The organism is Cryptosporangium sp. NPDC051539, from assembly GCF_044454545.1.
In the GTDB taxonomy this organism is placed as follows: Bacteria; Actinomycetota; Actinomycetes; order Mycobacteriales; family Cryptosporangiaceae; genus Cryptosporangium.
Genome location: NZ_JBITDV010000020.1, coordinates 1 through 114,660 on the forward strand (window position 1 = coordinate 1; position 114,660 = coordinate 114,660).

Below are 114,660 nucleotides of genomic sequence, written 5' to 3' on the forward strand. Positions count from 1 at the left end.
CGAGGAGGGCGGTCAGGCCGCGTCGGACGACCTCGTGGTCGTCGAGGAGGAACACCCTGATCATGCGTCTGTCCTACACCGTCCCGGCGTCCGGGGCGACGACAGTCGCCGAACTCGCGCGCCGGCCGCGGTCGGTGCCGGTCTCCGATTCGACCGGAAATCGTACGGAGGGGGCAGCCGGGTGACCGGGATGCACGGCTCACCTGGTCGGCGCCGCTCGACCGCTGAGCGGACCTCGGGCCATCGCTCCCGGGACTTCCTGCCCTGCCGCGCCGCCCCGCTTCGGCCGACGATCGGAGTGGAGGACTCGAGCCGGAAGCAGGGAGCCAGCGATGACGCACCGCACGGTCAGGGACGTCATGACCACCGACGTCCGCACCGTCTACACCGGATCACCGGCCAAGGTGGTGGCCGAGCAGCTGGACGAGGGCAGGGTCAGCGCCCTGCCCGTGGTCGACGACGAGTTGCGCGTGGTCGGCGTGGTCTCCGAGGCCGATCTGCTGCACAAGATCACCTACCAGGACGACGACCACGACGAGTGGGCTCGGTTCCTGCGTCGGCACCGGGCCGACCGCGCGAAGGCCGAGGGCGCGTCCGCGGGATCCCTGATGTCGGCGCCCGCGGTGACGATCCGCCCGGGTGCGTCCGTGGTCGAGGCGGCCCGGCGGATGGAGCGGCACCACGTGAAGCGGCTTCCGGTCGTCGACGACACCGGCGAGCTGATCGGCATCGTCAGCCGCCGGGACCTCGTGCGGGTGTTCGCCCGCTCGGACGCGGAGATCCGGAGCGAGGTCGAGGCCGAGGTGTTCGACCGGGTGCTCCTGCTGGAACCGGGCACCGCCACGGCCTGGGTCGCCAACGGCGTGGTGACGCTGCGCGGCGAGCTGGCACGCCGTACCGACGTGCGGATCGCGGTCGACCTGACGCGGCGCGTCGACGGCGTCGTCGGTGTCGACGATCGGCTCGGGTACCGGGTCGACGACGCCGCGAATCGCGGCACGGACGTGCCCCGCGGAATCTTCTACTGACCGGCCGCGCCCCCCGGACGGACTCCGGCGGGTGGTCCGCGGCCTGGTCTTCGGACGCAACCCGCTGTGCCGCCCGGTGGACGGCACCGTTCGCACCGGCGACGGCTACCCTCTGGCCCGGGCCGGCTGGACCGACGGCGCGACGCCGGCTGGCTGACCGTCGAGCGTCGCTGACGGCACAGCGTCTGAACGAGCCCGCCGCCGGACGGCTGCGGGCCCGTTCCTCGTCGTGCTCAGCCACGCACCACCAGAACCGGCGCGGACGCGTGCTGGACCATCCGGCGGGCGACCGACCCGAGCAGCATCCCGGCGAAGCCGCCGCGCCCGCGCGAGCCGACGACGACCAGGCCGGCCTCGGGGGCGAGCGCCTGCAGCATCGCGGCCGGACCGTCCCGCTGCACCAGCGTCCGCACCGTCGCAGCCGGGTACTTCTCCCGCCAGCCGGCCAGTTGACGCCGCACGAGCGCGTCGGCCTCCGCGCGGGCTTCGATCCAGCTCGGCACCACCGACGCGCCGAAGACCCCCACCAAGGTCGCGTCGGTCCAGGCGTGGGCGACGGTCAGCGGCGCCCCGGCGAGATCGGCCTCGGCGAAGGCGGCGTCGAGCGTGGCCGCGTCCCGCTCGGTACCGGTGAGGCCGGCCACGACCGGTGCGTCCGGACCGGGTTGCCGGTCGGACCGGACCACGACGACCGGGCATTCGGCGTGCGCGGTGACGACCGTGGACACCGATCCGAGGACCAGCGACGCGGCCGGGTTCAGCCCGCGGCATCCGACGATGACGAGGCCGCTGAACGACGATGCGTGGAGCAGCGCTTTGGCCGGGGGCTCGTTGCTGAGCCGGCCCGACACCGGCAGGCCGGGCATCGCGGCGGTGACCCGCTCGAGCATCCGGTCGAGCGTGTGCTGCCCGTCGACGCGCGCCGCGTCCCGGAGCTCGGCGATGCGGTAGCCGCCGTGGACGGCGGTGTCGCCGGGCCATCCCACCGCGGTGAGAACCTCCAGTGGCGCGCCGTGCGTTCGGGCGTACCGCGCGGCCCAGTCCAGTGCGCGGATCGAATCCGGTGAGCCGTCCACCCCTATGGTGATGTTCCGCTTCTCGGACATGTTTGCCTCCTTTCTCGTGCTTCCAGACTGGGCGCCCCCGGGGGTCCGGCAGCAGAGGCCGAAGTCCTTACCGACCCGCTGCACAAGATCACCTATCAGGACGAGACCGACGACTGGCCGCGGCTGCCGACCGACTCGGCTACCTCGACGACGACACGAGTTACACCTACGCCTGAGCGCGCACGCGACGAGAGGGAGGGCCGATTCGGCCCTCCCTGTGGGTCACGGGTTGCCGGGCAGACCCAGCACATCGTTGCTGGGCCGGCGAGCCGGATTGGGCGGAGCGTCTTCCGGTTCGGTCGCGACACCGATCCGCATCGCGATCGCCGGGTAGCCGTCCGACTCGAGGAGAGCCCGCAGCGCCGTCCGCGCCGCCGGAATCTCGACTACGTCGCTGATCGGGGAGGCCGCGAGGCCCCGTGCGGTCAGCGTCAGCCAGACGTCCGAGAGCGCCTCGCCCGCCGCGAGCCAGCGAGCCGGCTCGTCGTCCATCGTCACGAGGGCGGCGTAGACCGTACCCCGGTCGCGGCCGGTGCCCGGCTGCATGCGGTGCTGCCACGGATGGCCGAACGTCCGGACCGGTACCGGCCGCGGCGTCGTCCACGTCGTCGCCCAGGCCGGGAGCCCGTCCCGTTCGGCCGCCGGCCGATTCGTCCAGGTGCGCAACTCGGCCGCCGAGGAGGGATCCGCGTGTTCGACGATCTCGGCGGCTTCGGCGATCTCCGCGAGCGGCGGCACCTCGTCGGGTTCGAGAACGCGCAGCTGGACGCCGTGGCGTTCGGCGGCGGCGCGCATCGCGTCGAGGTCGGCGGCGGTCGGCGGCCGGTCGGCGAACGGCCGCCGATCCGTGCGGCGCCGATAGATCGCGTGGTAGTTCGAGTTGTCCACGGTCCGGGGCGGCCCCTGGTGGAGCCGGGCGATCAGGTTCGGCCGGGCCGGGTCCGGCAGCCGCTGGACGGTACCTCCGAAGCCCTCCGCGTGCAGGGCGGCCACCGCGTGGTCGAGCGCCGCGCCGCAGCTGAGGAGCGCGAGCCGGCCCTCCGGATCGATCGCGCCGAGGCGACGGTCCGGATCGAGCCACAGTTCGGCGCTCTGACCGACGTATCGCCACCGCCAGGGCTGGGTGTTGAGGACGGAAGGTGCCCGGACCGCGGCGAGGGTGGCCTCCGCGAGTCGGTCGAGTTCGGCGCGGGCGTCGTCGCCGGTGTGCTGCGTGCGGTCGGACATGGTCGGTCCCCTTCGCCGGTGAACGGTTCCCTCCTCAGGGTGCTGCGGGGGTGAGGACCCCGGTAGGGCCGATGCGCCCGCGGAAGGAGACCAAAGGCCCGGGTCCGTCGGGGGCCCCGGCGGGACCATCGCCTCTTCGATCGTGCCGGGGCGGGCCCGACGATCGGGAGGGAACGGAGGGAGACAGCCATGAACACGTTCGCGAGCCGCACCGGTGTGGTCGTGGGCCTCGACGACTCGGCGCCGGTGAGCGCAGCGGTCGGCTGGGCAGTGGAGTACGCGCGGGGCCACCACCTGCCCCTGCGCGTCGTCGCGGCCGGCCGGTCCGGCGGTGCCGCCGAACGGCGACGGGAGCTGCTCGACCTCACGGTCCTGCTCTGCCGTTCGACCGCACTCGGCCTGCCGGTCAGCGGCTGTGTCGCCGAGGGTGAGATGCCCGCCGCGCTGATCGAGGCCGCGCACGGACCGGAGATTCTCGTCGTGGGCGGCCGGGAGAACGTTCCGGTCGAGCGCATCCTCGCAGCGGCCAGCTGTCCGGTCGTCGTCGTACGGTCGGCGCGCTGGCCGAACCCGGCTTCGCCGGTGGTGGTCGGTCTGGACGGCTCGGACGCGGACGACGCGCCGCTCAGCCTGGCGTTCGACGTCGCCGCCCACACGGTGGCGCCCCTGGTCGCCGTGCACGCGCGGTGCGAGCCGGTGCACCGGGGGGTGACACCGGAGGCGACCGTCGAGCGGCTGCGATCATGGGGGGAGAAGTATCCCCGGGTGTCCGTCCGGTGCACCGACGCCCACGATCGCGCGGTGCCGGCGATTCTGGCCGACGCGAAGGTTGCCGGGCTGGTGGTCGTCGGACCCGCCGGTCCCGGCGGGATCGTCCGCCACCTGGTGCACGAAGCGGCCTGCCCGGTGCTGGTGGCCTGCGGAGCGCCCGAGCTCGTCGGAGCACGGTCGTGAGCGGCCCGGCGATCACCGTCGAAGGGCTGGTCAAGCGGTTCGGGAACTTCGCCGCGGTCGACGGCTTGGACCTCGGGGTACGCGTCGGCGAGGTGCACGGCTTCCTCGGGCCGAACGGGGCCGGCAAGTCGACGACCATCCGTGTCCTGCTCGGTCTGTATCGCGCGACGGCGGGCCGGGTCAGCGTGCTCGGCCTCGACCCGTCGGTACACGCGGCCGACGTCACCAGGCGCATCTCGTACGTTCCGGGCGAGGTCACGCTGTGGCCGGGACTGACCGGGCAGGAGGTGCTGGACGCGCTGGCCGGGTTGCGCGGTGCCCGTGACCCGGCCGCGGAGCGGCGTCTCGCCGCCGATTTCGCGCTGGACACCCGCAAACGCGTCCGGACCTATTCGAAGGGCAATCGGCAGAAGGTGCTGCTGGTCGCCGCGTTCGCGGCCGAGACCGAACTGCTGGTGCTGGACGAGCCGACCTCGGGTCTCGACCCGCTGATGGAGGAGGTCTTCCAGCGGTGCGTCCGGGACGCGGTGGCCGACGGCCGCACCGTGCTGCTCTCCAGCCACATCCTGGCCGAGGTCGAGCAGCTGTGTGAAGCCGTGACGATCATCAAGGACGGCCGATTGGTGGAGTCCGGTCGGCTGGCCGACATGCGGCACCTGGCCGCGGCCTCGATCACCGCCCGGCTGACGGAAGCGGAACTCGGCGCGGTCTGCGCCGAGCTGGCGGCGGCCGGGGTGGAGCTGCCCCCGGTTCCGGACCAGGTCCTCCGCCTGAGCGTCCCGCGGAACCGGGTGCCCGCGGTGCTGGGCGTGCTGTCCCGCGCCGATGCCCGGGACATCACCTGCACGCCGGCCCGCCTGGAGGACCTGTTCCTGCGGCACTACGAGGTCGCGGCGCGATGACTACCGCCGGACTGCTGTTCCGTCTGCACCGGACGATGCTCACTGCCTGGACCCTGCTGCTGGTCGTCGTGAGCGGTGCGACCGTCACCGCCTACCAGACGACGTACGCGACGCCCGGGCAGCGGCGCGTGGCGACCGACCTCGCCCAGCACGACGCGGCGACGACCGTGATGTACGGACGCCTGCACGATCCGGGGACTTCGGCCCAGATGTTCGCCTGGGAGGTCGGCGCGATCGTCACGATCCTGGCCGGCGTGGGCGCGGTGCTGGCCGGGGTGGCCCTCACCCGGGCAGCGGAGGACGACGGGACGATGGAGCTGCTGCGGGCTTCGGGTATCGACGCGCGCGTACCGTTCCGAGGTGCGGTCACCGTGCTGGTCGCCGTGTCGGCTGCGCTGGCGGCCGGCTGTGCGGTCGTCGTCGGTCTCGCCGGTATCCTCGGCGACGTCGAGGCCGTGACCTGGCCGGGCGCGCTCGCGTTCGGGTGCCTGGTCGGGGCGACGTTCCTGCTGGTGGCCCTCGGGACCGTGGTGCTCGCCCAGGTCGCGCCGGGTGCCGGGGCCGCGCGACTGTACGGGTTCGCGGCGCTCGGGGCGTCCTTTCTGGTGCGAGCCGTGGCCGACACGCAGGACCTGCACTGGTTGAATCGGGTCACGCCGCTCGGGTTGCGCGCGCTCGTGCGGCCGTTCGGCGGCGACCGGTGGTGGGTGCTGGCCGCGTGTGTCCCGCTGGCGGCGCTGCTGGCCCTGGCGGGGGGTGAGCTCTCCGGTCGGCGGGAATTCGGGGCGGGTCTGCTCCCGCGCCGGGAGCCGCGCGACCGCAGGCTGGCCGTTCGGTCGACCACCGCGCTGCTCGCCCGCCTGCACCGGGAATCCATGCTGGCCTGGACGATCGGGGTCGCCTCGATCGGTACGACGTTCTCGGCGATGGGGTCCGGTGTCCTGGAGACCAGCAAGACCCAGGACGTCGGAGGATTTCTCGGATCGCAGCTGGGCACCGGTGATCCGGTGGCCGGGTACTTCTCGTACTCGGGCACGGTGGCGGGGCTGGTGGTCTGTGCGTACGCGGTGCTGGGGGTGTTGCGGGCGGCGCGGGACGAGGAGGCCGGGCTGACCGACCTCGTGCGGACGGTGGGGAGGCAACGCTGGGCGCCGCTGGCGGCCCAGGTCGGCGTGGTGGCCGGGGGAGCCGCGGTGATCCTGCTCGCGTCCGGCGCGCTGGCGGCGCTGATCACTCCGCTGGTCATCGACGGGTCCGGCGTGGCCGTCCGGGCGTTCGCCTACGACGTCGGCCAGTGGCCGGCGGCGGTCGCGATCGCCGGGCTCACCGCGCTGCTCGTCGGGGTATGGCCGCGGCTGCGCGGGCTGGCCTGGGTTCCGCTACTCGGCAGCGGGGTGCTGAGCCTGCTCGGTGCGTTGCTCGGCGTCCCCCAGAGCATTCAGGAACTCAGCGTGTTCCGGCACGTACCGGACGTCGCCGGGTCCGGACGCGGACCGTGGGCGCTGGTCGTCCTCGCCGCGCTGGGCGCGGTCAGCGCGGCGGCCGGGATCGTCGCCGCGGGGCGCCGCGACACCATCGCGCGCTGATCGGCGGCGGCCGGGCGCCGCGACCCGGGGCGGAGGTCCCGACCCGGGGGTCTTGTGGCCGTGCCGCCGGCCGGTGCCACAGCTATCTACTGGGCTCATGCGAGCAACTCCCGTGCCGGAGCCGCCGGCCGTGGCCGAGACCCACTGCGCCACGGTCTTCTTCGTCGGTGACCGCGCTTACAAGATCAAGAAGGCACTGGATCTGGGCTTCGTCGACTTCCGCTCGCTCGAATCGCGGCGCCACGCGTGTCGCCGTGAAATCGAGCTCAACCGACAATTCGCCCCGGACGTCTATCTCGGTGTCGCGGAGATACGCGACCCGGACGGATACCCGTGCGACTGGGCCGTGACGATGCGCCGGATGCCGGCCGATCGACGGCTCTCCACGCTGATCCGGGCCGGTCAGGACGTGACCGGGCCGGTGTCCGCACTGGCCCGGATGCTCGCGGCGCATCACGCGACCGCACGCCGGTCGGCCGCGATCGACCGGGCGGGTTCCGCGGCTGCGCTGCGCAGACGTTGGACCGGCAACCTGACCGGACTGGACCCGTTCCGGGTCACGGTCGTCGATCCGGCCGTCCTCGACGAGATAGCCGCGCGGGTGTTCCGGTACCTGGACGGCCGCGGTGCCCTGTTGGCCGGCCGGGTGGCGGCCGGACTGATCCGTGACGGTCACGGCGACCTGCTCGCCGACGACGTCTTCTGCCTGGCCGACGGCCCCCGCGCTCTGGACTGCCTCGAGTTCGACGACGCGCTGCGCGCCGTCGACGGCGTCGACGACGCCGCGTGCCTGGCGATGGACTTCGAACGGCTGGGCGCTCCCGAGCTGGGCGCACGGTTCCTGGCGTGGTTCGCCGAGTTCGCCGGTGGCCGCCGGGTGCCCTCGCTGGAGCACCACTACGTCGCCTACCGGGCCGTCATGCGCGCGAAAGTGGCGTGCCTGCGCTGGCAGCAGGGCGTCGCGGAGAGCGCCGAGGAGGCCCGGCAGCTGCTCGCGATCGGGCTGCGCCACCTGCGGGCCGCCGAACCGGTGCTGGTCCTGGTCGGCGGCCCTCCCGGCGTCGGGAAGTCGACGGTCGCCGGGGCGCTGGCCGACGCGTTGGGAGCCGTCCTGCTCCGCTCCGACCGGTTGCGCAAGGAGCTGGCCGGTGTTTCGCCGGAGGCGGACCACCGGGCGCCCTGGCGAACCGGGCTGTACCGGCCGGAGACGACGACCACGGTCTACGACGCGCTGGCCGAACGCGCCGACGAACTGCTCCGGCAGGGCGAGGTGGTCGTCCTCGACGCGAGCTGGGCGGCCGCGGCGACCCGGGAGCGGGCCCGGTCGGTCGCCGCGGCGGCGGGCTCGCTCGTCGTGGAATTGCGCTGCAGTGCGCCGCCCGGCGCCGTCGCCGCGCGGCTGGCGCGCCGGACCGGAGACCCGTCCGACGCCACTCCGGAGATCGCGGCGCGGCTGGCCACCGAGTTCGAGCCCTGGCCGGAGGCGATCGCTCTCGACACGTCCGGGACTGCTGCGAGGGACACCGCGTTGGAGACGGTCGAGCAGGCCCTGGTGGCCGGGACCTTCGACCCTGCCGGGGTCGCACGGGGCGGGCGAGGCTGAAGTCGTAAGGAGGTCGACAAATGATCGGCAAGGGGGTCGCCGTCCCGGCCGGCGACGGGCTCGTGCCCGCGGAGTTCACCCCCTGCTGCCGTCCGTGGCGGTGGACGGCCGATGGGTGGCGATCCGCGCGGACGAGATCAGCGGCCGGGACCTCCCCTCGGGATGAGGGCGGTGCGCGACTGTCCTGCGACTGACGTCGGAAGACCTGATCAGCCTCGCCGCACCCGTGCGCGATCTGATCCCGATCGGAACGCTCTCCGGCAACGGAAGAGGGGTGAGTCGGATGCGAGGGAAGCGGTTGGCCCTGTCGGCGGCCGTGGCCGCCGGGTACGTGGCAGGGCGGCGGCGGATGGTGCGCTGGGGCGCGACCGCCGACGAGGTGTCGGGGCTGTTCCCCGGCGCCGAGGTCATCCTCGGCGCCACCCGGTCGGCGACCATGGCCGTTACGCTGGAGGCGCTTCCCGCGCAGATCTGGCCCTGGCTGGTCCAGATGGGAGCCGATCGGGGCGGCTGGTACAGCTGGGATCGCCTGGACAACTTCGGGCGGCGCAGCACCGATCAGATCCACCCGGAGTGGCAGGAGATCCAGGTCGGCGACCGCCTGTGGGCGAAACCGGACGGCAGTCAGTGGTGGACCGTCGCGGTGGTGGATCCCGAGAGGTTCCTCGGTCTGCGGATGTCGCTCGACCTCGCCGGCCGGCCGTTCGACCCGACCGGCGAGCGGCCGGCCGCGTTCACGGACTCCACCTGGGGGTTCCGATTGACCGAGCTACCCGGCGAGCGCACCCGCCTGGTGGTGAGCGGCTACTGGGAGTTCCGGCCCGCGTGGTTGCGGCCGTTCCTCAGCCTCCTGGTGCTGGAGCCGGCCCACTGGATCATGCAGACGCGTCAGTTCCACAACCTCCGGCGGCGGGTCGAGCAGCCGCCGTCACAGGCGGTGATCGCGTCAGTCGGAGGAGGCGAGCAACCAGCCGCGGGTAGTACGCGTCGTCCATCCAGATCCTGACCCGACGTCCGCCGCGGGCGCACTCGGCGGGGTGGACCATGCCGATCCGGACGGTGCCGTCGGGGAGGGTCCAGGTGCCCGGTACGGCGCTGCCCGGCGCCCCGTCCGCCTGCAGGGTGACCGGGACCTGGAGCAGCGCGGCGCGCTGCTGCCGGACGTGCGCGACGTCCCGGTGGAATCGGGCCGAGCCGGTGGCGAGCACGACGCACACCACCGCCGCGAGCCCGAGCGTGACGCCGACGCGAAGCGCATCCTCGACCCGGTCGAGCGGACGGCACAGCGGATTCCGCACCCAACCCAGATGAGATGCGCATGCAGATCGCCGAGATCGGGGTTCCCGAGGTGCCGGAACTCGTCGACCAGATCGTCGCGTCCGGCGGTCACCTGTGGACGTGCCGCATGTCCGCGGACGTGATGCACCTGGCCGAGGCGGACCTCCGCGACGACGTCGAGGGGATTCTCAGCGCGAGCGACTTCATCGAGCTGACCGAGGGGGCGCAGTTGCTCTTCATCTGACTGGTTCCCCGTGGTGAACGGTGCGGTCCAGCAGCGCGGCGATCTCGGCGCGCTCGGCAGCGAGGTGCCGATCCCGCTCGTCCTCGAACTGCTCGGTGTCCGGGTCGATCCCCGTAGTCCTCGGCGGTGACGCCGTGCACGACGTACAGCTCGGCCCCGAGGTCGCGGGCCAGGCCACCTCAGGTCGTCCTCGACGTTGCTCCGGCCGGGCCGACGCCGGTAGAGGCGCAAGTCCCGCCGGCAGCACGTGTCCGGCCGCGGGTCAGACCACTGGCCCGGTACTGATCGTGGTGAGGACGTGCCCGGCCGCCTGCAGGCGGCCCACGACGGTGCGCAACGCCGCCATCAGCCGGTCGTCCGGCGGAGTGCGGTACCGAGTGCTCTGGCTGTGACCGACACGGGAAACCCCGCCGGTCGGTGACCGGCGGGGCTTCTCAGCGGCGAGGAGCGTCAGGCGATGACCGGCTCGGTCGCAGCGGCCGGGGGAGCGGTCTTGGTGTCCAGCTCGGCGGCCGGGTCGGTGCGCCGGAGGTGGATGGCGCCCAGTGCGCTGAGCACGGCCATCACCGCGGCGCCGACGAAGCCGGCGATCGCCGCCCAGAGCGCGATCTGACCGATCTTCCAGAACGCGTAGGCCTCGAGCAGCATGCTCCGCAGCGCCTCGCCCTTGAACAGGGTATTGGCCTGCTGCTGCAGCTGCGCGTTGTTCGGGTCGGCCTGCGCGGCCGAGCTGACCTGGGCATAGGTCTTGCCGTCGGCGACCTCCCGGAGGTGGACGGCGATGAAGTGGTCGGCGTAGGCCTGCGCTTGGTCGCCCCGGGTCAGCTTCTGGCCTGCGTACTTGTTCAGGTACGGGCCGATGTCGGCGGGCTTCAGCGCGTCGCTGCCCTTGGCCGGGAAGTAGATCTGCTGCGCGCTCAGCTGGTCCCGGACGTTGTCGTTGGCGAAGTTGTAGCCCCACAGTGCCAGTCCGCCGGCGACGAGTAGGACGAGCGTGAGACCGATACCGATACTGGTGGTGATGGCGTCGAAAGTCCGGCGGCGCATGGCCCTGCCTCCTGGTGTCCCCGGTCCATTTGGTGGACCTGTCATGTTCTCGCTGACACGGATTACTCTCGCCGTTCGCGCAGTCGCGGAGCAGGGCGGAAAGGCGTGCCCGAGGTGGACTTAGGTCCCGTCAGGTTGTGGTCAGGTTCTCGTTCCTACGGTGGCGGCGTGTTCGCCCGGGGGCGGCCTGCGCTCAGGACCTTCGCCCCTGACGTCGGCCGGAGGGGTGCGCGACTCTGAGGGGACGACCGCAGCTCGAGCCGCCGAAGGAGGCGCGCGATGACCGACGACGCGCGAAGCGCACCGGCGCAACCCGTGACCGCGAACTCGGATGCGGACCCGCTCACGGTGGCGACGCTGGTGGCCCGGCGGGCCCCGTCGTTCCTCAACACCCAGCCGTGGCGGTGGCGCCGCACGGCGGACGCGGCCGAGCTGTGGCTCGACCGGGACCGGCAACTCACCGGGATGGATCCCGACGGCCGGTTGGCCACGATGAGCTGCGGAGTCGCCCTGCACCACGCGCTCACCGCGCTACGGGCGTCCGGGCGCGGCGGGATCGTCCACCGGCCGGGCACGGACGCGCCGGCCGACCTGGTCGCGGTGCTCCGTACCGGGCCACCGTGTGAGATCGACGACCGGGCGTTCGACGCGCTGGCGAGCCGGCGGACCGACCGGCGGCCGTTCAGCGGCACGCCTCCGACGACGGCCGACCTGGACCCGCTGCGGGAGGCCGCGGAGCGCCACGGCGCGCACCTGTACGTGCTGACGCCGCGCCAGGTCCCGGCGTTCGCGCGGTCGTTGTCCGAGGCCCGTCTGCGGGAGCGGATCGGTGCGGTGACGGCGGCCGAGCTGGCGGACTGGACCGATCGGCCCGGCGGCAGCGGCGACGGCGTGGCCGCGCGCCGGCACGACCCCCGTGGTCTCCGGTCGGACGACGTCGGCTTCTCCCGGACGCCGTGGATGGCGCTCGGCGAGAGCGCTCACGCCGGCACCGTCTACGTCGTCCTCCACACGGACGGCGACCGGCCCGCGGACTGGCTCGCCGCCGGCGAGGCGCTTTCCGACGTGTGGCTGACGCTGACCGAGCGCGGTCTGGCCGCGTCGCCGCTCAGCGAGGTGGTCGAGGTACCGGCGGTCCGGGCCTCGATGCGGCAGCTCATCGGGGGAGCCGGTCACCCGATGATCGCGCTGCGGATCGGCGTCCCGGGCGGCTCGGCCGGGCCGCCGACCGCCCGCCGGGCGGCCCCCGACGTCATCGAGCTGTCCGACGACCGCTGAGACCGAGGGAGCCGAGATGTCACATCCGATCGTGCATTGGGAGATCGGCGCTCCTGACGCCACCGCTCTCTCGGACTTCTACGGCAAGCTCTCCGGCTGGTCGATGACCGACGCCGGACCGTCGTACCTGCTGGTCGACCCCGGCCGCGACGGCATTCCGGGCGGGCTGGTGCGCTCAGGGCCACGCCGATCACCGCGCACTCGGCGACGTCCGGGTGGCCGGCCAGGACCTCCTCCATGCCGCCGGTCGGCAGCCGGTGGCCGGCCACGTTGACCCCCGAGAAGCTTCCTGGTGCTGCGGATGCCGGGTCCGGTCGCACCGGGTGACTTCGCCCGCGCCCGCGACTGGGGGCGGCGGCTCAGCGCGCTCGGCGCCGGTTACGCCAGCGGGGCTCGACCAGCGTCCACTCCCGTTCCCAGCTCGCCAGCCGCCGGTCGTCGAGCCGACGTCTGATCCCGGCGTACAGCAGATGGAGCAGTGCTCCGCCGCCCACGACGACCAGCAGGGCGAGGTCGACCGCGTCCCGGCGCAGGTCCGCGAGCCCGCGCGGCGGACGCTGGGGCATCCAGGTCCGGTCCATCCAGACCCGGACGGTCTGCCCCGCTCGTGCCTCGTGCTTGACCTCGATCGCAGCGGTGCGTCGCGTCCCGTCGGGAAGCGTCCACCGGGCCGGGACCGGCGGCCAGGTGACGACCAAGGTCTCGCCGCCCGGCACCTGCCGGGCGGTCGAGTCGGCGAGCAGCACGACCGGCACCGGTCGCAGCTGGGAACCGCCGCACGCGGCCAGCAACGTCACGGCGGCGCTCACGGCGGCGAGGCGAAGGAGTACGGACATGACGCACCTCCTGAGGTCGTCGTCTCCATCGTCGTCCGGTCGGCCGCGGACCGGGAGCGTCCGCCCAGGAATCGCGACAATGGCGACGAATCCGCGACAAAGGGCGGTGACGAAAGTCGGGGGACGTTCGACTCTGCCGCCTGCTGACGTGCGGGCCTACCGTCGAGACGAGGAGGTGGCCCATGTCCACTCCGCAGACCACTCGCACGCCGTGGCTTCCCCCGCGCATGTTCATCCGGTTTGCCTGGAAGGCCCACCGGGCGCTCTATCGGGTGAGCGGGGGGAGGCTCGGACTGCGCCGACCTGGCCGGAACCGCTACGGGATGCTGCGGCTGACCACGGTCGGCCGGCGCACCGGCCAGGAGCGCAGCGTCGTCCTCGCGTACTACGAGGACGGGGCCGATCTGGTGACGCTGGCGATGAACGGCTGGGGCGCAGGGGAGCCGGCGTGGTGGCTGAATGTGCGGGCCCACCCGGACGCGGTGGTCCGGCTGACCGACGGCGAGCGCCCCGTGCGCGCGCACGCGGCCACCGGCCCCGAGCGCGAGCGGCTCTGGGCCCGCTGGCGGGAGATCGATCGGAACCTCGACGCGTACGCGGCGCTGCGGCCCACCGAGACCGCGGTCGTCGTGTTCGAACCGTCCACGTCGACCGAGGAGAGGTGAGAACGATGGCGACCCCTGCGCAGCAGGTGACGTTCCGGATGACGCGGGCCCGCCGGATCGGCGACTCGCTGATGGCGGTGCTGATCCGGTTCGGGCTGGTGCCGCACTCCTACCTGCTGACCACCCGCGGGCGGAAGACCGGCAAGCTGCGGACGACCCCGGTGACGCTGGTCGAGACGCGGGACCGGCGCTGGTTGGTCGCACCGTACGGTGCGGTGTCCTGGGTGGTGAACACCCGGGCGGCCGGGCGCGTCTCGCTGTCCCGCCGCGGGCGGCAGGTGGACTGCGCGGTGCGGGAGCTGCGGCCCGACGAAGCCGGTCCGGTGCTCAAGCACTACGTGCAGCTGGCCCGGCCGCCCCGGGCGTACTTCGCGGCGGCGCCGGACGCGCCGGTCGCGGACTTCGCCGCCGAGGCCGACCGGCATCCGGTGTTCGAGCTCTCGGTACTGGGTGGTGACCGGTGGCCATGACGGGAGTCGTCGCCGAGCCGCGTCTCGGGCTACCCCGGAGTTCGCGACGCACCTGGCGGGACCTCAGCACCCGCGAGCGCCGGTTCGTCGTCGTCGGCACCGCCGTCGACCTGCTCGGCAAGGTCGCGATGCTGGCCGACCTCCGCCGCCGCCCGGCCGACCGGGTGCGTGGTCCGAAGTGGGCGTGGGCCGCGTCGGCACTGATCAACTCGGCCGGCGCCGTGCCCGCCGGGTATTTCGCGCTGGGGGTGAAACACCGATGAGGCGGTGGCGCGCGGTGTCGGTCCTGGCCGCGGTGGCCGCCGTGGTTCTGACCCCGGCCGCCGCGGCCGCGGCGGCTTCGCCGGCATGCGGCTGGGCTCGGTGACCGAGCGGCAGGTGAGCGCGGCCGCCCCGGCCGCCGCGCTGGTCGAGGCGTCCGCCGGCGCGAGCCTGCTGGTCCTCGGGGACCGCGGCACCGGCGGCTTCCCCGGCCTGCGGATCGGGTCGACCGCCGACGCGGTGCTCCGGCACGCGCAGTGCCCGGTGCTCGCGGTTTCGGTCGGCTGACCCGGACCACCTGTCCGGGAACACTGACGAACGGGCCCGATCGACTCGATCGGGCCCGTTCGTCCGGGCCGCTACCTCGGGTACTTGGCGAGAATTCCGCGGAGGTTCTCGGCGAACCGGAGCGACTCGTCCCACGGGCGCTGCCAGACGTTCCGCCCGAAGATCAGCCCGGTCGACGCCCGCCTCCATGGGCATAGTCGTCGGCCGCGGCCGGGGTCGCCCGGCGTTCAAGCCCAGCTCAACGAGCCGGCGAGCGTAACGATCCCGTCCCGGACGTCGACGGTCACGCCCTCGGGGGAGAGCAGGATCCGCTCGACGACGTCGAGATCACCGTCGACGACGGGCATCTGACGATCAAGTCCGAACGCCAGGAGGAGAAGACCGAAGGAACGCGGACGGAGTTCCGGTACGGCGCGCTCGCGCGCCGGGTGGTGCTCCCCGAGGGCACGAAGGAGGAGACGATCGCGGCGACCTACACCGACGGCATCCAGGAGGTCACGGCCTCTCCCGTGCTCCTCATGCTCCGGTGTAGATCGTGTCGTCGACGAGGTAGGTCAGTTCGTTCACCATGCGGACGACGCCGTCGACGCGCTTGACCAGGCCGGCCAGGACGACGGTCGAGCTGAGCCGGTCGAACTGCCCGCGGAGGGTCACCACACCGTCGTCCACCTCGACAGACAGATCGGGCGGGGCGGACTTGCCGAACACCTTGTGGACAATCTCGCGGTGGATCTCCTGGTCCGGACGGCGCAGCGCGGCGACCACGTCGCCGGGGGTGACGATGCCGACCAGCTCGCCGACACCGTCGACGACCGGCAGCGTCTTGACGTGGCGGCGCTCCATCAGTTTGGCGGCCTCGACGATCGTCGCGTCGGGCAGCACGGTGACGGCGGGTTTGCTCATGAGTTCCCGGGCGACCGAGGCCCGTGCCTTCGCGCCACGGCGCCGGGACACCGGTTCGCCGTCGGCATGGGCCAGCTTGGCCAGCAGGTCGCCCTCCGAGACGACCCCGGCGACCGCGTGCCGTCGGTCGACGACCGGCACCGCGTTGATGCGTCGCTGCTGCAGGACCTGGGCGATCGTTTTCGCCGGGGTGTCGAGATCGACGGTGACGACCGGTGTCGTCATGACGTCCCGGACAGTTCGGTGTGTCACGGTCTTCTCCCGTTCATCGGACGCGGCTGTTGTCGCTTCGAGCGTCGCGCGTGGCCCGTCCCGATAGCAGAGCCCGAAGTCCTTCCCTCGGCCCTTGTGAATCGATCCACAACCGGGTCGAAGGTCCTGTGCCCGGCAGGGACGCGGACTCTCCCCCGCGCTCGCGGCACGCCCTAGGAAGAAAGAGCAAGCCCACGTCAGCAATCCCGGGAGGACCCCATGACCACGACGCTGCAGCGGCTCGACGCGTGGCGCGGCTTCTCCGGCCATCGGTGGCGTCACGGAATCGACGTCCACCAGTTCGTCCTGGACAACGTCGTGCCCTACGAGGGCGACGAGAAGTTCCTGGTCGGCGCGACCGGGCGGACCCTCGACGTCTGGGAGCGCGTCTCGGAGCTGATGGCCGAGGAACGGCGGTTCGGCATCCTCGACGCCGACACCTCGACGCCGTCGACGATCACCAGCCATCGTCCCGGTTACCTCGACCGGGAGAAGGAGCTCATCGTCGGCCTGCAGACCGACGCCCCGCTGCGCCGGGCGATCGTGCCGAACGGCGGCCTGCGGATGGTCGAGAACGGACTCGCCGCATACGGCTACGAGCTCGACGACCGCGTCCGGGAGATCTTCACCCGGTACCGGAAGACCCACAACGACGGCGTCTTCGACGCTTACACCCCGCGGATCCGCGCGGCCCGCAAGGCCGGCATCGTCACCGGTCTGCCGGACGCCTACGGCCGGGGCCGGATCATCGGCGACTACCGCCGGGTATCGCTCTACGGAGTGGACGCGCTGGTCGCGGCCAAGCAGCGGGAGCGGGCTTCGCTGGACGACGAGCCCTCGTCGGCCGACGTCGTCCGGGACCGCGAGGAGCTGTCCGAGCAGATCCGGGCGCTGCGCGAACTGGTCGAGATGGCCGCGAGCTACGGGTACGACGTGACCCGGCCGGCGACGACCGGACGCGAGGCGATCCAATGGCTCTATTTCGCCTACCTGGCCGCGACCAAGGAACAGAACGGCGCCGCGATGTCGCTCGGCCGGACGTCCACGTTCCTCGACGTCTACCTGGACCGCGACCTCCGGGAGGGGGTCCTCACGGAGGAAGGCGCCCAGGAACTCGTCGACGACTTCGTCATCAAACTGCGGATGATCCGCTTCCTGCGGACCCCGGAGTACGACGCGCTGTTCTCCGGCGACCCGACCTGGGTGACGGAGTCGATCGGCGGGATCGCCCGGGACGGACGGCCTCTCGTCACGAAGACGTCGTTCCGGTTCCTGCGGACGCTTTACGACCTCGGCCCGGCGCCGGAGCCGAACCTCACCGTGCTGTGGTCGCCGATGCTCCCGGAGGGGTTCAAGCGGTACTGCGCACAGGTCTCGATCGACACCAGCGCGATCCAGTACGAGAGCGACGATCTGCTGCGCACCCGGTTCGGCGACGACACCGCGATCGCGTGCTGCGTGTCGGCGACCCGGGTCGGCGTGAGCATGCAGTTCTTCGGCGCCCGGGTGAACTTGGCCAAGGCGCTGCTCTACGCGCTCAACGGCGGCCGGGACGAGATGACCGGTGAGCAGATCGGCCCGGTGACCGCACCGGAGCACGCCGACGTCCTCGACTACGACGAGGTCCTGAGCCGGTTCGACCGGATGCTGGACTGGCTGGCCGAGACGTACGTGGACGCGCTCAACGTCATTCACTACATGCACGACAAGTACGCGTACGAGCGGCTGGAGATGGCGCTGCACGACTATCCGGTCAAGCGCACGATGGCCTGCGGCATCGCCGGGCTGTCGGTGGTGGCGGACTCGCTGGCCGCGATCCGGTACGCGACCGTGCGGCCGGTGCGCGACGAGACCGGTCTGATCGTCGACTACCGGGTCACCGGTGAGTTCCCGGCCTACGGCAACGACGACGACCGCGCGGACGCGATCGCGGTGGATCTCGTCCACCGGTTCATGCAGAAGCTGCGCCGGCAGCCGACGTACCGGGACGCGCTGCACTCCCAGTCGGTGCTGACGATCACGTCGAATGTGGTCTACGGCAAGCACACCGGGAACACGCCGGACGGCCGGCGGGCCGGCGAGCCGTTCGCGCCCGGCGCGAACCCGATGAACGGCCGCGACGGGCACGGTCTGACGGCCGCCGCGCTGAGCGTGGCGAAGCTGCCGTACGACGACTCCCAGGACGGGATCTCGCTGACCACCTCGACCGTGCCGGCCGCGCTGGGCCGGACCCGGCGGGAGCGGGTGGACAACCTGGTCGGCGTGCTGGACGCGTACACCGACGCCGGGGGCTTCCACCTGAACGTCAACGTGCTGGACCGGGAGACGCTGGTCGACGCGATGGACCACCCGGCGAAGTATCCGAACCTGACGATCCGCGTCTCCGGCTACGCGGTGAACTTCGTCCGCCTCACCCGGGAGCAGCAGCAGGACGTCATCAACCGGACGTTCCACGGGGCGGTGTGACGTGACGATCGGCTCGGTTCACTCGTGGGACCTCTCCACCGGGGTGGACGGGCCGGGCACCCGGCTGGTGATCTTCACCGCCGGGTGCCCGCTGCGCTGCCAGTACTGGGCGCCCGGGCCACCGACGAGATGCTCGCGAACACCGGGCTGGTGCTGCTCGACATCAAGTCCTGGGAGCGGGCGACCTACCGCCGGGTCACCGGCGAGGACCTGGCTCCCACGTTCGAATTCGCCCGCCGGCTGGCGCGGCTGGAGCGTCCGGCCTGGGTGCGGTTCGTGCTGGTGCCGGGCCTGACCGACGCGTCGGCGAACGTCGAGGGGCTGGCGGACTTCCTCGCGACGCTCCCGAACGTGCAGCGGGTCGACGTGCTGGCCTACCATCGGTTGGGCGTTCCGAAGTACGCCGCGCTGGGCCTGCCGTACCGGCTCGACGGCGTGCCGGAACCCACCGGGCAGCAGTTGGCCGCTGCCCGGCAGGTGTTCGCCGACCGGGGCCTGACCGTCACGTGACCTCGATCGTCAGCCGGGGCAGGAACAACGGAGTGGCCTGCGGGTTCGTGTCGAACGCGAAGCTGTCGTTGCCGAACGTGAACGACGCCTGCGCCGGCCCGGACGCGTTGCGGTTCGTCACCAGCCAGACCTCGTAGCCGCCGCCCCGCTGGGTCACCGGGTTGTTGCGCAGCACGCCGGGGGTGTCCACGCCGTCACCGTTCCAGTCCCCGACGATCTTCGCCTCCGGGAGCGATCGATCGGCCGAGCCGTACCGGAACGAGAGGCCGGCCGGGCCGCCCTGCTCGTGCGCGTCGGTGAGCAGCCACTGGTTGCCGCGGATCACCCCGGCGGTGTCGACGCCGTCGCCGTCCCAGTCGCCGACCACCGGCGAGTCGGTGCCGCGGCCGTAGACGAACGTCACCGTGCCCGACGTGGGCGTCAGGTCCGTGCGGATGGTCCAGGCCAGGCTGTCGCCCTCGCGGATCACGTAGCCGACCTCGTCCGCGTCGTCGGTCGGGTCGAAGTTGCCGGCGATCGGCGTTCCGCGCAGGAAGTCGGTCATCGCCGGGACGCCGAACTCGAACGAGATGTCGGCCGGGCCGCTGGTGTTCGAGTTCCGCAGGTGCCAGCCGAACGTGCCCGGAAAATCGCCGCGCGGGCTGATCCGGGCGATCCCAGGCGTCTCGTGCCCGTCGCCGTCCCAGTCGCCGGCGACCGGGACGTCCCGGTCGCTGCCGGCCCGGCCGTAGTTGAACGTGAGGTTCGCCGGTCCGCTGGTCGGCGTCGTCCGGAGGTACCAGCGGCCGTTCTGGACGATCACCGGGCCGCTGGCTCCCTCGGGCGTGGCGGCGGCCGCCGGTGGGCCGGCCGTCAACGCGGCCGCGGTGAGGCAGGTCGCGGCCAGGGCCGCGGTGGTGCGGGTTCTGCGCATGGTTCCTCCTCGGGACGGGTCCCTTCGCACGGTGACGCGGCGTGACCGCCGCCGGTAGTGCCCAAGGTGTGCGGACGGCCGGGTCGCTGGTCCGGATTACGGCAGCGGGGCCGAAAGTCCCGGTCCGGGCGGGGACGGCGGCCCTGCCGACCGGAGCGCGGCCGACCTAGGAAGGGAGGCATGGATCTGTGGCATCGGCACCCGGCCGTGCGCTCGGGTGATCAGCTGACGCGCGGCGAGCGCGCGGCCGACCGGCTGCGCAACGGCATGGGCTCGTGGACGTTCGTGTTCGTCGCGCTGGCCTTCCTGGCGGTGTGGATGCTCAGCAACCGGGGGTCCGGGTTCGATCCGTACCCGTTCATCCTGCTGAACCTGGTGCTCAGCTGCCTGGCCGCGCTGCAGGGCGCGATCCTGTTGATCGCTGCCAAGCGCAGCGACCAGATCGCCAGTGAGCTCGCGCTGCACGACTACCAGACCGACTGCTCGGCCGCGGAGCGGCTGGAACGGCTGGCCGAGGACGTCGCGGCGCTCCGGCGCGACAACGCGGTGCTGGAGCAGAAACTCGACGGCCTCGGCGGGCCGAAGGTCCCGCCGAGCCCGGGGACGGCGGCCCTGCCGGTCGACGGGCAGCGGATCTACGAAGAAGGGGGGACACCGCGCACGCGGTGACCCCGGGACGCTTCGAGGAGGAACGATGTCCGTCCGCATCGGAATCAACGGCTTCGGCCGGGTCGGTCGGTGCTTCTACCGGATCGCCCGGGCCCGCGGCCTGGAGGTCGTCGCGGTCAACGATCTGACCGCGCCGGGCACCTTGGCCCACCTGCTCAGCTACGACTCCACGTTCGGTCGGCTGGACACCGAGGCGGTGGCGACCGGCGACGGCATCACCGTGGGCGACGAGCACTTCGCGGTCACCGCCGAACGCGACCCGGCCGCGCTGGACTGGAGCACCTACGGAGTCGATCTGGTCATCGAATCCACCGGCCGCTTCCGCGCCCGCGACGATGCGGCGCTCCACCTCAAGTCCGGCGTCCGCAAGGTCCTGATCAGCGCTCCCGGCAAGAACGCCGACGCGACGGTCGTGCTCGGCGTCAACGAGGAGGTCTACGACCCGGACCGGCACGACGTCATCTCCAACGCGTCCTGCACCACGAACTGCGTCGCCCCGATGGCGAAGGTGCTCAACGACGCCTTCGGCGTCGACCGCGGTCTGATGACCACGATCCACGCCTACACCAACGACCAATCCCTACTGGACGCTCCGCACAAGGATCTGCGGCGGGCCCGGTCCGCGGCCAGCAGCATGATCCCGACGAGTACCGGCGCGGCGAAGGCCGTCGGCCTGGTGGTGCCCGGACTCGCCGGCAAGCTCGGCGGGGTCGCGGTACGGGTGCCGATCGAGGACGGATCGCTCACCGACCTGACCGTGCAGCTGCGCCGGAACGTCACCGCGGACGAGGTCAACCAGGCGTTCTGGCCCGACGAGGACCCCTGCCCGGAGCCGCCGGGCGGACCGGCCGAGGCGCCGGTCCGCTGGGTGCTCCGTCCCTGCGCGCGGGTGGCGCGGACGAGCCGATCACGCTGGCCTGGCACCAGCAGTGTCCCCCTCCGGCGCGCTCCGCCCGTCCTAGGGTACGGGCACGGCCCAACGCAGACAGGTCCCGATCGGGTTGGCCGGCGCGAGCTGCATCGTCCCGCCGTGCCGCTCGGCCCGCGAGCGCAGGTTCCCCAGGCCGCTGCGCCGGGTCGTCGGGCCTAGCCCGACCCCGTCGTCCCGCACCTGGAGCACCAGCTCGCCGTCGCCGAGGCTCAGCTCCACCTGCACCCGGGACGCCCGGGCGTGCCGGGCGATGTTGCTCAGCGCTTCCCGCAACACCGCCCGCAGATCCTCGGCGACCGAGGCGTCCAGCGCGCGAGTGTCGATCGGACCGGAGAACCGCAGGTCGGGGCTGAAGCCAAGGCTCTTCGCCGCGTCGGCGACCAGGTCGAGTGCCTGGGCCCGGAGGCTCGCCGGTCCGGTCTCGGGCGCCCGCTGCAGAGCGAAGATGCTCGTCCGGATCTGGCTGATCGTGTCGTCCAGCGACGTGACGACGTCGAGCAGCTGGTTCCCGACCGGGTCCGGGCCCACCCGGGCGGCCAGCCCGTGCAGCGTCAGGCCGGCCGCGAACAGCCGCTGGATGACGTGGTCGTGCAGATCCTCGGCGATCCGCTGCCGCTCCTCGAGCATGCCGGCCCGCTCCTGCTCGGCGCGTGCCCCGGCCAGCTCCAGCGCGACCGACGCCTGGTTGGCGAACCCGGCGATCATCTCCAGGTCGTCGGCGACGAACCGGGGCCGGCCCGCGCGCCGGACGACCGCCAGCACACCGTTCGTCCGCGTGGAACCCGTCAGCGGGACGACGAGCAGCGGACCGGCCTCGATCGCCGTCGCGATGAGCGACGGCGGAAGGTCGGGCCGCTCGCCCGGCGAACCCAGCCGGATCGGCTCGGCGGACACGAACACGTGCGCGCAGAGCGAGGTGTCCACCGGCGTCAGCCGTCCGGTCAGCCGGCCCACCGTGCCGGGCTCCCCGTGCGCTACCTCGACCCGCAACACGTCGCGGCTCCCGTCTCCGGGCAGCAGGACCGCGACCAGGTCCGCGTCGGTGATCCGGCGGGCGTGCGCGGCGATCGGCCCGAGCAGGTCGCCGGACCGCGGACCGAGCATCTGCCGCGTCACGGTGGCGGTCGCCGCCAGCCACTCGCTCTGCCGGCGGGTGGACTCGAAGTGCCTCGCGTTGTCTATCGCGACGGCGGCGGTGGCGGCGAGCGCGCGGGCCAGTTCCTCGTCCTCGGCGCTGAACCTTCCGTGGACGCTGTCGGTCAGGTAGAGGTTGCCGAACACCTCGTCGCGGATCCGGATCGGCACCCCGAGGAAGCTCTCCATCGGCGGGTGCCGGTCCGGGAATCCGGACGAGCGCTTGTCGGCGGCGATCTGGTTCAGCCGGATCGGGTGTGGATCGTTGATGAGCGCGCCGAGCAGACCCTTCCCTTCCGGGAGGTGGTCGATCCGGCTGACCGTCTCGTCGTCCATGCCGACGTGGACGAACTCCTCCAGCCCGCCGGACGGGGCCAGCACACCGAGCGCGGCGTACCGGGCGCCGAGCAACTCCCGGGCGGCGTCCGCGACGTGGCGCAGCACCGTCAGCGCCGCGACCGTGATAACACGGGGTCCGGCCGGGTGCCGAAGCGACCGGACCTCGGGGTGACCGAACGCCGAGGTGATCAGCGGGTGTCGGAGGCCGATCCGGCCACCGCCGCGCGGCCGGCCTCCAGCCGGGCGATCGGCACCCGGTACGGCGAGCAGGACACGTAGTCCAGCCCGGCCTCGTGGAAGAACCGCACGGAGTCCGGGTCGCCGCCGTGCTCACCGCAGACCCCGATGTGGAGGTCGGGCCGGGCGGCGCGGCCCTCGTCGACCGCGATCCGGATCATCCGGCCGATCCCCGCCCGGTCGATCGACTCGAACGGCGACATTCCGAAGATCCCCAGCTCCAGGTACCGGGAGAAGAACGCGCCCTCCACGTCGTCCCGGGAGAAGCCCCAGCCCATCTGGGTCAGGTCGTTGGTCCCGAACGAGAAGAAGTCCGCCGCGTGCGCGATCTCTCCGGCGGTCAGGGCGGCCCGCGGCACCTCGATCATCGTGCCGATCCGCACCGGCAGCCCGTCGCCGAGCTCGGCGACCAGCTTCTCCGCCTCGGCCCGCACCGTCTCCAGTTCCTGGACGGCACCGACCAGCGGCACCATGATCTCCGCTTTCGGGTCGCCACCCGCGTCGCGGTGCGCGACCGCCGCCCGGACGATCGCCCGGACCTGCATCGCGAACAACCCGGGGACGACCAGCCCGAGGCGGACCCCGCGCAGGCCGAGCATCGGGTTGGCCTCGTGCATCCGCCGGACCGCGGCCAGCAGCGCGAGATCCGAGCCCGGGTCCTTCCCCAGCGCCTCGGCCACCCCGACCTTGACCGCCAGCTCCTCCAGCGACGGCAGGAACTCGTGCAGCGGCGGGTCGAGCAGCCGGATCGTTACCGGGACGCCGTCCATCGCCCGGAAGATCTCCTCGAAGTCGGCCTGCTGCAGCGGCAGCAGTCCGGCCAGCGCGAGTTCGCGTTCGCGGTCGTCGGACGCGAGGATCAACCGTTCGACCAGCGGCCGCCGGTCGCCGAGGAACATGTGCTCGGTCCGGCAGAGCCCGACGCCCTCGGCGCCGAACCGGCGGGCGCGGGCGGCGTCGGTCCCGGTGTCGGCGTTGGCCCGGACGCCGAGCCGGCGCCGGGTGTCGGCGTGGGTGAGCATCCGGTGCACGGCCGCCACCAGCCGATCCGTGGCCGGGGCGCGCTCGCCCTCGAAATACCGGACCACCGGCGACGGCGCGACCGGCAGCTCACCGAGGTAGACCTTCCCCGACGTGCCGTCGATCGAGAGGACGTCAGCCTCCCGGACGACCCGGCCGCCGACGGTCAGCTCGCGCCGCGCCGCGTCCACCTCGAGCTCCTCGGCGCCGCAGACGCAGGTCTTACCCATGCCGCGGGCGACGACTGCGGCGTGCGACGTCTTGCCGCCCCGGCTGGTCAGCACGCCCTGGGCCGCGATCATGCCCGGCAGGTCGTCCGGGTTGGTCTCCCGGCGGACGAGGATCACCCGGTCGCCGCCGGCCGCCAGCGCGGTCGCGCGGCCGGAGTCGAACGCCACCCGCCCCACCGCGGCGCCGGGCGAGGCCCCGATACCCGACGCGATCGCCCGCACGCCCGGCCGGATCTCGAACGCCGGGAACATCAGCTGGGCCAGCTGGGCGCCGGTGATCCGGGCCAGCGCCTCGTCGAGGTCGATCAGCCCCTCGTCGACCAGCTGGGACGCGATCACGAACGCAGCGGCCGCGGTGCGCTTGCCGACCCGGGTCTGCAGCATCCAGAGCTTGCCGTGCTCGATCGTGAACTCGATGTCGCACAGGTCGCGGTAGTGGTTCTCCAACACCGTCATGTGGTGCAGCAGCTCGGCGTAGGAGGCTGGGTCCAGGCGCGCCAGGTCCTGCAGCGGCACCGTGTTGCGGATCCCGGCGACGACGTCCTCGCCCTGGGCGTTCTGCAGGTAGTCGCCGTAGACGCCGCGCTCACCGGTGGCCGGGTCCCGGGTGAATGCGACGCCGGTGCCGGAGTCCTCCCCCAGGTTGCCGAAGACCATCGCCATCACGTTCACCGCGGTGCCGAGGTGGGCCGGTATCCGCTCTTGGCGCCGGTAGAGCGTCGCCCGTTCGGAGTTCCAGGACTCGAACACCGCCCGGACGGCCAGGTCGAGCTGCTCCCGGGGGTCCTGCGGGAACTCCCGTCCGGTGTGCTCGCGGAAGACCTTCTGGTAGGACGCCACCAGCTCCCGGGGATCGTCGACCGACGGCCGGGCGCGGTCGAAGTCCACTCCGAACACGGTGCGGCCGAACATCTCGATCAGTCGCCGGTAGGAGTCCCAGGCCGAATGTTCGCTCTCGCCGCGCTGGGCGGCCAGGCCGTACACGCTCCGGTCGTTGAGACCGATGTCGAGGATCGTCTCCATCATGCCGGGCATCGAGAACGCCGCGCCCGAGCGCACCGACACCAGCAGCGGGTCGTCCGGGTCGCCGAGCCGGCGGCCCATCTGCCGTTCCAGCCGCCGGAGATGGGCGGTGACCTCGTCGGCCAGCCCGGCCGGCTCGGTGCCGGTGCGCAGGTACTCGCGGCAAGCGTCGGTCGTGATCGTGAATCCCGGCGGGACCGGGAGCCCGAGGCGGGTCATCTCGGCGAGGTTGGCGCCCTTCCCGCCCAGCAGCGCCTTCTGGTCCTTGTTGCCCTGGGTGAAGTCGTAGACGAGCGTGGCCATGACGAGCTCCTTCGGTCAATCGGGGACGACGGCGCGCCCGCGCACGGTGCCGGCCGCCACCGCGGCGTAGGCCTCGGTCGCGCGGCTCAGCGGCCAGGTGCGGACGTGCGGGCGCAGGTCGCCGCGGGCCGCGAGCCGCAGCACGTCGTGCAGTTCCGGGCGGGTGCCCCAGCAGGTCGGCGTCACCGACACGCCGAACGGCAGCCCCAGCGGCGACACCGGCAGGGTGCCGCCGCCCAGGCCGACAAGCGAGATCCGCCCGTCCGGGGGCGATCGACTTCGCGGCGATCTCCAGGGTCGTGTCCGAGCCGACCAAGTCGATCACGGCGGCCGCGCCGGCGCCCCGGGTGTAGTTGCGGACCGCGTCCTCGGCGCACGCGCTGGCGTGCACGGCGTGGTCGGCGCCGCAGGCCTTCGCGAGTTCCAGGGCTTCCGGTGACGTGTCGATGGCGATGACCGCGGCGTCGGTCGTCGCCCGCAGGATCTGGACGGCGAGGTGGCGGGCAGCGGAACCAGGAAGCGCGGCGAGGGCACCAGCAGGTAGTCGGCTATGCCGCCGTCCGTCCCCAGGCCCGCGACCGGATGGTTGGTGGGGCTGCCGGTGCAGTAGTTCTCGGTACCGGCCGCGCACGCACGGCAGGCGCCGCAGCCCCAGGGGCCGTAGACGGCGACCGGTTCGGCGACTTCGGCGAGCACCGGGTCGGACTGCCAGGCGGGGATGCGCAGCGCGCGCATGGTGACCTCCTCGCGCGAACGGCCCGGCCGGATGAGGTCGGCCGGACCGCCAACGGATCGATGGGACGGTGATCGGAGGGACGGGAGCCGGCCGGCGGTTCACGTGAGCCAGGGGTACTTCTTGACCAGGGTGGTGCTGGTCCACCAGGTGCCGAGGCCGAAGTAGCGGCCGGCGCCGAGCAGGGCGAGGGCGGCGACGATCAGGGCGCCGAGGATGTGTTCGTCGGTGATGGGGTTGTTCTCGGGGGGCAGGACGACGCTCCACATGAGGACGTAGAGCAGCGCACCGCTGGCGCCGGCGATGCGCATGCCGATGCCGAGGGTCATTGCGATGCCGATGCCCAGCAGGCCGAGCATGAACGCCGAGTCGGCGAAGGCGGTGCCGGCGAGGTTGTTGTACAGGCCCTTGAACGGGCCGTCGGCGCCGTGGCCGAGGAAGCCGGCGGTCGGGGAGCCGCCGTCGATCCAGCCCTTGCCGGACGGGGTCGCGTAGCCGAGGCCGAAGACCTTGTCGACGAACGCCCACAGGAATGTCCATCCGACGACGATCCGGGCCGCGGCCAGGACGGCCCGGGTGGCGACGCCGGGGGTGCCGGGCAGTGCCGCGGCGGTGGCCTCGTGGTGGGGGTGGGGGAGGTGGAAGCGCGAGGTTCGCGCCGGGCCGTGGGTGGTGGCCATGGGGAGTCACCTCGGTGAGGAGTAGGAGCCGTGCTCTCTGCCCGCTCAGATTCCGCTGTGAAGCGGCCGGTGAAGCAGGGTCCTAGGTCCCGGATCGGCGCACGTCGGGACCTTCGTCCCGGGGCCGCCCGCCCACCGGCACTGCTCCGGCCGGCCCGGAAGGACCGACCGTGAGAGTGGAGGAAAGGGGGGTGGCGTCGTGACCGAGAAGAGCGCCACCGTGCTGTGGTTCACCGAGCTGTCGGTCGCCGACACCGCGAGCGCGGGCGGCAAAGGAGCCAACCTCGGCGAGCTGACCCGGGCCGGCCTGCCGGTGCCGCCGGGCTTCGTCGTCAGCGCCGGCGCCTATCTGCAGACGATGGAGGCCGCCGGTCTGCGCCGGGCCCTCACCGACCGGGTCGTCGCCCCCACACGCCGGTCGGGTCCACCGTGGTGACGTACTGGTCGCCGCGATGACGTCGCCGGACTGGATGCCGATCCTGCGCGAAGCGGCCGCCCTGGTGACCGACGGAGGGGGGATGACCTGCCATGCCGCGGCCGAGAGTCGCGAGCTGCGGATCCCCGGCGTCGTCGGAACCCGCACCGCCACGACGACGCTCGCCGACGGCGAGTCCGTCACCGTCGACGGCACCCGCGGCACGGTGACGCGGGCCCGCTGAACCGGGCAGAACGGGACCTTCGTCCCTCGCAGCCGGACACCCGGTGGGCCGACGGTGGACGGGAGCAGGGAGGAGAACCGCCGTGAAGCTCACCGAGGACACCCCGCGTGGCGCGACCGCTCCGGTCCGTGACCCCCGCGAGGGCATGCAGGCGCTCCTGCGCGACCTCCGCGCCCGCCCGGGCGGTCTGAGCACGGAGGAAGCCACCCGGCGGCAGGCCCAGTTCGGCCCGAACGCGCTCCCGGAGAAGGCCGGGGCCGGGTGGATCGGCGCGCTGACCCGGCAGCTGATCCACCCGCTGGCGCTGCTGCTCTGGGGTGCGTCGGTACTCGCCTGGTTCTCCGGTACGCCGACGCTCGCGATCGCGATCGTCGCGGTGGTCGTGCTCAACGCGGGCCTGGCGTTCTGGCAGGAGCAGCAGGCCGAGCGGTCGGTCGACGCGCTGGCCGCGTTCCTGCCGCCGCACGCCCGCGTCCTGCGCGACGGCCGCCCGGTCGACCTCGAGGCGGTCGAGCTCGTCCCGGGCGACGTCGTCCTGGTCGACGAGGGCGGCACGGTCCCGGCCGACGCCCGCTTGCTCGACGGTGCGGTCGAGGTCGACATGAGCGCGCTGACCGGAGAGTCGGTGCCGGTGATCCGCACCGCCGCCGAATCCGACCCCAGCGCGCAGTTGCTGCACGCACCGGACGCGGTGTTCCGGGGCACGCTGTGCACCGGCGGAGCGGGCCGGGCGGTGGTGTTCGCGACCGGTGCGGCCACCGAGATCGGCCGGATCGCCACGCTGTCGGGGAGCGTGGAGCGTCAGGACAGCCCGCTGGAGCGGCAGGTGCGCCGGGTCGCCTGGCTGATCGCCGCGGTGGCGGTCGGCGTCGGCGTCGCGTTCCTGCCGCTCGGGTTGGTCGCCGGCCTGTCGCTCTCGGCGGCGCTGGTGTTCGCGGTCGGGCTGCTGGTGGCGAACGTCCCCGAAGGCCTACTGCCGACGATCACGCTGGCCCTCGCGGTCGGAGTCCGGTCGCTGGCCCGGGCCGGCGCCGTCGTCAAGCGGCTGTCGGCGGTGGAGACGCTCGGGTCGACCACGGTCATCTGCACCGACAAGACCGGGACGCTGACCGCGAACCGGATGCAGGTCCACCAGGTCTGGACGCCGCACGCCGGCATCCGGGACGCGGAGGCCATCCCGGCCGGGGACGGTCACCTGGCGGTGCTCGCCGAGGTCCTCGGGCGGTGTACCGAAGCGACCGTCGACTCCGGCGACCCGACCGAGGTGGCGCTGCTCCGCTTCGCGCGTGCCCACGTACCCGAACGCGGTGCGCTGCGGATCGCGGTCCACCGGTTCGATCCGCGCCTGCGCCGGATGTCGACCGTCGGCCGTGGCGACGAGGGGCGCGAGGTCTCCTGCAAGGGCGCGCCCGAGTCGGTGCTCCCGCTCTGCCGGCTGACCGACGCTGAGCGGGCCACCGCGGAGTCGGTCGTCGCGCAGCTTGCCGGCCGGGGGCTCCGAGTCCTGGCGGCGGCTCACCGGCCGCTGGGCGCGACCGTGCCGGCCGACCGGGACGCGGTCGAGCGCGACCTGATCCTGTGCGGGCTGGTCGGCCTGCTCGACCCGGCGCGGCCCGCGGTCGCACCAGCGGTCGCCACCTGCCACCGCGCCGGGATCCGCGTCCATGTCGTGACCGGTGACAACCCGCTCACCGGCGCTGCGGTGGCCCGATCGGTCGGTATCGGCGACGACGACTCGGCCGTGGTCACCGGCGACGAGCTGGCGGCGATGAGCGACGAGGAGCTGGCTGACGTACTGCAGATCGACGGCGAGGTGGTGTTCGCCCGCACCACCCCGGAGGAGAAACTGCGGATCGCCGACGCGTTGTCCCGGCGCGGCGAGGTCGTCGCGATGACCGGCGACGGCGTCAACGACGCGCCCGCGCTGCGCCGAGCCGACATCGGCATCGCGATGGGCAGGTCCGGTACCGACGTCGCCCGGGAGGCCGCGACGATGGTGCTCACGGATGACGACTTCGCGACGATCGTGCGGGCGGTGGAAGCCGGCCGGCGGGTCTACGACAACGTCCGCAAGTTCATCCTCTACATCTTCGCGCACGCGGTGCCCGAGGTGATCCCGTTCCTGCTGTTCGCGCTGTCCGGCGGGGCGATTCCGCTGCCGCTGACCGTGCTGCAGATCCTGGCCATCGACCTGGGCACCGAGACGCTGCCGGCCCTCGCGCTCGGCCGGGAACCGGCCGAACCCGGTCTGATGGACCGGCCGCCGCGACGCCGCAAGGAGGGCGTGGTCACCGGGCGCATGCTGTTCCGCGCCTGGGCCGTCCTCGGTCCGGTCTCGGCCGCGCTGGCCCTGCTGGCGTTCTTCGTGGTGCTCCGGCGCGCGGGCTGGACGCCCGGCGCGGACACCGGCGCCGGAGCACCGCTGCACCACGCGTACCTGCAGGCCACGACCGCGACGTTCGCAGCCATCGTCGCGTGCCAGGTCGGCACCGCGTTCGCGTCCCGGACCGAGCGGGTGTCGCTGTTCACCGTCGGCCTGGCGACGAACCGGCTGCTGCTGGCCGGGATCGCGTTCGAGGTGCTGTTCACTGCCGCGCTGGTCTACCTCCCGCCGCTGCAGGCCGTGTTCGGCACCGCCGCGCTGGACGGCTGGACGGTCGCGCTGCTGTGCACGTTCCCGCCGATCGTCTGGGGCGCGGACGAGCTGTACCGATGGGCGGGACGTTCGTCCCGGCCGGTGCCGTCCAGCGGCCCTGCTACCGGTGCGGCCGTGACCGCACGCTGAGGGCAGGAACACGGGAGAGGAGCCGACGGTGCGCATCGGGGGATCGTTCGTCCTGGTCGGAACCGACGGATCGCCGCAGGCCGGCCGCGCGGTGGAGTGGGCCGCGGCCCGGGCCCGTGCCGCCGCGCCGGCGGTCGGGGTGCAGTCCGCGCTGGTCGTCGACGGTCCGGTGTCCGCGCTGCTCGCGGCGGCCGCCGAGGCCGGCCTGCTGGTCGTCGGCAGCCGCCGGCTCGATCCGGTGACCGGGCTGATCGTCGGCTCGGTCGGCGTCGAATGCGTCACCGAGCCGGCCACGCCCGCCACCGCTCTGCTCACCCATGCGGCCGGCACCGACCTGCTGGTGCTCGGCGCAGACGGCTGGGGCGGCCTGGCCGGCATCCTGCACCACTCGGTCGGCCGCCGCGCGTGCTGGCGAGCGCCGTGCCCGGTCGCGATCGTCCGGGCCGCGGCCGAGCCGGACCGGGCACCCACCTCGAGGAGGCAGTCATGACCGCACCCATCCACCGGCCGATGCAGGCGATTCTCGACGTCGCCGCCGCGGCGGCGCTGCGGGCGCCGTCGGTGCTCAACACCCAGCCGTGGCACTGGACCGCACACGAGCGGTCGCTGGATCTGCGGGCCGACCCGCACCGGCAACTGACCGGCCTCGACCCCGAGGGCCGGATGCTGACGATCAGCTGCGGGGCTGCGCTCGACTACGCGCTGATCGCGCTGCGTACCGAGGGCTATCCGGCCCGGGTCGAGCTGCTGCCGGACCCGAATGATCCGGAGCTGCTCGCGTCCGTCTACCCGCTCGAGCGCACGCCCGCCGGTCCGGAGCACTACCGGCGCTACCAGACGACGCTGCGACGCCGCACCGACCGGCGGCCGTTCGGCCCGGAGCCGGTGGCCGAGGACATGCTCGCCGCGCTGACCGAAGCCGCGTTCGTCCACGGTGTCCACGTGCACGTCGTCCAGGACCACCAGGTTCCCGCGCTGGCCGCCGCGGCCGGGTACGCCGCCGCCGCGGAACTCGCCGACTCCGCGGACCGGGCCGACCTCCGGCAGTGGACCCGGCGGGCGACCGGCGCGGCCGACGGCCTGCCCACGAACGTCACCGTCCCGGGGCGCCCCCGTCCGGTCCCGCTGCGCCCGTTCGCCGAGGACCTCGCCGGGAAGCTCGACGCCGGACCGGGCGACGACAGTGGCACCCGGTACCTGATCCTGTGGGGCAACCAGGACGGCCGGCGGGCCTGGCTGCGGGCCGGGCAGGCGCTCTCGAGCCTGCTCCTGACCGCGGCGGAACTCGGGCTGGCCACCTCGCCGATGACCGACCTGGTCGAGGTGCCCGGCACCCGGGTCGCGCTGCGCCGGTTGCTGTCCTGGCAGGGACACCCGTACGCGGTGGTCCGGGTCGGTGCCGCCGCCGCGGACCTCGGCGTGCCGGCCGCGCACCGGCGGGCCCACGACGACGTCGTCACGCTGGACGGTGACCGGTCATGACCAGCGCTGCCGCCCCCCGGTCCGGCGTGCTCGACGCCGAACGCTTCGCCGGCCTGGTGGAGCTCGGCGTCCGGGCACCGTCGGTGCACAACAGCCAGCCGTGGCGGTTCCGGCGCCGCGGCGACGCGGTGGAGATCCTGGCCGACGCGGCCGCCGCCGACGCCTGCCGGCTGGCCGTGCTCCGACCGCGCGCACGCGCCGAGGTCGCCGACCTGCTGCGGGCCGCCGACCGGGAACTCGAGCAGCGTCCCGGCTACGCGGCGGAGCGACGGGCCTGGGTACGAGGTCTGCGCAGTGGGGCCGACGGCATCGCCTGGGACCTGCTGGCCGGTCGACCGCACCCGGACGAGCCGCTGCTCCGGCGTGACTTCGGCGAGGCGCCGAACGCGGTACCGCGCCGCTACGAGAGCGACCCGTGCGTCGCGGTGCTCGTCAGCAACACCGCGGGGCGCTACGACGACCTGCGCGCCGGTCAGGCGCTGCAGCACGTCCTGCTCCGGGCCACCGCGTCCGGCTGACCTCGTCGATGTTCTCGCAGGTGATCGAGGTCCCGGACACCCGTGCCCGGCTCGACGCGCTGTGCGGGGGCGGCGTCGCGCAGATGGTGCTGCGGTTCGGCTACGGCGTGGCGCACGCACCGACCAGCCGCCGCCCGATCTCCGAGGTGGTGGAGGACTGACGGGTCCTCGGCCGGGTGGATCCCGGACTTCCGGCCCTGCTCGGCCGGGTGTCGCTCACGCAGGCTGGAAGGGCAGGAGAACAACGAGCCGAGGGGACCGGCGCGCGATGCTGAACAACGACTCTGACCACGAGAAACTTCTCCGGGGAGCGGCCGAGGCCGCGATGCGTGCCCCGTCGATCTTCAACACCCAGCCGTGGCGCTGGACTGTCCGCGGCGGTGCGCTGGAACTGCGCGCCGACCGGAGCCGGCAGCTGGCCGTCACCGACCCGGACGGACGGATGCTGACGATCAGCTGCGGGATCGCGCTGCACCACGCGCTGGTCACGCTGACCGCGGACGGGCACCGGCCGGTCGTCGACCGGATGCCCGACCCCGGCGACCCCGACCTGCTGGCGCGGATCGCGCTCGGCGGCGAGATCACGCCGGCCGACGTCCGGCTCCGGGACGCGATCGACAAGCGGCACACCGACCGCCGGCCGTTCTCCGACGTGGCGGTCCCGGACGCGGTCGTCGACCGGCTCCGGGGCAGCGCCGAGGAGCGCGGGGTGTACGTGGCCGAGCTGGGTCCGCGGTCGATGGTGCGCTTCCAGGTGACCGCCGCCCGGGCCGGTGAGCTCGACGAGAGCGACCCGGCGTTCCAGGCCGAGCTGGCCGAGTGGACGCACCGCCCGGCCGACGCCGGTGACGGCATCGCGCCCTCCACCGCGGTTCCGGCCACGCCGCGGACCGTGCCGCTGCGGTCGTTCTACCCGGACGGCGGTGAGCGGCTGCTGCCCGGTCCCGGTCACGACGGCGGCGCGCGGTATCTGGTGTTCTGGACGACCGGCGACGATCCGGCCGACTGGCTGGCCGCCGGCGAGGCGACCAGCGCGGCGATGCTGGAGGCCACCGCGTCGGGCCTCGCGGTTTCCCCGATGACCGACGTGGTCGAGGTACCGGCCTCGCGGGCGCTGCTGTACCGCCTGCTCGACCACCTCGGCGAGGCGCAGATGGCGCTCCGCGTCGGCGTCCCGGCGACCCCGGACGACGCCCCGGTCAGCGCGCGGCGCGCCCTCTCGGACGTCGTCGACTTCTAGGAGCGCAGATGAACGACGGCACGACGGTCATCCGGCCGGCCAGGCCCTGGGCCCGCCCGGCCGGGGACGTGGCCGCCGGCCTCGGCGTCGACCCGGCGATCGGGCTCACCGACGACGCGGTGGCCCGGCGGCTCGCGGAAATCGGCCCGAACGTCATCGCGACCGAGCGCGAGCGGTCGATCTGGGCCTCGGCGCTGGCCCAGCTGCGCGAGACGATGATCCTCGTGCTGCTGGGCGCGGCCGTGCTCACCGCGCTGACCGGCGACCTCGCCGACATGGCGGTGATCCTGCTGGTCGTCGCCGTCAACACCACGGTCGGCGTCGTGCAGGAACGGCGGGCCCTCGGCGCGGTGGCGGCGTTGCGTGCGTTGGCCGCTCCGACGGCCCGCGTCCGCCGGAGCGGGACGGTCCGGCCGCTGGAGGCCACCGGCCTGGTGCCCGGTGACGTCCTGGTGCTGTCCGAGGGCGACGTCGTCGGCGCGGACGCACGTCTGTGTGATGCGCACGACCTGACGGTCGACGAAGCTCTGCTGACCGGCGAGTCCCTGCCGTCCCACCGGTCGGTCGAACCGGTCGGGACCGCGGCCGCGCCGGTGGCCGACCGGGCCTCGATGGTGCACGGCGGGACGCTGGTCGTGCACGGCAGCGGCACCGCCGTCGTCACCGCGACCGGCGCGCGCAGCGCCATCGGGGGGATCGCGGACCTGCTGGCCGGGACCGAGATCCCGGTGACCCCGCTGCAGCGACGGCTGGCCCGGCTCGGCCGGGGCCTGTCCGCGGTGGCGGTCGGCGCCTGCGCCGTCGTCGCGGGCCTCGGCCTGCTGCGCGGCGAGAATTGGGAGCTCGTCGCGGTCACCGGCATCAGCCTCGCGGTGGCGGCCATCCCGGAGTCGCTGCCGGCCGTCGTCGCGCTCTCGCTCGCCGCCGCCGCGCGCCGGATGGCCCGTCAGGGCGCGATCGTCCGGACGCTGCCCGCCGTCGAGACGCTCGGCTCGATCACCGTGCTCGCGTCCGACAAGACCGGGACGCTCACCTCCGGCGACATGGCCGCGGTCGCGGTCTGGACGCCCGGCGACGGCGAACTACCGCTCGGCACCGAGCCGCTGCCCGGCACCGAAGCGCCGGCCCTCATGGCGGCGGCCGTGCTCTGCTCGGACGCCGTGCCGGGCGAACCCGGTGGCGACATGACCGAGACCGCGGTGGTCGACGCGGCCGTCCGCGCCGGACTCGACGTGGCCGCGGTGCGGGCCGCCGCGCCCCGTACCGGCGTCGTCCCGTTCGACGCCGGCCGCCGCGACATGAGCACCACCCACCCCGGACCCGTCACGTTCACGAAGGGCGCACCCGAAGCCGTCCTGGGGCCGGCCGACGAGGCGGCCCGCGAGGCCGCCGACCGGTGGGCGGGCGAGGGCCGGCGGATGCTGGCCGTGGCCGAGACCCGGCCGGGCCGGCCGCGCCGCGTGCTGGGGTTGATCGCGCTGGCCGACCCGGTCCGCCCGGAGGCGCCGGACGCCATCCGCGCCGCCCACCGGGCCGGGATCGCGACCGTGATGATCACCGGCGACCACCCGGGCACGGCCGAGGCGATCGCCCGCCGGACCGGGATCCTGGACGCTCCCGACCGGCTCGGCCACGACCCCGGCGTCGGCCCGCTCGTCCACGCTCGCGCCGACCCGGGCACCAAACTGGACCTGATCGCGGCCTGGCGGAAACAGGGGCACGTCGTCGCGATGACCGGGGACGGCGTCAACGACGCCCCGGCGCTGCGCGCGGCCGACGTCGGCGTCGCGATGGGCCGGCGCGGCACCGACGTGGCCCGTGGTGCGGCCGACCTCGTCCTCACCGACGACAGCCTGGCGACCGTCGTCGCCGCGGTCGCCGAGGGACGACGGGTGTTCGACAACGTCCGGCGCTTCGTCCGCTACGGCCTGTCCGGCGGGCTGGCCGAGATCCTGGTGATGCTGCTCGGGCCGTTCCTCGGGCTGCCGCTGCCACTGCTGCCGGCCCAGATCCTGTGGATCAACCTGGTGACCCACGGACTGCCGGGCGTTGCGATCGGGGCCGAGGGAGCGGAGCCCGACGTCCTCCGCCGGCCACCGCACGACCCGGCCGAAGGCGTCCTCACCCGGCGGACGGCCGCGCAGACGGCACTGTACGGAACCGCCCTCGCGGCAGCGTGCCTGGCCGTGGCCGGCTGGGGACACGCGTCCGGCGCGCCCTGGCAGACGATGCTGTTCCTGACGCTCGCGGGCGGCCAGCTCGGTCTCGCACTCGCCACCCGGTCGGACGCCCGCCCGGTCTGGCGTCTCTCGCCCCGGGCCAACCCTTTCCTGTTCGCCGCAGTCGCGAGCAGCGCCCTGCTGATGCTCGCGGGGGTGTACCTGCCCGGTCTCGGCACGCTGCTGGGCACCGAGCCACTCACGGCCGACTGGCTCGGCGTCGTCGTGCTCGGCGCGGTCGTCCCGGCCGTCGTCGCGCAGGCGGACCTGCTGGCCGACCGATGGCGGGACCAAAGGCCCCGGCGCCGGGTCCGTCCGGCCCGTGCCCCGGCGTCCCCGACACGGTGAGCTGGAAGCAGAACCACCGCGCAGAGAGGACCCCGCCGTGACCGAGGCACTGCTGGCCGACGGCACCGTCGTGCTCGTCCGCCCGGTTCGTCCGGCCGACGCCGACGGGCTGCGTCACCTGCACGTGGACGCCTCCGGCACCAGCCGCCGGATGCGGTTCTTCAGCACCGGCGACGTCACGGCCCGCGCCTACGCCGACCACCTGGCCCACCCGGACGACGGGCACCTCGCGCTCGTCGCGGTGCGCGGCGAGGAAATCCTCGGCGTCGCGTCGGCGGAACCCCCGATCCCGCACGGACGTCCGGCCGACGCGCCGCCCGAAGCCGAGGTCGCGCTGATGGTCGCCGATCGCCACCACCACACCGGCGTCGGCACGCTGCTGCTCGAACACCTCGCCGCGGCCGCCCGGCACGCCGGGCTCACCCGCTTCACCGCGGACGTCCTGGCCGAGAACCGGGCCATGATGACCGTGTTCGTCAATGCGGGTTTCACGATGTCGGCGGCGCGGCCGGAGGCGTCGACGGTGACCGTCAGCGTCGACCTGACCGGGACCGCGGTGCTGGCCTACGCGGTCGCGGAACGCGAGCGGCGCGCCGACGCGGCCTCGATCGCGCCGGTCCTCGCGCCTCGTTCGGTGGTTGTCGTCGGGGCCGGGCGGCACTCCGGCGGGGTCGGCCACTCGGTGCTGTCCAACCTGCTCGCGAGCGGTTTCACCGGGGCCGTGGCCGCGGTGAACCGGCACGCGTCGCCGGGCTCGTCGATCGCCGGCGCACCGGCCTTTGCCGCGGTCACCGACGTGCCCGGTCCGATCGACCTCGCGGTGATCGCGGTACCGGCCGCCGCGGTCGCCGCGTCCATCGCGGACTGCGGCCGCGCCGGGGTGCGAGCCGTCGTCGTGCTCTCGTCCGGGTTCGCTGAGGCCGGTGGGCGGGACACCGAGCAGGAACTCGTCGCGATCGCCCACCGGTACGGGATGCGCCTGGTCGGGCCCAACTGCCTCGGTGTGGTCAACGCCGATCCGGCGGTGCGGCTCAACGCCACGTTCGCGGTCCTGCCCGCCCCGGCCGCCGACGTCCCGGACGGGATCGGCCTCGCGTCGCAGTCCGGCGCGCTGGGTATCGCGGTGCTCGACGCCGCGGCCCGCCGCGGTATCGGCGTCTCCGAATTCGTCTCGCTCGGCAACAAGGCCGACGTCAGCGGCAACGACCTGCTGCTCTACTGGGCCGGCGCGGACCGCACCCCCGTCATCGCGCTCTACCTGGAGTCGATCGGCAACCCGCGCCGCTTCCGCCGGATCGCCGCGAAGGTGGCCGCCCAGAAGCCGATCGTCGCGCTGCGTAGCGGCCGCTCGGCCGCGGGGGCCCGGGCCGGGGCGTCGCACACCGCGGCGGCCGCCACCCCGGACGCGACCACGACCGCGCTGTTCCGCGACGCCGGCGTGATCGCGGTCGACACGACCGAGGAACTGCTCGACGTCACCGCGCTGCTGGCCGTCCAGCCGGTCCCGGCCGGGCGCCGGATCGGGGTGATCGGGAACGCTGGTGGTCCCGGCGCGCTCACCGCGGACGCCGCCGCCGCGGCCGGTGCCGAGGTTCCCGAGCTGAGCGCGGCGACGGTCGCGGAGCTCGCCGCGGCCGTTCCGGGCGCGGCGGCCGTCACGAACCCGATCGATCTCGGCGCGGAGGCCTCGCCGGCCGCCTACCGGTCGGCGCTCGCGGTGCTGCTGGGCTCCGGCGAGGTCGACGCCGTCGTCGTGCTGCACGCGGTGACCCGGGCCCAGCCGGTGGACGCCGTGGTCGACGCGGTGCGCCGGGCGGCGACCGAGCGGCCGGGCACCCCGGTGGCCGGTGTCATGCTCGGAGCGGCCCCGCCGGCCGCCGCCCCCGTGCCCTGGTACCCGTTCGGCGAGTCGGCGGCGCGAGCGCTGGCCCGGGCCGGCGACCTGGGGCGCTGGCGGTCCCAGCCGCATCTGCCGGCCGAGGTGCCCGGCTTCGACGAGGCTGCGGTCGCGGTGTTGCTGGCGACCGCCGAGCGGTCGGCCGACGGCTGGCTCGCGCCGGACGCCGCACTCGCGCTGCTCGACCTGGTCGGCATCCCGACCGTGCGCAGCGCGCTGGTCGACGGCGCGGACCGGGCGGTCAGGACGGCGGCCGCGTTCGGCGGTCCGGTCGCGCTGAAGTCGGCCGCCCCCGGGCTCGTGCACAAGACCGAGCGGCACGCGGTCGCCACCGGGCTCCGCACGCCGTCGGCGGTCGCCGAAGCCGCGGCCACGATCCACCGCGCCACCGGTTCGGACGCGTTCCTCGTCCAGGAGATGGCCACCGGCCGGCTGGAGTTGACCGCCGGTCTGGTCGCCCCGTCCGGTGGTGTCCCGGTCGTGCTCGTCGGAGCGGGCGGTGTTCACGAGGCGGTGCTCGCCGACAAGGCGTTACGCACCTGCCCGCTCGACGCCGGGAGCGCCGCCGCCATGCTCGACGAGCTGCGCTGCGCGCCGCTGCTCCGCGGACACCGGGGCAGCCCGCCGCTGGACCGCGCCGCGGTCGCCGGCGTCCTCGACCGGCTGGCCCGCCTGGCCACGATCGCGCCCGCGATCGCCGAGCTCGACCTCAACCCGTTGCTGGTGGACGAACAGGGGCTGGCCGCGGTCGACATCGCGGTTCGCTGCCACCGGCCCGATCCCGCGGGCCGCCCGCCCCGGCACGACGCCGTCGCGGACGACTTCGCCCGAGCGCTGGGCTGAACTCCCAGCACCACCCCACCCAAGGAGGAAGCCGCCATGCGCGCTGCCGTCGTTCCCGCTCTCGGAGCCCCGCTGGAGATCCGGGACCTGCCCTTACCCGAACCGGGACCCGGCCAGATCCGGGTCCGGATCGAAGCGTCCGGACTCTGCCACACCGACATCCATGCCGCCCGTGGAGACTGGCCGGTCACCCCGACCGCGCCGTTCGTCCCCGGTCACGAGGGCGTCGGCCTGGTCGACGCGGTCGGCCCGGGCGTGAGCTCACCGGCGGTCGGCGCCCGGGTCGCGCTGCCCTGGCTCGGTCACGCCTGCGGGCACTGCCGCTACTGCGTCGATGGGCGCGAGACGCTCTGCGCCGAGCAGCAGAACACCGGCTACTCGATCGACGGCGGCTACGCCGAGTACGCGGTCGCCGACGCGGACTTCGCGGTGCCGGTGCCCGAGGGCGTGGACCCGATCGACGCCGCTCCGCTGACCTGCGCCGGCGTCACCACGTACAAGGCGGTCAAGGTCGCCGGCATCCGGCCGACCGAGCTGGTCAGCGTCGTCGGCGTCGGTGGGCTCGGTCACCTGGCCGTGCAGTACGCGTCCATCGTCGGCGGCACGGTCGTCGCGGTCGACGTGCGGGACGACAAGCTGCAGCTGGCCAAGGACCTCGGGGCCACCTACACGGTCAACGCGGCCACCACCGACCCGGTGGAGGCGGTGCAGCAGCTGGGCGGCGCCGACGTGGCGATCGTGCTGGCGGCCAGTTCCGCGGCCGCGAAGGCCGCTCTGGCCTCGCTGCGGCCCGGCGGGCGGCTCGTCCTAGTCGGCCTGCCCAAGGACGGGACGATCGACCTGCCGATCTTCGACACCGTGCTGCACGGCAAGCACGTCCTCGGCTCGATCGTCGGCACCCGCCAGGACCTGACCGAGGTTTTCGCGCTGCACGCGCTGGGACGCACCCGGGTGATCACCCAGAGCCGGGCGCTGGACGAGGTCAACACCGCGTTCGACGAGGTGCTGGCGGGCGACGTGCCGGCCCGCCTGGTGTTCACCCGGTTCTGAAACGGATCGAGCGCGGGACCTTCGGCCCTGTGACGCCGCGCGGAGATCACGGAAGGTGGAGCAATGGCTGATCTCTGCACCGAGATCCCTCGGCGGGTGCTCGCACCGTTGGGCCGGGACGAGTGTCTCGCCCTGCTGAGCAGCGTCCCGGTGGGGCAGGTGGTGTTCACCTACCGGGCGCTGCCGGACGTCCTGCCGGTGAATTTCCGGGTCGACGGGGAGAGCGTGGTGATCCGGGTCGCCGCCGGGTCGCGGCTCGGGCGCGGATCGTGGCGCTACCGCTGGAGTCCTGGACGGACGACCGGCGCGATCACGTCCTGCGGATCAGCGCCGAGCGGGTCACCGGCCGCCGTCTCAGCTGACCCCGGAGCCGCTGCCCCGGTGGACCGGAAGTCCCCTCCGCGTCCGCCGGGGCGGCTTCGTGCGGCGGTGGCCGGCCGGACGACGAAGGAGCAGCGATGTCGTTCCCACGAACGCTGACCCGGGGTCTGCGCGGGCCGGTGAACCGGCTGATGCTGCACCTGGCCGGCCATGCTGCCTTCGCCGACCTGGAACATCGGGGACGCCGGTCGGGAACGCTGCACCACACCCCGGTCCGCGCCTTCCGGGTCGGCGGCGACGTGGTCATCGGTCTGAACTTCGGTCCGCGGTCGGACTGGTTCCGCAATCTCACCGCGGCCGGAGGCGGCCGGCTGCGGCTGGGGGGAGAACACCTGGTGCTCGGCGCCCCCGGGTGGTGCCGGCCGCGGAAGGGACAGCGGGCCTGCCCCGGCCGTTCCGGTTCGCGCTGCGGCACGTCGTCCGGACCGAGCAGTGCGTCGTCCTCCCGATCCTGGACCGCGCGGACTGACGCCGGACGCGGACGCGGGGACCTTCGCCTTTGCCCGGCCGGCGGTTCACGGAGTGTGCTGGAGGCCGGGAAGACCAGCGACACGATGAGGTGAGGGCAATGCTCCTCGAACGCAGTGACGAGGCCCGGCCCGGCGGCCGCGGGCGGGTGGCGCTCTCCGCCGCGGGGGCCGTCGTGGGTGGCGCGGTGCTGTGGCCGGTCGTCGCGGCGGTGGCCGGTGTGGCCGCGTGGCGGTCCGGCTACCTGCGGCGGCGCGACGATCAGCACTCCGGCAGGGCCTGATCGAACCGCGGCTCCGGCCCTAGTGTCCTGAGTCGTTAGTTCACCAGCGGTTGTTAGGGTTGGTGGATGCCTGGGCCTTCGGCGTTACCGGTGGTGTAGACCGAGGACGAGCGCGAGCGGCTGACGGCGTGGGTGCGTCGTCCCTCGAGTGCGCAGGCGCTGGCGCTGCGGGCGCGGATCGTGCTGGCGTGCGCGGATGATCCCGACGCGTCGAACACGGTGCTGGCCGGGCGGTTGTCGGTGGACCGCGGAACGGTCACCAAGTGGCGGAACCGGTTCGTGGCCGACCGGCTGGAAGGGCTGCTGGACGAGCCTCGCCCGGGCCGGCCCCGCACGATCACTGACGCGCAGGTCGAGGACGTGATCACCCGGACGCTGGAGAACGCGCCGACGGCTGACACGCACTGGTCGACCCGGTCGCTGGCCGGCGAGGTCGGTCTCAACCAGACCGCGGTGTCGCGGATCTGGCGGGCCTTCGGCCTGCAACCACACCGCCAGGACACCTGGAAACTGTCGAAGGATCCGCAGTTCATCGACAAGGTCCGTAACGTCGTCGGCCCGTATCTGGACCCACCCGAACGGGCGGTCGTGTTGTGTGTGGACGAGAAGACCCAGATCCAGGCCCTCGACCGGACCGCGCCGGTCCTGCCGATGATGCCCGGGACCCCGGCGCGGGCCAGCCACGACTACGTCCGCGCGCCGGAACCTCCAGCCTCTATGCCGCCCTCGACCTGACCACCGGGAAGGTTCTCACCGCGCTGCACTCTCGCCACCGCGCGAACTTAGCCCACTGTCCACTATGACCGGACATAGGCGACGGTGATGCATCGGGCCGAGCGCGGGCAACGGCCCGAGGGTGTCCAGCACCCGGAGCACGGCCGAATGCGATCCCGAACGACGGCCCGAGCTGCCGCGTCGTCGGACTCGTCCGCCAGTAGGTGACGACCCAGCGGCACCCGAGCAGCGCGATACTCCGCGGTCGGGAACGGCTGGCGGCAGCGCCGGGCGGGGGTCAGCGGCGCGACGTTCCCCGCGGCACGGGTCGTCTCGTATCCGACGGGACGCGGTAGCCGAGCCGGTGTCGAACACGGCGGGTGGCCCCGCCCTTCGGTCAGTGGGGTCCCGGCGGTCACCGAAGGTAATTTCTTGTCCGGTCTGCGAGTGCTGTCGCGATCGCATCGACAATTGGCAATATTTACGTAATACTCGTTATCGATTTGCCTCGCATGTGGACTTTCGCAGTGGTTCGAACCGTTCTGCACGAGAGGACGTTCTCCGTGGCAATCAATGCAGGTTTCGTGGATCGCGCACTGTCACGCGGCCGCTGGCGCGTCATGATCCTTTTCACCGCGGCCCTCACTGCCCTCGTCGGCAGCGCGGTCGTCCAGCAGCAGCCCGCACACGCCGCAGCGTGGAACCTCGTGTGGGCCGACGAGTTCAACGCGTCCGGCTCGCCCAGCAGCGCCAACTGGAACTACAACGTCGGCAATGGACTCAACCCCGGCCTCAATGCCTTCGACGGCTGGGGCAATGGCGAGTGGGACTGGTACCGGCCCGAGAATTGCACGCAGTCCGGTGGCAACCTCGTGATGCGCGCCAACTGGCTCACGACGCCGATCACGGTCAACGGCCGCAACTTCTACCAGACGTCGTGCCGCATGACGACGGACACGAAGAGGTCCTTCCAGTACGGCCGCATCGAGGCGCGGATGGCGCTCCCGGCCGCCGCGGGCTCGTGGCCGGCCTTCTGGATGCTCGGTGACGCGTGCGACGAGACGTCCACGGGCGCGTACAACCCGGCGCAGACCTACTACGACCGCATTCCCAGCAACTGGGCCAGCTGCGGCGAGGTCGACATCATGGAACACGCGAACGCGAACACGACCGTGACGAACAACATCTTCTGGGATCTGCGCACCGGAGTGTTCCCGTGGACGGCGGGTCAGAACGCCAACTACGTCGCCAACCCCGCCGTCAACAATGCTACGGCCTTCCACGTCTATGCGATCGAGTGGACGGCCGCGCAGATCCGCTGGTACGTCGACGGTGCGCAAACGCACGTGATCGACACGACGCCGGCAACCTTGGAGGAGTTCCGTAAGCCGTTCCACATCATTTTCAACCTGGCGCTGGGCGGCACGTATCCCGGGCAGAACCCCGTGCAGAGCCAGTTCCCGTTTACCGCGTCGATCGACTACGTGCGCTACTACCAGGCTGGATGAGTAGGGCCCGGCGTCGCGTTCAGGCGCCGGGCCCACAGGTCCCAGTCAACTCAACGTGATTGCGCCGGTAAATCGTGAGCCGCAGTGTGCTGATGGTTCGGCTCGGTTCGGACACGTCAACCCCCACGGCAGTTCTTCCGCGGGTGGGGGTACTCGCCTTTCTGGGCGAGGTCACTTGCGGCTCCTCCCTTCAGCCGATCGTCTTCGAGACTGGCACGGGTGCGTCGCGAAACCTCTAAGACGGCCCGCCCCACGCCGCATCGAGTCGTCAGGTGGGCTGCTCGCAGGGTCGGCAGGGTGGATCGGGCCGTCCAGCGCGGGCAGCCATAAGGCGACCGCGTGAACGTCGAGCACGGGTATGAGGGCGTCGAGTCGGCGGCCGGCGAAGGCACGTTCGTATTCGCCGCCGACGATCGCGTCGAACGGCCGGTCTGGCGCGGTTGCCGCGTCGAGCAGTGCGGCGGCTCGCGGGCGGCGGCACCATGGGCGGCGACGGGTGTGTCCTCCGTCGATGTACTCCGCGACGGTGCGGCCGTGTCCGCCGATCAGCTCGTTGGCGGCTTCTCGTTGCCAGCCTCGGGAGGATGCGCGTCCTGGAATTCGGTGGTGGACATCCGGGCGTAGAACGCGAACCGCAGAGTGGGGGCGTCGACGGTCTCGAGCGGGTCAGTGGTGCCCTTCCGGTCAGCGACCCATGCGGCCAACGGGCTGGACGAGGCGGTCATCCCCTATCTGCGCGAGCGCACCGGTCAGGGCTGTCTGCATGCCACCCGGCTCCACCGCGAGGTCACCGCGAAGGGCTTCACCGGCGGCTACGGTTGGTTGCGGCAAGACTCTGCTGGATCTCGACAAGCTGTGTCCGGACGTGCCGGACGGTGATTGGGCCGGCCTTCTGCGGATGATCGAGACCTGCTCTGTAGCGACCGCTCTGAAGAAGCACAAAGGGACTCCGGCAGTTCTTCCGCTACCTGGTCGAGCAGTGCGAGCTCGACGTCTCACCGATGGAACATGGACACCGAACCGGTCCTGCTGCACGGCAACGGGGCGGTCCTCAGTCCATGACGAGGACGCTGGCCCGGGGTGCCAGGAAGTGGTCCATCACGAGTTCCGCCGCGCCGAGTGCCGCGACCTGCTCGCTCACCATGGAACCCACAACCGAGAACGGCTCCCGCGGCATGATGAGCTCGTTCCGGACCGCAGGCTCGAGAACGGGGAGGAAAGCCGTGCTGAGGCGGTCCCAGATCGGGCCGCCGATGACGACGCGCGAGACGTCGAGGAAGTTGACGAGCACCCCGATCCCGACGGCGACGCGGTGGGCTGCCCGCCGCAGGAGGTCGGAGGCATTGGGGTCACCGGAGGCCGCCAGCTCCGAGAGCCGGGTGCAGGCATCGTCGATGGCCGAGTAGTCGGTCAGGTCCGGCAGCCGCATGAGTCCGGCCTGCGCGGCCTGGATGACCAGCGCCTCGGGGACGCAGGCAGCGGCCAGTCCGCCCCGTCGCCCGCCCCAACCGAGGTCTTCCGCGGAGGGGTCGACGAGGATGTCGCCGACCTCGCCGATGTTGTTGCTCACGCCGCGCAGCACCTGGCCGGCCGTGACCACGGAGGCTCCGACACCGGACCCGAGGTAGAGAAACAGGAAGTCCGAGCCGGCCGAGGTGCGCAGCTCGGCCGTGGCCGACGCCGTGACGTCCTTGTCCAGTAGGACCGGCATGCCCGTGAAGTCGTGGAGGTCCGCCCGCAGTTTCACGTCGTGCCACCGGGGGAGCTGCGGCGGGTCGAGCATGACACCGCTGACGATGTCGAGGGGCCCCGGCACCGCGATGCCTAAACCCAGCACGCGGTGCCGGTCCGCCCCGGCGGCGCTGATGAGCCGACCCGTGCTCAGGGCGATGAGCGAGATCACCTCGCGAGGGTTGACATCGTGGGGCACGCGCAGCTGCAACCGCTCGCGGACCTCGCCGGCGAGGTCGAGCAGCAGCAGCGTGAGGCGCGCCGGGTCAAGGTGCACGCCCACGGCGAACGCTCCGTCGGCCTTGACTCTCAAGGGAATGCTCGGTCGCCCCCGCGCCGCGTCGAGAGGCGGGCTCTCCTGCACCATCCCGTCCTCGATGAGGCGGCGAGTGATGTTCGAGATGGTCTGCGAGGACAGCCCGGAGGTGCGTTGCACGTCGGTTCGGCTTCGTCCCGGGTCGCGGCGAATGAGGTCCAGGACGACTGCTTGGTTGTAGTCCGCCAGGCGGAGCAGGTTACTCCCTCGCAGCACCTCGGCCCTCCCTCGTGCGTCCGTCGATTCCAGGGCGTACATCCGTGTTGACTCATAGTTCCATCGTTTGGGCCAAAAGGCGACCGGCCCCGGAGCGAGCAATCCGCAAGCGGTGACCAGGAAGTTCTTGACCGTCCTGTTAACAACGGATTACTGTCCCAACTGATTTTTCCCATCGGTTGGAAAAATACGGCCCACGAACCGTGAGCAGGAGAAGATCGCAATGAAGCGGACACGTGTGTTAGCCATCGTCGCCGCCGGGACCGCCATGGCGAGCGTGCTGGCAGCCTGCTCCGGCGGGAGCACGGACGGCGGCCAGGATGGCAGTGACGGACCGGTGACGGTCTCCATCATGGAGTTCCAGCAGACGCGCATCGACGGGGTGAAAAAGCTCATCCCCGGCTTCGAGGCCGCGATGAAGGCGCAGGGCAAGGACATCAAGGTCAAGCTCGTCGCCGACGTCCTCACCGACGACCAGTTCAAGACGAAGGTCACCCAGCAGCTCATCGCCAAGCAGGCCCCCGACCTCATCGACATCGGTGACAGCCTCGTCCCCGGGTGGGCCGGCGCCGGCTATCTCGCCCCGATCGACGACTACCTCAAGAACTGGGACGGATGGAAGCACTACTACCCGCAGATCAAGAAGGCCATGGTCCGCCAGGACGGCAAGATCTACGCCCTGGTGCACGACACCGGCGTGCAGAACCTCTTCTACCGCAAGGACCAGCTCACCCAGTTCGGCATCAACACCACCCAGCCGACCACCTGGGACGATCTCATCTCGCGCCTCGAGCAGATCAAGCAGAAGACCGGCGGTACGCCCATCGTCATCCCGGCCGGGACGGCGTGGGGCGGTAGCACCTGGACCGAGGGCTTCCAGCCCATCCTCGGCGGCACCGACAAGAACTACTACAGCCTCCAGACCGGCAAGTGGGACCTTCGGAGCCCCGGCTTCGCCGCGGTGTTCAACCTGTACTACGACTTGTACTCCAAGGGCCTGCTCCCCGTGCAGGATCTCGAGAACCCCAACCCCTGGGAGCCGACGAAGTACGTCAAGTTCCCCGCAGGCACGATCCAGGTCTCGGCACAGGGCACCTCGGGGTGGAAGTTCGACTGGGGCCCGGAGGGCAAGGCGCCCATCAAGGACCTCAACGAGAAGGTCGACACCTGGCAGTACCCCGGCCTGCGCAGCGGTGACTCGCCCTTCGGGTGGAGCGGCCTCGGGTTCGGCTACGGCATGCCGGCCGCGTCCCCGCACAAGGCCGCCGCAATGCTCCTCGCCGAGTATCTGTCCACCGGCGAACCCCTCGCGGACCAGCTGGTGACCTCCGGTGCCGCGTCGCCGCGCGACGACCTCAACAGCGTCAAGCCGTACGCCGACGAGCCGAAGCTCCTGCAGGCGGGCAAAGACCTCTCGAGCAGCGTGTACGTGCCGACCGGTGACGGCGCCGACCAGGTGGCCCAGGCCGTTGCCGCAGCGACCGAGCTCATCATCAACGGCAAGGCCGACGGAGCGCAGGCCTACGAAGCATTCGTCAAGAATGCGAAGGACATCCTCGGGCCTGACCTCGTCAAGGAGTGAGCGCCCGCCCATGACTACTACTGCCGTAACCGCTTCGCCGGCGGCCGGCCCCACCGGGCAGGCGCCGGCGAAGCGGCGCTCCCGTCGAACCTGGCCCTTGGTGCTTCTGCTGCTCGGACCGGCGGCCCTGCTCATCGTCGTCTTCATCCTGGCGCCGGCCGTGTACGGCGTGTACCTCAGCCTCACCAACACCCAGCTGACGGGGTTCGCCGCGCGCGACCCGCACTTCGTCGGTCTCGACAACTTCACCTACCTGCTGTCGAACGCCGACTTCCTGGCATCGCTCGGCCGGACGGGCGAGTTCGTCCTCTATTCGGCGATCATCGGCCAGACCGTGCTCGGGATGACGGCCGCCGTCCTGCTGACCCGGCCCTGGGTGCGGGGGAAGGGACTCATCGGCGCTGCGATTCTGCTGCCGATGGTAGTTCCCGAGGTGGTCGCGTCCCTGGCCTGGGCGAGCGTGCTGTCGAACAACTCCGCCGGCACCCTCAACCGGCTGACCGGGCTGTTCGGTGCCGACCCCACCGACTGGCTGCAGGTCGTGCCCCTGGCGTCCGTCGTCGTCGTCAACATCTGGCGCGGCATCGCCTTCGCCATGATCATGTTCCAGGCCGCGCTGGAGGACGTCCCCGGCGAGCTCATCGAGGCGGCGCGCATGGACGGCGCCACGGCCGTGCAGGTCTTCCGGTTCATCACGCTGCCGCTCATCCGCGGACCGGTCTTCCTCTACCTACTCCTCACCACGATCAGCACCATCGGCGCCTTCGGGCTGGTCTACTTCCTCACCCAGGGCGGTCCGGGTGGTCGTACGACGATCACCGCGATCTACATCTACCAGCGCGCCCTGCAGTTCACGCAGATCGGCATCGGCAGCGCCGCCTCCATGATCCTGCTCGCGCTGGTGCTCGTCCTCGGCCTGACCTACGTCCGCCTCGCGAAGGTCGAGGTGTGAGATGACCGCCGTCACGAGCCGTCAGGAGCCGTCACGCACGGCGGACCTCGCCGCGCCGAGGTCGAAACGGCCTCTCGCGGGCATCGATATCGCCAAGCGTGCGCTGGGCACGATGCTGATCGTCCTGCTCGTCGTCTTCTGCGTCGCACCCTTCGCCTGGCTCGTGCTCAGCGCCATCGACGCACACGCCGGCCCCAACGTCCAGGCCCCTTCCCTCTCCCTCGACAACTTCGTCCACTTCTTCACCAAGTCGGGCACTCCTCGGTTGCTCGTCAACAGCCTCGTCATCGGCGTCGGCGCGACGGCGGTCAACCTCGTCCTCGGGCTGGCCGGGGGCTACGCCCTGGCCCGGTTCGACTTCCGTGGACGACGGCTGTTCATGTTCGGCATCTTGTTGGTGCGGGTCGTACCGTCGCCCGCCACCATCGTGCCGCTGTACCTCATCATGGTGAAGCTCCAGCTCACCGACACCCTGTCCGGCCTGATCCTCGTCGAGGCGGCACTGCAGCTGCCCGTCACCCTCTGGCTGCTCAAGGGGACGGTCTCGGCCGTACCGATCGAGCTCGAGGAAGCGGCCTGGCTCGACGGCAGCACCCGCATCCAGGCGATTCGCCGTGTCGTCCTCCCGCTCGTCGGACCCGGCCTGGGCGCCGCGGCCATGCTGACGTTCATGGGTGTCTGGGGCGACTTCCTCACCCCGTTGGTGATGCTCCAGAGGCAGGACCTCTACCCCCTGTCCATCGGGCTCTTCCGCGCCTTCAGCGAGCACAACCAGGTCGACTGGGGCCTGCTCGCCGCCAGCTCGATCGTCTACGTAGCGCCGCCCGCGATCCTCTACCTCTTCGTCCGTAAGCACTTGTTGCGCTCCAGCCTCGGCGGAGCGTTGAAGGGATGACCAGTTCGTGACCGTCGACCAGAACCCCCACGGACGCGTACGTCTGGACAGCGCCGCTCTGGCCATGCAGCGGGTTCGCCGTTTCACCCGGTTCCGCCTCGCACCGGCGGTCTATTCCGAGGCCCGGCCGGTCGAGGTGAGCGCCTGGGTCGTCGGCGGTGAGCCCGTCCCCTTCGACGAGGCCAGCGGCCAGCGCTTCGAGCCCGTGCGGATGGGGATGCCGTGGGGCCGGCCGTGGGACACCGTGTGGTTCGACGTGCGGGGCGTTGCGCCCAGCGCCTGGGCGCCGGAGGAGACCGAGCTCGTCGTCGATCTGGGCTTCACGGCCGATCAACCCGGGTTCCAGGCCGAGGCCACGGCCTACCGACCGGACGGCTCGATCGTGAAGGCGATCGAGCCGCTCAATGCCTGGGTACCGCTGCCGCAGAGCGGCCCCTTCCGCCTCCTGATCGAGGCGGCGGCCAACCCGGTGGTCCAGGTCCCCTACGAGTACGAGCCGACCCTGCTCGGTGACCCGCGAACCTCCGGCGACGAGCCGCGCTACACCCTGCGCCGCCTCGAGGTCGCGCGACGCGACCTCGTCGTGTGGGAGCTCCTGCAGGACGTGTACGCACTCGACGGGCTCGTGGGCGTGCTGCCGCCCGAGGGCATCCGCCGGGCGGCCATCGTCAGCGCCCTCGAGCGGATGGTCGACGTCATGGACCCCGACGACGTGCCGGGGACGGCGGCGCTGGGGCGCGAGGTCCTCGCGCCGGTCCTCTCGACGAAGGCACCGGCGAGCGCCCTTCGCGTCTCCGCCGTGGGACACGCCCACATCGACTGTGCCTGGCTGTGGCCCACCCGCGAGACCGAGCGCAAGGTGGCGCGTACGTTCGCCAACGTGCTCGATCTCATCGAGCGCGACCCCGAGTTCGTCTTTGCCGCCTCCTCGGCTCAGCAGTACGCCTGGCTGAAGGACGGCCAGCCCGGGCTCTACGCGAGGGTTCGAGACGCCGTCGCCGCGGGCCGCATCCGCCCGGTGGGGGGAATGTGGGTCGAGTCCGACACCAACATGCCGGGGGGCGAGGCGCTGGCCCGCCAGTTCGTACTCGGCAAGCGGTTCTTCCTCGAGGAGTTCGGGGTCGTGTCGGACGAGGTGTGGCTGCCGGACTCCTTCGGCTACAGCGCGTCGCTGCCCCAGATCGCCACCGCGGCCGGCGCACGGTACTTCGTCACCCAGAAGCCGTCGTGGAACGAGACGAACGCCATTCCGTACTCCACCTTCCTCTGGGAGGGCATCGACGGGTCGCGCATCTTCACCCACCTGCCTCCGGCCGAGACCTACAACTCCGACCTCGACGGCCCCGACCTGGCCCGCGCCGAGCGGAACTTCAGCGAGAAGGGCGTGGCCCACGAGGTGCTCGGCCTGTTCGGCTGGGGCGACGGCGGAGGTGGCCCGACGCGGGAGATGCTGGCGATGGCGGCACGCAAGGCCGACCTCGACGGCTCACCCCGCATCCGCCTGACCGACCCCACGTCCTTCTTCCGGGCCGCCGAGGCGGAGCTGCCGGATCCGCCCGTCTGGGTCGGCGAGATGTACCTCGAGCTACATCGAGGCGCGCTCGTCTCGCAGCAAAAGACCAAGCGCGGCAACCGCCACAGCGAGGCACTGCTCCGCCAGGCCGAGCTGTGGGCCGCCACGGCGGCCATCCTGAAGGGCGCCACCTATCCCACGGCACAGCTGGAGGACGCCTGGCGCACCGTCCTGCTCCAGCAGTTCCACGACATCCTGCCCGGCACCGCGATCGCCTGGGTACACCAGGACGCCGAAGCCGGGTACGCGCGGGTCGAGTCGTTGCTCGAGGGACTCATTGAGACCGCGCTGGCCGCCCTGACCGGTGACGGCGACGTGCCGCTGGCCGCGAACGCCGGCCCCCTGGCGCAGCACGGCGTTCCGGCCATGGGGATCGGTCCGGCGTCCGCGCCCGTACCGGCAACGCCACGAGTCGAGGACGGGGTCTGGGTCGTCGAGGACGACCGGCTGCGAGTGGTCGTCGACGACAGGGGCGTCCTGGTCTCGGTCCGCGACCGCGTGGCGGACCGTGAGCTCCTCCCGGAGGGGACCGCGGGCGGAGTGCTGCAGCTACTGCGCGACACCCCCCGCGAGTGGGACGCCTGGGACATCAACGAGGAGGACCAGCGGTCCGGTCAGGAACTCCTCGAGCCGACCCGGGTGCACGGTGACAACGACGCGGTCGTCGTCCGGCACAACATCGGCAAGTCCACGGTCGACGTGCGCATCAGCGTTGTCGACGGCCACCTCGACCTGGCCTTCGACATCGACTGGCAGGAGTCGCAGAAGCTGCTCAAGCTGGCCTTCCCCCTCGACGTGCGCGCGGACCGTGCCGCGTCGGAGATTCAGTTCGGACACCTGCACCGGCCGATCCACCGCAACACGTCGTGGGACGCCGCGCGCTTCGAGACCGTTGCCCATCGCTGGATCCACGTCGGCGAACCGAGCTGGGGCGTGGCGATCGCGAACGACGTGGTGTACGGCCACGACCTGCGGACCGTCGCGGCACCGTCGGGGCGCCCGATGGTGATGGCGCGGCTCTCGCTCTTGCGGGCGCCCCGTTACCCCGACCCCTCGGCCGACCAGGGAAGGCACAGCTTCACCGTCAGCCTGCGTCCCGGTGGCATTCCCGAGGCCGTCGCGGACGGCTACCGGCAGCAGCTTCCCCCGCGAGCCCTGCACGGCGCGCCCGTGGCTCCGCTCGTCGTCGTCTCGAACCCCGCCGCCGTCGTCGAGGCGGTCAAACTGGCCGAGGACGGAAGCGGCGACCTCGTCCTGCGGCTGTACGAGGCCCACGGCGACCGTTGCGAGGCTACCGTGACCACTTCGGTGAACTGGGACGCCGTCGAGGCCACCGACCTGCTCGAGTGTCCCACCGGTGCCGGTGCGGTCCAGCGGGTCGAGCCCTGCCGGGTCGAGGTGAGCCTGCGACCGTTCGAGCTGCTGACCCTGCGCTTTCGCGCGCCTCGCGCCGCGGCATGAGAGGACCGGCTTTGACCCAGGAAACAGCTCCTTACCTGTACGACGTGGGCCCCGGGGGTGGCCGACGACGGCAGGCACGGTCCTGGCTGCACACGGACGCGCCCCACATGTCCCTCCACGGAGACTGGCGGTTCCGCCTCCTGGCCGGCGTACCGGGCACACTCGGCGCACCCGGAGTACTGCCGGAGGGTGAGGCGCCGGACGCGTTCGCCGAACCCGGCTACGACGACTCCGGCTGGGACAGCCTGCCGGTCCCGAGCCACTGGGTGCTGCACGGGGAGGGGCGCTACGGCTCGCCGCAGTACACCAACGTGCAGCTGCCCATCCCACAGGACCCGCCGTTCGCTCCGGACGAGAACCCCACCGGCGACCACCGACGTACCGTCGTCGTCCCGGCCGCGTGGAAGGACCGTGACGTCTACGAGGCCGTCGTCCTGCGCTTCGACGGTGTCGAGTCGCGCTACCGGGTGTGGGTCAACGGGACCGAGGTGGGGGTCGGCACCGGCTCGCGGCTCGCCCAGGAGTTCGATGTCACCGACGTCGTGACGGCCGGCGTCAACACCGTGGCGGTGCGGGTGCACCAGTGGTCGGCCTCGACGTACGTCGAGGACCAGGACCAGTGGTGGCTCCCCGGCATCTTCCGTGACGTCACCCTCCAGGCCCGGCCCGGCGGTGGCATCGAGGACGTCTGGCTCCGGGCGGGCTACGACTACACCAGCGGGCACGGACTCGTCACCGCCGAGCTGACGGCCGCGGACACCGCCTACCCGGTACGACTGCGGGTCCCCGAGCTCGGGGTGGACGTCGAGTGGGCGACCCCGGAGGACACCGCGCCCGTGGACGTCGGCGTCGTGCGGCCCTGGACCGCGGAGCGGCCCCGGTTGTACGACGCGACGGTCGTCTCCGCGGGCGGTGCGGAGACGGTCTCGATCAGGCTGGGGTTCCGGACCGTGGAGATCGCCGGCGACCGCTTCCTCGTCAACGGGCGCCGGGTCGTGCTGCACGGGATGAACCGGCACGACACCCATCCCGACCTGGGCCGCGTCTTCGACGAGGACTTCGTGCGCCGCGACCTCGAGCTGATGAAGCGCCACAACGTCAACGCGATCCGCACCGCGCACTACCCGCCCCACCCGCGGGTGCTCGACCTCGCCGACGAGCTCGGCTTCTGGGTCATGCTCGAGTGCGACGTCGAGACGCACTCCTTCCACCACGGGGGCAGCGGCCTGGCGCCGGGCATCGACGAGTGGATGGGCAACCCGAGCGAGGACCCACGGTGGCGGGACGCCTTCCTTGACCGCATCGAGAGGACCGTCGAGCGGGACAAGAACCACCCGAGCGTCGTCATGTGGTCGCTCGGCAACGAGTCGGGCACCGGGGCCAACCTCGCCGCCATGGCCACGTGGGTCCACGCGCGCGACCCGGAGCGTCCCGTCCACTACGAGGGCGACCGCGCCGGCGAGTACACCGACGTCTACTCGCGCATGTACGCCTCGATCGCCGAGGTCGCGAGCATCGGCAGCGACTCGACGGGCGCGCTCGAGAAGGCTTCCGTGGCCGAGTCGGCCCGACAGCGCACGAAGCCGTTCCTCCTCTGCGAGTACGTCCACGCCATGGGCAACGGCCCCGGGGGCATCGACCTCTACGAGGACCTCGTGCGCCGCTACCCCCGGCTACACGGAGGTTTCGTCTGGGAGTGGCGCGACCACGGCATACGTACCCGCACTGCGGACGGGGCGGAGTACTTCGGCTACGGCGGTGACTTCGGGGAGACCGGCGTCCACGACGGCCACTTCTGCATGGATGGCATGGTGCTGTCCGACGGGACACCCACACCGGGCCTCGTCGAGTTCGCCGCGGTGGTGGCCCCGATCCACTTCGACGTCCGTACGGACGGGCGCAGCGTCGTCGTGACCGTCACCAACGCCCGGCACTCCGCGCCGACGGACGACCTCGTCTTCCCCTGGCGCCTCGAGCACGACGGCCAGGTCGTCCACGAGGGGGTGCTCGAGGTCGTGGGGGACGACGGTGGACCTGTACCGGCGGGCGGCACCGCCGTGGCCGAGCTGACCCTGCCCGGCGAGGGAGTGCGGGCCGGAACGGGTGAGGAGTGGTTCACCGTGTGCGCGGCACTGCGTGACGAGACGGCCTGGGCCTCGGCCGGCCACGTCCTGGCCTCTGCCCAGGCCTCGACCGCTCCCACCGGCCCCGCTGCCACCACCTCCACGAGGAGGCCGCCGACGAACGGGACCGCGCTCCCGACCACAGGCGACTACTCGATCGGCCCGGCGGACTTCGCGGACGGCCACCTCGTGGCCCTGGCCGGCCTGCCGGTCCGTGGTCCGCTGCTCGCTCTCTGGCGCGCCCCGACCGACAACGACGCCGGCTCGCACATGGGCAGCTACGACGTGACCGACCCGATGGCGAACCTGGGTCTGGGCACGCCGGGGCCGTCGTACGCCTCCCAGTGGCGCGACGCTGGACTCGACCGGCTGAACGGACGCCTGGTGAGCCTGCACCGGACCGCCGACAGCCTCCGGCGCAGCAGCCGCTGGGCCGCCGCCGACTCGCGCCTGTCGGTCACCGTGGAGGAGCTCTGGCAGGTCGACGGTGATGGCGCCCGGCTCGGTCTGCGGCTGATCCCCTCCTCCCGCTGGAACCTCGTGTGGCCCCGGCTGGGTGTCCGCCTCGACCTGCCCGTCGACGTGGACCGGACGGCGTGGTTCGGCACGGGTCCCGGGGAGTCGTATCCCGACTCCCGTCGTGGCGTGCTCGTCGGCCGCTACCAGGCCGACATCGCCGAGTTGACGTTCCCCTACGCGTGGCCCCAGGAGAGCGGTCACCGCAGCGACCTGCGCAGCCTGGACCTCGGTACGGCCGGCGGGGGCTGGCTGCGGCTCGAGGCCGCCGCGGACCATCAGGGCCGGCGACCGGGGTTCACCCTAGCGCGGCACGTAGCGGAGGAGGTGGGGAAGGCGACGCACCAGCACGAGCTGCCCGCGCCGAAGCACAGCCACCTCTACCTGGACGCGGCTCAGAGCGGCCTGGGATCACGGGCCTGTGGACCGGACGCGTGGCCGGACGCGCTCCTGCGTCCCGAGACGCGCACCCTCGACCTGCTGCTGACGGCGCTGTCGTGACCGACCTGCCACTGCCCGCGCCGGACGTGCTCGTGCACCTCACCGCGTCCGGGGTGAGCGTGATCCTCGACTCGACGCAGGGCCGGCTGCCGGCCGTGGTGCACTGGGGTGCCGCACTGGGTGCCCAGTCGAAGGAGGACCTGCGCGCACTCAGCACCGCCGACGTGGAGCCCCGCGAGGGAAACGTCGTGGACGAGCCGGTCCGCCTGGCCATCCTCCCCGAGCACCACGCCGGCTGGCAGGGCAGACCCGGCGTCGCCGGACACCGCGACGGCGCGGACTGGTCACCGCGGTTCCAGGTGACAGGCCTGGACGTCGGGCCCGGAGCGACGGTCGACGGCGGCCTGGTGGACGGAGGGCCCTGCGCCCTCGTGTTCCACGCCCGTGACGAGGTGGCCATGCTCGACCTCGACCTCGAGATCGAACTCCTGGCGAGCGGCCTGCTGCGGGCCCGTGCCCGCCTGACGAACCGTGGCGACACCGCCTACACGGTCAGCGACCTCAGCCTGGCCATGCCGATTCCCTCCCGAGCGCGAGAGATCCTCGACTTCGCGGGTCGCTGGAGCAAGGAACGCATCCCCCAGCGCCGCGCGCTCGTCACCGGGATCCACGAGCGCGAGGGCCGCAAGGGACGCACCGGCCACGATGCAGCGACGATCCTCAGTGCCGGCGTCCCGGGCTTCGGCTTCTCCCGCGGCGAGGTCTGGGGTGTGCACGTGGCCTTCAGCGGCAACCACCGCCACTTCGCGGAGCGCCTCTCCACCGACGCGCAGGTCATCGGAGGTGGCGAGCTCCTGCTCCCGGGCGAGGTCCGGCTCGGGCGCGACGAGGACTACAGCGGGCCTTGGCTCTACGCGGCATACGGCGACGGGCTCGACGACCAGGCGTACCGCTTCCATCGCTTCCTGCGGGGCCGGGACACCCATCCCGCGCGGCCCCGGCCGGTCACGCTCAACGTCTGGGAGGCGGTGTACTTCGACCACGACGTCGACCGGCTCGTCGACCTCGCCGACCGCGCGGCCGCACTCGGCATCGAACGCTTCGTCCTCGACGACGGCTGGTTCCGCGGACGCCGGGACGACCGAAGGGGCCTCGGCGACTGGGTCGTCGACGAGACGGTGTGGCCGGACGGCCTTTCGCCGCTCGTCGACCGGGTCACCCGGCTCGGGATGGAGTTCGGGCTGTGGTTCGAGCCCGAGATGGTCAACGAGGACAGCGACGTGGTCCGTGCGCATCCCGAGTGGGTCATGCAGACCGGCGGACGACTCCCGCTCCGCGGCCGGCACCAACAGGTCCTCGACCTCGCGCACCCGCAGGCCTACACCCACGTCCTGGAGCAGATGACCCGGGTCCTGTCGGACTACGACGTCGCCTGCATCAAGTGGGACCACAACCGTGACCTCGTCGACGCGGGCAGCATGCCGACCGGCGCCGCGGGGGTGCACCGGCAGACGCTCGCGGCATACCGCCTCATGGACGAGCTGAAGCGACGCTTCCCGGGGCTCGAGATCGAGTCCTGCTCCTCGGGCGGTGGGCGCGTGGACCTCGGCGTCCTTGAGCGGACGGACCGGGTGTGGGCCAGCGACTGCGTCGACCCTCTGGAGCGGCAGGGCATCAACCTGTGGACCATGCAGTTGCTCCCGCCCGAACTGGTCGGAGCGCACGTGGGCTCGCCGGTCAACGAGACGACCGGGCGGCGGCACGAGCTGTCGTTCCGGGCCGGCACCGCCGTCCACGGCCACTTCGGGATCGAGTGGGACCTCGCCAAGGCCTCGGCGAGCGAAATCCGTGACCTCGTCGAATGGGTTGCGTTCCACAAAGCACACCGGGAGCTGCTGCACTCCGGTGACGTGATCCGCTCGGACGACAGCGACGCCACACTGTCCATCTACGGCGTCGTGAGCGCGGACCGATCGGAGGCGCTGGTATTCCTGGGCTACCTGAGCCGCCATGACGCGTCGCCCCGGGGACGGTTCACGCTGCCCGGCCTCGACCAGGACAAGCGGTACCGCATCGCTCCCGTCGTCGTCGGCACACCGGACGCCCGCCTCGCGCCGCCGTCGTGGTACCACGACGGCACGGGCATTGTCCTGAGCGGTCGGGCCCTGGCCGTCACCGGACTCCGGATCCCCGGTGCATGTCCCGAGCGGGTGGTGGTCCTGCGGGTGCAGGAGGAGGCCGGCTAGGCACAAGCGCTGCGCTATGTCGGCAGCCGGCGCGATCGTTGCTGGTCGGTCGGCCCGAGGGCGAACGGAGGCCGGCATCGCCGTCAATTCATTGTCCGGTGGGGGAGGATGGCGGCTTGAGCTCGGCGTCGACGACGATTCCGAGGAAACATTTTCTGAGGAGCCCGATTTTGTAAAAGTGCAGGCAGAGTCGGGGAGGCGGAAGCTTGGAAGGCGAGGTTCAACGCCCCCTTTACTCGGGGGAGCTAGGTAAGGCCGAGGGCGAGGCGGGGCTCTGAGATCTACAGCAGAGCTGCCGCCATTGAATGCCGTCACAGCAGGGCCAGCTCAGCCTTTAACGCTGACGGCGGTGTGCTCATGGTTCGGCTCGGTCTCGGACACAGCAAACCCCACGGGTAGATCGTGGCAGGTCAATGGCATTGCTTGGCTGCTCTGAACTGCCGTCGGCTCGTCCGTTCGGACGATCGATCTTTCTTTCGTTTTCGTCTTGCGGAGTCCGACTAATCGTGGACGCTCGGGGTTCGTCGCCGATCCAAGCATCGGACCGCACCATGGCGCGGTCCGATCGTTGCGGCCGAGGTGGGGGGCCGAGAACTGCGCTGCGAAGCGTTCAGCAATGGGGTCCTGTCACTCGTGCCGTTCCTCGATGTATGCGATCGTGCCGCAGTGGCCGCGCTTCCGGACATCATCGCGATGTTGCGAGCGGACGCTGGCGGCTGACGGAGGAACGCGGGAGCCAACGACGCGTCCCCGGGCACGTGGACGGAGTGGCTACTGGTGCTCGGGATGTGCTGCGTAGAGTCAGAACCCGCATCCGTCGGTGAAGTGATCGAGCAGGTGAGTGATTGAGCGACGACCTGAAGCGGCTAGGCCCGCCGGGTTTCCAAGATGTTGCCGCCGCTCTCGCTGTCGCCTCCCAGCGTTCGGCGAGGACCTGACATGAGCGCCAACAACAGCTCGCTGACTGTTCTCGCCGCCGACCGCGTTGTCGCCTTCGACGTCGTGGGCGCCACTGGCTTGCAGCCCGTCAGTTGACTTGGCGCTCGTGCTCCTCCCAGTACGGTGCTCGTAGCTTGAACTTCTGCAGCTTGCCGGTAGCGGTGCGCGCCAGCTCGCCGCGGAACTCCACCGAGGTCGGCGCCTTATAGCCCGCCAGCCGCTCTTTGCACCACGCGATCAGCGCGCTCTCGGTTTCCGCGTTGGGGGAGGCGCCGTCGGTGAGCACCACCAGGGCCTTGATCGTCTCGCCCCATTTCTCGCTCGGCACTCCGATCACTGCGACCTCCGCGACGGCCCGGTGGGAGAACAGCACGTCTTCCACCTCGATCGAGGACACGTTCTCGCCGCCGGTGATGATGACGTCCTTCTTGCGGTCGCTGATCGTGAGGTAGCCGTCCTCACCGATCACGCCTCCGTCCCCGGTGTGGAACCAGCCCTGGTCGAGAGCCTTCGCCGTCTCCTCGGGCTGTTCCCAGTAGCTTTCGAGCACGACGTTGGATCGGGCCAGTACCTCTCCGCCGCCCTCGCCGTCGGCGTCGGGCTCGGAGATCGCAAGACGTACCCCGAGCGCCGGTGCGCCGGCGCGGGTCAACTGAATCGCCCGCTCCTCGGCGGGCAGGTCGTCCCACTCCGCGCGGGCTCGGTTGACGGTCAGCAGAGGCGAGGTCTCGGTGAGCCCGTAGATCTGGATGAACTCCCAACCCAGTTCCTGTTCGACCCGCATTACGGTTTTCGTCGGTGGTGGGGCGCCCGCCATGATGATCCGTACCCGGTCGCGCCCTGGGATCTCGCCCTCCCACGACTGCGCCGCTTCCAGCACGGCTGCGGCCACGGCCGGCGCCGCGCACATCACGGTGACGCCGTGGTCGCGGACCCGCCGCAGAATCTCCGCGCCGTCGATCTTGCGGATCACGACCTGCTTCACGCCGATGCCGGTCATCGCGAACGGCATCCCCCAGCCGTTGGCGTGGAACATCGGCAGCGTGTGCAAGTAGACGTCGCGGTCGCTCACCCCGGCGTGGAGGCCGAAGGTGACCGCGTTGGTCCACAAATTGCGGTGTGTGATCTGCACGCCCTTGGGCCGTGCGGTCGTGCCGGAGGTGTAGTTGATCGTGGCGGTCGCGGTTTCGTCGTGCTCCCACGGCGCGGGCTCTGCGCCTCGGCCGGCGTAGAGGTCTTCGTCGGCACCCAGGACGAGCTTCGTCTCGCAGTCGACGTCCTGGAGCACTTCCTCGAGTTCCGGGTCGACGTAGAGGACCCGGGCCCCCGAGTGTTCGACGATGTACCGCACCTCGTCGGGCCGGAGCCGGAAGTTCACCGGTACCAGCACCCGTCCCCAGCCGCACACGCCGAAGAACGAGGTGAGCAGCCGGCTGCTGTTGTGGCTGATGACCGCCACCCGCTCGCCTAGGCCGATGCCGAGCTCGTCGAGCCGCGTGGCCTGCCGACGGGCGAGGTCGCCGATCTGCCGGTAGGTCAGTGATCCGTGGCTCGGCGCCGGCTGGGCCGGTTCGTCGACCACGCCGACCCGGTCGCCGTAGACCTGAACGGCGCGGTCGAGAAAGTCATTGACGCTGAACGGGACGAACACGAAGTCTCCTCGAGGTGATCAGATGCTGTCTCAGCCGGTGACAGATCAGAGGCGGGAGGTCATTGCCCCGTGAGGACGCTGGCGTAGTTGGCGACGGCGAGCCCTCCCGTGTTGTGAACAGCAGCGATCGTGGCGTCCGGCACCTGCATCTCCCCGGCGGTCCCGGTCAGTTGCATGGCCGCGAGCACGTGCTGGCTGACGCCGGTGGCGGCGACCGGGTGTCCTTTGGACTTCAGTCCTCCGGACGGGTTCACCGGCAGGTCGCCGTCGCGGTGCAGGCGTCCCTCGGCGAGCACCCGTGCGCCCTGACCGCGCTCGGCGATCCCGAGTGCCTCGTAGAGGTTGAGCTCGGCGATGGTGAAGCAGTCGTGCAACTCGACCAGGGACAGGTCGGCGTGCGTAACTCCGGCCAGCTCCAGCGCTCGCTGCCACGCCAGCGTCGTGGCAGCGAAGGCGAGCGGGTCCCGCTTGGGCGCGGGCAGGAAGTCGTTGGCGTGCGCGAGGCCGAGGAACCGCACCGGTGCCGCGGTCGCCGTCGTGAGCACGAGCGCGGCGGCGCCGTCCGAGACGGGTGAGCAGTCCGTGCGTCGCAAGGGATCAGCAACCATCGGGTTGCGCGCCGAGACGGTCCGGCAGAATTCCTCGTCGAAGTCTCTGCGCAGGTGCGCGTACGGGTTGGCGAGCGCGTTGTGGTGGCTCTTCGCGGCAATGGACGCCAATGTGTCGGAGCAGTCGCCGTATCTCTCGGAGTAGGTCTTCGCCACCTCGGCGAAGAGGCCGGCGAAGCCTGTGGCCGAGGTGCTTCCGGCCGACTCGTAGTCGGCTCCGAGCAGTCCTGCGCCGACGACGTCGGCCGGGGCATCGGACATCTTCTCCGCACCGATCACCAGAACTGTGCGCGCGGTCCCCGCGAGGAGCGAGGCCACACCCTGGTGCACGGCCGCCGAACCGGAGGCGCAGGCGTTCTCGACGCGGGTCGCCGGCCGGCCGAAGAGATCGTCGGAGATCTGCAGGGCGAGAGATGAAGGGAAGCCCAGGGGATGGATTCCGCTGTTGAACTGGCCCAGGAAGATGGCGTCGACGTCACCCGGATCGAGCCCGGCGCCCGCCAGCGCCTCGCGCGCCGCTCGGACGATGAGGTTCTCCAACGAGTCGTCGAGTTTGCCGAAGGGGGTGTGCCCCCACCCGGCGATGTACACCTCTGCGCCGAAGCGTTCTGCCAGGGTCATGCGGACTCCGCCTGCTCGTCGATGGTGAATGGCGCCCGGTGAGCGCGACCAGCTCTTGCGTGGTCACGCCGGGGGCGCGACGGACCAGGACCAACTGCTGCTCGGTCACGTCGAACACGGCACGGTCGGTGATGATCCGGTCGACCACCCGAGCGCCGGTCAGGGGAAGATCGCACTGCGCGACGACCTTGGGCGAACCCGTCTTCGTCACGTGACCGGTCAGCACGATGACGCGTCGTGCGCCCGCGACAAGGTCCATCGCTCCACCCATTCCCTTCCCCGCGCCACCGGCACGCAGACGCTCGGCCAGCGTTCCCTGCGGCGCGAACTCGACCTGGATCGAGCCGTCGAGATAGCGCCGCGCGAAGCGACTGTTCTCCCCGACGTACGACGCGATGACCCGTGACACGCGATCACCGTCGATCAATCGCCCGAGTCCGACGCCGTCGAGGCCCATGTTGTTGGACACGACGGTGAGGTCGCGGACGCCGAGGCGGTCGACCAGCTCGATCAGGCCGAAGGGGTTGCCGCACAGCCCGAATCCGCCGACCGCGAGTGCGCACCCGTCGACCAGTACCGCAGCTAGCTGCTCGGTGACGTCCTCACGGATTTTGGTCCTCACGACGGTTCCCGTGTGAAGAAGGCGGCGTTGGCCGCGACGTGGTGCTCCTCACCGGGGCGCGGAGCGCGGTCCGGGAAGATCGCTGACACCGGACAGGCCGGCTCACAGTTGCCGCAGTCGATGCACTCGACGGGGTTGATGTAGAGCTTGTCGGGACCCTCGTAAATGCAGTCGACGGGGCATTCGTCGACGCACGCGCGATCCTGCACTTCGACGCAGGGCTCACCGATGACGTACGGCATCAGCGCACTCCTTCCAGGACGGGAGGGCCGGCAGCCGCAGTGGTCTCGGTGGAGTGACCGCCGAACAGCGGAGCATCGGGGTGGATGACGCGGCAGGCATTGCTGACCGCTGTCGCCGCCTCGCCGAAGCCGACCGCGATCAGAGGGACCTTCCCGTCGTACGTCGTGACGTCGCCGGCCGCGAAGACACGCTCCCGGCTGGTGTGCATCCGGGAACCCACGGCGATGTGCCGCTGGTTCTTGATGGCGAGCTCCCATGCGAGGATCGGTCCCAGTCGTGCGGTGAATCCGAGCGCGGCTACGACGCGTCCGCATGGCTCCGTCGTCCGGGATCCGTCGCGGTGCTCCACGATCACGGCCTCCAGCCCGGCGCCGTAGCGGGAGCCCACGAGCTGCGCTTCGGTCAGCAATCGAACACCCCGATCGCGCGCCACCTCCACCGAGTGGGCGTGGGCGCTGAACCTGCCGCGCCGGTGCACGACCGTGACCGACGCGGCCACTGGGGCGAGCATCGCTGCCCAGTCGAGAGCGCTGTCACCTCCACCGACCACCACGACATCGCGCCCGGCGTAGGCGTCTGTCGAGGTTACGAACGCTTCGACGTCGGCCTGCGCCAGGCCTGTCGCCGGTGGCAGGGGACGCGGAGCGAAATGACCCACGCCGCCGGCAACGACGACCGCGCGTGCTCGGATCACCGTGTCGGTGGTGGTGTGTACCTCCAGTCCGACCGTGTCGCCGCCGGCACTCGTGCACCCGGTCAGACGCTCCGCGCGATGACCGAGGTGGTACCTCGGCGCGAAGGGCCGTGCCTGCTCCTCCAGCCGCGCGATCAGCTCGGCTCCCGTGACCGCGGGGAACCCCGCGACGTCGGCGATCACCTTCTCGGGATACATCGCGCTCACCTGGCCGCCGACCACGGGCAGGGCATCGACGACCGCCGTGCTCAGCCCGCGGAAACCGGCGTAGTAGGCGGCGTAGAGCCCCGTTGGTCCGGCACCGATGATCGCCAGGTCGACCACGTCTCCGTGCCTGCTCCCGGGGTCAGACAAGGGACGATCCCTCCGCGTCGTACACCTCGATGACCCCCATGGGGCAGGACTCGTGGGCGTCGAGGACGTCCTCGGTCAGCTCCGCCGAGGGATGCGGATCCAGGATGGTCACCCACCCGTGGGCGTCCCGGCCGAACACTGTCGGCGCCGCGGCGCGACAGCCCCCGCTCGCGGCACATTGATTGCTCCGGACGGCGACGGTGAGGTGTGCTGCGTCGCTCACAGCACCACCGGCCGGGTGTCGAACCCGCGTGCGACGATGTTGGTCACGCGGCGCAGCGCGGGAGCCTGCCCGGCGCGGATGTCGGGGTAGGCGTCGAGGATGTGGTCGAAGACGACACGGCCTTCCAGACGGCCCAGCGGCGCACCCACGCAGAAGTGGATGCCGTGCATGAAGGACAGGTGCTTGTTGTCGTCGCGGTGGATGTCGAACCGCTCCGGATCGGCGAACCGGCGCGGGTCGCGGTTCGCCGCCGGTACGCAGGCCCAGACCACGGAGCCGGCGGGGAGCTCGTGCTCGCCGACGACCACGTCTTTGGTGGTGAGCCGCACCACGAAGTGCAACGGCGGGTCGATGCGCAGCATTTCCTCAATCGCGCGGGGGAGCAGCGACCGATCGGCGCGGATCTCTTCCAGGGCCTCGGGGTTGTCGAACAGCAGCGTGAGTCCGGCGCCGATCAGCGTCGTGGTGGTTTCGTTGCCGGCGACCAGGAGCAGCGCTACTTGGGCGAGCATCTCCACGTCGCCGAGGAGGTCGCCGTCGATGGTCTCGGTGCGCACCAGTTCGGAGACGAGGTCCTCACGCGGTGCGGCCTTGCGTTCACGGACCAGGCCCGCCAGGTAGTCGAAGAGCTCCAGGGACGTGACGATGGCGGCGTCGCGTCGTTCCCCTTGGACGATGGGGTCGAAGGTCGACGCGTAGGCGTAGGACCACTCCCGGAACTTCGGACGCATCTCGGCCGGCACGCCGAGGATCTCGGCGATCACCGCGACCGGGACGTCGGCCGCGAAGCCGGGCATGATGTCGAGCTCCTCGCCGCGCGGGTAGCGGTCGAGCAGCTCACGGGTCACCTGAGCGACTAAGACTTCCCAGCGGGCCACCGCGCCCGGGGTGAAGGCGTGCCGGAAGGTACTGCGGATTCGCGTGTGCGTCGGCGGGTCAGCGAACATGAACAGCCGCGAGGCGATGTCGATGAACCGCAGGTGTTCGGTGTCCTCGGGCTTGTGGGCGCTGGCCGCCATGCCCCAGAACACGTCGCTGGAGAACGTCTCGTGGTCACTCGCGATCTTCCGCACCTGGTCGTAGCGGGTCACCAGGTGACCTTGCAGCACGTCGGACCAGTGCACGCCGTCCCCGATCTCACGCAGCTGCGCGTAGAGCGGGTAGGGGTCCTGAACGCCACCGATCAGCAAGTCGTTGACGAGCGCGGCCGGCTCGTCGGCGCTGTGCCGGGGCGCTGCCTCCTGGGTCATCGCGGTCTCCCACCGTCGGGACGGCACGTGGCGGCCGTCACATCGCCGCCACTATCAGCCGCTCATGACGACAAAGTCAACGGTGCGTCGATTTTTATTGCCGAAACGTCGACTGTGCCGTGGGGTGGCGGTACGCGTCCTGAGGGTGCACGGAAGCGGGGCTCGGGTGGCTGCCACCGAGCCCGGATCGGCCTTTGGTCGTCGAGCTACTGCGAAGAGTGCACCGATGCCGTGTGCAGGAGACGCTCGAGCGCTCCGGTCAGCGACGAGAGCATCGCGCGCTCGTCCCCCTCGTCGTGCTCGCGGGAGAAAAGCATGTAAAAGTTCCGCTCCACCATCCAGCAGCCGATCTCCGCTGCTTGGCGCGGCCCGCCCAAAGGGGTCGGGTCGACGGCGGGGTTCAGCGCGATCTCGATCTCGAGGCGGTCGGCGATGAAGTCGGCAAAGCCTTGCATGATGCCTCGCCAACGATCGGTGGACTCGTCGGCGTGGGAACTGCGTTCGGCTGCGGCGAGGAAGACGACGCGATGGCGGCGCCATCCGGAAAGGGTCGCCTTCATCACGACGGCGAGGAACTCATCGAACGGAGCGTCGTCGGGGACCGAACGGTACTCGTCGTACATTTCGGCCGATGCCCGGTCGACGAGCGCGTCGACTACTGCCCACTTGCTGTCGAAGTAGAAGTACAGGCTCGAGCGTGACACCCCGACGGTCTCGGCGAGGCCGTCGATCGTGAGCTCGATGGCCGGCCGGTCGCGCAACTGCTCCTCGGCGGCGTTGAGGATTTCGTGGCGTCGGCGGTCGCCCTTGCGCATGCCCGGTGCGTAGCGCGGCCGCGCGGGCGTTGTCCCCTCCGTGCCCGACTCCATCACCCCAACCTAGACCTGCGCGCGGGCGGCTCAGCCGCCCGGACCCAAAAATCGACGTACCGTTGACTTTTTGTGATGACGGAGGTCACAGTAGGCGCTCTGATCGCACAGCGACCGGCCGCTCGGCCTCGGCGGGCCCAGCCACCCCTACCCCTGGGAGGTCCCATGCCCTGGGCCACTGTCCACTCCAGCCACGGGCCCAGAGTCGGCCTCGTCCACGACGGGTCCATTCGGCTCGCGCACGATGCGCGCACCCTGATCGACCTCGTCGCGAGCGGGGCGGACGAGATCGCCGCCCTCGCGGGGACGCTTCTCGACCGCCCGTCCGAGGTCATCCCCATCGAGGATCCCCGCGTCCTCGCGCCGGTTCCCCGCCCACCGGCGATCCGCGACGCCCTGTGCTTCCTCGAGCACATGCGCGGGTGCATGCGAGCACTGGGTCGTGACGACGAGCTCAGCGCGGTGTGGACGGAGATCCCGGCGTTCTACTTCGGCAACCCGGCGAGCGTGGTGGGCCCCTATGCCGACGTCGCGATGTCACCCGGTTCCCGGTGGTGGGACCTCGAACTCGAGGTCGGCGTCGTCATCGGCCGCGCCGGTCGCGACCTCAGCCCGGCCCAGGCGGCCGACCACATCGCGGGCTACACCTTCTTCTGTGACTGGACGGCCCGGGACCTGCAGGTCAAGGATCTAAAAATGGGACTGGGGCAAGGCAAGGGCAAGGACGGGGCCACCACGCTCGGCCCCTGGCTCGTGACCGCGGCAGAGGTCGCCGATCACCGGCGTGACGGACGCCTGGACCTGAGCGTCGCGGCCAGCGTCAACGGCACCGAGATCGCAAGCGGATCCACCGCCGACATGGACTGGACCTTCGCGCAGGTGATCTCCTTCGCCTCCCGCGGCACCCAGCTCGCCCCGGGTGACGTCATCGGATCGGGGACGATCCCTGGCGGCTGCCTGCTCGAGCACGCCACTGCCGCGACCCTGGCCGAGGAGTCGACCTGGCTTCGCGTCGGCGACGAGGTCTCGCTCTACGGCGAGGCACTGGGCGCCACCCGTCAGCGTGTGGTCGCCGGCAGCACTCCCCATCCACTTCACGACAACTGAATCGAGACGACGAGATGGTCGAGTACATCAAGGGCCTGCACGAGCTTGCCGAGGGCGTGTGGGGGTGGTTGGCCCCGGACGGCAGCTGGTGCCTGAGCAACGCCGGCCTCATCCGCGGTGACGGGGAGTCGTTTCTCGTCGACACGCTGTTCGACTACGACCTGACACGCGAGATGCTGGGGGCGATGGCGTCGCACACCGCCGACGCTCCGATCGTCGCGGCACTCAACACGCACAACAACGGGGATCACACCTACGGAAACAAACTTCTCGATCCCGCGGTCCGCATCCACGCCACCACGCACACCGGGCACGAAATCGACGACCTGCCGCCGGAGGTGTTCAAAGCGTTGCTCGAGGCCGACATGGGGCCGGTCATGACGCCGTACCTCCAGCACTGCTTCGGCGCCTTCAACCTCGACGGCGTCGAGCTGCGCCAGCCGGACGTGACGTTCGACGGCGATCTCACTCTCGACGTCGGCGGGCGGGAGGTACGACTCGTCGAGCTCGCACCGGCCCACACGATGGGTGACTCGGTGGCCTTCGTACCCGACTGTGGGGTGCTCTACGCCGGCGACCTGCTCTTCGTCAACGGCACCTCGATCTCCTGGTCGGGCGCCGTGGACAACTGGATCGCCGCGTGCGACACGATGATCAGCTGGGAGCCGCAGGTGGTCGTCCCGGGCCATGGCCCGGTCACCGACGCGGACGGCATCCGGGCCGCTCGGGACTACCTCGTCTTCGTCCTCGACTACGCCCGGGCGTCTCAGGCCGCCGGGCTGCCCTGGCAGGAGGCGGCGGATCGCATCAACCTCGGTCCCTATGCCGCACTCGGTGATTCCGAGCGGGTCGTGGTGACGCTGCACCAGATCTACCGGCGCGCCGACCCGAGCATTCCCGAGGTCACCCCCGTCGACCTGTTCGGCCACATGGCGGCCTGGCGCGCGAAGCACGTCGGGGCCTAGTGCGTTGACCACTTGGGTTCACCGGTTCAGGCCACCTTGGTGGCGGGTCGTCCCCACCGGTGGTGGCATTCGCTGCGGATGCGTGCGCGTTCTCGCCGTTGGGCGGCGAGGACGTCGGGATGTCTGGCGTTGGCGTTGCGCCAGCGTAGGTATTGGTGCAGGTCGCGGGCCAGGACGGGGTGGTTGGGGTGGTTCGAGTTGGCCATCGTGAACATGCGCAGTGGCCCGAACTGCGCCTCGATCGGGTTCGCCCAGGACGCGTACGTCGGGGTCAGAACTGGTCGAACGCGAAACACCGGTCGGGGAAGTGCTCCAGGACGTGCTCGATCCGGTCGAGCTTGGTGTCTTTCTGCGGGCCGGGAGACTCCTTCCAGGTCCGGGTCCGGGTCCGGGTCCGCTGGAAGGACACCCCGGCCGCCCGGAGCAACTGTCGGAGGCGTTCCCGGCCGGCCCGCACGATCCGGACCGGCCAGGCGTGCTGGCCGCAGTAGTTCCCGGCCAGGTAGCCGGCGAGTTTCCGCAGGCTCCACCGGGTGAACGGCAGACCGAGCTTCTTCGGTCGCGTTCGGGCCGTCCGGAGGAGGAACGCGATGTCCTCATCACTGATCAGGCGGGGACGACCTCCCGCCCACCCGAGGGTCCAACGCATTCAACCCGACCTCATTGAAGGCGTGAATAACGTCCCGGACGGTGTCTTCATCGGCCGCGACCAGGCGCGCGATCGCTGCCACCGGCGTCCCCGAGGCCGAAGCCATGATCATCGTCGCCCGCCGCACCCGGATCGGGTTACGGCCCCGCCGCACGATCTGCAGCAGCCGCTGACCTTCCTCATCAGTCAGCCTGCGAGCCTTCACCGGCTCAGCCAACCGGCCACCTCCATTCCGACAACGTCGAAACACCGAGGCTGGACCGCTCAAGAACTCACGTCACCGACCACGCCCGGCGTGTCACCGAACCGGTGAACGTTCATGGACAACGCACTAGCGGTCCGGGACGGTCGGCCCGAGCGGCCTGACCAGGTTGCGCAAGTGGGGCACCCGGCGAGGGCCGTGCGAGGTCAGCCCGACGTCGACCGGCCGGATGCCGGCCCGTCGCGTGCGCAGGAACGCGGTGACCTCCGGAACCGAGTACCGAGCAGGGTGGCGCCGAGCGTGCGGACCGCGAGCAGGGCCCGCTGCGCGCGGGCCCTGCTCACCAGCAGACACGTCCTGGTCTTCCCGTCCGCCTACAGTGGACAGAGCCTGGATACAAGCGTCACTGGAACGAGCGGAACTTCGCGGCGTTGTCCTTCGTGACCAGTTCGGTGCCGGTGTCGATGAACGGTTCGACGCTCTTGCCCTGCACGGCGGCCACGGCCGCTTCGACGCCGAGCGACGCCATCTTTCCCGGGAACTGGGCGATGGTGGCGCGCATGTCGCCGGCCTCGATCGCCTTCGCTGCGTCCGGGAGGCCGTCGTAACCCATGACCAGCACCTTCTTGCCCTTCTGCTTGGCGACCTTCGCCGCGGCGATCGCCGGGTCGTCGCAGGCGGAGTAGATGGCCGTGAGCCCCGGGGAGCGGGTGAACAGGTCCTGCGCGACGGTGGTTCCCTTGGCGGCGTCGCACTTCGTTTCGGCGCCGCCGATGATCACGTTCACGCCGGTACCCTCCAGGGCCTTCTTGACGCCCTGGATCCGCGCGTCCAGCGCCGGGACGCCCCGGACACCTTCCATCAGGCCGATCGTGTCCCCGGACTTCAGCACCGTCTTGAGGTAGGCGCCCGCGGCCTCACCGCCCTTGACGTTGTCGGTGGCGGCGACGGCGGTCTTCTTGGTGAACTCGTCGAGGTTGTTGTCGGCCAGGACGACCTTGAGTCCCTTGTCCGCGGCCGCGTTCAGGGCCGGGACGACTTCCGGCCCCATCGGCGTGATGACGATCGCCTTGAAGCCCTTCGCGACCGCGTCCTGGATCTGCGCGGTCTGGCACGCGACGTCCGCCGGTGTCTTGCAGGAGAAGTACGTGACGTCGACGGTTCCCGGGTGCTGCTCGGCGTACGCCTTGGCCGCGTCCTCCATCGCGGTGAAGAAGGCCACCGGGAACTTGGTGATGAACGCGACCTTCACCCCGCCGCCCGAACCCGATGCCGTACCGGCCGACGAGGTGCCGTCGCTGCAGCCCGCCAGCGTCAGTGCGAGCGCGCTCGCGCCCACGACGAGAAACTTGATAGGTCTCACTGCGACTCCCTCATGAGTTCGGACACTCAGATGGCCTGGCCGCCGGCCGCGCCGACGATCCAGGAGACGAGCCGTTCGTGGTTCTCAGGCGTCGGCACGGTTTCGCCGACCGCACGACCGCGGCGCAGCACGAGGGCCCGGTCCGCGACGGCCATGACGTGATCCATGCTGTGCGAGATCAGGATCACCGCGACGCCGTCGTCCTTGAGCCGGCGGATGAGCGTCAGCACGCCGGTCGATTCGCGCAGCCCGAGCGCGGCGGTGGGTTCGTCCAGGATGACCAGCCGGGACGAGAACGCGACCGCCCGGGCCACCGCGACCGCCTGCCGCTGCCCGCCCGACATGAGCGCCACCGTCGCCCCGAGGTCGGGCAGGCTCACCTGCAGCCGTTCCAGGGTCTCGCGCGTCCGTTCGGTCATCTGGCGATGCCGCATGAACCGGAGCGCCCGCGGCAGCCAGGTGGGGCCGGCCAGTTCCCGTCCGGCGAAGAAGTTCGCGGCCGGGTCGAGGTTGTCGAAGAGCGCGAGGTCCTGGTAGACGGTCTCGATCCCGTGCGCCCGCACGGCCATCGGGCCGGCGTCGGTGAGGTCGGTGCCGTCCAGCGTGACGGTGCCCGAGTCGAGCCTGTGCACCCCGCTGATGGCCTTGACCAGCGTGGACTTGCCCGCCCCGTTGTCACCGAGCAGCGCGAGCACCTCGCCCGGCGCCACCTCGAGGTTCACGTCGTCGAGCGCGGTGACCGCGCCGAACCGTTTGGAGGCGCCGGTGACGCGGAGGCCGTTCATGCCGCGCTCACCGCCTGCAGGCCGCGGAACCGGCGTTCCAGGTGGCCCCGGACGACGTCCAGCTCCACGGCGATCACGATCACCGCGCCGGTGGCGATGTACTGCCAGTTCGGGTCGATGCCGAGCAGGTTCAGCCCGTTGCGGAGCACCGCGATGATCAGCGCCCCGGTCAGCGCGTTGACGACGGTTCCGCGGCCGCCGAGGAAGCTCGCGCCCCCGATGATCACCGCCGCGATCGCGTCGAGTTCGGCCAGTGCGCCGGACGTCGGGGACCCGGCGTCGCCCCGTCCCATCGTCAGCAGAGCCGCGACCGCCGCGAGCAGTCCGCACAGGACGTACACCGAGATCAGCACCGACGGGACCGGGATGCCGTTGCGGACCGCGCCTTCCCGGCTGCCGCCGACCGCGTAGACCCAGCGTCCCCAGACCAGCCGCCGGGTCAGGAGCAACAGCAGAACCGCCACCGCGACGACGACGAGCGTCGCCGTCGGGAACCAGCCGATCTCCCCGCCGCCGGGGATGGCGGCGATGCGCCCGGCCCCGATCTCGTTCACGATCGGCGGTGCGCCCAGGATCGTCTCGCTGTGCGATAGGTAGAGCGCCAGGCCGCTCGCCGCGGTGAGCATCGCGAGGGTCGGGATGAACGGGTGCGGCAGTCGGCCCTTGACGTAGAGGAGCCCGTTGACGAGGCCGACGAGCGTGCCGGTACCGAGCGCGGCGGCGATCGCGGACGTGGCCGAGCCGTGGTCCCGCCAGACGATCGCGCCGACGACCGCACACAACGACAGGTTCGAGCCGACCGAGAGATCGATCCCGCCGGTCACCACGACGAGCAGCTGGCCGAGCGCCAGCACGCAGATCACTGCCGACTGGTTGAGCACGTTCCCGACGTTCTCCAGCGTCAGGAACACCTCGGAGGCGACGCTCAGCGCCACCACGAGGAGGAAGAGGATCGCCGCCGGCCCGGCCCGTAACGCGATCAGCGCCAACTTCAGCGGGCGGTGGCGGGCGTGTTCTCGAGGTGGGTCCCCGCGGGTCTCTACCGTCTGACGACCGAGTGCGGTCACCGTTTCCCCCATCGTCGCTGGTGGGTGGTGGTGACGAAGAGTAGGGCCTCGTTCACGCTATAGTCAATACGAAATTTCCTATAGGAAATTTGAAATTGAACGACGTACGATTTGGAGCTGTGGAGATCACCGCGGGCGTTCCGCGTCTCGAACCGCGTCAGCCGCTGGTGGCCGACGTCCACGCCGTGCTCGTCGACATGATGATGAACCACCAGTTCGCGCCGGGTGCGCGGCTGAACATCGACGCGCTGGCCCGGTCCCTCGGGGTCTCACCGACCCCGCTGCGCGAGGCGCTCGCCCGGATGGAAGCCGAGGGCCTGGTCCTCAAGGAGCCGCGGCGCAGTTACACGGTGGCGCCGCTGATCGGCCTGGAGGAGCTCCGCAAGCTCATCGATTTCCGGCTGCTGGTGGAGCCGGCCGCCGCCGCGCTCGCCGCCCGGCACGCCAGCGACGAGCAGCGTGAGCAGCTCGAGGCCTTCGCGCACACCGGTGGTGCCGGCGCGCAGGACGCCGCCGCCAACCGGCTCGACATGATCTACGATGCGACCTTCCACGACCTGATCGCGTCGTTCAGCGACAACACCTGGCTGCGTGACGCGCTGGCCCGGCTCCGCAGCCACCTGCACATGTACCGGCTCTACCACCACGCCGGGCAGGCCGCGGCCACCAAACCCGAACACGTCGCCATCGCCCAGGCCATCGCCGCGAACGACCCCGACACCGCCGCGGACGCGATGCGCGTGCACCTCACGACCGCGATGCGCCGGATCGACGACGTCTTCGCCAACAGCCGCCTCTAGCTTGAGATTCAACCTGTCCGTCTGGGGGGCGTGGGCGTGGCTGTGCGGTAGTGACGTGAGGAGCGGTGCCGCAACGGTAGGCTCCCAGCGGGGGACTAGGCACGTGACTAGAGGTGCGCTATCACCGCGCCGATGATCGCGCCTGACTGGATGCGTCATCAGGTCACGGCAAAGCAGTACGACTCCTGGTCCGAGGAGCAGTGCGCGGGTATCGAGATTGTGGACGGGATGGTCGTTGTGAATCCGTGCCCGTCCAAGCGGCACAACCGGTTGGTCAAAATTCTTGCGGTCGCCTTGGAGGCCGCCGCCGGCCCGGACTGGAACGCCGACTTCGACTTCGACGTGCGGCTTCAAGATGTACCGCTGACCAACCGGCGTCCGGACGTGGTCGTGTACCGGGCGGACACCCTGGACGTCATGCCCGCGCGTCCTGAGCATCTTCTGCTGGTCGTCGAAGTCGTTTCGCCGGGCTCGGAGACCACAGACCGGATCGTGAAGGCAGAGCAGTACGCGAGGTCCGGGATCTCGTACTACTGGCGGGTAGAGCAACCTCCCGCTGGAGTGCGGGTGGTTTGTACCTACGTGCTGGACCCTGCAACTAAGGCCTATCGTGACGGTGAGGTCTTCTTCGCCGGACTGGTCGAAGCGACGGCGCCATTCCCGATCAAGGTCGACCTGACTCGCCTTTAGCAGAGATCCGATCCGATCTCGCGCGCTTGGTTATGCAGTGCCTATCCAGGTGAGGGCGATGCGCTTATCGCGCAAGCCTCTTAGACCTGATTTTGCCGACGCCGTGATGGAGTTGCTGGTCCATCCACATGACAGTCGGGACTGCCCAGGATGCCGATCCGCCGCTTCGGATTAAGCTCCAGGCCGCCGGGGTGCGCCAGCGCGGCCCACTCGGCGTCGACTCCGGTCAGCAGCTCGCGGTGGGTGCCGGCGTAGACCCCGGAGGCCAGGAGCGGTGACGCGTCGAAGAGCAGCGGCCGGACCCGGCCCTCGGGGGTCCGTAGCATCGCGATGGTGCTGGACGTGCCGAAGTCGATACCCAGCACGGTGTCCCCGGCAGCCACACGGGCACCTCTCTCTACCTATGAATGGTGCGTCCCGTCCGTCAAGCCGGGACCGCCGCCGTCACCGTCTGACCTCGCTAGCTCGGAGCGGCGGGTTTGGTGGTGCCGTAAAGCCAGGCTTGGAAGAAGGCGTGCAGGTCACGGCCGCCCGCGGCGTTCTCGGCTGCGGTGACGAAGTCGGCGGTCGTGGCGTTGCCGCCCTGGTGCTCGGTCGTCCACGATTTGAGCAGGCCGGTGAGCGCTCTGTCGCCGATCGTCTTGCGCAGTGCGTAGAGGACCATGGCGCCCCGGTCGTAGACCGTGCTGTCGAGGAGGCCATTCACTCCTGGCCTGCCGGGCGCGACTGTCCAGTCGATCGTCGTGTACAGGTCGTCGAAGGTCGACTGCATGCTCCCGGCGTTTGTGTGCTCTTCCCAGAGCCATTCCGCGTAGGTGGCGAAGCCCTCGTTGAGCCAGATGTCCTGCCAGCGGTGCAATGAGACGCTGTCACCGAACCACTGATGGGCCAGCTCGTGCGCCACCAGGCCGGTGTCTGGCTCGACGCGGAAGAAGTCGTTGCTGTAGACCGGCCGCGATTGCGTCTCCATCGCGGAACCGAACCGGTCGTCGTCGAGGACGACCCCGCCGTAGGCGTCGAAGGGGTAGGGCCCGAACTGAGTGGCCAGGTAGTCGGCCACCTCGCCGGTGCGCGACAGCGATTGCGCGGCCGGGCCGTCCGCGGGGAGCGGCTCGGGGATCGCGATCACCAGCGGCTTGCCCTGATGCGTGCTGGTGGTGATCCGGTAGTGCCCGATCGCGATCAACGCGAGGTAGGAGGCCATCGGTGCGTCCTCGGACCACCGCCAGGTGGTCCGGCCGCCGGCCGAGCTGCGAGGGCCGGGCCGGCCGTTGCTGATCACCTCGAGCCCGTCGGGCACCGACATGGCCAGCCGGAAGGTGGCCTTGTCGGCGGGATGGTCGTTCACCGGGAACCACGCGCTGGCCGATCGCGGTTCGCCGACCGCGAACCCGCCGTCCGGGGTACTCAGCCAGCCGCTTCCGCTCTCCCCGTCGTTCTCCAGCGGAACTGGCTTGCCCGAGTAGGCGATCACCGTAGTGAACTTCTGTCCGCGTGGGATGCCTCGCGCCGGTGTGACGACCAGTTTGTCGTCCCGCTCGGCGTGCGCGGCGGTCCGTCCGTCGACGGTGACCGCGCTCGCGGTCAGCTCGACCAGGTCGAGGTCGAAACGGGACAGTCCCTGGGTCGCGGTCGCGGTGATCGTGGCCGTGCCCGACAGCGTCGCCGTTGACGGGTCGTATCGCAACTTCAGGTCGTAGCCGACGACGTCGTAGCCGCCGTTGCCGTACGTCGGGAAGTACGGGTCGCCGATGCTCGCGGCGCCGGGCGCGAAACCTCCGGCAGACGAAGCGGGCGTCGACACCGAGGCCGGCCGGGCACTGGCGGTGCACGCCGACACGCACAGGACCACGGCGACGATTCCCGCGAGGACCGCTCTGTCGCGTTCGACGGCCCGGAGTCGCCGCCCGAGGAACCCATCTCGGTGTGTGCGCGTGGCGGGCACGACTACGAGCACGTGTAGGCGCGGACGTCGTCGAGCCACCAGGCCGAGATGTATTGCTTGTCGATGACGGAGACGAAGCGGATTCCGACTCGGTGCCCGGCCAGCGAGGTGAGGTTCATCCGGCTGGCGGTGTAGCCGTGGGTGCTGCCGGTGAAGCCCTTCGCGGTGCCGTAACCGGTGGATTTGTCGAGGGCCCCGGTGTATCCGTTGTCGGTGAACAGCGTGCCCGCGTCCTGCCACTGGCCGCCGTCGAGGCTGTATTGGACGTAGCCGGCGCCGACGTTCTTGCCTTCGTCGACGGACATCTGCCGGGCCTGTTGAAAGCGTAGATAGGTGCTGGTTCCGGTCGGGACGGCGATGGTGGTCTTCCACGTCGCGACGCTCTGGCGCGGCTGAGTCGGATCGGTCAGATCGGTGGGGAGGTAGGACTCCAGCGCGCGTTTACCCTCTCGCGCGTAGGCGTGGTACTCGGTGTCGGTGTAGGCCGGGTCGACGCCTTGGGCCGGTGGGTTGCGCCACTGTCCGGTGACCGTCCAGGGGTCGGCGGCGGTGTGTTCGAAGCCGTCGGCGGCCAGGACCGTGGCGCGGGTGCCGGTCGGGCATACCGGCGCTGGGGGAACGAGCGCGGCGGCGGGCGACAGCGGCGGGAGTCGCATCTCGGTGGCGGTGACGGCCCGCTGGACCTGGAGGCAGTCGGTCGTGGTGATGCCCGCCGTGTGGTGGGCAGAGAGGTAGGCGCAGGAGGTGGTCAGTGCGTCAGCCAGGTCGGGATAGTTGGCCGCTGACGGCAGCGTCTGCAGGACGCGGTAGTAGATCCTGGCGGCTTTGGGAATACCGATCCCGGTCATCCGCTGCCCGTTGAACACGTGGGTGCCCGGGGCGGCGATCAGCCAGGCGGCCTTGTTCCCGACGCCGCTGTTGTAATGCACGCCTCCGCTGTCGTCCGGCGAACCCGGATCGATGTCGGCTGCGGACACGAAGTAGTAGGGCGAGCGCATCCGGTCCGGCGAGCGGTAGCCGTTGTGGCCCAAGGCCCTGGTGGGGTCGGCGAGGCTGCGCACCGGTTGGTACCGGGCCTGGTCCTCGCCGAACAACCAGGCGCTCTGTGGCTGGTCGTTGGTGCCCGGGACCGCGGTGACCTGGTCCTCGAACTCACCGAAGATGTCCGACATCGATTCGTTGATCGCGCCGGACTGGAAGGTGTAGGCGAGGTTGGAGGTGTAGTCGGTGATGCCGTGCGTCAGCTCGTGGGTCGCGATGTCGTCGCCGACCGCGGCGTCGTCGCCCACGAAGTAGTGGTCGTTCGCCCAGAAAGGGCTCGTGACCGGGCAGCTCAGCCCGTCGCAGACGCGGACCAGCGCCTTGAGCGGCATGCCGTTCCCGTCGACGGAATCCCGGCCCAGGTACGTGGCGAAGAAGTTGTAGGCCGCGCCTAAATTGTCGTACGTCTGGTTGACCTCGGCGAGCTTGGCCGCCGGTCCGCCCTCGACCCGCGCGGCCAGGGCCGGGGTGCAGCCGGACTTCAGCGTCGAGACGTCCTTGCCGTTCAGATCGCAGATGATCCGGTGGAGCGAATGAGGCCTCGCGGTTCGCTCATGACTCGATGCAGCCGTCGGCGGGCTCGTCCCGGCCGCGACGACCGCCGCCGCCGCCGCGGCGACGAGCGCGGACAGAGCCAGGGCTTCATACCGCAGTCTTTTGCGCATGGCAGCACACGTCCTAGTCGTTGATGCCGGGCCGTAGGGCGATGGCTTGCAGGATGATGTCGCTGATACCGCTCGAGTCGCCGGTGGTGAACACCCCGCCGCCGGTCACCTGGGTGATCTGGGTGAGTTCCGTGCGGCTGGCTTCGCCGATTCCGATGGCGATGATCTGGATACTGCGCTTCGGGTCGATGGTGCGTTTGAGTGCGGCGATCAGGCCGGCACGGGTCAGGCCGCCGGGGTTGGCGTTCTTGCCGTCGGTCATCACGAGTATCGAGTTGGATTTCGAGGCGTCCCAGCCGGCTTGGGCTTGCCGGTAGGCGGCGAGGATCGTGTCGTACAGGCCGGTGTCGCCGTCGGTGGCCTGGATTCCTCCCAGCGCTGAGCTGATGGCCGCGCGTTGGGCCGCCAGTGGTCCGGTCGGTACGAGTTGCCGGTAGGGGAGTTTGCCGTTCAGGTCGGTGGAGAAGGTCCATAACCCGAGCGACCAGTCGTCGCCCATCAACGCCAGTGCGCCCGCGGCGGCTTCCTTCGTCACCTGCTCGCGTGATTTGCCGTCCGCGGTCGGTACCGGCGTCTTCATCGAGCCCGACACGTCGATCACGGTGAGGAGCCGACCCGGTTGTGCGACGACTCGCCAGCGGCTCAGGGTCCGGTCGATCTGCGGGCGGGTGGGCTGTGTGGTGGTGATTTTCCGGGGTGTCGTGGGATCGGCGTCGAATCCTGGGCCCGTCGTCCCGGTGGCCCCACGCAAGCCGGATCGGGCCAACGCCGCCATGTACTGGCTTCCGTTGAGCTGGGCGATGAAGTCGTCGGTCAGCTCGTCGACGCCGCGCCGCGCACCGGGGAGCAAAGTATAGGGATAGTCCATAGAGCTCGGTTGCGGAGTGACCTGTACCGGCACGAGCCGGGTTCCGGGATTGCCTCGGTTGTAGCCGATCAGCTCGTATTCGGGTATTGGCGCGACGGCGAGGCCGGTGGCCAGGGAGGTCGCGTCGGTCGCGTCCGGGAAACGAGCGATCAGGTCGGCGCGGACCGACGAGTGTCCGGCGGCGAGCGTCCGCAGGAGGCTGATCTCGGCGGTTCGCCGCCGGCTGCTGCCGGCCGACTCGGTCTCGTCCAAGGCGATCAGCGCGGACAGCGAGGCGGCGTCCCCGGCCGGATCGAGGATGCTCATGCGAAAGCTGCCGCTCGTCGCTGTTTTCGTCAGCGTCTCCCAGGTGGTGGCCTTGCCGTCCGTCGCGAGGGTTGCGGTTTGTGGTTGTGGCACGGCGAGGACCACCGGACTGCTGGCCAGGGACCGTCCGACGGCGATCGGGAGATCGACGCCGGCCGACCGCAGCCGGTCCAGCCACATCGACGAGTCGGGGATCCAGACGTCGGGCAGCTCCGCGGTCCTCACTGGTGCGCCGAGTCCGTCGGCGCCCTGTCTCATGGCCGCGATGTTCTTGGCGACCTCGGCGGGGTCGGCGTTGACCACGCTGACCTCCCCACACACCTCACCACTGCGTCCGGTCCACGACCGCGCGAACTCGCGGAGCACCGGTGCGATCTCCGGCGCGGCGGCGATCCGCACCGTCTCGTGGGACGTGCACGCCGACCCACCCAGGACCTTCGTGATCACTCCGCCGGTGATCACCAGGACGAGAGTGACCACAACCGCGACGCCCGCGTAGAGCCCCCGCCGGGACAACCAGCCACCCCACCGCGGCGGCGGCACCGCGGCGGCGTGCGCACCGGGCTCGGACGTCGGGGACGCGGCCGGCGACCCGGCGAATGCCGGCGCATGCGGCCACAGTGCACTCGCCGGTGCGCGCTCCCCTGAAGAGTCCTCGGGCCTGGCCTGCCGCCGCCGCACCGTAATCGACGGTGCTTGGGGTGCTTGGGGTGATCGGGGCGCCGGGGGAGGCATCGGCACGGACTCGCCGATCGCCGTGCGGAGCAGCGCTTCCGCTTCGGCGGCGTCGAGTCGTTGCTCCGGGTCTTTACGCAGCAGCCCTTCGATCACCGGGCCCAGCGGGCCGGCGTGGGTGGGCGCCGGCGCCGACTGCGTCAGCACTGCGTTCAACGTGGCGAAGACCGAGCTGCGCTGGTAGGGCGATGCGCCCTCCACTGCCTCGTACAGGGTCACTCCGAGCGACCAGAGGTCCGCCGCGGGACCGATGTCGGCGCCGTCCAGACGTTCGGGTGCGAGGTAGGCCGGGGTGCCGACGAACGCCCCGGCGCGTGTCAGCCGGGGATCGTCGGTCCGGGTCGCCAGGCCGAAGTCGGTCAGGACGATGCGCCCGTCCTCGCCCAGCAGGATGTTGGCCGGCTTGACGTCCCGATGCAGCACACCGGCTTCGTGAGCAGCCTGCAGCGCGCCGAGGACCGCCAGGCCGATCTGGGCCGCCACCCGCGGTGAGAGGCGACCGTCCTCGACCAACACGGTCGCCAACGACCGCGAGGCCACGTACTCCATGACGATCCACGGATCGCCGTCCACCATGACGATGTCGTGGATACGGACCACGTTGTAGTGATCCAACCGGGCAATCGCCCGTGCCTCACGCAGCGACCGTTCCCGGACCCCCTGCCACTCGGTATCGCTGAACACGAGCGGACCGACGATCTCCTTGACCGCTACGTCGCGATGGAGTAACTCGTCATAACCCCGCCAGACCCGTCCCATTCCGCCCTGTCCCAAGGGCTCGATCAGACGGTAGCGGCTGTCCGACCATCGTCGGGGACGGTCCGTCATCGCCGCGGTGCGGTCGATTTGCGAGCTGAGGCATCGATCGCGACGGCCATCCGCCCGACATGGTTTCCTCGAGAAGCGGCTCCTTGCGGGATGCAGGCAGCCGTGCTCATCATCATCCGAGTCCTGTTCTCAGTGACGCAGCGTTCGCACGCTGGTACGGACGGTGTTGATGGCGACTTGCGCCCGCTCGGAGATCCCGGCCACCGCGGTCTCGCGTACCCCTGTTCCGCGAGCAGTTCCCCCAGCACGCAGGATCTCGGTGCGGGTCGCCCGCGTACGTTCAATGGAGCTGGAGGGCGAGCGACCGACCTGTCCAGAATGACGCGCTTTCGGCAAATTATCGGGCGGATTCAACCTCTACCTTCCGGTACGTGCAGTATGCTCGCCGATCCACTTCGGACGTTTCTGGGAGATCGCCGGCGCCGAGGGAGACTACGGGCGGGGTCAAAGGCTGCGGAGGACTCGGTCGCGGTCGGCTTGGGCTCGCCGGGAGACGTCGGCGTCGAAGGCGATCGCGTCATACTCGTGGGGGACTCCCGGGTGCAGATGCAGTTCGACGGGGACGCCGGCCCGGCTGAGGGTCATCCCGTAGCGGAGGTCCTCGTCGCGGAAGACGTCGAGCTGTCCGACCTCGATGTAGGCCGGTGGCAGGCCGGTGGCGTCCTTGAGCCGCCCGGGCGCGGCAGAAGGGTCGACGTTCCGCTGTTCGTGTCCCGCCCCGAGTAGCGCGTCCCAGCCGGTGACGTTGTCGTCGTAGGACCAGCCCGCGAGTTCCGTCAGGTAGGGGTCGGGCGTGGTAGTGCGGTCATCGAGCATCGGATAGATGAGCAGTTGATGGGCCAGAGCCGGCCCGCTGCGGTCACGGCTGAGGATGGCGACGCCGGCGGCCAGCCCGCCACCGGCGCTGTCGCCCATGACGGCGATGCGCTGGAGGTCGACGCCGAGTTCGGCGGCATGGTCGGCGAGCCAGATCAGCCCGGCATAGGCGTCCTCGACCGGGGTGGGATGGGGATGTTCGGGGGCGAGGCGATACTGCACGGAGAGCATCGAGACGCCCGTGCGGGCGACGTAGCGGCCGACGGGCCCGTCGAAGATCGACACCGAGCCGAGGATCATCCCGCCGCCGTGCAGGTACAGCACAGCCGCCTCGCCCGGATCGTTCGACCGCCGGTACCAGCGCGCGAGCAGGGTGGCTCCGTCGGACGCGGTCACCGCGTGATCGGAGGTCTCGACTCCCTCGGGGAGGGGCTGTGCCTGGTTGTTGAAGTATTCGAGCATGGCGTCGAGGGCGGCGCGACGGCTGGCGACGTCACCGACGGGCAGAGTCGGTGGTGGGCCGTTGGCCTCGATCGCCGCGGTGAGCACGGCAGCCACCTCGGCGTTGAGCGCGAAGGTCATCTTGTCACTCCTGGGTTGAGCGCCAGAGGCCGACCGTGCCGTCGGCGTCCACCAAGCGGAGAATTTCGTCCGCTTGAGCCTAGTGCACCGCCCCGCACTGGGTTGGTCGTGGGTGGGGTCTCGTGCTTACGGTGCCGCCCGGAGGCCGGTACCGGGGCGTGCGGCCACCGGAGCGGAAGAGCAGGCGACGATCGGGGCGATCGAAGACCGCCGGTCCGTCCACTTGCTCTCGTGCCGAGCGGTCAAGGCGCCGTCGAGGTTCGCTACGGCCGTTGACCAGCCAGGTCAGTCACGGCAGACGGCCCCTTCGGCCGGTAGCCGGCCGTCGATGAAGTACCGGTCCACCGCAGCGGTGACGCAGGCGTTGCGGCTGTAGGCGACGTGACCGCTCCCGACCCTCGTCAGCAGCCGTCCGGAGGAGAGGTGCGAAGCGGTGGACACGGCCCACTCGAACGGTGTCGCCGAGTCGCGGGTGGTGCCGACGACCAAGATCGGTGCGGCCCCGGCCGCGGTGACCAGGTGCGGGTGGACCACGGCGGGTGTCGGCCACTGCGGGCAAGCCGGCCCGGACGCGATCTCCCACCCGAGGACCGGGTTGACCCGCGCCGCGCGGGCGGCGTCCGCCAGCACCTGCCGGCCGGAGCGGCTGTCGGGCAGATCCATGCAGTTGATCGTCAGGTTCGCAACATCGGGACCCGCGCCACCCTGGTAGAGCTCGAGCACGTTGGTGTCGCCGTTGAGTAGCCCAGTGAGCACGGTGTCCAGCGCCGGCCACGTCTTGGGCGTCGTGAGCAGCGCGGTGACCGCGCCGATGATGTCCTCCTGTCGCACCCCGCCTGGGGCGTCGGCGGCCTTGATCAGCGCGGCGATCCGCTGCCGGGCCACGGACAGGGAAACGCCCCGTAGCGGGCACCCGGCGCGGTCACGGCAGCTGGTCAGATAGTCGGTCAGAGCCCGATCGAGGGAGACCGTCTGCCCGGCCAGGAACGCCGCGTCGTCGTTGGCCGGGTCGACGGTCGAGTCGAGCAGCATGCGGCCGACCCGGCGCGGGAACAGGTCGGCATAGAAGAGGCCGATCCTCGTGCCGTAGGAGAACCCGCCGTAGTTCAGCTTCTTCTCGCCCAGGGCCACCCGGATCGCGTCCAGGTCACGCGCGGTGCTGATCGTGTCGACATGGCCGAACAACGGTCCGGACGCCGTGGCGCAGGCATGCGCCCAGCGGCCGGTCGCCGCCTCCTGAGCGGTGCGCTCAGCGAGGGTGTCCGGCGAGGCGTCGACCTTTGCCAGTGCCGCGTTCGCGGCTGCAGGGCAGGTCAAAGGCGACGAGCCGCCTACCCCGCGAGGATCCCAGGAGATCAGGTCGTACGCCGCCACCAGATCCTTGCCGAACACGGCGACCGCGTCCGGCAGGAACTCGACGCCCGAGCCGCCGGGACCACCCGGGTTCAGCACCAGCGACCCTTTCCGGGTACCGGTGGCGTGGTGGCGGCGCAAGGCCAGGGTGAGCTTCGGCCCACCGGGATGGGCCCAGTCCACCGGCACCGCCAGCCGGCTGCAATCCATCGGCACAGCATCGGCGTTACAGGCTGTCCAGCGCAGCGGCGGTGGGTGGGCCCGCGCCGGGCCGTCGAAGTGCCACAGGGCGCCGCCTGTGGCCGTGGTGACAAACAGCAGGGCGGCGAGGGCCGCCAGCCAACTGCGTCGAATGTTCGGGCGGGTCACGACACTCTCCCAATGAATCGGATCTTTCAGACGTTCGCAGATTCGCTATCACCTGCTGGTCGCAGAACCCGGCCGACCGGGCACTCGTTCCTATCGCCGGTAGCTGTAGAGCTTTCGGTGGGCGATGACCTCGTCGAGGTTTTTGTTGGGTTCGGTGTCGAACAGGCCTCCGTGATAGGTGATGATGGCGGCGATGTCGTACTCCGTGAGCTTCTCGAGAGCAGAAATGGCATCGTCCGCGGCAACGCCGTCCTCGGCCATCGGATCCTCGTTCGGACCGACCAGTTCTCCGTGCAGGATGTTCAGCGCGTCTCCAGCGATGAGGGTCCTGCTTGCCCGGTGGTAGAGGCAGATGTGGCCGGCCGTGTGGCCCGGGGTGTGGATCACCGTCACTCCGCCACAGAACGGAAGTTGGTCGCCATCGTGCAGGACTCGGTTCACCGGTGTGGCGGCGTTGTCGAACATCCGCAGGATCGCGGCCTGTTCCTCCTCGGGACGGTCGGAGATGCGCTCCATGAACGCATCGGTTAGCCGGCTCAGCCTTTTCTCACCCCGGATGTGGGGCGCATCCTTCTCATGGGCGTACACAGCAACGCCGGGATTCCCGGCAAGAAGGTCTGCCGCACCCGAGATGTGATCGATGTCCTGTTGAGTGAGCACGATGTGGTTCAGCTGGTCGAACGGTGCGCCGACAGCCTCGGCCTGGTGCCTGATCGATTCCAGGCTGCCCGGTACCCCGGTATCGATAAGGACGACGTTCTCCTCGTCCCACATGAGGGTCGGGTGGACCACCCGCTGAACCCCCATCACCTCCATGGCCACATCCAACATCTCCAGATTTTCTGCTACTCGCATCGTGATGCTCCGCTTCGTTGTAGCGGTGTGGAATCGGCCGGTGACGGGCCTCGTTCTGCCGGTGAGACCTGCTGCCTTCGCCCGTCCCGGTGGACGGGCCAGGCCGCGACCCGGCGGACCATTGATGGCTTGCACGCCTTATGCCGGGGTGCCGAACCACTTCAGTAGCGCTCCGGTCATGTCTTCGCCAGGCGCGGTCCAGCACACGTATCCGTCCGGTCTGATCAGTACTGCCTGAACATCGGCCCAGGGCAACGTGTCGGTCGTCGTGGCGACGATCCGATCCTGGTAGGGCGCGGCGGCGGTGAAGTACTTCTCGTCGCGAGCCAGCAGGGCACCCTGGCCCTTGTGGAACAGTTGGCTCGCCCTGCCCGTGCCCACCGTGAAGTCGGGAAGTCGACCTCCGACGTGGCCAGTACCGCCGTAGTCGATGTCCAGACCGCTCATCATCTCGGCGGCCACCCGATTGGCGTCGGGAACGTTGAGCAGCATCGCCAGGATGTCGCGCAGAGTCTTGCGGTCGGGGTCCGGGCCTTGCAGGGCGGACTGTGCCCGAATGTTGGCCAGTACGCGGGCGCCCACGGGGTGCCGCTCAGCCTCGTAGGTGTCGAGCAGACCCTCGGATGTCCGTCCGGAAAGGACGGCCGCCAGTTTCCAGCCCAGGTTGAACGCATCCTGAACGCCGACGTTCATCCCCTGGGCCCCGACGGGTGGATGAACGTGGGCGGCGTCGCCGGCCAGGAACACGCGGCCGGCCCGGTACTTGGCCGCTTGGCGGACGGCGTCGCTGAAACTGGACGCGTACCGGACGTCGATGAGCTCGTACTCGTCGCCGTAGAAGAGTCGGAACCGGTCAGCGACGTCATCGGTCGCGACATCTCCCTCGGACGCATCGGAATAGACGAACCGATACAGCCCTGCTTCCCCGAGAGGCACAATGCGGGCGAAGGTCCCGTCCGCTTGGCGACGGGGTATCATGCCCGCCAGCGACCAGCCGACCGGTAGCTGTGCCGTACCCGGGCCGCATACGACGTCGGCTACGACGGTCCACCGAGTGGCGTCGGTACCAGCGAACTCGACGCCGAGCAGCTTACGTACCGTGCTGCGGCCGCCGTCGCATCCAATCAGGTACCGCGCTCGCAGTTGTTCGGGGCCATAGACGGTGACACCGTCGTCATCCTCGTCGAATCCGGTCAGCTTCCAGTTCCGGCGAACCCTTCCCCCGAATCCGGCTAGCCGATCCTCAAGAATTTCCTCGACGCGTGCCTGCGGAACGCCCACCTGGTACGGATACCGGCTCTCGAGTGCGGCGTAGTCGAGTGTGATTCCGGCGAACTCCCCACCCTCGACCCGCCCGATCGACTGTTCATCGATACCCGTCAACAGGTCCCGCATTTCCAAGATCTCAGCGGTACGGGGCTGCAGATTCGTCGCCTTGCTTTGCCCTGAGCGTGTGTTGAGTGTCTCGACCACGATGGTCCCCACGCCCGCGAGGGCCAATTCGGTCGCGAGCATCAATCCAGCAGGCCCAGCGCCCGCGATGACAACATCCGTATCCACGGCAACTCTTTCCGCAAGGGATTGCTGGTACGGTACCATTTTCGGTACCGTACCACGCCGTCATAACCAGAGCACACTGATGACAGCCACTGACATCAGTCGGTAAGGTGATGACAGCCGCTGACGTCATCGGGTGTCGGTGGGCCACCGTCTACGGGGAGATCCGTTCATGCGCGTTTTCGTTACCGGAGCATCCGGCTGGATCGGCTCCGCCACTGTCGACGAGTTGCTCGCGGCTGGGCACGACGTCGTCGGCCTCGCCCGCTCCGACCCGTCCGCCGCCGCACTGGAAGCCAAAGGCGTTACGGTGCGGCGCGGCGACCTCGACGACCTCGGTGGCATCCGCGCGGGCGCCGCGGACGCGGAGGCCGTGATTCACCTCGCCAACAAGCACGACTTCGATAATCCCGCCGTCTCGAACAAGGCCGAGCGAGCTGCGATCGAGGCGATCGGGGACACTCTCGAAGGTTCGGGTCGGCCGTTCCTGTTCGCCTCGGGCATCATTCCCGTCGGTGGTGGTCGCCCCGTCACCGAAAACGACGCCTCCCCGTTCCACGGCCCTGACGCCCCTCGCGGCGGCGGTGAGAATCTCGCCCGGGAATACCTTGCCCGAGGTGTGCACGTGGTCGGGGTGCGGTTCGCTCCCACCACGCACGGCGCGGGCGACAACGGCCTCATGGCCACTCTCGTCGGTATCGCGCGGGAGAAAGGCGTTGCCTGCTACATCGGTGACGGTACGAACCGGTGGCCCGCGGTGCACCGCTCAGATGCGGCTCGCGTCGTCCACCGAGGACTGGAGAAAGCACCCGCGGGTTCGCTCCTGCACGCGATTGCCGAGGAAGGAGTCCCCACGCGCCAGATCGCCGAAGCGATCGGCCACGCGCTCAACGTGCCCATCGCCTCTCTCTCGGCCGAGGACGCGCCAGCACACTTCGGCTGGATCGGCGGTTTCTTCGGCATGGACATCCCCGCCTCCAGTACCCGCACCCAGGAACTCCTCGGCTGGACACCCACCGGCCCCACCCTCGTGGACGACCTCGATACAGGTGCCTACTCTCACGCCTGACCAAACGGCCCACACGCCCTCGTTCAAGCGGAGAACCACTTGTTGATGATTTTTAAGACGCGCCCGATGGTGGGGTGGTCCAGGTCGCGGGCGGCCAGAGCCCGGACCAGCCGGCCGCGTTGCTTGGTCGACAGGGCCGGATCCGCGGCCTCCCGGATCACCCCGTAACGGAACAAGCCAACCGCGCGGGCACGCTCGGCCCGCACCCGTTCCTCGTCATGGCTGAACGCCACCCGCTGCCTCCCTAGGCCTCAAGCGCACCCGAGCCGCCCCTCCCGGAGTCCCTTCCCGGAACTACCGGAGGTCCCCTCTGGAACCAGTGGTGCGCATGAATCGCGAGGGTCGCCGATCAGCCCAGCCCGCCCATGGGCCGGCTCGTGTTGGCCGACCCGCTCGCAGCCGGACTCAGACCGGCGCACAGAAGCCGACCACCGGTGACCCCCGCAGCCAGCTGCCACGCCGACACCGCGCCCACGACTCCCAAGCGGCGCCGCGCCGCCCCCGCGCACCCGCCGATCGCCTCGACCGCGTCAGCGAACACACTCCGGCCAGCCGGCCGCGGGCCGGTCAAAGGATCCAGCTCAGTCAGCAACGTCATCACCGCCGCCCGCACCGTCTCCGCGTTGGCGGTGAACGCCCGCAGCCAGCCGCGGACCGTGCCCTCCGGCCGGCCCAGCCGCGCCGCGATCGGCCGGTGCCCAAGACCAGCAGCCTTCCAAACCAGCGCCGCGCCGATCACATCAACCCCATCAGCCCGCCTCAGCAGGCACGACACCGCCAGCAGAACATGCGTCACCGAACAACGACCGCAACGCCCCCGCCGCGGCCGCACCAGCCCGACCCCGCGGACCCGCCGACCGCGGGCATGTCCCCACGGAGCCAGACCACCCCCGCACGGACAGACCAGATCACCAGCCCGCAACCGCCGATCGACCTCCAGAGCGTCCGCACCTACCATGACCACGGGTGCCTCCATGAGCACCAAGGAACGGCCCTCCCTTCCGGCCAAGGACAGGGGAGGGCCGTTGCGCTATCCGAACGTGATCAATGTCGTCGCACACCAACACCGACAGTACAAACCCGAAAGCCCGGACCACGTCATCACTCAAAACGCCGCCGCACGGCAAAACCGTCATCATCCAGGCTGCCGCTCAGGGAGTGTCCGTTTTTCGGTGTAACTGGCCTGATCGGCTAGTTCGTGCTGTCGGCGGTGATGCGGCCTTCGAACGCGATCGCGAAGGCGTTCAGTGCTGGTTTCCACCGCATTGCCCATCGTGCCTTGCCTTTGCCGGTCGGGTCCAGCGCCCGGGTGGCGAGGTAGAGGCATTTGAGGGCGGCTTGGTCGTTCGGGAAGTGGCCGCGGGCCCGGACTGCCCGGCGGTAGCGGGCGTTCAGGCTTTCGATGGCGTTGGTGCTGCAGATGACCCGGCGGACCTCGATGTTGTAGTCGAGAAACGGGATGAATTCTGTCCATGCGGAGCGCCAGAGCCGGCTGATCGCCGGGTAACGCGTGCCCCAGGCGGCCTCGAATTCGTCGAAGCGGGCGGCGGCCGCGGTCTCGGTCGGGGCGGTGTAAACCGGCCGCAGATCGCGGCTGATTTGGTCCCAGTCCTTGCGGGAGGCATACCGGAAGGTGTTGCGGATCAGGTGGATCACGCAGGTCTGCACCACCGTCTGCGGCCAGACCGTCGTGACGGAGTCCGGCAGGCCTTTCAGTCCGTCGCAGACCAGGATGCAGACGTCGTCCACGCCGCGGTTCTTGATCTCGGTCAGGACCTGCAGCCAGAATTTGGCGCCTTCGCCGCCGTCGCCGGCCCAGAGACCGAGGATGTCGCGTTCGCCGTGGACGGTCACGCCGATGACGACGTAGACAGGTCTGTTGGTGACCTGCCCGTCGCGGACCTTTATGTGGACGGCGTCGATGAACAACACCGGATAGACCCGATCGAGCGGCCGGGCTGACCAGTCGGTCATCTCCTCGAGGACTTTGTCGGTGATCCTGGAGATCGTGTCCTTGGAAACCGAGGCGCCGTAGACCTCGGCGAAATGCGCGCTGATCTCACCGGTGGTCAGACCGCGCCTGAAGGACACCTACCTGGTACGGATAGCGAGTGCCGAGTGCCGTGTAGTCCAAGGGGAGGCCCGTGAAGTGCCCTCGTCGTTCCGGCCGATCGTCGGCCAGGGCGAGCTCGGTCGCGACCGTCAGACCGGCCGGCCCTGCGCGGACGATGATTGCGTGCGTGTCCATGTTGCTTCTTTGTTCCGAAAAAGCGTAAATATCGGTACACGCCGAATTATGTGGTTGTATCAAACCTGGTCTCGTACAACGACCGGTAGTCTCGCCTCATGGACGTTGCGCTGGATCCCGTCGGCCGCCGGGCGCGGAAGAAGGCGGCTACTCGCGCCCACATCGCGGATACGGCGTTGGCCCTGTTCTTGGAGAGGGGCTACGAGAAGGTGACGGTGCGGGATGTCGCGGCCGCCGCCGACGTTTCGCCCACCACGCTGCTGAACCACTTCCCGACCAAAGAAGCGCTCGTCGTCGATCTCGGAGACCAGATCGCGGCCGAGTTGATCAGGGTCGTGGCCGACCGCGCCCCGAGCGTCGGCATCCTCGACGCGCTACGCGGCTACGCCCGCGGCCGGGTCGACCGGGCCGCGGGCGCAAAAGATCCGAGCTCGAAGCGCTTCATCACGCTCGTGCTCGGGAACCGGGACCTCTCCGCGTACTGGCACAAAACCTGGATGGATCACGAAAACGTGCTCGCCACAGCGATCCGGGACGAGACCGGTGCCGCCGACGACGACCCGTACCCGGCCGTCATCGCCCACTTCGTCCTGGATTCGATCGCCTACGCGATCCGCTCGGCTGATCCGGGGCGGACTATCGACGCCGCATTCGACGTCATTCTCCACGGCGCAAGGGCTCGAGCCGCAGCCCTGACCGGAGGGTCCGAGCGGCATGACCAGCCTCTTCGCCCTGCTTCAGCCGAGAGTGGTGCCGATGAGCGGGCGCTGCCGCCGTAGTTGCAGGTCATCGCGAGGGGTGAGCCGACACACGGTGAGCAGGAATTCCTGCGGCGACGCAACCAGTTGTTCGCCGCCTTCGTCCGGCTGGCGGTCATTCCATCGCGATCGAGTCCGACGGTCGCCGGGCCGGCGGTCGACGACTACGTCCGCGGCGGGGTGGGACGCTCGACGTCGCGGTGGAGACCGGTTCATCCGAGCGCGCAGCGGATGCCCGAGATAGTCCAGCTGGTCACGAACGCCCGGCAGGCCGCGGACGAGTTGCTTGACGCTGGTCAGGACCCCGGTGGGCCTTGGCGAGGATCTCCTCGGTCGTAGCGGTACTCAGGCGCCCGGTTGCGCTTGATGAACTCGGCGGCGTTGTCGACGGCGCGGCCGGCGTCATCGACAACGAGCCGCCAGGCGCACTGCATCGTGGAGCAGGATCTCGTGTGATCCGACCCTGGATGAGCAACGGCGGGAGCCCGGTGAGGTCGGCGACGATGGCCCAAGGCGAGAAGATGCGGCGGCGCAGGGCGCCGGCAGACGGGTGTCCTTCAGGGCAGCCAAGGCAGCGGCGACCAGCCCACCGCCCGCGGACTCGCCGACGAATGTGACCCGTCCGCTGGGCAGACCGCCGTCGAGCAGTGCGCGGTAGGCGCTTCCCGGTCGAAAATCGGCGCGGCGGCGCACAAGCGCGCCCATGAGGAGTCAGAATCGCGTTCAATAACCACATGCGTGCCGCGCCCCAACCGCGTCCACGCGAACAGCGCAGCGACGCGGCCCACAACCACGAGGCAATCGTTCAGGCCGCGATAGCGGCGGTCCACCGGGAGGGCCGACGAACCCCACTGGCGAAGATCGCCGCCGATGCCGGCGTGGGGATCGGAACGCTCTACCGTCACTTCCCGACCCGCCAACATCTGCTGACCTACCTCACCCACCGCTCCTTCGAGCAGGTCTTGGCCAATGTGCGGGCCGCTGAACGCGACGGCGTGACCGCCACCGATGCGCTCTGGCGTTTCATCGACGCCGCCATCACCCAGCGCAACATCCTCGTTCTTCCGCTGCACGACGGGCCCGCCGTAACGGCCCCGGACACGCTCGCGGTGCAACTTCAGATCCACCAAGCGGTCCAGCGGATCATCGAACGCGGCCGCACCGATGGCGCGATCAACCAGCAGGTCACGCCGAGCGAGATCGTCGTCTTCGGATCGATGCTCGCCCAGCCCCGACCGCCTGACGCGGAGTGGGACGCCACCTGCCGTCAGATCCTGGCCACCTACCTGACCGGCCTGGCGACCGGCGTCCCAACGGCCTGACGCGGATGTGCGCAACACCCGCTAGGCCCTCCCCACCTCCGCGGTTTCCCGACCGGTGACTTCTCTATACGGATGATACCCTCCGTTTCAGCGCTGAACGGCGGCTTCGATCCAGGATGTAAGCAGGCTCCCCGACAAGACGGAGACCCCCGTGAGCATGGCGTTTCTCGCCCAGCCCGAGCAGCAGCAACAACTGGAATGGCTCGACGGCGGCACCCTGGCGCTGCTGCTCGACGGCGCGGCCACCGACGGTCAGTTGATGATCGGACGCTTCGACGTGACCGAGGGCGAGGCGCCGCCCTACCACACGCACACCCGCGAGGACGAGGTGTTCATGCTGATCAAGGGCACCGCGCTGGTCTGGGTGGACGACCAGGAGATGGAGCTCGCTGAAGGCGGCATCGTGTTCCTCCCCAAGAACGTCCCGCACGCCTACCGCATCACGTCCAAGACGGCCGACCTGCTGATGGTCAATACCCCCGCGGGGATCGAAGGCATGTTCCGTGAGACCGGGCGGGACAAAGCCACGCCACGGCCGCCGGGCTTCCGCGTCACGCCCGACCCAGCCGTGTCCGAAAAGTACGGCAACATCATCGTCGGCCCGCCCCGCTGACCTCAGCGTCTCGGGTCCGATCCCCCCGGTCACGCCAGCCGGCCTGCCGACCCGGCCGATGTGTCAACCGTCCGGTCGTGTCTGCCATTCCGGCGGGACCCGCGCGACCAACGAGAGCGAGTATTCGGGCCTGCAGGGCGATTAGGCGGATCGATCTACACAGGGAACCGACATGGCCATTCGCCCGACGACCCGCACTAGCACCCGAGCAGCCGTCATTGAGGCCTTCGGAGGGCCCGAGGTCCTGACGGTCATCGAGGTCCCGCTCGCCTCGCCCACCGACACCCAAGTCCAGCTGCTGCTCGGGGCTGCTGCGGTGAACCCGGTCGACCTGACCACCCGCGAGGGCCGCAACATTCCGGCGGACATGGCGCAGTTCCCGATGGTGCTCGGCTGGGACGTTGCCGGCACCGTCGTCGCCACCGGCTCGTCGGCCACCGGCTTCCACGTCGGCGACCGGGTCGCCGCGATGGTCTTCCAGCCGATCGATCAGCGAGGCACGTACGCCGAGTTGGTGAACCTCGACGCCGCGCTGGTCGCAAGGATCCCGAACGGGCTCGGCCTGCCGCAGGCCGCAACCGTGCCGCTCGCAGGACTAACGGCGTCACAACTGCTTGACGAGGTACGCCCCGACGGGGCTCGCACGCTGCTGGTCACTGGCGCGATGGGCGCCGTCGGCCGCAACGTCGGGCGCTCGCGGCCCGCGCTGGTCTGCAGGTGCTGGGCGTTGCTCGAGGCGAGCAGGAGGGCGATCTCCTCGCCCTCGGCGCGACGCTCGCCGTCGAACGTGGCGCGTTCACCGAGGCGGTGCGAGACCATTGCCCGGACGGCGTCGACGCAGCCATCGACCTCGTCGGGGGCGCCCCCGCGCAGGCCACATTCGACCTGGTTCGTAACGGCGGCCGGTATGTCACCGCGGTGCCGCCGTACATCGACCCGACCGGACGATTCGACACCGAACGGGACATCATCCTCCACGTCCTGACCGTCCACCCGGACGCCGGACGGCTCTCCGAGCTGTTGGCCCTGGCCGGCGACGGCCAGTTGCCAACTCCAGTGGAATACAGCTACTCCCTGGACCACGCGGCGGAAGCGCACCGTCGGCAGGCCGCCGGCGGCCTCGCCGGACGCGTCGTCCTCGTGCCCTGAGTTTCGTTCGGACGGGTCGAGCCCGGGAGCGATCGCGGAGGTTCGCGAACCGGCGACCAGGTGATGACGCTTGCACCCTGCGCGTCGCGGCTGGGGTCTGCGAGCGGCTCGGCTAGCCGCTTCACGTCCACCGACGCGGTCGATCTAGATGCGCTGATGCGGGTGGCGAGTGCCCTAGAAATGTTCAGCGCCCGCTCGATGGCCTCGGTGGGGGCGCGCTCGGTTTCTGGCCCCGCCTCGGTGTCGGAGGTCGGTGGGGCAAAGTGATGCCGGTCGGTGGTGCTTACGCCGTGCGGGTGGCGGTGAAGGGGACGGTCATCATCGCCGCTTTGGCCTTGCCGGACATGGTGTTGTTCTCGACCGTGGCCGTGCATTTGATCTTCATTTTGAAGGGTGAGGTCAGGTGGGCGGTGTAGGTGAGTTCGTCGCCGTTGATGCGGCCGTCCTGGATGGGGGTGCCGTCGTAGGTGCCGGTGACCGTGGTTCCGTCGGTGGTCAGGATCAGGGCGGCGGTGCGCTCGCCGCTGCCGGTGGTGAAGCTCATGGTCCAGGTGCCGTCGAAGGTGTTGGTCATGTCGGCGGTGCCTACCGTGATCGGGTTGGGGTCACAGCTCTGGTCGACGGTGGCGACCCACTGGGTCAGGGCGTCGGCCAGTGTCGTGGGTTCGAAGGGGGTCGCGGCCGGTTGGACCCAGGCGACGTAGCCGTCGGGGCGGATGAGAGCCGCCTCGAAGGGCGGGATGTCGCCGAAGACCGGGACGTGCCAGAGGCCCTCGCGCTCGTCGGGTTGGTACTCGGCGGTCACGTGCTTGATCCGGTCGGTCCACGGGGTGAGGGTGTCGGTGATGCCGTCGGCGCCTAGGTCGATCAGGACGGGGCGGGCGTCGTGCAACAGGGTGAAAACGTCGGTATCGCCGGTGAGGGCCAGGTTGGGCATGCGTCGTCCGAGCAGAGGGTGGTACTCGCCGAGCGGGTAGCGCAGAGCGAGGCCGCTGAGCCCACCGGCGAGTTGCAGGGTGGCCTGCGGAGCCGCGAGCAGGTCACTGAAGACTTCTCGTACGGCTTCGCGGCGGCGGCCGGGCTTGAGGACCTCGGTCTGCGCCATCGACCACTTCAGTGCGTTGGCACCCGCCGGGTGTCGCTCGGCGTGGTAGGTGTCGAGCAGGCTGTCGGGTGCGTCGCCGCGCAGGACGGCGGCGAGTTTCCAGCCCAGGTTCACCGCGTCCTGAATGCCGAGGTTCAGTCCTTGGCCGCCGACGGGGGTGTGGATGTGGGCGGCGTCGCCGGCGAGGAAGACCCGCTGGTCGCGATAGGTGGCGGCGTGGCGGTAGCCGTCGGACCAGCGCGACGTCCAGCGCGCCCCGCGCAGACCGTAGTCGGTGCCGAAGGCGTGGACCATGGCCTCGCGGATCTCGTCGAGGGTGGTCGGCTGGTCGGGGTCCCGTGGTGGGTTCTGGCGCATCACCGACAGCCGGATCCAGTCCGGTTCGGTGCGCGAGATCTGGTAGAAGCCGACCCGGTCGTTGTAGCCGAACCCCTGGTCCGGCGGCGAGGCGAGGTCCAGGTCACCGACCACCCACCAGGTCTCGCCGGGCAGGCCGGGAAAATCGATGCCGCTGCTCTTACGCACGGTGCTGCGCCCGCCGTCACAGCCCACCAGGTAGGCCGCGCGCACCCGCTCGGGGCCGTTCACCGAGGCCAGCTGCACCTCGACGCCGTCCTGGTCCTGGTCGACACCGGTCACCTCGGTGGACCACTGGAACCGTGCGCCGAGTTCGGCGGCGCGCTCGGCGAGGATCCGCTCGCTCTGGTGTTGCGGCAGGATCAACGCATCCGGCCAGGCCGGATCGATGCTGCGTGGATCCAGCAGGATGCCGGAGAACATGACCCCGGACATCGGCTTTCCCACGGCGCGGAACGTGTCGGCCAGGCCCCGTTGGGCGAGGATCTCCATGCTGCGCGCGTTGATGCCGGGAGCGCGTGACTCACCGACCGTGCCGGCCGGGCGGCGCTCGACGACGAGCACCTCGATGCCGCCGAGCCGCAGTTCGGCGGCGAGCATCAGGCCGACCGGGCCAGCGCCAGCGATGACCACCTGGGCAGGGCTGAACATGTCAGTGACCTTTCGATTGACGTCCAACTTCATAGGATCCGATGCAACCGTAATGAACATAGGATCCGATGTAAAGTCGGGGCTATGACCTCACGTACCGCCGAAGCGTCACCGAGCCTGTCGCAGCTGATGAACAGGGTCGCCCGGGCGCTGGCCCGGCACGGCGATGCCGCACTCAAGCCCCTGGGTTTGCGGTTCGCCCAGATCCCGGTGTTCGCGCTGCTGAAGATGCGGACCGGGATGACGCAGAAGACGCTGGCCGACGCGGCCGGCATCGAGCAGCCATCCATGGCTCAGCTGTTGGCGCGCATGAAACGCGACGGATTGATCGTCTATCGGCCGCATCCGACGGACGCGCGCAGCCGCACGATCGTGCTCGCCGACCCCGACGATCGTCGGATCGACGACGGGAGCAACCGGCTGATGGACCTTGAACGTCAGGCCGTCGAGGGGCTCGGCAAGGACGAAGTAGAAACCCTCAAGGCGTTGCTCGCCCGGGTGCTGGAAAACCTGGAACGCTGACCCGATGCCCGCCCGCAGCACGGTTGCCTAGCGTCAAAAGAACCTCGACCACGTCTGGGGGCTTGACCCCGGATCCTGGACATCAAAGTGTCCAGGATCAAGCGGCAAGGCCCGCGCAGGCTTTCTCAGCGATTTGTCGGCGGATTCTTCTCACCGAGATGTCGTTTTCTCGAGGGTCCTGTTTTGCGGGTCCAGGGTCCGATTATCTGAAGCGGAGGAAGACGCGGTTGCAGCAAGCTGGCCGATAGGCGGCGGGCTCGGCGCTCACTGACGATTCAGCGGTCTTGTCATAGGGGGCTTCTACGATGTGCGGATGACGCGATTCGTGCAGCAGCCCGACTACGAGGGTGCGGAGTTCATCGACCTGTCCATGGCCGGCGCGACCTTCCGCGAGGTGGACCTCAGCGGCGCCCGTATGCGCGGCGTCGTGCTGTTCGGTGCCGACATCGACGGGGCGATCAACGGGCTGCGCATCAATGGCGTGGAGATCATGCCGTTGATCGAGGCGGAGCTGGATCGCCTGCACCCCGAACGGCTGCGACTACGCCCGACCACACCCGAGACGATGCGCGACGCAGTGGACGTCATCGAGGAGCTGTGGCACGCGACGGTCCGACGCGCCAGTGCGCTGCCGGAGGGGGCCGTCTACAGATCAGTGAACGACGAATGGTCACTGGCCCAAACCCTGCGCCACACGATTTTCGTCGTGGACGCCTGGTACGGCCACGCGACAGCCCTTCGCCCAAGCCCGTTCCATCCGATCGGCGTGCCCGCATCGTTCACCACCAACGGCGCCGAGTTCGGCATCGACGAGTCGGCTACGCCCACCCTCGGCGAAATCCTCGCCGTGCGCGCCGAGCGGATCGCCGATCTGCGCGCGTATCTGGCGGACGTCACGCAGGAGGAGCTGGACCGGGTGCGGGGGCCGAACACCGCGATCGGCCGCCCGCCCTCCGCCGAACGTACGGCGCTTAAGTGCCTGCAAGTCATCTTCAGCGACCAGTGGGCGCACGTGCAGTTCGCCAACCGCGACCTAGCCATCCTGGAACAGGAGTATGCGTGATGCTCCGCGAAATCCAAGAATCGCCACCTCGCCGAAGGTTTCTCAACAAAGTGTCGGAACCGACATTTACACCGAAATAATCTTGAGAAACCGAAAGATCTGATGAGAACCCACAGGGCGACCTAGGCATGGATTGAGACTCCGCGGCTCGCGAGGAAGCTTGCCGGGTCGACGGCATCGATGGACGCTGCTGTCTGGCCTGAATGGACTTCGAAGTGGAGGTGCCGTTCGGTCACCTCCATCGCGTCCGCGACACCGAAGCCCAGCCCCAGAGGTGCTGCCGGAACGCCGGCGTCGCGTCCCAATCCAGCGCGGCCGGTGCGCCGGGTGTGTTGTCGGCGAGCGGATCAGCGACGACGTGGGCCGCGGCGCAGGGCGTGAGCGCGCATTGGCTGCGGCACACGACACTGACCTGGGTGGAACGCGTCCATGGGTATGCCGTCACGCAGGCGTATGCCGGTCACGCGGGCTCGAGCGGGCCCTCCCGCGCGAAGCGCTGGCGCACGGCGGCGGGATCGCTCGACTCCGAGCGTCCGGATCAGGTTCGAGCCTGGTAGACGAGCAGGGCGATCTGCACGCGGTTCGCCGAGCCCGTCTTGGTGAGGATCCGGGAGACGTGCGTCTTCACCGTCGCTTCGCCGAGCAGCAGGGTCGCGGCGATGGCCGCGTTGGAGAGACCGTCGGCGACGGCCTCGGCCACGGCCCGTTCGCGTTCGGTGAGGGCGGCGAGGCGCTGCGCCGCTCGCTGCGCGACGTCGTCGTCGCCCCGGCGGCGCAGCTGGTGGACCAGGCGCTCGGTGATCGGGGCCGAGAACACCGATCCACCACCGGCGACGACGTGGATCGCCCGGATCAGCTCGCGAGGAGCGGTCTCCTTGAGCAGGTAGCCGCGGGCGCCGGCTTCCAGCGCGTCGAGCACGTAGGCGTCGACATGGAACGCGGTCAGGATCAGCACCGCGGGGGCGCCGTCCTGGCTCGTGATCCGCCGGGTTGCCCGGACCCCGTCGAGCTCCGGCATCCGCAGGTCCATCAGGATGACGTCCGGCCGGACCCGGCGCGCGCCGGCCACCGCCTCGGTGCCGTCGACGGCCTCGGCGACGAGGTCCAGTTCGGGATCGCTGGACATCACCATCCGCAGGCCCGTCCGGGCGAGCGCGTCGTCGTCCGCGACGAGCACTCTCACGGCCACGGCAGCCGGGCCCGGAGTTCGAACTCACCCACCGCGGTGCCGCCGTGGGTGAGGGACCCACCGGCGAGGGTGGTCCGCTCGGTCAGGCCGATCAGGCCGTTCCCGGAGCCCGGCACCCCGAGCGACGCGGTGGCACATCGGTTCACGACGTCCACGGCGAGCTGCTGGCCCGTACGGTTCACGCTGACGCGGACCGTCTCCCCCGGCGCGTGCTTGCGGGCGTTGGTGAGGCCTTCCTGGACGATGCGATAGACGTCTCGGCCGACGGCCCCCTCGGCGACCGTAAGCGTGGGGTCCACCTCGAGAACGACCTGCTGGCCGGCGCGGCGCGCCTCGTCGACGAGGTCATTCAGCCGGTTCAGACCGGGCTGCTCGGGTGGACCGGGGCCGTCCTCCCGCAGCAGGCCGATGACCGTCCGCATCTCGTCGAGCGCCTGGAGCGCGGAGGCGCGGATGAGCGCCGCCGCGGCGGCGATCTCCTCCTCGTCGCGACCCCGGGCGACCTCCAGACCGCCGGCACAGAGCGCCACCAACGAAACCCGGTGCGCCACCACGTCGTGCATCTCCCGGGCGATGCGGGTGCGCTCGTTGGCCCGGATCCGCTCCTCGCGGAGATCCCGCTCCTCCTCGGCGCGCTCGGCGCGCTCCCGGTAGGCGGTCAGGAGGGTGTGCTGCGACTGGACCAACGCACCCCAGGCGGTGGCTGCCGCCGCGATCGCGACGTTGACGGTCAAGGTGAGGACGATGCCCTCGTTGCCCGGGTACAGCAGCCAGAACACGCAGCCGCTCAGGACGTTCGTGACGCCGAGGACGACCGCCGTCCGCAGTGCCCGGTACCGCGCGACGAAGTACAGCGCCACCATGTTCGCCACGCCGGCCGAGGCGACGATCGCGGCCAGGCCGGCCAGCGTGAATCCGACCGTGAGCGGGATGCGGTGGCGTCCGAGCAGGAGGAGGCAGGCCACCGCGCCGATGGTCACGTCGGCGGCGAGCCAGGCGTCGACCGGCCCGTGGCGCAACACGTCGAACAGGAGCACGAGGCCACCGACGTAGGAGACCACGACGACGGCCGCGGACCGCGCGGCCCAGCGGAAGTTCCCGACCGGCACCGTCCGCATGCGGGTGAGTTTACGGAGGGTGGGCGGTCACCGAGTCCGTCCTTCGACGGACCCTCGTCCGTCGAAGGTTGATGGGAATTCGCCTCCCGGGCGACGCGCGGCCGGGGCCGGTGGCGGTTGTCTCATCGGGTGCGCCCACTACCGAACGCCCCCGTCAGCGTGCCGCGCCGCGAGCGTCGTGTCACCGGCTGGACCGCCCTGAGCGGCGGCCTGGTCTCGCTGATCTCCGTCGGCCTCTACTTCGTCTACTCCGGACCGCCGCCGTCGTCGAACGTCTTCACCCGCACCCTGATGCTGGTGGCCACGTTCACCTTCTTCCTCGTCTTCTCTGTCGGCCTCGGACGGACGCTCCGCCACCCCGACGGCGACGCCGGGCTCGCCGGCGAACTGGCGGTGACCGCGCTGCGCCTCTACATCGCGATCACGCTGGTGGCCGCGTCGCTCGAGGTAGGGACCGCGCTGCAGTACCCGGACGGCAGCCGCGATCCGACGGTCGACGGTCCGCTCGCCGCCGGCATGGTGCTGTTGCACGGCCCGATCGCCCGGGCCCTGGTCGCGGTGTTCCTGCTCGCGCTGGCCGCGACGCCGAACGCCCGGCGATATTTCCCCCGGCGGGTACTCACCGGCGGCGTCGTGCTGGCGGTGCTCAACCTCGCGCTGATCCCGTCGCTGTTCTTCGGCATGGACCCGGCGCAGTTCTATGCCGCGAACGGGTGGGGTGCGACGGCGTCGATCGGAGCGCTCAACGTGCTGTGGGTCGCGGTGCTCGGCTGGTCGGTGCTCCGGGAGCCGCCGGTCCAGGGTCGGGAGGCGTCGGCGTGACCCGGAATGTGGTCCTGTACGAGCTGATGGCGCTGGACGGCGTCGCCGACGAGCCCGGTGAAGGCGAGTGGTTCGGCGGCGCGGACGAACGTCTCACGGAGTTCCTCGGCGAGGTGATCTCCACCCAGGACGCTGTTCTGCTCGGGCGGCGCACATTCGAGAAATGGGCGCCCTACTGGCCTTACTCCTCGCTGCAACCGTTCGCCGACTTCATCAACTCGACGAGGAAGTACGTGTTCTCGTCGTCGCGACCGGTGCTCGACTGGCCGGGCTCGCTCGTCCACGTACCGACGCCGGCGGGCGAATTCGTGCGGCATCTCAAGCAGCAGGCCGGCGCGGACATCGGCGTCCACGGCAGCCTCACCCTCGCGCGCAGCCTCCTGGCCGACGATCTCGTCGACGAGCTCCGTCTCGTCGTCGCACCCAGCCTCGCCGGCCGCGGTACCCGGCTCTTCGGCGGCGCCACCCACCTGCAGCGACTCGAACTCGTCAGCAGCGATCGCACGGGTGACTGTCTGCTGCTGCACTACCGGTCGCGCCGCTGAACGACGTCGGGTCGGCCGGAGTTGGAGGATCGAATTCGCGAATGGCCCCACGCCGACTGCCGAGAGCTGAACCGAGAGCGTGTCGGCGAGTTGTGGCGACGTGCTACCTCGGCGGGATCCTGGGTTACAGGCTCGCCGGGAGTGACGACGAGGCCCCCCGACCGGCTAGCCGTCACCCAGCGGATGACCTGGGCCTACGTCCGGTCGGCAGTGAGCGACGGCGACCCGGCGTGGCAGCGGGCCGTCGAGGCGCTGAACGACGATCCGTCGCTCGGCGCGGAGAAAGCGGTATCGGCGATCAGGCCTCCGCTTGACGTGTCCGCGTCGGCTATCAGCAGGCAGGTTGCGTCTCAGCGGTGCTTGCGGCGGTAGGCGCCCGGGGCGATGCCGTACTCGCGGCGGAAGGCGCCCGCGAGGGCGAACTCGGTGGAATAGCCGGTGCGGCGTGCGATCGTGGACAGCGTCGAGTCGGTCTCGACGAGCAGGCGGGCGGCCTGGTCGAGCCGGTGAGCCAGCAGATAGGCCGTCGGGGTGCGGCCGACCGCTGCGGCGAAACGCCGAGTGAACGTGGCCCGGGACAGGCCCGCCCGCCGGCTCAGTTCCCGGACCGTCCAGCGGGTCTCGGGGCTGGTGTCGATCGTCTGTAGGGCCGCGGTGATCTCCGGATCGGTCGGATCGCTCCAATCCGCCGTATCGAGCCACCGGCGTAAGGCGCGCGCGAGCATCAGATCCAGCAGTGCGTGGCGGGTGGCGTCGACGACCAGCCCGGCGGCCTGCTCCTCGTCGAGCAATCCGATCACCGAGTCGAGCCGCCCGCTCGACGGGACCACGATCGGGTCAGGGAGGGCGGCCAGGAATGGGTGCACGTACCGGCCCGGGGCAAGCCGGTAGGCGCCGCAGAGCAACTCGAAGTCGGCCGGACCGGGATCCGGTTCGGCCGGTCCCAGATCGACCGCCGGTAGATTTCGCAGCGGGCGTGGTTCGGAGGCGAGCGCGTGGTCGGCGCCTGAGGTGATCAGCACGATGTCACCCGGTCCGAGTTCGACCGGTGGCACGTCCGCGGTCAGCAGCCAACCTGTCCCTCGGAGAACGACGTGGAAGCCGCTACCGCTCAGCCCGGAGTAGTTCAGGCCCCAGGCTCCGGACTGCCGGAACCGTCGCACCGTGCCGCGACCGACCCGCAACGCGGCGATCGCGCTACTGATCGCATCCATCGGCGCCATGCTACCTACGCGTAAACGCCGGCGACGTCGCAGCATTTCTGCCGGGCCGGGCCTGCGGTTCAGTGGACGGCATGAAGGAATGCATAGTCATCGGCGGGGGCGCGGCCGGTCTGAGCGCCGGTCTCACGCTCGCGCGGGCTCGGCGTACGACCCTGGTCGTTGACGCCGGCCGCCCGAGCAACCTGGCGGCGTCCACTATCGGCGGTCTGCTTGGACACGACGGGCGCCCGACTGCGGAGTACTACGCCGCGGCCCGCGCGGCGCTCGATGCGTACCCGTCGATCGAACTCTTCGACGGTGAAGCCAGGCAGGCAGTCCGGGAGGACGGTGGCACGTACGCGGTGACCTTGGCGGACGGTCGTCTTGAGCACGCCCGCACCGTGGTGCTCGCGCCCGGGATGGACTACCGGATCCCGCCGGTGGCCGGACTGGCCGAGCGCTGGGGCGGCGATGTGTTCCACTGCCCGTTCTGTCACGGCTGGGAGAATCGAGACCGGCCGACGGCCGTTCTGGCGACCGGTGCGGTCGGCGTCCACGGCGCCCTCAACCTGCGCGGCTACACCGATGACATCACCCTGCTGACCAATGGCGCCGCCCTCGACGGCGCCCAGAAGGACCGGCTTTCGGCGGGCGGGATCAAGTGGGACGAGCGCCTGCTGGCCGCAGCCGACGGCACGGGGACGAGCCTGGAGGTCGTGCGTTTCACCGACGGCGCCGACCTCGCCGTCACCGCCATACTGGTCAAGGCCTTCCTCCACCAGCGCTCGCCGCTGGCCCGCGACCTCGGGGCCACGGTGGCCATGTCGGACGAGAATCTCGGTGTCGAGGCGATCAAAGTCGATGCAATGTTCCGTACGGATGTTCCGGGCCTTTTCGCCGCCGGTGACGCCGCCACCGCGGTGCCGCCGTCCATGGCGGCCGCTGTCGCCTCGGGCTATCTGGCCGGGGCGAGCGCCGCCGTCCAGATCTCGGCCGGACGTTGACCGCGGACCGCGCAGTAGGAGCAATGACAGATATCGCGCCAACTGCTCTGGAAAAGAACATCTGCTCGTCGGCAGGAGCTCAAGAACTCACGTCACCGACCACGCCCGGCGTGTCACCGAACCGGTGAACGTTCGGGGACAACGCACTAGCCGGACGGCAGCGGCAGCCGGCCGACCACCACCCCGAGCAGGTAGCCGGCGTGCGCGTAGCCCCGCACGCGCGAGTCCGCACTGGCCGCGACGTTGTCACCGAGCAGCAGGAACCGGCCGGGCGGCACCCGCTGGTCCGGCACGGCCGCCCGGACCACCTCGGGCACCGGGTCCCCGGGCCCGGCCGCCAGGCGCTTCACCATCCACGGGGCCAGGGTCGGCGGCAGGCCCGGCGTCGGCTCCTCGATCGCGAGCGGGAACGGTCCACCGGGCACCGGAGCGCCCCAGGCGGCCACCACGACGTCGCCGGTCCGGGCCCGGGCCAGGCGGACCCGCCGGACGAGGACCCGGTCGCCGTGCGCGAACGTCGGCGTCATGCTCTGGCCGATCACGGTCACGATCACGAACCGGCGGCGCAGCCACCACACCACCGCGACGACCACCGCGAGCACCGCGCCGACGGCCCCGGCGGCGGTCATCGCGGCGACCCGGCCCGGGTGTAGCCGCTGGCCTGGATCCCGAACAGATGCGCGTAGGTGCCGGCGGAGGCCATCAGCTCCGCGTGGTCGCCCTCCTCCGCGACGACGCCGTCGACCAGCACCACGATGCGGTCGGCGTCGGCGACGGCACCGAGCCGGTGGGAGATGAGCAGGCTGGTCCGGCCGGCCCGGTAGCGCCGTAGCCGGTCGTGCACCTCGTGCTCGGCCTCGGCGTCGAGACCGGCACTCGGTTCGTCGAGCACCAGCAGGTCGCGCTCACCGCGCATGAGTGCCCGGGCCAGCGCGACCCGCTGCCACTGGCCACCGGACAGCATCATCCCGTTCGGTTCCTCCTCGGCCGCGTCGCCCGCGGTGAAGACCTGGGACAGCATCGTGTCGTAGCCGTGCGGCAGGGCGGTCAGGACGTCGTCGATGCCGGCCAGCCGGGCCGCGCCGGTGATCCGCCGCCGGTCGTCCACGGCCGCGACGTCGCCCAGGCCGATGTTCTCGGCCGCGGTCAGGTCGTACTCCATGTAGTCCTGGAACACGGTCGCGGTCCGCCGGCGCAGGTCGTCGATCGCCAGCTCCCGCAGATCGATCCCGTCCCAGCGGATCGAGCCGCGGGTCGGGTCGTACAGCCGGCACAGCAGCTTGACCAGCGTCGACTTCCCGGCGCCGTTCCGCCCGACCAGGGCGACGGCGGCGCCGTGCGGGATCGTGAAACTGACGCCGCGCAGCACCCAGGGCTTGTCCTCGGCGTACCGGAACCACACGTCGTGCAGCTCGATGCCCCGGCGCAGCGGGGGCACCGGCCGCGGCGCGACGGGTAGGGGCAGGTCCGGCTCGGCCGTGACGACCGCGCGGTGGTGGGCGAAGAGCAGCACGGACTGGTGCCCGCCGGCCAGCGAGCCGACCAGTCCGGCCAGGGCCACCTGCAGGCCGGCGACCGTGACGACGAACATCGACACGTCACCGACGCTCAGCCGGCCGTCCCGGGCGGCGAACACGGCCCACACCAGGCCGCTCCCGGCGACGCACGCGCCGAGCAGGGCCAGGCCGCCCTGCGTGCTCAGCTCCCGCCGGTCGACACGGCGCTGCGCGGCGTCGATGGCCCGGTGTTCGACGAGCATCCGCTCCCGCAGGAAGCCGGCCAGGCCGAACAACCGGATCTCCTTGGCCGCGACCGGGTGGCCGAGCAGGTGGCTGAAGAAGAACTCGCGCCGGGCCGTCGGGCTCATCCGCCACAGCACGGCGGCGCGCCGCCGGGCGAGCCGGAGCTCCATCACGAGTACCGGTACCGCGGCGGCGAGCACGACGACGGTCATCAACGGGCTCACCACGGCCAGCGCCGCGATCAGCCCGGCCGCCCCCAGCAGGCCGGCGCCGGCGCCCAGCACCTCGCCGCAGAGCTCGCCGGGCGACCGGCCGCTGTTCCCGGCCATCCGCAGCCGGTCCAGGAACGGCGGATCCTCGAACCGGCGCAACCCGGGCTGCCGCTCCACCCCCCGGTACAGCTCGTCGAGGGCCAGCACCGCGCTGCGCCGGCCGATCTCGGCCTGCGTGTACTTGGCGACGTGCGGCAGCACCCCGGCGGCGACGCCCACCGCGGCCAGCCCGCCGGCGTGCAGCAGCAGGTCCCCGGCGTGACCGCCCCCGACGACGCCGTCGATCGTCGTCCGGGTGAGCCACGCGGTCAGGGCGGGGGCGGCGGCGGTGAGCACGGCGGCGGCGACCGAACCGGCCAGATAGGACGGGGCGGCCCGCCACACCAGCCGGAAAGCGGCGGCGACCGTCCGCCGCATCGGTTCCGAGGGTTCGCCGGTCATGCGGCCGGAACGGCCAGCCGGTCCACGGACGACGCGTCGCTGACCAGTAACCGGCCGTCCCCGTCGAGCTGGAACACGGTCGGGTAACCCGTCACCCCGAACGCCCGCGTCAGCACGCCGCCCGAGTCGTCCTCGACGACCACCCGAGCCGCCGACGACAGCTCGGCCACGTACCCGGCCGCGTCCGCCGACGCACCGACCACGACGGCCACCGCGCTCCGCCGGCCGTCGGGCAGGCGCTCGGCGTGGGCGATGAACTTCGGCAGCAACGCCTCGCACGGCGTGCAGCCCGGGCTGAAGAACGCGATCACGGCGCCGTGGGGCAGGTCGTCGCGGCGCAGCGGGTGACCGGCGACGTCGGTGGTGGCGAACGCCTCGACCAGCGTTCCGACGGGCAGGGCGGCCGGGCCCGGCACGCCGCCGGGCGGGGGGACCTGCTGTTCGCGCAGGCGCCGGATGACGCCGAAGAGCAGCAGCAGGTTCAGCAGCGTCAACACGTTCGTCACGACGAGCGCGGCAACGACGTAGGTCACGTCGAGGTGTCCCTTCCGGTCGGGGGAGACGACCCGGCCGGCCGCACGGGTGGCGGCCGGCCGGTCACGAGCCGATCAGCAGTAGTAGTCGTGGCATTTGCCGATGTACCACTGGCTGCAGCTGCCCGCGCAGTAACGGCTGTCCTGGCGGTAGAAGGAGCCGTAGCAGGGCACGCACCGGTACTCCATCTCGGCCATCGCGGTGGTCCGCGGGACGACGACGGAGAGCATCCGGTCCGCCAGCCTGGCGATCGTTTTGGTCATGTGTTCTCGCTCCGTTCGATGCGAAGGACGGTCCCGGCCGGTCCAGCGGTCCGGCCGGGCGGACGGACCATGACACGTGTCCTTAACGTTCCGCTAACGATGCGCTATCGACCCGGACTGGCGGATCGCGCCGATCAGGCGGCTGATGCGTACCCCCGGCGCCGTCCCCAGCTCGCCCGCGAGGATCCGGCACAGCTGCTCGTGCACCGCGAGCGCGGACGTCAGGTCGCCGCGTCCCAGATGAGCGCTGATCAGGTGCTCCCACGCCCGCTCCCGGTAGGGCGTCAGCCGCACCAGGGACTGCATCGCGTCGATGACCGCGTCGTGCTGCCCGAGCGCGAGGCGCGCCTCGGCGAGGTCCTCGGTGGCCCGCCGGCGGTGTTCGTCCAGCGACGCGGCGACCGCGGCCACCCGGCGGGAGGACACGTCGGTGCAGGCGTCTCCGCGCCAGAGGCGCAGCCCCTGCTCGAGGGCGGCCGCGCGCCGCGCCGCGCCGCCCGGGAGCGTCGCGCTCCGGGCCTCGCGGACGAGCGCGTCGAAGGCGACGACGTCGGTGGAGGCCTCCGGCGTGCAGAGCACGTAGCCCGGGGACCGGGTGCGCACGACGTGGGCCGCCTCCGGGCCGCCGAGCCGTTCCAGCCCCTGGCGGAGCGCACACACGTGCCCCTGCAGCTTGGTCGTCGCGGTGACCGGCGGCCGGTCGTCCCAGATCGCCTCGAGCAGCAGGGGGACGCCGACCACGCTGCCGACGTCGAGGGCGAGCGCCGCGATCAGCGCGCGGCGGCCGGGGCCACCGAGCGCGAGCGGCTGCCCGGCGACGGTGACCTCCATCGGGCCGAGCAGGGACACCTGCACCAGGGAGCCGGCGTCCACCGTGCGCGGATCGCCGGACCCGGACCGCCGGTCGACGACCGTCCGGGTGGACCATGACGCACTCCGGCGGCGCCCGCGCCTGGTCATCCCGGGCCCGGTACGGCGCTCAGCTCGGGCCCCCGGGGGCCGACGAGGACGAGGGGTACGACTGCGGCGACGGATAGTAAGGCCATGCGAACTCCCGGAGGGAAACGTGCCGTGGCCCGCCCGGTCAGGAGGAAGCAGGGCGGCGGAACAGCCAGAGCAGCTCGTCGAGCCAGACGAGCGACACGACGAGGAAGCCGGCGACCGCGAGGGCCGCGACCAGTTGCACCGCGGGCAGGCCGCTCAGCCGTTCGGTCGACGTGGCCGCGGCGCCGCCGAGCGCCACGAGCGAGGCGGCGCAGAGCAGTGCGCTGCGCACCACGTGCGGCCGGCCGACCGGAGTGCTGGACGCTCCGAAGCAGCGGCAGCCGCCGGTGGCTTTCCGCCGGATCGCGACGGACAACGCGGCGGTGAAGCCGGCGAAGAGAAGAGTGCTGCCGGCCAGGCCGGCCACGGCTGTGCCGGGCCAGAGAAGAGCACCGGCCACCGCGGCCTCGGCCGCGATCGACAGCGCGGCGACGAGCGGCGCCCACCGGGTGGGAACCACGCGGAGCGCGACCAGACCGGCCGCGAATTCTCCGAACGCGGCCCGGCTGCGGAGCTTGCTGAAGAGAGAGACCGACAGGACCCCGATGACCGCTAGGGCCACCGTGGCGACGACGACGCGCATGAGGCCCCCCGTGGGCCGTTGGGTCAGCTCGTGAACGGCGAATCCGAAGTGTTTTGGCAACCTAGGGAGACTCGAAACGTACGCTTTGTTAACGTTAACGTCAACCGATCGCAGCGGCGTGACGGCGACCGACGGACGCGGGTCTGAGCCACTGTGGACAGCTCCGGGCGGCCCTCGTGTTGCGCTCCGGTGGCTGCCGCCGCGGTCCTCGTCAGAGGCCCGCGGAGCACCGCGACGACGTCGGACCGCCGGTGCTGTGGACCGGCGTCGGCCGCCAGCGGACGGTTCTCAATCGGAGCCTCGGGCCTAATGTGAGCGTTCCCATCTGTGAGCGCGGGCGGCTCCCTGTTGTTGCCGCGCGGCAAGCTGGTCGACGTGGTCGGCGAGCACGCGAAGGGCTAGGCGTTGGTGGCCCGGGCCGGGTCGACGCTGGAGCAGATCGGGCTGCTACCCCGGTCGGCGGAGGATGCGGCGCGCGGGTCGATCGCGGTCGCGCAGGCCAAGGCGTTCGCGTCGGAGATCGCAGTCGAGGTCAGCTCCGAGCTGTGCTCCCTCTCCGGGGCATCGGCCGCCGACGAGAAGTACGGTCTCGGCCGGCACTGGCGAAATTCCCGCACCCACTCCGCGCACGATCCGGTGGACTGGAAATACCACCACACCGGCGCCTACCTGCTCAACGGCACCCCTCCGCCGAACCACGGCCAGTTGTGAAAACGGAGTCTCCGATGAGCCGGGTATCCAGCTCCCCGAAGACGAGCGCCTGTGAGCAATCCGAAACTCGAACTGGTTGCCGACGTGGTGGTCGTCAACGGAGGTGTGGAAGGTCCCGACACCCTGAGCGCCGAGTACCTCTGGTACGTCCCCAATGAGATCAACGCCGGTCACCGTGGTGACGATCGGGGCCGGCCGGACTCGTTCACGGTGGCCACCGCGCTGGCCTCCCGGGCTACGACGTTCCAACCGCTCATCGCGGTCCGCCCATCGGTCGAGTTGCCCGTTACACCCGCACTGCCGAATTCCTGCGGATCGTTCGTGCGCTCTGGACGCAGGAGCCAATGACGTTCGCGGGCGAGCATTTCCGCGAGACCGACGCCGAGGTCGCGCCGCGGCCGATGGTCCGCGGCGCACGATGGCACCCGCGACCGTCTTTCGGCGGCCCGTCCGCGGAGGCCGAGCGAGTGGCCGCGGCCGATGCCGATATCCAGCTGTTGTGGGGCGAGCCGCTGGACGACGTGGGGGAGCGGATCGCCCGGCTCCGGCGGCTGGCCGACGAACTGGGTCGGGCGCATCCCCCGCTGGAGTTCGGCCGGCGGGTGACGACGGTGGTGAGGGACACCGCTGCGCAGGCCTGGGCTGACGCGGAGGCCAGGGTCGCCGCACTGTCCGCGGGCGCAGCGGCCAGGGACCGTGACCGGCAGTCGTCCGTCGGCCAACAGGGGTTGCTCGGCCTCGGTGACGGCGGCGACGTCCTGGACGGCAACCTCTTCACCGCGCCGGGCCGGCATGGCGGCGCCGGCGCTGGTACGACCTGGGGAGGCAGCTCCTGCCGTCGCTGATCGAGCAGAGGTCGGACGTGCGAGATTATTCCTACTATTCATATAGGCCTTGATCTAACGCGGCAGGAGCGAGTCATGAGGTTCTTGACCATCACGCTCATCGTCCACGCGCCCGATCCGGTGACTGGACGGCAGAAATCCACTCAGGACCGGCTCCGCGAGGTCGTCGACAACGCCTTGCTCGCCGAGGAACTCGGCTTCGACGGCTTTGGTGTCGGCGAGCGGCACGAGCGCCCGTTCATCTCCTCCGCCCCCACCGTGGTGCTGAGTCATCTGGCCGCGCTCACGTCACGCATCCGCCTGTTCACTGCGGTGACGACGCTGAGCCTGCTGGATCCAGTGCGCGCGTTCGAGGACTACGCGACGCTCGATCACCTCGCCGACGGGCGGCTGGAGCTGATCATCGGCAAGGGCAACGGCGCCGCCCAGCGCGAGCTGTTCTCCGTCACGCCCGAGGACCAGTGGGATCGCAACGCCGAGTCCTACGAGGTGTTCCGGCAGCTCTGGCGCAACAATACGATCACCTACGACACGAAGTTCCGGCCCCCGCTGCTCGACGCTGAGGTCTGGCCGCAGCCCTACCAGCGTCCGATCCGGATCTGGCACGGCTCGGCGACCAGCCGGGCGTCGGTCGACCTCGCGGCCCGTTACGGTGACCCGCTCTTCTCGGCCAACGTCACGACCCCGATCGAGCCGTACGCGGAGCTGATCCGCTACTACCGGGAGCGGTGGGCGCACTACGGCCACGCCCCGGCCACGATCGCGGTCGGCGCCGGCTCGGCCGGGTATTACGCGGCCCGCAACTCGCAGGACGCGATCGAGGCCTACCACCCGGTCTTTGAGGGCCAGCTGGCATTTCAGCAGCGGCTCGGCCTCCAGCCCGCGTTCCCGACGCTGGAGGACTTCGTCGAGCGCTCGTCCGCGCTGATCGGCAGCCCGGCCCAGGTGATCGACAAGGTCCACCGCTACCACGAGCAGTTCGGCCACACCGTCCTGCACCTGCACGCCGATGCCGGCGGCCTGACCGACGCCCAGCACCGGGAGAGCCTGGAGTTGTTCCAGTCCGACATCGCGCCGACGCTGCGGCGGGAGATCCCCGATCCGCCCTGGGGATGGGGAGGCCCCGGCCAATGACATTTTCTCCTACGGCTTACTAGGGATACGTCGAACCGCCGCCCAGATCGCCTCTCTGGTGCTTCTGGAGTTCGCTGAGGTAGTCGGCGACCGCATCGCGGTTGCGGGTGAGGATGTCGATGCGTTCGGAGAGCCGGCCTCGCTCCCGTTCGAGCGCGGCCACCGTCTCCGGGAGTACGCCCTCGAAGACGATCGGGCTGCGTGGGGATTCCAGGCACGGGACGATCGCCAGAATCAGCTGGGTCGAGAGGCCTGCGTCGAGGAGTTCACGGATCTGCTGGACGCGCGCCAGGGTCGTCTCGGTGTAGTCGCGATAGTTGTTGGCTTCCCGCGTGGAAGTGATCAGGCCTCTGGCTTCGTAGAAGCGGACCTGCCGTGGGGACGCGCCCGCCCGGGCGGCGAGTTCACCGATACGCATGGTTCGACCGTACCGCTTGACCTTGACGCTGGTGTCAAGGTTTGAGCCTGGTGGCATGACTGAATTGAACGGAACAGTTGCCCCCTCGTTCGAGCCCGTCCGCGACGCGGTGGATCGACAATTGCGCAGTAAGGCCGAGGTCGGCCTGTCGCTCGCCGTGGATCTCGACGGCCACCGCGTGGTGGATTTGTGGGGCGGACATCGAGATGCTGAGCGCACTCGGCCGTGGCAGTCGGACACGATCGTCAACGTCTGGTCGATCACCAAGACGGTGACCAGCCTGGCTGCTCTGCTCCTCGTCGATGCCGGTGAACTGGACGTGTATGCGCCGGTGGCTCGCTACTGGCCCGAGTTCGCCGCCGGCGGCAAAGAGCACGTCGAGGTGCGGCACCTGATGTCCCACACCTCGGGTGTCTCGGGCCTCGACCACCCGGCGCGGCTGGAGGATTTGTACGATATCCGTTCAGCGGCTGCGCGGATGGCATCCCAGACGCCGTGGTGGACGCCCGGCTCGGCGTCCGGTTACCACCTGTTGAACTACGGCCACTTGATCGGTGAGCTCGTGCACCGGCTGACCGGCTCGTCGCTGCGCGACTTCGTCGACGAGTATCTCAGCCGCCCGTCGGGTGCTGATTTCCGGATCGGGCTCCCGAAGGCCGACGCCGCGCGGGCCGCCACTGTGTTCACGTCGGCTGTCGATTTCGATCCGACGACGCTCGACCGTGACAGCGTCGCGTACAAGACCTTCACCGGCCCGCAGGTCGACGCGAGCGCGGCCAACACACCGGCCTGGCGCGCTGCCGATCTCGGCGCCGCCAACGGACACGGCAACGCCCGGTCGGTCGCCGACGTCCTGGCGCCGCTGGCGCGCGGCCAATTGCTCAAGCCGGACACCGTCGACCTCATCTTCGACGAGCAGTCCAACGGGCCGGACCTGGTCAACGGACTCCACGTGCGGTGGGGAATCGGCTTCGCGCTACCGGACCAGCGCACCCTGCCCTGGATCCCGGACGGCCGGATCGCTTTCTGGGGCGGCTGGGGTGGCTCGATGGCGATCGTCGACTTCGATCGGCGTCTGACGATCAGCTACGCCATGAACAATATGGGCGCCGACATTCTCGGCTCACCACGCGCAGCCGCCTACGTTCGAGCCGTCTATCGAGCCGTCGACGGTGACGCTCGAATCCGATCGAAGGAGAACTCTCGATGAACTCGACGCGGCCCGGCCTGATCGGCGTCGGTGAACTCCCGGAACCCTGGCGGACCCGCAACTCCGAATCCTCGACGCGTCGACGTCCCTCGTCCTCGACCAGCGGATCAGCCCACTGCGCGGAATTTCCTCCGAACCCGTTCGGCGCTCTTTCGACGAGCCAATCCGCGAACGAGCTGGCCTTCGAGTAATGAGAATCAGGCATCGGTGCTCCCTCGTGTTTGATCCGCGCCAGCTGGATCGGTTGTGTTCGTGCGCGGTCGCCGATGCGCCGGACGGCGAAAATCTGCGCGCCGCCGACTTCATCGAAGCAGCCGACGCGGTCGCGAATCGGCAGAATGCGGCTCTGCTCGTGCGCGCTGGACGGGAAGCCCACCGTTGATGGGGCGGAGTATCTGCTGGAGCAGTTGTGCTGCTACACAGCTAACCTGCGCAACGCAGCTCGGCGATCCTGACCTGCACCGCCAGGCGCTGACCTGGCGGGGCGCGCTCCGGCGGAACTGGTCGGTGTGGGCATGGCGGCGTTTGTGGGCGGTTCTGGTCAACCCGCTGGCCCAGCCGCAGACTCGCGAGCAGGTCATCGCCCGCTTCGTCCCGCGCCTCCCCGCTGTGCCCGTCGGACAGATCCTGAGCCCGAACGCCCTGCCTTCGACCGTGGATTCAGCTACGCGCACACCGCTTCCTGTCGAGTGGGACCTCATCCGCGAGTCTGGTGACGACGACGTCCGGGCGCTGTTGCAGATTGTGGCCGCAGGAGTCGCCCGGCTCGACCACCTGGACGAGGTCGCGGGGGCCGCGTTCCGGGGTGGCGCCGATGACCTCGGTCCGTCGATCGTGGCCAGTCGGCTGACGCATCGCGCTGCGGAACCGCTGCCGCAGTTCGCGGCCTGGCTGGCCAACATGCTGTTCGATCGGGCCGAGAGGGGGAGTCGCCGGGAACTGCAGTGGGGCTCGGACGGTCGGCTGAGGCTTCCCACACGGCTCCAACGCGTCGGTGATCGGCTCCGGCTGGAAGGCGTCGAGGGCAGCGGATCGGTCTCGCTACGGGTGGAGGTATTCACCAGCGTCATTCAGCAACTGGGGTCCTTTCGCTGTCCGGAAACGCCTGGGCCGGCGGCCCGTACGCCGACGCGGTGCGCAAGTGATCGGTGGGAGGAGTTGACCGGCGCCGGGCCACCGAGCCTCTTGCGCGCCCGTACTCCGGCCATCGTCCGCGAGGCCCTGGTGCTCACCTACACATGCGACCTGTCCTTCGTCGAGGAGGTGTATGTGCGAGCAGCCCGTGCGGGCGGCGCAGTGACCAGCGTGTTCTATGACGCTCAACGGATCACCTCCCCGTCGGAGGGGCCGGTCGACTTCCTGCCGGTGCCAGTGGTCTGCCGCCGGGGCGGCGCGTTCCATCCGAAGCTCCTCGTGCTCGCCGGAGACGACGACACCGTGGTTGCGATCGGTTCAGGCAATGCGACCCCGTCCGGCTGGCACTACAACGCCGAGCTGTGGACATTCGTCCGCGGAACAGGGGCGACCGTCCCGGCGCTCTTTCACGGCTTGGGCCGCTGGCTGCGCCGATCTTGATAACCGTGCTCAGATTTGGTACCGAAGACTACTGAAAATCCGAAGTGCCATGACTTCCGGCATGCCCAGTTTGACATATGCAAATGCTGGTATAGGATCCAGACGCTTCGGGCGGTTGGCCGCTTTACCCGGTGTTCGGCATAGTGAACCACTCCAGTTCCGACTGTGATGTGACAAGCTGGCGGATGCCGCCGCGGACGAGAAAGGAATGGCGTGGACAACGACTAACGCATGTCACATTGGTGCGGCTGGAGAAATAGCGATGATTGCGCAGGAGGATTCGTGGGATCTTCCGGCCAAGCAGGCGGCGGCGATCTAGCCCAATCCATAGTGGCGAACAGGTTCCGAAGTAGATCCATCCCTAGGACGTTCGTTTGATGCGTGCACCACGGCCGGCCGTGGTGCAGCGTGCTCCTACCAGCGAAAGGCAATACCCACCTGATCGCGCGGCTCGCAGGGGTTCGCGAAAGTGTGGCTGACGAGGCCATTTTTTATGGACAATGAACGCTCCTCGCCTGTCGTCGGGGGGTCGGTCCGGTCCTCTGGGTCGCTGTAGTACCACACGCGGGTCGGCTGATGGCTGGAGTCGAAGACGACTCGGACGGTCAACCCGCGGATGGGGACGCCGTCTTCCGTGCGTTCGCCTGCTGCGATGCCATGGTTGTTGACGGGTACGTTGACCCATGGTCTTTCGTCCGGGGTTCCGGAGCTGAGCAGTTCGCTGGCGAGCCAGTGGCGCTCGCCCTGAACCAGTGGGTCGAAGAAGAGCCGGGCGATGACCTCTCCGTGCGGAACGAAGGGCACAGCCTCGGCGTGGCACCCCCAGACCTGTCCGAGGATGACTCCCGGACCGCTTCCCTGAAGTGGCGGGCGGCCTCGCATGACGTAGTGGTCGACACCATCGGCCATGGCGGTAATAAGCCGTTCGGTGATGCGACGCTCGAATGCCCTGCCTTGCAGGAACACCGTCGTGATCATGTAGTCGACGAAGACCGGATCAGCCCTCCTCCCGGGTTGGCGCCGAAACGCCCGAGGCTTGGGTAGATACGGAGTCCAGTGCTCCCGAGCCTGCAACTCGGCGAATCGACTCGCCAGGTAGATGGCCAGCGAACGCACGCCCTTCTTCCAGGCTATCTCCATCGGCTGGGTAGAGGTCGGATCTCCGAACACCTCGTTCAGCGCACGAAGTTGCTTGAAGCGCTGTGAGAGCGACGGCCCCCAAGGCTGCCCGATCTCTGGATCCCGAAGCCGGAATGCGGACATCAGTACCCGGCGGCGACGGGATAGGGACGTAGGGCCGACCTCTGGACTCGTAATTCCTTCCTGGATGAGCCGCCAGAGGGCACGTGCACGGTCGGCAGGAGGCATGCCCTCGAGTACCGCAGTAGGCGCGGTCAATGACGCCAATGCTGACCCGGTTTCGCTTGTCGGTCTGTCGATTGCGTGTGCGAGAAGATCGACGAGAGCCCCGTGGTTTCTCGTGCCGAGGTAGCGCAGCGCGGCTTCGACTTCGGACGCCGAAGGAACGCGCGGCCGATGTGCTTCCACCTGCTGCTCAGCTCCCCAGGTGACGTCACTGATCGAAGTGAACGACGAAAAACGACATTGTATTACGCTCCGACGACGTGCAGTTAGCAAAATACGAAACATAGTGGACTGATCATCGGGCGTGGGCCGCCGCGCGCTGACTGGCGAACTCTTATCATGGTAGTGGGCCTGTAGTGAGAAATGTTAAGTCCATCGTTGGTCGTGGGGCGGATGAATTCTCCCGATGTCCAGGGATCGTGCATCTCTGGCGGACGCTCGCGGCGTCACACGCTCCAGCGGTCCCCACCTCGTCCCGGGGAGGCGTAACCCATGGCGCTACAACGATTGGTGCGGCTGCGGCATGCCTCGTCGCCTCTCAGGCTCCAAATTGGCGATGCACCCAGAGGCGAGATGCCGTTGCGGCGAACCCACGTCAAGG

At 70.6% G+C, this 114,660-nt stretch carries 95 protein-coding genes and 15 pseudogenes; 60 read left to right on the forward strand and 50 right to left on the reverse strand.

Going from position 1 to position 114,660, the window contains the following annotated elements:
- Positions 1-332: 332 nt before the first annotated feature.
- Positions 333-1,028 carry a CBS domain-containing protein gene (locus ACIBZJ_RS40595; RefSeq protein ID WP_395938971.1) on the forward strand — a complete coding sequence of 232 codons (696 nt, stop codon included), beginning with the start codon at positions 333-335 and terminating at the stop codon, positions 1,026-1,028.
- A 233-nt stretch (positions 1,029-1,261) separates the two neighbouring features.
- On the opposite strand, the gene ACIBZJ_RS40600 is transcribed toward ACIBZJ_RS40595, so the two are convergent.
- Positions 1,262-2,134 carry a universal stress protein gene (locus ACIBZJ_RS40600; RefSeq protein WP_395938972.1) on the reverse strand — a complete coding sequence of 291 codons (873 nt, stop codon included), beginning with the start codon at positions 2,132-2,134 and terminating at the stop codon, positions 1,262-1,264.
- 222 nt (positions 2,135-2,356) lie between these two features.
- The gene (locus ACIBZJ_RS40605; RefSeq protein ID WP_395938973.1) at positions 2,357-3,361 is read right to left on the reverse strand and encodes an Acg family FMN-binding oxidoreductase; all 1,005 of its coding nucleotides are present in this window, start codon (positions 3,359-3,361) and stop codon (positions 2,357-2,359) included.
- A gap of 189 nt (positions 3,362-3,550) precedes the next feature.
- Here ACIBZJ_RS40605 and ACIBZJ_RS40610 point away from each other — a divergent pair, with 189 nt between their 5' ends.
- The 6 genes and pseudogenes from ACIBZJ_RS40610 to ACIBZJ_RS40635 all read left to right on the forward strand — a co-directional run.
- On the forward strand, positions 3,551-4,315 hold the full coding sequence (locus ACIBZJ_RS40610; RefSeq protein WP_395938974.1) for a hypothetical protein: 765 nt from the start codon (positions 3,551-3,553) through the stop codon (positions 4,313-4,315).
- On the forward strand, positions 4,312-5,217 hold the full coding sequence (locus ACIBZJ_RS40615) for an ABC transporter ATP-binding protein (protein ID WP_395938975.1): 906 nt from the start codon (positions 4,312-4,314) through the stop codon (positions 5,215-5,217). Before ACIBZJ_RS40610 ends, ACIBZJ_RS40615 begins: the two co-directional genes overlap by 4 nt.
- Complete coding sequence (locus ACIBZJ_RS40620; protein WP_395938977.1) at positions 5,214-6,803, forward strand: hypothetical protein; 1,590 nt, start codon at positions 5,214-5,216, stop codon at positions 6,801-6,803. Before ACIBZJ_RS40615 ends, ACIBZJ_RS40620 begins: the two co-directional genes overlap by 4 nt.
- 97 nt (positions 6,804-6,900) lie before the next feature.
- Positions 6,901-8,406, forward strand: coding sequence for an AAA family ATPase (locus ACIBZJ_RS40625; RefSeq protein ID WP_395938978.1), 1,506 nt, complete (start codon positions 6,901-6,903; stop codon positions 8,404-8,406).
- A gap of 283 nt (positions 8,407-8,689) precedes the next feature.
- Complete coding sequence (locus ACIBZJ_RS40630; RefSeq protein ID WP_395938979.1) at positions 8,690-9,412, forward strand: hypothetical protein; 723 nt, start codon at positions 8,690-8,692, stop codon at positions 9,410-9,412.
- Between the two features lie 303 nt (positions 9,413-9,715).
- Positions 9,716-9,928: pseudogene (locus tag ACIBZJ_RS40635) on the forward strand (DsrE/DsrF/DrsH-like family protein); the annotation flags it as partial.
- 450 nt (positions 9,929-10,378) lie between these two features.
- On the opposite strand, the gene ACIBZJ_RS40640 reads toward ACIBZJ_RS40635, so the two are convergent.
- Entirely contained in the window at positions 10,379-10,975 is a 597-nt protein-coding gene (locus tag ACIBZJ_RS40640; protein WP_395938980.1) for a hypothetical protein, read from the reverse strand.
- 279 nt (positions 10,976-11,254) lie between these two features.
- On the opposite strand from ACIBZJ_RS40640, the gene ACIBZJ_RS40645 reads away from it, so the two are divergent.
- Positions 11,255-12,253, forward strand: a complete 999-nt coding sequence (locus ACIBZJ_RS40645; protein WP_395938981.1) for an Acg family FMN-binding oxidoreductase — start codon at positions 11,255-11,257, stop codon at positions 12,251-12,253.
- A 359-nt stretch (positions 12,254-12,612) separates the two neighbouring features.
- Here the strand turns inward: ACIBZJ_RS40645 and ACIBZJ_RS40650 are convergent, their stop codons facing one another.
- Positions 12,613-13,089 (reverse strand): hypothetical protein, encoded by a 477-nt coding sequence (locus ACIBZJ_RS40650; protein WP_395938982.1) that lies wholly within the window; start codon positions 13,087-13,089, stop codon positions 12,613-12,615.
- 182 nt (positions 13,090-13,271) lie between these two features.
- Between ACIBZJ_RS40650 and ACIBZJ_RS40655 the strand changes: the two genes are divergently transcribed.
- The 5 genes from ACIBZJ_RS40655 (at position 13,272) to ACIBZJ_RS40675 (ending at position 15,369) form a co-directional block, all read left to right on the forward strand.
- Complete coding sequence (locus tag ACIBZJ_RS40655) at positions 13,272-13,754, forward strand: nitroreductase/quinone reductase family protein (RefSeq protein ID WP_395938983.1); 483 nt, start codon at positions 13,272-13,274, stop codon at positions 13,752-13,754.
- A 5-nt stretch (positions 13,755-13,759) separates the two neighbouring features.
- Positions 13,760-14,224 (forward strand): nitroreductase family deazaflavin-dependent oxidoreductase, encoded by a 465-nt coding sequence (locus tag ACIBZJ_RS40660; protein WP_395938984.1) that lies wholly within the window; start codon positions 13,760-13,762, stop codon positions 14,222-14,224.
- The gene (locus ACIBZJ_RS40665) at positions 14,221-14,487 is read left to right on the forward strand and encodes a hypothetical protein (RefSeq protein WP_395938985.1); all 267 of its coding nucleotides are present in this window, start codon (positions 14,221-14,223) and stop codon (positions 14,485-14,487) included. The genes ACIBZJ_RS40660 and ACIBZJ_RS40665 overlap by 4 nt, the downstream gene beginning before the upstream one ends.
- A gap of 85 nt (positions 14,488-14,572) precedes the next feature.
- Positions 14,573-14,773 carry a universal stress protein gene (locus ACIBZJ_RS40670; protein WP_395938986.1) on the forward strand — a complete coding sequence of 67 codons (201 nt, stop codon included), beginning with the start codon at positions 14,573-14,575 and terminating at the stop codon, positions 14,771-14,773.
- Between the two features lie 353 nt (positions 14,774-15,126).
- Positions 15,127-15,369 carry an Hsp20/alpha crystallin family protein gene (locus ACIBZJ_RS40675; protein ID WP_395939064.1) on the forward strand — a complete coding sequence of 81 codons (243 nt, stop codon included), beginning with the start codon at positions 15,127-15,129 and terminating at the stop codon, positions 15,367-15,369.
- On the opposite strand, the gene ACIBZJ_RS40680 is transcribed toward ACIBZJ_RS40675, so the two are convergent.
- Positions 15,290-15,928 (reverse strand): CBS domain-containing protein, encoded by a 639-nt coding sequence (locus tag ACIBZJ_RS40680; RefSeq protein ID WP_395938987.1) that lies wholly within the window; start codon positions 15,926-15,928, stop codon positions 15,290-15,292. The genes ACIBZJ_RS40675 and ACIBZJ_RS40680 overlap by 80 nt on opposite strands.
- A gap of 219 nt (positions 15,929-16,147) precedes the next feature.
- Here ACIBZJ_RS40680 and pflB point away from each other — a divergent pair, with 219 nt between their 5' ends.
- Together pflB and ACIBZJ_RS40690 are read left to right on the forward strand one after the other, a co-directional pair.
- Complete coding sequence (gene pflB / locus ACIBZJ_RS40685) at positions 16,148-18,394, forward strand: formate C-acetyltransferase (protein ID WP_395938988.1); 2,247 nt, start codon at positions 16,148-16,150, stop codon at positions 18,392-18,394.
- Between the two features lies 1 nt (position 18,395).
- Positions 18,396-18,904: pseudogene (locus ACIBZJ_RS40690) on the forward strand (hypothetical protein).
- On the opposite strand, the gene ACIBZJ_RS40695 reads toward ACIBZJ_RS40690, so the two are convergent.
- Positions 18,897-19,817, reverse strand: coding sequence for a hypothetical protein (locus ACIBZJ_RS40695; RefSeq protein ID WP_395938989.1), 921 nt, complete (start codon positions 19,815-19,817; stop codon positions 18,897-18,899). The pseudogene ACIBZJ_RS40690 and the gene ACIBZJ_RS40695 overlap by 8 nt on opposite strands.
- Before the next feature lie 180 nt (positions 19,818-19,997).
- Between ACIBZJ_RS40695 and ACIBZJ_RS40700 the strand changes: the two genes are divergently transcribed.
- Entirely contained in the window at positions 19,998-20,486 is a 489-nt protein-coding gene (locus tag ACIBZJ_RS40700) for a DUF1003 domain-containing protein (protein WP_395938990.1), read from the forward strand.
- A 25-nt stretch (positions 20,487-20,511) separates the two neighbouring features.
- Positions 20,512-21,576 (forward strand): type I glyceraldehyde-3-phosphate dehydrogenase, encoded by a 1,065-nt coding sequence (locus ACIBZJ_RS40705; protein WP_395938991.1) that lies wholly within the window; start codon positions 20,512-20,514, stop codon positions 21,574-21,576.
- On the opposite strand, the pseudogene ACIBZJ_RS40710 reads toward ACIBZJ_RS40705, so the two are convergent.
- The 6 genes and pseudogenes from ACIBZJ_RS40710 to ACIBZJ_RS40735 form a co-directional block, all read right to left on the reverse strand.
- Positions 21,511-22,995 (reverse strand): annotated as a pseudogene (locus ACIBZJ_RS40710) (GAF domain-containing protein); the annotation flags it as partial. The gene ACIBZJ_RS40705 and the pseudogene ACIBZJ_RS40710 sit on opposite strands and share 66 nt — an antisense overlap.
- 83 nt (positions 22,996-23,078) lie before the next feature.
- Positions 23,079-25,703 carry a pyruvate, phosphate dikinase gene (ppdK, locus tag ACIBZJ_RS40715; RefSeq protein ID WP_395938992.1) on the reverse strand — a complete coding sequence of 875 codons (2,625 nt, stop codon included), beginning with the start codon at positions 25,701-25,703 and terminating at the stop codon, positions 23,079-23,081.
- A gap of 15 nt (positions 25,704-25,718) precedes the next feature.
- Positions 25,719-25,922: a zinc-binding dehydrogenase gene (locus ACIBZJ_RS40720; RefSeq protein WP_395938993.1), complete on the reverse strand. Its 204-nt coding sequence runs from the start codon at positions 25,920-25,922 to the stop codon at positions 25,719-25,721.
- A gap of 55 nt (positions 25,923-25,977) precedes the next feature.
- Positions 25,978-26,310, reverse strand: a pseudogene (locus ACIBZJ_RS40725) (zinc-binding dehydrogenase); the annotation flags it as partial.
- A pseudogene (locus ACIBZJ_RS40730) lies at positions 26,217-26,438 on the reverse strand (alcohol dehydrogenase catalytic domain-containing protein); the annotation flags it as partial. The pseudogenes ACIBZJ_RS40730 and ACIBZJ_RS40725, both read right to left, overlap by 94 nt.
- Positions 26,439-26,537: 99 nt before the next feature.
- Entirely contained in the window at positions 26,538-27,116 is a 579-nt protein-coding gene (locus tag ACIBZJ_RS40735) for a hypothetical protein (protein ID WP_395938994.1), read from the reverse strand.
- 199 nt (positions 27,117-27,315) lie between these two features.
- On the opposite strand from ACIBZJ_RS40735, the pseudogene ACIBZJ_RS40740 reads away from it, so the two are divergent.
- The 16 genes and pseudogenes from ACIBZJ_RS40740 to ACIBZJ_RS40815 all read left to right on the forward strand — a co-directional run.
- A pseudogene (locus ACIBZJ_RS40740) lies at positions 27,316-27,760 on the forward strand (PEP-utilizing enzyme); the annotation flags it as partial.
- A 160-nt stretch (positions 27,761-27,920) separates the two neighbouring features.
- On the forward strand, positions 27,921-30,560 hold the full coding sequence (locus ACIBZJ_RS40745) for a cation-translocating P-type ATPase (RefSeq protein ID WP_395939065.1): 2,640 nt from the start codon (positions 27,921-27,923) through the stop codon (positions 30,558-30,560).
- Between the two features lie 28 nt (positions 30,561-30,588).
- The gene (locus ACIBZJ_RS40750) at positions 30,589-31,050 is read left to right on the forward strand and encodes a universal stress protein (RefSeq protein ID WP_395938995.1); all 462 of its coding nucleotides are present in this window, start codon (positions 30,589-30,591) and stop codon (positions 31,048-31,050) included.
- Positions 31,047-32,042, forward strand: a complete 996-nt coding sequence (locus ACIBZJ_RS40755; protein ID WP_395938996.1) for an Acg family FMN-binding oxidoreductase — start codon at positions 31,047-31,049, stop codon at positions 32,040-32,042. The genes ACIBZJ_RS40750 and ACIBZJ_RS40755 overlap by 4 nt, the downstream gene beginning before the upstream one ends.
- Complete coding sequence (locus ACIBZJ_RS40760; protein ID WP_395938997.1) at positions 32,039-32,560, forward strand: hypothetical protein; 522 nt, start codon at positions 32,039-32,041, stop codon at positions 32,558-32,560. Before ACIBZJ_RS40755 ends, ACIBZJ_RS40760 begins: the two co-directional genes overlap by 4 nt.
- Positions 32,561-32,580: 20 nt before the next feature.
- Positions 32,581-32,721 carry a hypothetical protein gene (locus ACIBZJ_RS40765; protein ID WP_395938998.1) on the forward strand — a complete coding sequence of 47 codons (141 nt, stop codon included), beginning with the start codon at positions 32,581-32,583 and terminating at the stop codon, positions 32,719-32,721.
- Positions 32,722-32,828: 107 nt separating this feature from the next.
- Positions 32,829-33,800, forward strand: a complete 972-nt coding sequence (locus ACIBZJ_RS40770; protein WP_395938999.1) for an Acg family FMN-binding oxidoreductase — start codon at positions 32,829-32,831, stop codon at positions 33,798-33,800.
- Between the two features lie 8 nt (positions 33,801-33,808).
- Positions 33,809-36,367 (forward strand): cation-translocating P-type ATPase, encoded by a 2,559-nt coding sequence (locus ACIBZJ_RS40775; RefSeq protein ID WP_395939000.1) that lies wholly within the window; start codon positions 33,809-33,811, stop codon positions 36,365-36,367.
- Positions 36,368-36,404: 37 nt separating this feature from the next.
- A complete protein-coding gene (locus ACIBZJ_RS40780) occupies positions 36,405-39,107 on the forward strand; it encodes a GNAT family N-acetyltransferase (protein WP_395939001.1) in 2,703 nt (900 codons plus the stop codon).
- 36 nt (positions 39,108-39,143) lie between these two features.
- Positions 39,144-40,157 (forward strand): zinc-dependent alcohol dehydrogenase, encoded by a 1,014-nt coding sequence (locus ACIBZJ_RS40785; RefSeq protein WP_395939002.1) that lies wholly within the window; start codon positions 39,144-39,146, stop codon positions 40,155-40,157.
- Positions 40,158-40,220: 63 nt separating this feature from the next.
- Positions 40,221-40,637, forward strand: a complete 417-nt coding sequence (locus ACIBZJ_RS40790; RefSeq protein WP_395939003.1) for a pyridoxamine 5'-phosphate oxidase family protein — start codon at positions 40,221-40,223, stop codon at positions 40,635-40,637.
- On the forward strand, positions 40,616-41,101 hold the full coding sequence (locus tag ACIBZJ_RS40795) for a nitroreductase family deazaflavin-dependent oxidoreductase (RefSeq protein ID WP_395939004.1): 486 nt from the start codon (positions 40,616-40,618) through the stop codon (positions 41,099-41,101). The genes ACIBZJ_RS40790 and ACIBZJ_RS40795 overlap by 22 nt, the downstream gene beginning before the upstream one ends.
- A gap of 5 nt (positions 41,102-41,106) precedes the next feature.
- On the forward strand, positions 41,107-41,289 hold the full coding sequence (locus tag ACIBZJ_RS40800) for a hypothetical protein (RefSeq protein ID WP_395939005.1): 183 nt from the start codon (positions 41,107-41,109) through the stop codon (positions 41,287-41,289).
- 120 nt (positions 41,290-41,409) lie between these two features.
- Positions 41,410-42,068: pseudogene (locus ACIBZJ_RS40805) on the forward strand (IS630 family transposase); the annotation flags it as partial.
- Positions 42,069-42,482: 414 nt separating this feature from the next.
- Positions 42,483-43,511: a family 16 glycosylhydrolase gene (locus tag ACIBZJ_RS40810; RefSeq protein WP_395939066.1), complete on the forward strand. Its 1,029-nt coding sequence runs from the start codon at positions 42,483-42,485 to the stop codon at positions 43,509-43,511.
- 339 nt (positions 43,512-43,850) lie between these two features.
- Positions 43,851-44,135 carry a hypothetical protein gene (locus ACIBZJ_RS40815; RefSeq protein ID WP_395939006.1) on the forward strand — a complete coding sequence of 95 codons (285 nt, stop codon included), beginning with the start codon at positions 43,851-43,853 and terminating at the stop codon, positions 44,133-44,135.
- Positions 44,136-44,562: 427 nt separating this feature from the next.
- On the opposite strand, the gene ACIBZJ_RS40820 is transcribed toward ACIBZJ_RS40815, so the two are convergent.
- Positions 44,563-45,876, reverse strand: a complete 1,314-nt coding sequence (locus ACIBZJ_RS40820; RefSeq protein ID WP_395939008.1) for an ROK family transcriptional regulator — start codon at positions 45,874-45,876, stop codon at positions 44,563-44,565.
- A 121-nt stretch (positions 45,877-45,997) separates the two neighbouring features.
- On the opposite strand from ACIBZJ_RS40820, the gene ACIBZJ_RS40825 reads away from it, so the two are divergent.
- The 6 genes from ACIBZJ_RS40825 (at position 45,998) to ACIBZJ_RS40850 (ending at position 57,563) form a co-directional block, all read left to right on the forward strand.
- Positions 45,998-47,356 carry an ABC transporter substrate-binding protein gene (locus tag ACIBZJ_RS40825; RefSeq protein WP_395939009.1) on the forward strand — a complete coding sequence of 453 codons (1,359 nt, stop codon included), beginning with the start codon at positions 45,998-46,000 and terminating at the stop codon, positions 47,354-47,356.
- Positions 47,357-47,456: 100 nt separating this feature from the next.
- The gene (locus ACIBZJ_RS40830; RefSeq protein WP_395939010.1) at positions 47,457-48,308 is read left to right on the forward strand and encodes a carbohydrate ABC transporter permease; all 852 of its coding nucleotides are present in this window, start codon (positions 47,457-47,459) and stop codon (positions 48,306-48,308) included.
- A 1-nt stretch (position 48,309) separates the two neighbouring features.
- A complete protein-coding gene (locus tag ACIBZJ_RS40835; protein WP_395939011.1) occupies positions 48,310-49,203 on the forward strand; it encodes a carbohydrate ABC transporter permease in 894 nt (297 codons plus the stop codon).
- Between the two features lie 64 nt (positions 49,204-49,267).
- Positions 49,268-52,237, forward strand: a complete 2,970-nt coding sequence (locus ACIBZJ_RS40840; RefSeq protein ID WP_395939067.1) for an alpha-mannosidase — start codon at positions 49,268-49,270, stop codon at positions 52,235-52,237.
- Positions 52,234-55,377, forward strand: a complete 3,144-nt coding sequence (locus ACIBZJ_RS40845) for a glycoside hydrolase family 2 TIM barrel-domain containing protein (protein ID WP_395939012.1) — start codon at positions 52,234-52,236, stop codon at positions 55,375-55,377. The genes ACIBZJ_RS40840 and ACIBZJ_RS40845 overlap by 4 nt, the downstream gene beginning before the upstream one ends.
- Positions 55,374-57,563, forward strand: a complete 2,190-nt coding sequence (locus ACIBZJ_RS40850) for an alpha-galactosidase (RefSeq protein WP_395939013.1) — start codon at positions 55,374-55,376, stop codon at positions 57,561-57,563. Before ACIBZJ_RS40845 ends, ACIBZJ_RS40850 begins: the two co-directional genes overlap by 4 nt.
- Before the next feature lie 1,027 nt (positions 57,564-58,590).
- Here ACIBZJ_RS40850 and ACIBZJ_RS40855 read toward each other — a convergent pair.
- The 8 genes and pseudogenes from ACIBZJ_RS40855 to ACIBZJ_RS40890 form a co-directional block, all read right to left on the reverse strand.
- A complete protein-coding gene (locus ACIBZJ_RS40855) occupies positions 58,591-60,153 on the reverse strand; it encodes an AMP-binding protein (protein WP_395939014.1) in 1,563 nt (520 codons plus the stop codon).
- Positions 60,154-60,212: 59 nt separating this feature from the next.
- Entirely contained in the window at positions 60,213-61,352 is a 1,140-nt protein-coding gene (locus ACIBZJ_RS40860; RefSeq protein WP_395939068.1) for a thiolase domain-containing protein, read from the reverse strand.
- The gene (locus tag ACIBZJ_RS40865) at positions 61,237-62,004 is read right to left on the reverse strand and encodes a 3-oxoacid CoA-transferase (RefSeq protein ID WP_395939015.1); all 768 of its coding nucleotides are present in this window, start codon (positions 62,002-62,004) and stop codon (positions 61,237-61,239) included. Before ACIBZJ_RS40865 ends, ACIBZJ_RS40860 begins: the two co-directional genes overlap by 116 nt.
- 29 nt (positions 62,005-62,033) lie before the next feature.
- Positions 62,034-62,246 (reverse strand): annotated as a pseudogene (locus ACIBZJ_RS40870) (indolepyruvate ferredoxin oxidoreductase subunit alpha); the annotation flags it as partial.
- A complete protein-coding gene (locus tag ACIBZJ_RS40875) occupies positions 62,246-63,295 on the reverse strand; it encodes an NAD(P)/FAD-dependent oxidoreductase (protein ID WP_395939016.1) in 1,050 nt (349 codons plus the stop codon). The gene ACIBZJ_RS40875 and the pseudogene ACIBZJ_RS40870, both read right to left, overlap by 1 nt.
- A complete protein-coding gene (locus tag ACIBZJ_RS40880) occupies positions 63,288-63,518 on the reverse strand; it encodes a ferredoxin (protein WP_395939017.1) in 231 nt (76 codons plus the stop codon). The genes ACIBZJ_RS40875 and ACIBZJ_RS40880 overlap by 8 nt, the downstream gene beginning before the upstream one ends.
- Entirely contained in the window at positions 63,515-64,768 is a 1,254-nt protein-coding gene (locus ACIBZJ_RS40885) for a cytochrome P450 (RefSeq protein WP_395939018.1), read from the reverse strand. The genes ACIBZJ_RS40880 and ACIBZJ_RS40885 overlap by 4 nt, the downstream gene beginning before the upstream one ends.
- 206 nt (positions 64,769-64,974) lie before the next feature.
- A complete protein-coding gene (locus ACIBZJ_RS40890) occupies positions 64,975-65,637 on the reverse strand; it encodes a TetR/AcrR family transcriptional regulator (protein ID WP_395939019.1) in 663 nt (220 codons plus the stop codon).
- A 165-nt stretch (positions 65,638-65,802) separates the two neighbouring features.
- Between ACIBZJ_RS40890 and ACIBZJ_RS40895 the strand changes: the two are divergent.
- Positions 65,803-67,709: pseudogene (locus tag ACIBZJ_RS40895) on the forward strand (fumarylacetoacetate hydrolase family protein).
- 26 nt (positions 67,710-67,735) lie between these two features.
- Here the strand turns inward: ACIBZJ_RS40895 and ACIBZJ_RS40900 are convergent.
- A pseudogene (locus ACIBZJ_RS40900) lies at positions 67,736-68,440 on the reverse strand (helix-turn-helix domain-containing protein).
- Here ACIBZJ_RS40900 and ACIBZJ_RS40905 point away from each other — a divergent pair.
- Positions 68,400-68,531 carry a hypothetical protein gene (locus tag ACIBZJ_RS40905; RefSeq protein ID WP_395939070.1) on the forward strand — a complete coding sequence of 44 codons (132 nt, stop codon included), beginning with the start codon at positions 68,400-68,402 and terminating at the stop codon, positions 68,529-68,531. The pseudogene ACIBZJ_RS40900 and the gene ACIBZJ_RS40905 sit on opposite strands and share 41 nt — an antisense overlap.
- A gap of 432 nt (positions 68,532-68,963) precedes the next feature.
- Here ACIBZJ_RS40905 and ACIBZJ_RS40910 read toward each other — a convergent pair whose 3' ends face one another.
- Genes ACIBZJ_RS40910 through ACIBZJ_RS40920 form a run of 3 tightly spaced genes read right to left on the reverse strand, consistent with a single transcriptional unit; the run spans position 68,964 to position 71,775 of the window.
- Complete coding sequence (locus ACIBZJ_RS40910; protein ID WP_395939020.1) at positions 68,964-69,923, reverse strand: sugar ABC transporter substrate-binding protein; 960 nt, start codon at positions 69,921-69,923, stop codon at positions 68,964-68,966.
- Positions 69,924-69,949: 26 nt separating this feature from the next.
- Positions 69,950-70,708, reverse strand: a complete 759-nt coding sequence (locus tag ACIBZJ_RS40915; RefSeq protein ID WP_395939021.1) for an ATP-binding cassette domain-containing protein — start codon at positions 70,706-70,708, stop codon at positions 69,950-69,952.
- Entirely contained in the window at positions 70,705-71,775 is a 1,071-nt protein-coding gene (locus tag ACIBZJ_RS40920; RefSeq protein WP_395939022.1) for an ABC transporter permease, read from the reverse strand. The genes ACIBZJ_RS40915 and ACIBZJ_RS40920 overlap by 4 nt, the downstream gene beginning before the upstream one ends.
- A 119-nt stretch (positions 71,776-71,894) precedes the next feature.
- On the opposite strand from ACIBZJ_RS40920, the gene ACIBZJ_RS40925 reads away from it, so the two are divergent.
- Entirely contained in the window at positions 71,895-72,575 is a 681-nt protein-coding gene (locus ACIBZJ_RS40925; RefSeq protein WP_395939023.1) for a GntR family transcriptional regulator, read from the forward strand.
- Between the two features lie 132 nt (positions 72,576-72,707).
- Positions 72,708-73,265 carry a Uma2 family endonuclease gene (locus ACIBZJ_RS40930; protein WP_395939024.1) on the forward strand — a complete coding sequence of 186 codons (558 nt, stop codon included), beginning with the start codon at positions 72,708-72,710 and terminating at the stop codon, positions 73,263-73,265.
- 80 nt (positions 73,266-73,345) lie between these two features.
- On the opposite strand, the gene ACIBZJ_RS40935 is transcribed toward ACIBZJ_RS40930, so the two are convergent.
- The 8 genes from ACIBZJ_RS40935 to ACIBZJ_RS40970 all read right to left on the reverse strand — a co-directional run bounded on the left by ACIBZJ_RS40935 (position 73,346) and on the right by ACIBZJ_RS40970 (position 85,227).
- Positions 73,346-73,648, reverse strand: coding sequence for a hypothetical protein (locus ACIBZJ_RS40935; RefSeq protein ID WP_395939025.1), 303 nt, complete (start codon positions 73,646-73,648; stop codon positions 73,346-73,348).
- A 77-nt stretch (positions 73,649-73,725) separates the two neighbouring features.
- Positions 73,726-75,105, reverse strand: a complete 1,380-nt coding sequence (locus ACIBZJ_RS40940; RefSeq protein ID WP_395939026.1) for a M1 family metallopeptidase — start codon at positions 75,103-75,105, stop codon at positions 73,726-73,728.
- 107 nt (positions 75,106-75,212) lie between these two features.
- On the reverse strand, positions 75,213-76,916 hold the full coding sequence (locus ACIBZJ_RS40945; RefSeq protein WP_395939027.1) for a M4 family metallopeptidase: 1,704 nt from the start codon (positions 76,914-76,916) through the stop codon (positions 75,213-75,215).
- Between the two features lie 13 nt (positions 76,917-76,929).
- Complete coding sequence (locus tag ACIBZJ_RS40950; RefSeq protein WP_395939028.1) at positions 76,930-79,653, reverse strand: protein kinase; 2,724 nt, start codon at positions 79,651-79,653, stop codon at positions 76,930-76,932.
- A 444-nt stretch (positions 79,654-80,097) separates the two neighbouring features.
- The gene (locus tag ACIBZJ_RS40955) at positions 80,098-81,051 is read right to left on the reverse strand and encodes an alpha/beta hydrolase (RefSeq protein ID WP_395939029.1); all 954 of its coding nucleotides are present in this window, start codon (positions 81,049-81,051) and stop codon (positions 80,098-80,100) included.
- A 285-nt stretch (positions 81,052-81,336) separates the two neighbouring features.
- Positions 81,337-82,614 carry an alpha/beta hydrolase gene (locus tag ACIBZJ_RS40960; RefSeq protein ID WP_395939030.1) on the reverse strand — a complete coding sequence of 426 codons (1,278 nt, stop codon included), beginning with the start codon at positions 82,612-82,614 and terminating at the stop codon, positions 81,337-81,339.
- Positions 82,615-82,863: 249 nt separating this feature from the next.
- Positions 82,864-83,628, reverse strand: a complete 765-nt coding sequence (locus ACIBZJ_RS40965) for an MBL fold metallo-hydrolase (protein ID WP_395939031.1) — start codon at positions 83,626-83,628, stop codon at positions 82,864-82,866.
- Between the two features lie 138 nt (positions 83,629-83,766).
- Positions 83,767-85,227: an FAD-dependent monooxygenase gene (locus ACIBZJ_RS40970; protein ID WP_395939033.1), complete on the reverse strand. Its 1,461-nt coding sequence runs from the start codon at positions 85,225-85,227 to the stop codon at positions 83,767-83,769.
- Between the two features lie 130 nt (positions 85,228-85,357).
- On the opposite strand from ACIBZJ_RS40970, the gene ACIBZJ_RS40975 reads away from it, so the two are divergent.
- Positions 85,358-86,254, forward strand: a complete 897-nt coding sequence (locus tag ACIBZJ_RS40975; RefSeq protein WP_395939034.1) for an SDR family oxidoreductase — start codon at positions 85,358-85,360, stop codon at positions 86,252-86,254.
- A gap of 35 nt (positions 86,255-86,289) precedes the next feature.
- On the opposite strand, the pseudogene ACIBZJ_RS40980 reads toward ACIBZJ_RS40975, so the two are convergent.
- From ACIBZJ_RS40980 to ACIBZJ_RS40995, 4 genes and pseudogenes are all read right to left on the reverse strand, one after another.
- Positions 86,290-86,487, reverse strand: a pseudogene (locus tag ACIBZJ_RS40980) (transposase); the annotation flags it as partial.
- A gap of 116 nt (positions 86,488-86,603) precedes the next feature.
- Positions 86,604-87,050, reverse strand: a complete 447-nt coding sequence (locus ACIBZJ_RS40985) for a helix-turn-helix domain-containing protein (protein WP_395939035.1) — start codon at positions 87,048-87,050, stop codon at positions 86,604-86,606.
- 395 nt (positions 87,051-87,445) lie between these two features.
- Positions 87,446-88,339: pseudogene (locus ACIBZJ_RS40990) on the reverse strand (IS256 family transposase); the annotation flags it as partial.
- Entirely contained in the window at positions 88,314-88,502 is a 189-nt protein-coding gene (locus ACIBZJ_RS40995; RefSeq protein WP_395939071.1) for a hypothetical protein, read from the reverse strand. The gene ACIBZJ_RS40995 and the pseudogene ACIBZJ_RS40990, both read right to left, overlap by 26 nt.
- A gap of 98 nt (positions 88,503-88,600) precedes the next feature.
- Between ACIBZJ_RS40995 and ACIBZJ_RS41000 the strand changes: the two genes are divergently transcribed.
- The 5 genes and pseudogenes from ACIBZJ_RS41000 to ACIBZJ_RS41020 form a co-directional block, all read left to right on the forward strand.
- The gene (locus tag ACIBZJ_RS41000) at positions 88,601-89,281 is read left to right on the forward strand and encodes a TetR/AcrR family transcriptional regulator (protein ID WP_395939036.1); all 681 of its coding nucleotides are present in this window, start codon (positions 88,601-88,603) and stop codon (positions 89,279-89,281) included.
- A gap of 713 nt (positions 89,282-89,994) precedes the next feature.
- Positions 89,995-90,582 (forward strand): TetR/AcrR family transcriptional regulator, encoded by a 588-nt coding sequence (locus tag ACIBZJ_RS41005; protein WP_395939037.1) that lies wholly within the window; start codon positions 89,995-89,997, stop codon positions 90,580-90,582.
- Positions 90,583-90,733: 151 nt separating this feature from the next.
- Entirely contained in the window at positions 90,734-91,195 is a 462-nt protein-coding gene (locus ACIBZJ_RS41010) for a cupin domain-containing protein (RefSeq protein ID WP_395939038.1), read from the forward strand.
- 172 nt (positions 91,196-91,367) lie between these two features.
- Positions 91,368-91,733 (forward strand): annotated as a pseudogene (locus tag ACIBZJ_RS41015) (alcohol dehydrogenase catalytic domain-containing protein); the annotation flags it as partial.
- A 167-nt stretch (positions 91,734-91,900) separates the two neighbouring features.
- A pseudogene (locus ACIBZJ_RS41020) lies at positions 91,901-92,344 on the forward strand (zinc-binding dehydrogenase); the annotation flags it as partial.
- 283 nt (positions 92,345-92,627) lie between these two features.
- On the opposite strand, the gene ACIBZJ_RS41025 reads toward ACIBZJ_RS41020, so the two are convergent.
- Complete coding sequence (locus tag ACIBZJ_RS41025) at positions 92,628-94,457, reverse strand: FAD-dependent monooxygenase (RefSeq protein WP_395939039.1); 1,830 nt, start codon at positions 94,455-94,457, stop codon at positions 92,628-92,630.
- Between the two features lie 84 nt (positions 94,458-94,541).
- Here ACIBZJ_RS41025 and ACIBZJ_RS41030 point away from each other — a divergent pair, with 84 nt between their 5' ends.
- Positions 94,542-94,979, forward strand: a complete 438-nt coding sequence (locus tag ACIBZJ_RS41030; RefSeq protein WP_395939040.1) for a MarR family winged helix-turn-helix transcriptional regulator — start codon at positions 94,542-94,544, stop codon at positions 94,977-94,979.
- A 313-nt stretch (positions 94,980-95,292) separates the two neighbouring features.
- A complete protein-coding gene (locus tag ACIBZJ_RS41035) occupies positions 95,293-96,042 on the forward strand; it encodes a DinB family protein (RefSeq protein WP_395939041.1) in 750 nt (249 codons plus the stop codon).
- Between the two features lie 232 nt (positions 96,043-96,274).
- On the opposite strand, the gene ACIBZJ_RS41040 is transcribed toward ACIBZJ_RS41035, so the two are convergent.
- The 3 genes from ACIBZJ_RS41040 to ACIBZJ_RS41050 all read right to left on the reverse strand — a co-directional run bounded on the left by ACIBZJ_RS41040 (position 96,275) and on the right by ACIBZJ_RS41050 (position 98,349).
- Positions 96,275-96,445, reverse strand: coding sequence for a DUF993 family protein (locus ACIBZJ_RS41040; RefSeq protein WP_395939042.1), 171 nt, complete (start codon positions 96,443-96,445; stop codon positions 96,275-96,277).
- A gap of 135 nt (positions 96,446-96,580) precedes the next feature.
- The gene (locus tag ACIBZJ_RS41045) at positions 96,581-97,225 is read right to left on the reverse strand and encodes a response regulator (RefSeq protein ID WP_395939043.1); all 645 of its coding nucleotides are present in this window, start codon (positions 97,223-97,225) and stop codon (positions 96,581-96,583) included.
- Positions 97,222-98,349 carry a sensor histidine kinase gene (locus ACIBZJ_RS41050; protein ID WP_395939044.1) on the reverse strand — a complete coding sequence of 376 codons (1,128 nt, stop codon included), beginning with the start codon at positions 98,347-98,349 and terminating at the stop codon, positions 97,222-97,224. The genes ACIBZJ_RS41045 and ACIBZJ_RS41050 overlap by 4 nt, the downstream gene beginning before the upstream one ends.
- 129 nt (positions 98,350-98,478) lie before the next feature.
- Between ACIBZJ_RS41050 and ACIBZJ_RS41055 the strand changes: the two genes are divergently transcribed.
- Together ACIBZJ_RS41055 and ACIBZJ_RS41060 are read left to right on the forward strand one after the other, a co-directional pair.
- Positions 98,479-99,171: a hypothetical protein gene (locus ACIBZJ_RS41055; RefSeq protein WP_395939045.1), complete on the forward strand. Its 693-nt coding sequence runs from the start codon at positions 98,479-98,481 to the stop codon at positions 99,169-99,171.
- Positions 99,168-99,716, forward strand: a complete 549-nt coding sequence (locus ACIBZJ_RS41060) for a dihydrofolate reductase family protein (protein WP_395939046.1) — start codon at positions 99,168-99,170, stop codon at positions 99,714-99,716. Before ACIBZJ_RS41055 ends, ACIBZJ_RS41060 begins: the two co-directional genes overlap by 4 nt.
- 350 nt (positions 99,717-100,066) lie before the next feature.
- On the opposite strand, the gene ACIBZJ_RS41065 is transcribed toward ACIBZJ_RS41060, so the two are convergent.
- On the reverse strand, positions 100,067-100,930 hold the full coding sequence (locus ACIBZJ_RS41065; protein WP_395939047.1) for a cupin domain-containing protein: 864 nt from the start codon (positions 100,928-100,930) through the stop codon (positions 100,067-100,069).
- Positions 100,931-101,010: 80 nt separating this feature from the next.
- Between ACIBZJ_RS41065 and ACIBZJ_RS41070 the strand changes: the two genes are divergently transcribed.
- On the forward strand, positions 101,011-101,922 hold the full coding sequence (locus ACIBZJ_RS41070) for an NAD(P)/FAD-dependent oxidoreductase (RefSeq protein ID WP_395939069.1): 912 nt from the start codon (positions 101,011-101,013) through the stop codon (positions 101,920-101,922).
- A 146-nt stretch (positions 101,923-102,068) separates the two neighbouring features.
- Here ACIBZJ_RS41070 and ACIBZJ_RS41075 read toward each other — a convergent pair whose 3' ends face one another.
- The 6 genes from ACIBZJ_RS41075 to ACIBZJ_RS41100 form a co-directional block, all read right to left on the reverse strand.
- The gene (locus ACIBZJ_RS41075; protein WP_395939048.1) at positions 102,069-102,551 is read right to left on the reverse strand and encodes a S26 family signal peptidase; all 483 of its coding nucleotides are present in this window, start codon (positions 102,549-102,551) and stop codon (positions 102,069-102,071) included.
- A complete protein-coding gene (locus tag ACIBZJ_RS41080; RefSeq protein WP_395939049.1) occupies positions 102,548-104,353 on the reverse strand; it encodes an ABC transporter ATP-binding protein in 1,806 nt (601 codons plus the stop codon). The genes ACIBZJ_RS41075 and ACIBZJ_RS41080 overlap by 4 nt, the downstream gene beginning before the upstream one ends.
- A gap of 20 nt (positions 104,354-104,373) precedes the next feature.
- Positions 104,374-104,910 (reverse strand): TlpA family protein disulfide reductase, encoded by a 537-nt coding sequence (locus tag ACIBZJ_RS41085; protein ID WP_395939050.1) that lies wholly within the window; start codon positions 104,908-104,910, stop codon positions 104,374-104,376.
- A gap of 75 nt (positions 104,911-104,985) precedes the next feature.
- Entirely contained in the window at positions 104,986-105,174 is a 189-nt protein-coding gene (locus tag ACIBZJ_RS41090) for a hypothetical protein (RefSeq protein WP_395939051.1), read from the reverse strand.
- Between the two features lie 93 nt (positions 105,175-105,267).
- Positions 105,268-106,134 (reverse strand): BTAD domain-containing putative transcriptional regulator, encoded by an 867-nt coding sequence (locus ACIBZJ_RS41095; protein WP_395939052.1) that lies wholly within the window; start codon positions 106,132-106,134, stop codon positions 105,268-105,270.
- Positions 106,135-106,258: 124 nt separating this feature from the next.
- A complete protein-coding gene (locus tag ACIBZJ_RS41100; RefSeq protein WP_395939053.1) occupies positions 106,259-106,801 on the reverse strand; it encodes a MauE/DoxX family redox-associated membrane protein in 543 nt (180 codons plus the stop codon).
- A 408-nt stretch (positions 106,802-107,209) separates the two neighbouring features.
- Here ACIBZJ_RS41100 and ACIBZJ_RS41105 point away from each other — a divergent pair, with 408 nt between their 5' ends.
- From ACIBZJ_RS41105 to ACIBZJ_RS41115, 3 genes and pseudogenes are all read left to right on the forward strand, one after another.
- Complete coding sequence (locus ACIBZJ_RS41105) at positions 107,210-107,512, forward strand: acyl-CoA dehydrogenase family protein (protein WP_395939054.1); 303 nt, start codon at positions 107,210-107,212, stop codon at positions 107,510-107,512.
- 123 nt (positions 107,513-107,635) lie between these two features.
- Positions 107,636-108,333 (forward strand): annotated as a pseudogene (locus ACIBZJ_RS41110) (LLM class flavin-dependent oxidoreductase); the annotation flags it as partial.
- 99 nt (positions 108,334-108,432) lie between these two features.
- Positions 108,433-109,491 carry an LLM class flavin-dependent oxidoreductase gene (locus ACIBZJ_RS41115; RefSeq protein ID WP_395939055.1) on the forward strand — a complete coding sequence of 353 codons (1,059 nt, stop codon included), beginning with the start codon at positions 108,433-108,435 and terminating at the stop codon, positions 109,489-109,491.
- A 19-nt stretch (positions 109,492-109,510) separates the two neighbouring features.
- Here the strand turns inward: ACIBZJ_RS41115 and ACIBZJ_RS41120 are convergent, their stop codons facing one another.
- Entirely contained in the window at positions 109,511-109,909 is a 399-nt protein-coding gene (locus tag ACIBZJ_RS41120; RefSeq protein WP_395939056.1) for a MerR family transcriptional regulator, read from the reverse strand.
- A gap of 55 nt (positions 109,910-109,964) precedes the next feature.
- Here ACIBZJ_RS41120 and ACIBZJ_RS41125 point away from each other — a divergent pair, with 55 nt between their 5' ends.
- The 3 genes from ACIBZJ_RS41125 to ACIBZJ_RS41135 all read left to right on the forward strand — a co-directional run bounded on the left by ACIBZJ_RS41125 (position 109,965) and on the right by ACIBZJ_RS41135 (position 112,694).
- Positions 109,965-111,119, forward strand: a complete 1,155-nt coding sequence (locus ACIBZJ_RS41125; RefSeq protein WP_395939057.1) for a serine hydrolase domain-containing protein — start codon at positions 109,965-109,967, stop codon at positions 111,117-111,119.
- 217 nt (positions 111,120-111,336) lie between these two features.
- Positions 111,337-111,501, forward strand: coding sequence for a hypothetical protein (locus ACIBZJ_RS41130; RefSeq protein ID WP_395939058.1), 165 nt, complete (start codon positions 111,337-111,339; stop codon positions 111,499-111,501).
- Between the two features lie 125 nt (positions 111,502-111,626).
- A complete protein-coding gene (locus tag ACIBZJ_RS41135; protein WP_395939059.1) occupies positions 111,627-112,694 on the forward strand; it encodes a hypothetical protein in 1,068 nt (355 codons plus the stop codon).
- Positions 112,695-113,108: 414 nt separating this feature from the next.
- Here the strand turns inward: ACIBZJ_RS41135 and ACIBZJ_RS41140 are convergent, their stop codons facing one another.
- Positions 113,109-113,957 (reverse strand): hypothetical protein, encoded by an 849-nt coding sequence (locus ACIBZJ_RS41140; RefSeq protein ID WP_395939060.1) that lies wholly within the window; start codon positions 113,955-113,957, stop codon positions 113,109-113,111.
- Between the last annotated feature and the right edge of the window lie 703 nt (positions 113,958-114,660).

Bases quoted from the DNA above. Each gene is read 5' to 3' on its own strand.
- ACIBZJ_RS40595 (WP_395938971.1), top strand. From the start codon at position 333: ATGACGCACCGCACGGTCAGGGACGTCATGACCACCGACGTCCGCACC.
- ACIBZJ_RS40600 (WP_395938972.1), bottom strand. From the start codon at position 2,134: ATGTCCGAGAAGCGGAACATCACCATAGGGGTGGACGGCTCACCGGAT.
- ACIBZJ_RS40605 (WP_395938973.1), bottom strand. From the start codon at position 3,361: ATGTCCGACCGCACGCAGCACACCGGCGACGACGCCCGCGCCGAACTC.
- ACIBZJ_RS40610 (WP_395938974.1), top strand. From the start codon at position 3,551: ATGAACACGTTCGCGAGCCGCACCGGTGTGGTCGTGGGCCTCGACGAC.
- ACIBZJ_RS40620 (WP_395938977.1), top strand. From the start codon at position 5,214: ATGACTACCGCCGGACTGCTGTTCCGTCTGCACCGGACGATGCTCACT.
- ACIBZJ_RS40625 (WP_395938978.1), top strand. From the start codon at position 6,901: ATGCGAGCAACTCCCGTGCCGGAGCCGCCGGCCGTGGCCGAGACCCAC.
- ACIBZJ_RS40630 (WP_395938979.1), top strand. From the start codon at position 8,690: ATGCGAGGGAAGCGGTTGGCCCTGTCGGCGGCCGTGGCCGCCGGGTAC.
- ACIBZJ_RS40640 (WP_395938980.1), bottom strand. From the start codon at position 10,975: ATGCGCCGCCGGACTTTCGACGCCATCACCACCAGTATCGGTATCGGT.
- ACIBZJ_RS40645 (WP_395938981.1), top strand. From the start codon at position 11,255: ATGACCGACGACGCGCGAAGCGCACCGGCGCAACCCGTGACCGCGAAC.
- ACIBZJ_RS40650 (WP_395938982.1), bottom strand. From the start codon at position 13,089: ATGTCCGTACTCCTTCGCCTCGCCGCCGTGAGCGCCGCCGTGACGTTG.
- ACIBZJ_RS40655 (WP_395938983.1), top strand. From the start codon at position 13,272: ATGTCCACTCCGCAGACCACTCGCACGCCGTGGCTTCCCCCGCGCATG.
- ACIBZJ_RS40660 (WP_395938984.1), top strand. From the start codon at position 13,760: ATGGCGACCCCTGCGCAGCAGGTGACGTTCCGGATGACGCGGGCCCGC.
- ACIBZJ_RS40665 (WP_395938985.1), top strand. From the start codon at position 14,221: ATGACGGGAGTCGTCGCCGAGCCGCGTCTCGGGCTACCCCGGAGTTCG.
- ACIBZJ_RS40670 (WP_395938986.1), top strand. From the start codon at position 14,573: ATGCGGCTGGGCTCGGTGACCGAGCGGCAGGTGAGCGCGGCCGCCCCG.
- pflB (WP_395938988.1), top strand. From the start codon at position 16,148: ATGACCACGACGCTGCAGCGGCTCGACGCGTGGCGCGGCTTCTCCGGC.
- ACIBZJ_RS40695 (WP_395938989.1), bottom strand. From the start codon at position 19,817: ATGCGCAGAACCCGCACCACCGCGGCCCTGGCCGCGACCTGCCTCACC.
- ACIBZJ_RS40700 (WP_395938990.1), top strand. From the start codon at position 19,998: ATGGATCTGTGGCATCGGCACCCGGCCGTGCGCTCGGGTGATCAGCTG.
- ACIBZJ_RS40705 (WP_395938991.1), top strand. From the start codon at position 20,512: ATGTCCGTCCGCATCGGAATCAACGGCTTCGGCCGGGTCGGTCGGTGC.
- ppdK (WP_395938992.1), bottom strand. From the start codon at position 25,703: ATGGCCACGCTCGTCTACGACTTCACCCAGGGCAACAAGGACCAGAAG.
- ACIBZJ_RS40735 (WP_395938994.1), bottom strand. From the start codon at position 27,116: ATGGCCACCACCCACGGCCCGGCGCGAACCTCGCGCTTCCACCTCCCC.
- ACIBZJ_RS40745 (WP_395939065.1), top strand. From the start codon at position 27,921: ATGCAGGCGCTCCTGCGCGACCTCCGCGCCCGCCCGGGCGGTCTGAGC.
- ACIBZJ_RS40755 (WP_395938996.1), top strand. From the start codon at position 31,047: ATGACCGCACCCATCCACCGGCCGATGCAGGCGATTCTCGACGTCGCC.
- ACIBZJ_RS40760 (WP_395938997.1), top strand. From the start codon at position 32,039: ATGACCAGCGCTGCCGCCCCCCGGTCCGGCGTGCTCGACGCCGAACGC.
- ACIBZJ_RS40770 (WP_395938999.1), top strand. From the start codon at position 32,829: ATGCTGAACAACGACTCTGACCACGAGAAACTTCTCCGGGGAGCGGCC.
- ACIBZJ_RS40775 (WP_395939000.1), top strand. From the start codon at position 33,809: ATGAACGACGGCACGACGGTCATCCGGCCGGCCAGGCCCTGGGCCCGC.
- ACIBZJ_RS40785 (WP_395939002.1), top strand. From the start codon at position 39,144: ATGCGCGCTGCCGTCGTTCCCGCTCTCGGAGCCCCGCTGGAGATCCGG.
- ACIBZJ_RS40790 (WP_395939003.1), top strand. From the start codon at position 40,221: ATGGCTGATCTCTGCACCGAGATCCCTCGGCGGGTGCTCGCACCGTTG.
- ACIBZJ_RS40795 (WP_395939004.1), top strand. From the start codon at position 40,616: ATGTCGTTCCCACGAACGCTGACCCGGGGTCTGCGCGGGCCGGTGAAC.
- ACIBZJ_RS40800 (WP_395939005.1), top strand. From the start codon at position 41,107: ATGCTCCTCGAACGCAGTGACGAGGCCCGGCCCGGCGGCCGCGGGCGG.
- ACIBZJ_RS40825 (WP_395939009.1), top strand. From the start codon at position 45,998: ATGAAGCGGACACGTGTGTTAGCCATCGTCGCCGCCGGGACCGCCATG.
- ACIBZJ_RS40835 (WP_395939011.1), top strand. From the start codon at position 48,310: ATGACCGCCGTCACGAGCCGTCAGGAGCCGTCACGCACGGCGGACCTC.
- ACIBZJ_RS40840 (WP_395939067.1), top strand. From the start codon at position 49,268: ATGCAGCGGGTTCGCCGTTTCACCCGGTTCCGCCTCGCACCGGCGGTC.
- ACIBZJ_RS40845 (WP_395939012.1), top strand. From the start codon at position 52,234: ATGAGAGGACCGGCTTTGACCCAGGAAACAGCTCCTTACCTGTACGAC.
- ACIBZJ_RS40885 (WP_395939018.1), bottom strand. From the start codon at position 64,768: ATGACCCAGGAGGCAGCGCCCCGGCACAGCGCCGACGAGCCGGCCGCG.
- ACIBZJ_RS40890 (WP_395939019.1), bottom strand. From the start codon at position 65,637: ATGGAGTCGGGCACGGAGGGGACAACGCCCGCGCGGCCGCGCTACGCA.
- ACIBZJ_RS40915 (WP_395939021.1), bottom strand. From the start codon at position 70,708: ATGAACGGCCTCCGCGTCACCGGCGCCTCCAAACGGTTCGGCGCGGTC.
- ACIBZJ_RS40930 (WP_395939024.1), top strand. From the start codon at position 72,708: ATGATCGCGCCTGACTGGATGCGTCATCAGGTCACGGCAAAGCAGTAC.
- ACIBZJ_RS40945 (WP_395939027.1), bottom strand. From the start codon at position 76,916: ATGCGCAAAAGACTGCGGTATGAAGCCCTGGCTCTGTCCGCGCTCGTC.
- ACIBZJ_RS40950 (WP_395939028.1), bottom strand. From the start codon at position 79,653: ATGACGGACCGTCCCCGACGATGGTCGGACAGCCGCTACCGTCTGATC.
- ACIBZJ_RS40955 (WP_395939029.1), bottom strand. From the start codon at position 81,051: ATGACCTTCGCGCTCAACGCCGAGGTGGCTGCCGTGCTCACCGCGGCG.
- ACIBZJ_RS40960 (WP_395939030.1), bottom strand. From the start codon at position 82,614: ATGGATTGCAGCCGGCTGGCGGTGCCGGTGGACTGGGCCCATCCCGGT.
- ACIBZJ_RS40965 (WP_395939031.1), bottom strand. From the start codon at position 83,628: ATGCGAGTAGCAGAAAATCTGGAGATGTTGGATGTGGCCATGGAGGTG.
- ACIBZJ_RS40970 (WP_395939033.1), bottom strand. From the start codon at position 85,227: ATGGTACCGTACCAGCAATCCCTTGCGGAAAGAGTTGCCGTGGATACG.
- ACIBZJ_RS40975 (WP_395939034.1), top strand. From the start codon at position 85,358: ATGCGCGTTTTCGTTACCGGAGCATCCGGCTGGATCGGCTCCGCCACT.
- ACIBZJ_RS40995 (WP_395939071.1), bottom strand. From the start codon at position 88,502: ATGGACACGCACGCAATCATCGTCCGCGCAGGGCCGGCCGGTCTGACG.
- ACIBZJ_RS41000 (WP_395939036.1), top strand. From the start codon at position 88,601: ATGGACGTTGCGCTGGATCCCGTCGGCCGCCGGGCGCGGAAGAAGGCG.
- ACIBZJ_RS41005 (WP_395939037.1), top strand. From the start codon at position 89,995: ATGCGTGCCGCGCCCCAACCGCGTCCACGCGAACAGCGCAGCGACGCG.
- ACIBZJ_RS41025 (WP_395939039.1), bottom strand. From the start codon at position 94,457: ATGTTCAGCCCTGCCCAGGTGGTCATCGCTGGCGCTGGCCCGGTCGGC.
- ACIBZJ_RS41030 (WP_395939040.1), top strand. From the start codon at position 94,542: ATGACCTCACGTACCGCCGAAGCGTCACCGAGCCTGTCGCAGCTGATG.
- ACIBZJ_RS41035 (WP_395939041.1), top strand. From the start codon at position 95,293: ATGACGCGATTCGTGCAGCAGCCCGACTACGAGGGTGCGGAGTTCATC.
- ACIBZJ_RS41050 (WP_395939044.1), bottom strand. From the start codon at position 98,349: ATGCGGACGGTGCCGGTCGGGAACTTCCGCTGGGCCGCGCGGTCCGCG.
- ACIBZJ_RS41065 (WP_395939047.1), bottom strand. From the start codon at position 100,930: ATGGATGCGATCAGTAGCGCGATCGCCGCGTTGCGGGTCGGTCGCGGC.
- ACIBZJ_RS41070 (WP_395939069.1), top strand. From the start codon at position 101,011: ATGAAGGAATGCATAGTCATCGGCGGGGGCGCGGCCGGTCTGAGCGCC.
- ACIBZJ_RS41075 (WP_395939048.1), bottom strand. From the start codon at position 102,551: ATGACCGCCGCCGGGGCCGTCGGCGCGGTGCTCGCGGTGGTCGTCGCG.
- ACIBZJ_RS41080 (WP_395939049.1), bottom strand. From the start codon at position 104,353: ATGCGGCGGACGGTCGCCGCCGCTTTCCGGCTGGTGTGGCGGGCCGCC.
- ACIBZJ_RS41090 (WP_395939051.1), bottom strand. From the start codon at position 105,174: ATGACCAAAACGATCGCCAGGCTGGCGGACCGGATGCTCTCCGTCGTC.
- ACIBZJ_RS41095 (WP_395939052.1), bottom strand. From the start codon at position 106,134: ATGACCAGGCGCGGGCGCCGCCGGAGTGCGTCATGGTCCACCCGGACG.
- ACIBZJ_RS41100 (WP_395939053.1), bottom strand. From the start codon at position 106,801: ATGCGCGTCGTCGTCGCCACGGTGGCCCTAGCGGTCATCGGGGTCCTG.
- ACIBZJ_RS41115 (WP_395939055.1), top strand. From the start codon at position 108,433: ATGAGGTTCTTGACCATCACGCTCATCGTCCACGCGCCCGATCCGGTG.
- ACIBZJ_RS41120 (WP_395939056.1), bottom strand. From the start codon at position 109,909: ATGCGTATCGGTGAACTCGCCGCCCGGGCGGGCGCGTCCCCACGGCAG.
- ACIBZJ_RS41125 (WP_395939057.1), top strand. From the start codon at position 109,965: ATGACTGAATTGAACGGAACAGTTGCCCCCTCGTTCGAGCCCGTCCGC.
- ACIBZJ_RS41140 (WP_395939060.1), bottom strand. From the start codon at position 113,957: ATGTCCGCATTCCGGCTTCGGGATCCAGAGATCGGGCAGCCTTGGGGG.